We start from the raw sequence: 115,343 nt of genomic DNA on the forward strand, positions 1-115,343 counted from the left end.
GCGGCTAGAATGGTCGGTGGCTTCGCTTCTTCCGTCGAGGTAAAAAGCACCTCTTTGTCAGAAGCTCCATCCCCCTCTCATTCTGAACGAGCCGCCTCCGCTTTTAAGTATATCCAGCTCCAGCGGCTAGAATGGTCGGTGGCTTCGCTTCTTCCGTCGAGGTAAAAAGCACCTCTTTGTCAGAAGCTCCATCCCCCTCTCATTCTGAACGAGCCGCTTCCGCTTTTAAGTATATCCAGCTCCAGTGGCTAGAATCTTCGGTCGTTTCGCTTTTACATTCGAGGCAAAAAGCGCCTCGGATGTAAAAGCTCCAACGTCCTGCGATTCTGAACGAGCCACTTCCGCTTTTAAGTATTAACGATTTGTAAAGATCTTATCGATTAAGCCGTATTCTAGAGCTCTTTCTGCTGTCATGAAGTTGTCGCGGTCTGTGTCGCGTTGTAGAACTTCAAGTGGTTGACCTGTGCGGTCAGCAAGAATTTGGTTTAATTTTTCACGTAAGAATAGGATACGTTTTGCAGCGATTTCGATTTCAGTCGCTTGACCTTGTGCTCCGCCAAGTGGTTGGTGAATCATAACTTCACTGTTTGGAAGTGCATAACGTTTTCCTTTTTCACCTGCTGCAAGTAAGAATGCACCCATAGATGCAGCCATACCGATACAGATTGTTGATACTTGTGGTTTAATAAACTGCATTGTATCGTAAATTGCCATACCAGCTGTGATAGAACCACCAGGGCTGTTGATATAGATGTGAATATCTTTTTCTGGATCTTGAGATTCCAAGAATAAAAGCTGGGAAACGATTGAGTTTGCTACGTTGTCATCAATTGCGCTACCAAGCATAATGATGCGATCCTTTAATAGTCGAGAGTAAATATCGTAAGCGCGTTCTCCACGATTTGTTTGTTCAATTACTGTAGGAATTAAATTCATCTGTTATTTCCTCCTTTAAAAGCTTTCTTAGTCTTATAATACAATTATGGTCAATGAAGGTCAAACGAAACCACTTTAAATCAAAAAATATGTAGTTGTATCATGATTTATTCGCTATGTTTTTAAAATTCCCTGCTTATGTATCTTCAACATCATAACCGAATTACATAAATTTAAACGTGATTAATGGTGTGGAAAAGGCAAAAGAACGCCTTTTGTATAGAAGCGTTCTTTCATTTTTTATTCTTTTAACAGATAGGTTACTTTATTTAAGATTTTCTCGATTTGTTTTGCGTTTTTACTATACATATCACTCGCTGATTTTGATTTCGTTTCTAAAGAGAATAATTCAAGATCAGCATTGCATTTCTTTAAGGATGCTAATAATAAAGGCTTGTTTTGAGGAGAAGGCATTTGGAGTTTATCATTATAGATGTCGATAGTAAGTTGTCCGTATGAATCAACTTGACCAAGAAAGACATTTTCAATGACAACACCGAGTTTTTCTAGCTCAGAATGTAACCAAGCGCGATTATGTCCGCTAGCAGAAAGAGGTTCATCTAGTACATTTCCATCCATAATAACAGTTTGCGGTTCTTTTTCGTTTGGCACTTTTAAGCTGATATCTTTTGCTGTAAGTGGTTGGTGATCTTTCTTTAATAATACATTTAATTCACCGCTCGGTTCTAGTACAGCAAATTCAACATCAGCTACGCTGAACGCATTTTTTCCTCTGAGAAGCTCAAGTAATTCATCACTTGTATACTTTTCTTTCTTTAAATTATCTTCAAGTATTTTGCCATCTTTTATTAATACGGTAGATTTTCCTTCAAAAAAATCTCGAGCTGTTTTGTTCTTTAAAGAGAGGATTCCAGTGAAAAAAGGTACCACAGCGAAAATGAGTATCGCAAAGACGCCGTGGAAAAATTTTGAATCAAGCCCTGTAGATACTTGGGCAGCGATGTCACCGATTGTCATTCCGGCTATGTATTCAAAAAAGGAGAGCTGAGAGATTTGTCTTTTTCCTAACCATTTCGTAATAGCGAATAAAATAATTAATATGAATACAGAGCGAAGAATGACAAGTGTCCATTCCGGCAGGTGAGACATAGTCATTTCCTCCAGTCTACTTAAAACCCTTTATATTGAGGTTCTTCACGTTCTAATACTGAAACTCTATTCTGTAAATCGGTGATGATGCTGTCCATTTCTAACATACATTCATGAAATACACGTTTTGATTCCGCGTCCTGTGAATTTAGTGAAAGGGAGCTTAAACTTGCTTGAGCGCCCCTTACACTGGCAAGGCAGGTTTTAACGCTAGCGATAACTGTCATACGAACACCTTATCCTTTCGGTTTGAATAGCAATGCTCCAATGAAGCCGAAAATAATGGCAGCTGATACACCAGCACTCGTTACTTTAAACATGCCGGTAATAACGCCGACGATGCCATGTTTGGCTGCTTCCTCCATCGCGCCATGAACGAGGGCATTACCGAAACTTGTAATAGGTACAGTTGCGCCAGCGCCTGCAAAGTCTATTAATGGTTCATACAGATTGAATCCATCTAATATAGCTCCAGCAACAACGAGTGTTGCCATCGTATGAGCGGGGGTTAGTTTGCCGACATCAAACATAAGCTGTCCGATTACGCATATGAGTCCACCAATGACGAAAGCCCAGAAAAAAATCATTGCGTTGCACCTCCAAATTCAATCGAAACAGCGTGAGCGATACACGGAATCGTTTCTTCTTGTTGGAATGTAAGTGGAGATAGTAAAGCGCCTGTCGCAACGACAAGTATTTTTTTGAATTCTCCTCTTTTCATTCGGTTTAATAAATGTCCGTATACGACTGTTGCTGAACAGCCTGGACCACTTCCACCAGCTATGACAGGTTGACCTTCTCTATAAATGATGATTCCGCAATCTTGAAATTGCTCGCTCTTTACCTTTGTTCCATGTTTATGTAGTAGGTCGTAAGCGATTTCGCGACCGACATGTCCAAGGTCACCTGTTACGATTAAGTCGTAATAAGAGGCGTCAATTTGTCGTTCGCGTAAATGAGCTTCAATCGTATCGACAGCAGCTGGGGCCATCGCACCACCCATATTAAAAGGATCTGTTAGTCCCATATCAATAACTCGTCCAATGGTGGCCGATGTTACTTGTGGACCATATCCAGTGTCGCTTAAAATAGCCGCGCCTGCACCGGTCACTGTCCACTGAGCCGTAGGAGGTTTTTGACCACCATATTCAGTTGGATAGCGGAATTGTTTTTCTACCGCAGCGTTATGACTTGATGCCCCAGTTAATAAATACTTTGCACCTTTTGCATTTACGATACTTGCACCGAGTGCTAAGCCTTCCATAGAGGTAGAACAGGCGCCGAATAAACCGAGATAAGGTGTTCCGAGTGTGCGGCATGCAAAGCTCGTTGGAGTTATTTGGTTAATTAAATCCCCTGCGAGTACGAATTGAATATCGTCTTTACGGAGCTTTGCCTTTTCGGTAGCGCGGCTACAAGCTTCTTCAAATAAAATTTTATGCGCCTTTTCGTAAGAATCTTGTCCGAGCCATAAATCTTCATGCAGGGTATCGAAGTCTTCAGAAATTTTTCCATTTGCCTCAAATGGGCCACCGACTACACCTGTTGAGATGATAACTGGTTTGTTTTCGAATACCCATGTTCGGTGTCCTTGTAACATTTACAGCCCTCCCCATTGAAAGAGAATCGTTTTAATAAGAGCGATGACGAAAGCGGAAAATACGCCAAATAAGATGACCGATCCTGCTAGTTTAAACATGTTACCACCAACGCCGAGAACGAATCCTTCTGTACGGTGTTCAATACATGCGGCAATAACAGAGTTACCAAATCCAGTAACGGGAACGGCGGTACCAGCACCAGCAAATTGCCCAAGGCGATCGTAGACGCCAAATCCCGTCAGTAGCATGGAGATAAAAATAAGAGTTGCAACGGTAGGGTTCCCGGCAGATCTTTCAGTGAAATCAAAGTACGTAATATAAAAGGTGGAAATCAGTTGGCCTATTAGACAAATTAATCCCCCGACGAAAAAAGCTTTCATACAATTTTTTAAAACGGGGCGCTTCGGTTCGCGCTGTTGTTCGAATTTTTTATATTCTTGTTGCACAGGTGTTAAATTTTTATCTTTACTAGACATTTGAATCCTTCCTTCTCTTTTAGAAAACTTAAATATTAGATCCCATTTCTGATTGAATGAGTTTCAATTGATCTTTAATGCCATCCTTGCTTATTTTCTTGTTCTTAATTTTGTTTTCAAGTTCTTCTATGAGCATAAAAATCTTTTTGTCTGTACTTACACGAATATCGAAAGTAGGGTTTTCATCACTTAGCTTCTTTTTTAATTTACTTCGTAAAGGTTTTAAACCAAATCTTTCGTGATGTTCAGGTTTAACGGCTATGTAAAGATCTAAATTTGTATTAACTGCGGTAGCTTCTATAATTCCCTCCATAGCAAGAGCTTTTTTCTTAGCGTCTTGCGATATAGATTGATTAAAGGATTCTGTACTCATTTTTGTTAATTTAGGGCCCTTTTTCTCATCTGCCCGCTTAGCTTCTTCTTTCTTTACTTTTTTATCTAACGGGCTATTATCACATCCGGTAAGTGAACCGAATAGGAGCATAAATAACGCGGTTATGATTCCAAGTTTTCGCATTATAATCATTCCATTTCTATTGCAGTATGTAATGTGAGAGAAAAAGGATGATTGCATATCATCCTTTTTCTCAAATTGTGTACCATTAGATGAAATGGCACTTTTGGTTATTGCTGTGTGTATTGTGGTTCTTCTTGCTGGACTTCTTCAACACGCGGGTTTAAAGAATCGATAATTGTTTGTGTTTGTTGCGCAGCTGTTTGGAAAAGTTGCTTAGCTTGTTGGTTATCCGTATCAAGAGCGAATCCCTCTAAGCTAGCTTGTGCACTTTTTAATCCAGAAACAGTTTGCTTTAGTTTTGTAATTACAGTCATTGAATGAAGCCCCCTTTGGAATATCAATTCAAAGATTATAATTTGTGGGTTTGGGTGAATTTATGATTGGAAAATTTAGGTTTTTGAAGTTGAAGCTTTGATTCAAGCGTCAATGAATTCTTTGTTATAGTGGCGCTTTATAAGATGGAAGAGGATGATATGTAATTCATGATGTAGGTATGTTACCTGTTGAAGATTAAAAAGTAACTGAAAATTACATGAGGTTAAATTTCTGGTTATTCACAAAAAACATATCGATAAAATATATATATTTCTATTATTGTAGTTATTTTCAATTTAAAATAAAATTTTCTTGTATAGTAAAAAAAAGGATGTGTTCAGTTTTAAAAAAATAATATCTTCATTATCTTATTCGTTCAATCGAAGTCATTCACGAAAGAAGAACGTTATTAAATCAACGTTTCTTTTAATGCATAAAACATTTACGAATTGTTTTGTTCATCGAAAGTCTTGCGAATTCTTTTAAATCAACGTTTAGAAGAGAAAGTCGAAAGTAACAAAAGTCATTTATGTTGTATTCGTCATTCATCAAAATGAATACGCTATTCACCACAAGCCAACCCAAACGAAAATTTTCCGAACCCTCCAAGCCACCCCGCTGAGCCGTCGCAGGAGTCCTTTAGAGATAGTATTTTTGATTTTTGAATCAGGGGGTTGATCTCTCGCGAAGTCCTGACGCAGCCCAGCGAATTGTCTTTTACCCAATTCTCGCCGAGTTTCTACTATCAAAGAAAATAACGTTTCTAATGCGATTGGGCAGCCGTTATCGGAACTTACCCCCGACAGTGTGTTAAAATTAATCGAAGCGGAAAACGAGGATCTCCAATTGACTGGACGTGTAATCGGTTGGACAGTTTAAGAGAGTTGTATAAAAAGGGAGATGGCGCAAAGATGGTGAGATCAAAAGAGAATGATTTAACGGAGAAATTGGCAGAAGGTCACCGAGAATATGGTGACGGCAACTTTACAGTACAGAACATCGGTGATGAAACTAACCCGAATTGGACTGTCGTAAAAAATGTGAGGAAGGGATCGGCAGGCATTCGTGAAGGGGAAGATATATTTAGCCTGCGATCAAAATATATAAAATAGTGCGGAGATGGGCGGGCATCACTTCGCCTGTCTTTTTTTTATAGACTATATGCGTTCTATTTCGATTTAAGTAGATTAAGGGGGAACGAAAGAAGGAAAACTGCGCGCTAAAGCTAGTGTAGAAGAGGTTTTTATGCTTGCGTATTAGGTTAGCGTCAGGATATAATATCCATATGTAAAGAAGCGAACGTCTACGTGTTGGTGTTCGTATCCTACGTTTAACTTTCGGTAAGAACAAGTCGGAAGAAGACGGAGGCAAACCGTTGATATTATCGTAATAATCATGCGCCCATAGCTCAGTCGGATAGAGCGGTGGTTTCCGGTACCACGTCTGCCGGGGGTTCGAATCCCTCTGGGCGCGTTATGTATTGTTGTTGTGATGTGTTCTATTTAAAAGTATTGAGTAAATAGCACATAATAGCGTGAAGAACGTGTTGAAAATTAATAGTAAATCTAAAGAAACCCCTTGTATGTGATTAGAAATAATCGTGTATAGGGGGTTTTTCGTTATGAAAAGAATTAAAGAGTGAAATGCAATTCAAATCAGAACAGATTTTAGCACTAAAAGAAATTGTAACGAGATATATTGCACAAGCGTATTGTTAAGTTGCTGAACGAAAATATGACACGTAAGATAGTAGTGATTCACAAAGCAATAGGGACAGGCTAGCCGTCTTTGCCAGTAAGCTGAAGTTTAATAAAAGTGATCATCTTTCGTTGGCATTATCGGACTTTCTTGACCGTTATGAAGGAGAAGAAGAATGAAAAAAGGTTCTCGCAAGCTATTTGAAATAAAATCGTTTCTTACATGTATTGAAGAAGAGGAGTGCGGAGAAAAGGTCTATTATGTAACGATGGAACATCACAACAGTAGTGTGACTCGTCACAAGATAACGAAAGATGATGCATTCGAAATGTTAGTTGCGTATGCAAAAGGAATACCTGAAATCATGGAGGTCTTCATGGAAGGTGAAAATTTCAATGAAGTTTATAAGATAACGGCATCGCTAGGTATTTATTGCAGTTAAGTAAAAAGTACATGTCATAAATGTTGTTCACTTGTAAGAATAGACCCTGGAAAAATAACTCAGAGGTAATCCAAGTCACAATTCGAAAATTACACAAAGCAGATAAACAAGAAAGTATCTTTATAGCAAATCGCAACGCTGTGAATTTGGTGCGTGTGGTACTCGTAGAGGATACGAACGGAATTAATCTATCAAATGAAAATGCGACAATGGTGAAGAAACGTGTAATATTCGATATGTACTCGCCATTGTAAAAAAGGTCTGAACTTACAAGTATAAGTTCAGACCTTTTTTTATTATCGCTTGTTATATCTGATGATAAGATTTACTATTAGTATGTGGTAATAAATTTTATGCGTTATTATTTTCTTTCAATATTATTCAAATTTCGGTTGTAAGATCTAAATCTCATTAATACATATAAATTAATAATATTTTGGAATGGGTGTCTGCGTGAGGATTCTCCTTTTACCAAACTTATTGTACAATAGAAACAAGGGGGAGATTAGTTTGAAGGCAAGTCTTTTACAAGAACAAAGCTTACGTTTGGCAATGACACAAGAGTTAAGGCAAGCGATTACAATGCTCCAGTATAATGTACAAGAATTATCGGAGTTTTTGTATGAGCAATCGTTAGAGAATCCCCTTATTGAGTTAGGTGGTTTTGAGAGGGAGAAGAAAAAGAGCTCTAACACAAGTAAAAGTACCCGCAAACAAGTCGAGAATCAAATGGAAATCTACAGTGTGGATTCTACAACGATTCAGCAACATTTATTAAATCAACTACAGTATTATAAAATAGATGAAGAAGAGCGAAAAGCAGCTTCTTTCATTATTATGAACATGGATGGAAATGGCTATTTACAAGAAACAAATGAAGAGTTATCAGAGCTTCTTTCTGCGCCAATTGATGTAGTGGACTGTTCCGTGGAGCTTGTTCAATCGTTAGAGCCAGCAGGGGTAGGTGCGCGTAATATTCAGGAATGTCTATCAATTCAATTGAAGCGCTTACAAAGGAGAAATGGTTTAGCGGAAGAAATTATAGATGATCATTTTAATTATTTCGTTAAGAAAGATTGGCGAAAGCTCGTTCAGGTGTTGAAGTGTACCAACGAGGAATTACAGGATGCGGTGAACTGTATTACATCATTACAGCCGAAACCAGGTCTTGCATTTTCTTCTGATAAGCCACTTTATATCGTGCCTGATATGGCGGTGAAAAAAGATGGTGATCATCTCGTTTTACAGATGAATGAGAGAAATATGCCAAGAATTGAAATTCACTCTGAGTATAGTGCGTTACTAAATAATAGTGAAAGTGAAGTGGCTTCTTACGTATCGGAGAAGTATCAGCATGTGCAATGGATTATGCGCAGTTTGAAACAGAGAAAACAAACACTCTTACAAGTGATGAATATTATTATGGAAAAACAGCATGATTTCTTCTGGAGAGGTCCAGAGTATTTAAAACCACTTGCTTTAAAAGAGGTGGCGGAAGAGTTAGGTGTGCATGAGTCTACAATTAGTCGTGCAACGCGTAATAAATATGTGCAAACGCCGCACGGTTTATTTGAGATGAAATCGTTCTTTAGTAATTCTATTTCTACGACGGAAGATGAGGCGGTTTCTACAAAGCGTGTGAAACAATTCATTCAAACACTTGTTGGAGCAGAAAATAAGAAAAAGCCACTTTCGGATCAAAAGATTTCAAAATTATTAGAAGAAGAGCATGAAATCGTTATTTCTCGCAGAACGGTTGCGAAATATAGAGAACAAATGCATATTCCTGCTTCGTCTCTAAGAAAAACAATTGGATAGGTGAAGAAGATGAAAGTTGTACTATATACAAAAAAAGATTGTGGTCTTTGCGAAAAGGCGAAACAAGTTTTAAAGGAAGTACAATATGAATATTCTTTTCAAATTGAGGAAATAGATATATATGAAGATAATGACCTTTTAGAGAAATACCATCTAATGATTCCTGTTGTAGAAATAGGCGGAAGACAAGTAGAATATGGTAACATTCACAAAGGTGTCATAATAAACTATATAAACAATGCAGTTAAGAGTTGAATAAGTTTCTGTCTCCTGTTACAATAATACACGTAGCAGGGATTATTTTTTTAACCTAAGTGGGACGCAAAATGTCACTACGGGACATAAAGTGACCACGAAGGAAAATGAACCGATGCAGTGAGGAGAAAAGATATGCGCTCATGGATTCAGAACACAAAAAAATTATTACCTGATCTGCTACCTGTTATGCAAACGAGAATGCAAGTGCTTCAGTACATTAGGCTTATGCAGCCGATTGGAAGAAGAAACTTATCTGCAAGTCTCGGTATGACAGAACGAGTATTGCGAAGTGAAGTTCAAGTTTTGAAAGAACAAAACTTAGTTCACGTCGCTTCTTCTGGAATGACTTTGACAGAAGAAGGAACAGCTTTAGTTCTTGCTTTGGAAGACTTTATGAAAGAAATTTCCGGGTTAAAGGTTTTAGAAAAACAACTTAAGGAAACATTAGACTTGGATGAAGTTTTCGTTGTCCCTGGTGATAGTGATGAATCACCTTGGGTCAAACTGGAGATGGGCCGTGCTTGTGTGACTTGTATAAAAGACCGTCTGACAGTGAATAATATCGTTGCTGTGGCTGGAGGAACTACGCTAGCTGCTGCTGCGGACATGATGCAACTTGATTGCAAAGATTTACATATGCTATTTGTCCCAGCACGTGGTGGAATTGGAGAAGGTGTCGAGTTAGAAGCCAATACCATTTGCGCCAAAATGGCACAAAATACGATGAGTAATTATCGCTTATTGTATGTTCCAGATCACGTTAGTAGCGAAGCATATGCATCTATTGTAACAGAGCCCTCCGTGAAAGAAGTTCTTGAGTTGATTCGATCTTCCAATATCGTCATTCATGGAATCGGTGATGCGTTAACAATGGCACGTCGCAGAAATACTTCAGAAGCAGATTGGTTAAAGATTCAGGCAAGCGAAGCAGTTGGCGAAGCTTTCGGTTACTACTTTAATGAACAAGGAAATGTTGTTCATAAAGTAAGAACAGTTGGTATGCAACTTGAAGATTTACAACATGTATCTCACGTTGTCGCAGTCGCTGGAGGTTCTTCAAAAGCAAAAGCAATACAGGCTGTAATAAAGCAAGGGCACACTTCAATTCTAATTACAGATGAAGGTGCAGCAAAACAATTAACAAAGGGTATTACCCTTTAATATAATCCCCCAAGGAGGAAATTTAAATGACTAAAATTGGTATTAATGGATTTGGACGTATCGGACGTAACGTATTCCGCGCAGCTCTTAACAACTCTGAGGTAGAAGTAGTAGCAATCAACGACTTAACAGATGCTAAAACATTAGCTCACCTTTTAAAATATGATACAGTTCACGGAACTTTAAATGCAGAAGTATCTGCTAACGAAAACAGCATCGTTGTTAACGGTAAAGAAATTAAAGTTATCGCTGAGCGTGACCCAGCTCAATTACCATGGAGCGACTACGGAGTAGAAGTAGTAGTAGAATCTACTGGCCGTTTCACTAAAAAATCAGACGCTGAGAAACACTTAGGTGGATCAGTTAAGAAAGTTATCATCTCAGCTCCAGCTTCTGACGAAGATATCACTGTAGTTATGGGTGTTAACCACGAACAATACGATGCAGCTAACCACAACGTAGTATCTAATGCTTCTTGTACTACAAACTGTCTAGCTCCATTCGCTAAAGTATTAAACGAAAAATTCGGCGTAAAACGCGGAATGATGACAACAATTCACTCTTACACTAACGACCAACAAATCTTAGACTTACCACACAAAGATTTACGTCGTGCTCGTGCAGCAGCTGAAAACATGATCCCAACATCTACTGGTGCTGCTAAAGCTGTAGCATTAGTATTACCAGAACTTAAAGGTAAATTAAACGGCGGCGCTGTACGTGTTCCAACTGCTAACGTTTCTCTTGTTGACTTAGTTGTTGAACTTGACAAAGAAGTAACAGTTGAAGATGTAAACGCAGCATTCAAAGCAGCTTCTGAAGGCGAATTAAAAGGTATCCTTGGATACAGCGAAGAGCCATTAGTATCTATCGACTATAACGGATGTACAGCTTCTTCTACAATCGATGCATTATCTACAATGGTAATGGAAGGTAACATGGTTAAAGTACTTTCTTGGTACGATAACGAAACTGGTTACTCTAACCGCGTAGTAGACCTAGCTGCATACATGACTTCTAAAGGTCTTTAATTCTTAAGTATATAAGTAATCAATGACAAAACGAGGGAGAGGGTTTGTTCCCTCTCTCTCTTCTTTCGTTTTAGAAGCAAATGTGTTAAGCTTTTGAATGGGTTTTGTCAATCCTAACTAGTAGTCGGAGGGAAATCCAATGAACAAAAAATCAATTCGTGACGTAGATTTAAAAGGTAAGCGTGTATTTTGCCGCGTTGATTTCAACGTACCTATGAAAGAAGGCAAAATTACAGATGAAACTCGTATCCGTGCAGCTCTTCCTACAATTCAATATTTAATAGAGCAAGGTGCGAAAGTAATTTTAGCAAGTCATTTAGGCCGTCCAAAAGGTCAAGCAGTAGAAGAATTACGTCTTACTCCAGTAGCAGCACGTTTAGGCGAGCTTCTTGGTAAAGATGTTAAAAAAGCGGACGAAGCATTCGGACCAGTTGCACAAGAAATGGTTGCAGCAATGAACGAAGGCGACGTATTAGTTCTTGAAAACGTACGTTTCTATGCGGGCGAAGAAAAGAACGATGCAGAACTTGCGAAAGAATTTGCAGCTCTTGCTGATATCTTCGTAAACGATGCATTCGGTGCAGCTCACCGTGCTCATGCTTCTACAGCAGGAATCGCAGACTACCTACCAGCAGTATCTGGTTTATTAATGGAAAAAGAGTTAGATGTATTAGGTAAAGCACTTTCTAACCCAGAACGTCCATTCACAGCTATCATCGGTGGTGCGAAAGTAAAAGATAAAATCGGTGTAATTCGTCATCTATTAGACAAAGTAGATAACTTAATCATCGGTGGCGGACTTGCTTACACATTCGTTAAAGCATTAGGTCATGAAATTGGTCTATCTCTATGTGAAAACGACAAAATTGAACTAGCTAAAGAATTTATGCAACTTGCAAAAGAAAAAGGCGTAAACTTCTATATGCCAGTTGATGTTGTCATCACAGAGGAATTCTCTGAAACTGCAACAACTCAAATCGTTGGTATCGACTCTATCCCTTCTACATGGGAAGGCGTGGACATCGGTCCTAAAACACGTGAAATTTATGCAGATGTAATTAAAAACTCTAAGCTTGTTGTATGGAATGGACCAATGGGTGTATTCGAAATGACTCCATTCGCAGAAGGTACAAAAGCAGTAGGGCAAGCATTAGCAGATGCAGAAGATACATACTCTGTTATCGGCGGTGGTGACTCTGCAGCAGCTGTTGAAAAATTCGGTATGGCTGATAAAATGAGCCACATTTCTACTGGCGGCGGTGCGTCATTAGAATTCATGGAAGGCAAAGAGCTTCCAGGTGTAGTTTGTCTTAACGACAAATAAGTAGCAGCCAAAGAAAAAGGACGGTGCAAAGCATGCGTAAACCAATTATCGCAGGTAACTGGAAAATGAATAAAACTCTAGCTGAAGCAGTTAGCTTCGTAGAGGAAGTTAAAGGTCAAATCCCAGCAGCTTCAGCTGTTGATGCAGTAGTTTGCTCTCCAGCTCTATTCTTAGAGCGCTTAGTAGCGAATACTGAAGGAACTGACTTACAAGTAGGTGCACAAAACATGCACTTCGAAAAAAATGGTGCGTTCACTGGCGAAATTAGCCCAGTAGCACTTAGCGACTTAAAAGTAGGCTACGTAGTACTTGGCCACTCTGAGCGTCGTGAAATGTTTGCTGAAACAGACGAGTCAGTAAACAAAAAGACTCTTGCAGCATTTGAACATGGTTTAACACCAATCGTTTGTTGTGGTGAGACTTTAGAAGAGCGCGAAAGCGGAAAAACATTTGATCTAGTAGCAGGTCAAGTGACAAAAGCACTTGCAGGTTTAACAGAAGAGCAAGTTAAAGTAACTGTTATCGCTTATGAGCCAATCTGGGCTATCGGTACAGGTAAATCTTCTTCTTCTGCAGATGCAAATGAAGTATGTGCGCACATTCGTAAAGTTGTTGCAGAAGCTGTTTCTCCAGAAGCTGCAGAAGCTGTTCGTATTCAATACGGCGGTAGTGTAAAACCAGAAAACATTAAAGAGTATATGGCACAATCTGACATCGACGGCGCTTTAGTTGGCGGTGCTAGCTTAGAGCCTGCTTCGTTCTTAGGTCTTCTGGGGGCGGTAAAATGAGAAAGCCAACAGCTTTAATCATTCTTGATGGTTTCGGACTACGTGAAGAAACTTACGGGAATGCTGTAGCACAAGCTAAGAAACCTAATTTTGATGGTTACTGGAACAAATTCCCTCACACAACGCTTACAGCTTCTGGTGAGGAAGTAGGTCTTCCAGCAGGTCAAATGGGTAACTCAGAGGTTGGTCACTTAAATATCGGTGCTGGCCGCATCGTATATCAAAGCTTAACACGCGTAAACGTTGCAATTCGTGAAGGTGAGTTCGATCAGAACGAAACTTTCCAAAATGCAATTAAAAGCGTGAAAGAAAAAGGTACTGCTCTTCATTTATTCGGTTTACTTTCTGATGGTGGTGTGCACAGTCACATGAACCATATGTTTGCTCTTCTTCGCTTAGCAGCAAAAGAAGGTGTGGAGAAAGTATATATCCATGCATTCTTAGATGGCCGCGATGTTGGACCACAAACAGCAAAAGGTTATATCGATGCAACAAATGAAGTAATTAAAGAAACAGGAGTAGGACAATTCGCGACTATCTCTGGTCGTTATTACTCCATGGACCGTGACAAGCGTTGGGATCGCGTAGAAAAATGTTACCGTGCTATGGTGAATGGTGAAGGCCCTACTTATAAATCAGCAGAAGAGTGTGTAGAAGACTCTTATGCAAATGGTATCTATGATGAATTCGTATTGCCGTCTGTAATTGTTAACGAAGATGACACGCCAGTTGCAACAATCAATAATGATGATGCAGTTATCTTCTATAACTTCCGTCCAGACCGTGCAATTCAAATTGCTCGTGTATTTACAAACGAAGACTTCCGTGAGTTCGATCGTGGTGAAAAAGTACCTCACATTCCTGAATTCGTTTGTATGACACATTTCAGTGAAACTGTAGATGGTTACGTGGCATTCAAGCCAATGAACCTTGATAACACATTAGGTGAAGTTGTTGCGCAAGCGGGATTAAAGCAACTTCGCATCGCGGAAACTGAAAAGTATCCGCACGTTACATTCTTCTTTAGCGGTGGTCGTGAGGCTCAATTCCCAGGAGAAGAGCGTATTTTAATTAACTCACCGAAGGTTGCAACGTATGACTTGAAACCTGAAATGAGCATTTATGAAGTAACGGACGCTTTAGTAAATGACATCGAAAATGATAAACATGATGTTATCATTCTTAACTTTGCAAACTGTGATATGGTTGGCCATTCTGGGATGATGGAACCAACAATTAAAGCAGTAGAAGCAACTGACGAATGTTTAGGAAAAGTTGTAGAAGCGATTCTTGCAAAAGATGGTGTAGCACTTATTACTGCTGACCATGGTAATGCCGATCAGGAGTTAACTGCTGAAGGCGGTCCTATGACAGCTCATACAACTAACCCGGTTCCTTTCATCGTTACAAAAAATGATGTAGAGCTTCGTGAAGGTGGTATTTTAGGAGATATTGCCCCAACAATGCTTACTCTTTTAAATGTGGAACAACCGAAAGAAATGACAGGTAAAACAATTATTAAATAATTTGCTTATATAAAAAGGAGAGAATTTATTATGTCAACAATTATTGATGTTTATGCTCGCGAAGTCCTTGACTCTCGTGGTAACCCAACTGTAGAAGTAGAAGTTTACACAGAAAGCGGCGCATTCGGACGCGCTATCGTACCAAGTGGTGCATCTACTGGTGAGCACGAAGCAGTAGAATTACGTGACGGTGACAAATCTCGTTACCTTGGTAAAGGTGTTCTTAACGCAGTAAACAACGTTAACGAAGCAATCGCTCCAGAAATCGTTGGTTTCGACGTAACTGACCAAGCTGGTATCGACCGTGCTATGATCGAATTAGATGGCACTCCAAACAAAGGTAAACTAGGCGCTAACGCTATCCTTGGTGTATCTATGGCAGTAGCTCACGCAGCAGCTGACTTCGTAGGTCTTCCATTATACCGTTACCTTGGTGGATTCAATGCAAAACAATTACCAACTCCAATGATGAACATCATCAACGGTGGTTCTCACGCTGATAACAACGTTGACTTCCAAGAGTTCATGATCTTACCAGTTGGTGCTCCAACATTCAAAGAATCAATCCGTATGGGTGCTGAAGTATTCCATGCACTTAAAGCTGTATTACATGACAAAGGTCTTAACACTGCAGTAGGTGACGAAGGTGGATTCGCTCCAAACCTTGGTTCTAACCGTGAAGCATTAGAAGTAATCATCGAAGCTATCGAAAAAGCTGGTTACAAAGCTGGCGAGAACGTATTCTTAGGAATGGACGTTGCTTCTTCTGAGTTCTACAACAAAGAAACTGGTAAATATGACCTTGCAGGCGAAGGCCGTACTGGCTTAACTTCTGCAGAAATGGTTGATTTCTACGAAGAGCTTTGCAAAGACTTCCCAATCATCTCTATTGAAGATGGTTTAGACGAAAACGACTGGGATGGTCACAAATTATTAACTGAGCGTATCGGTGATAAAGTACAATTAGTTGGTGACGATTTATTCGTAACTAACACTCAAAAACTTGCTGAAGGTATCGAAAAAGGTATCTCTAACTCAATCTTAATTAAAGTTAACCAAATCGGTACTTTAACTGAGACTTTCGAAGCAATCGAAATGGCTAAACGTGCTGGTTACACAGCAGTTGTATCTCACCGTTCTGGTGAAACTGAAGATGCTACAATCGCTGACATCGCAGTTGCAACTAACGCTGGACAAATCAAAACTGGTTCTATGAGCCGTACTGACCGTATTGCTAAGTACAACCAATTATTACGCATCGAAGACGAACTAGGCGAAATCGCTGTTTACGATGGTATCAAATCTTTCTACAACATCAAACGATAATTGTAGAAAATAACGACAGACCGTGAGAAATCACGGTCTGTTTTTTTATGTTAAAATTGTTCATCTGTCATGAATGACATGAAATATTTAAAAAAGAGATTGTAATCAAAATCTATAGCAATTTGCTGTGAGGGCCGATTGACGAATGGGCTTGATCCTACTAAAGAGCGGAAATCACCGAATCTTACTCCTTGAGCGTAAGATTCGGTCATGACGGTAATTGGTGATTTGTAGTAGGTAAACATAGAATTATCAAGTAAAGCTAATATCGGTAGCGTGTCATGAAAAGGGCAGCCTTTTAATTGTGGTAAAATTTTTTCGTAATATCCATAGTAGTAATGATCGAATAGAGGTTTGACGAGAGAAGCCTTTCCTTTCGCCTCAATATATTCAGCCATGTCAGGTGTAACGATGGAATACTGCGTTACATTTAACGGGTATATGTACATGTTGGATGCGGATTGTAATACAATGTTAGCCGCGATTGGATCACCATAAAAATTCGCTTCTGATACGGGAGTTACATTACCTGGGTGCAAAAAGGAACCACCCATTACATAATAAGATTTAATTTGCTGCATTAAGTTTTTATATAAAATAAATAAAATAGCTAGGGAAGTGAGTCGCCCTAAACTTACAATGATTAGTTCGTCTTTATACTGCTCGATAAGAGGGATAACTTCAAAGAAATTCTCCATTTCTCCGTTTTGTAACTTTTCATTTGGGATGATTGGTCCTAATCCTTTTTTACCGTGAACATCGGTAAAAAAAGCAGGTGGACATCCATTGAGAGGACGTTCTGAACCACCAAATATTTTTATATCTCTATTTATTGATTTTTGTTTAAGAAAATGAGCATTTTGTACGGCCATTTCTTTTGGAACATTGCCGTAATCAGCGACAATCCCAACGATGTCAATTTCATCGATAAAGAATGCGAGGAGGAGGGCTATCGTATCGTCGATTCCAGGGTCACAAAAAATGAGAACTTTTTTAGACATATGTTCACCACCTATCTTTATATATATGTGTGCTAGAGAGAAGGCAGAATGAAAATGGAGTTAAGGGTTTTATTTTATTGAAATAATAACCATAAAAATTCAGAAAATATAAACTTTATATATTAGGTCAAGGTTTTTGACGTAAATTACATTCGGAAACGCAGTCATATCAAGGGTGTAAGCGTATAATATAGTGGATTTTCGTTGTTGATTTGATAAATTGCAGGTTTTTACAATTTATACTATGATAAGGATATTAACAGAAGATCGTATAAACATGAGGGATGATGAACATGAAACTTACAAAGATTCTTGTCCAAATTGCTGCTCTTTATGTATTTTATATGGTTGGAAATTGGGTACAAGAAATGTTGAATATTCCGATTCCGGGAAGTTTGATTGGTATGTTCCTCCTACTTGTTTTACTTAGCCTAAAAGTACTTCCAGTGAAATGGTTTGATTTAGGAGCAGAAACACTCGTTGCTATTATGCCGTTTTTATTAATTCCGCCAACGCTTGGCTTAATGAATTACGGTGCTTTTTTTATGAGTAAAGGAATTTCTCTTTTCATTACAGTTGTAGCGAGTACGTTTTTAATTATTATTGTCGCAGGACATACAGGACAATATCTTGCGAATAGAAAGGAAAAAGAGACACAATGAGCCAAATATTAATCGGAATCGGTTGGGTTCTTTTTACGGTGCTATTATATCAATTATCTAAAAAAATCTACGGATTATTTCCAACGCCATTTACCATTCCAATGCTTGTTGCAACAGGATTAATGGCTTTCTTATTTATAGTGCTTGATATACCATATCAAAATTATATGGAAAGTGGTGGTGGCTGGATTGCGAAGCTACTCGGACCAGGTGTTGTAGCATTTGCAATCCCGCTTTATAAACAACGTCATGTTCTGCAAAAATATGTTGTACCAATTGCTGGTGGTGTATTAGTAGGTACAACAGTTGCTATTGCAAGTGATTTTGCTATCGCCACACTTATGGGAACAGATAAAAGCTTAATTTTATCTTCTTTACCAAAATCAGTGACAATGCCAGTTGCGATGAGTGTATCTGAACAAGTTGGTGGTGTCCCGTCCTTAACAGCAGCATTCGTCGTTATCGCAGGGATTACTGGAACGATTTCAGGACCAATTTTATTAAAATGGAGCCGTGTTACAAACTCAGTTGGTAAAGGGATTGGCTTTGGATGTGCGTCTCATATTATGGGTGTTATGAGAGCGATGAAAAATAATGAGCATGAAGGTGTTATTGGATCGGTAACAATGACATTAACAGCAATTTTGACATGTTTGCTCGGACCGTTATTCGCAATGGTGTTTATGTAATAGAAGAAAAGCGAGAGCGACACTATAGGCTCTCGCTTTTCTATAGGATTTATGCTAACATTTAAACTAACTGAATCTTTGTAGGAGGTACGCCAAGTGCATACGTTATTATCAGTTTTACTTATTATTGTATCGATTTTAATGATTGTTATGGTACTTATGCAGTCTAGTAATAGCTCAGGCCTTTCAGGCGCTATTTCAGGTGGTGCAGAGCAATTGTTTGGTAAGCAAAAAGCACGTGGAATTGAAGCGGTATTAAACCGTGTTACAGTTGTCTTAGCTGTACTATTCTTCGTACTAACAATTGGTGTTACGTACTTAAATTTATAAAATTAAAAGAAGAAGCGTTAGCGGATTATGCTAATGGTTCTTCTTTTTTTGATTTGTTATTCAAAAAAAGTTTCTAATTAGATTATAGAATTATAAATATGGTACACTAAGAATAGAAAGAATACGACTAGATTACAGAAGAGAAAGAGGAGAAGTACATGATGAAATTAGCATCTCCGAAACCATTTACATTTGAAGGTGGAGACCGCGCTGTTTTATTATTACATGGATTCACAGGGAACTCAGCTGACGTACGCATGCTAGGGCGTTTCTTAGAGAAGAAAGGCTATACTTGTCATGCGCCAATTTACAAAGGACACGGTGTACCACCAGAAGAGCTTGTTCATACAGGCCCTGAAGACTGGTGGAAAGATGTAATGAATGCCTACCAGCATTTAAAAGATCAAGGTTACGAGAAAATAGCTGCGGTTGGATTATCATTAGGCGGAGTATTCTCATTAAAACTTGCTTATACATTACCGATTTTAGGTGTTGTACCAATGTGTGCACCGATGTACATTAAAAGTGAAGAAATTATGTACCAAGGTATATTGGCATATGCCCGCGAATATAAAAAGCGTGAGCAAAAATCACCAGAACGAATTGAGCAGGAAATGTTTGAATTTAAACAGACACCAATGAATACATTAAAAGCATTACAGGAGTTGATTCGTGACGTACGCAATAATGTTGATATGATTTATGCTCCAACATTCGTTGTACAAGCACGTCATGATGAGATGATTAATACAGATAGTGCTAACATTATTTATAACGGTGTAGAATCTACGTTAAAAGACATTAAATGGTATGAAGACTCTACGCATGTCATTACACTTGATAAAGAACGTGATGTGCTACATGAGGATGTATATAACTTCTTGGAGCAACTAGATTGGTAAGGTCTAGTTGCCTCTTTTTTTCATAAGGGAATTTTTATCCCGCTATTTGTGGGCTAATAATCAGTGGGGACGGACAAAAAACCACTGGTTAAAGTTACACTTTATGAAAGCTGTAAAAAATCATTGGGAGATGATTAAAGTTTCACTTTATACATCCCCCATCTTTCGGATACACTAAATAATATAAGGGTTTAAAGGAGGTATTTCTGCTTGGAAGAAATCATGCAAGAACATATTGATAAGTTGTTATTATTTATGAGGGAAGAAGCGTATAAACCGTTAACGATACAAGAATTAGAATCGGCATTTGGAATCGAAGGCTCTGAGGGCTTTAAAGATTTCGTAAAGGCACTTGTAATGATGGAAGAGAAGGGGCTTGTTATCCGCACACGTAGTAACCGCTACGGTCTTCCAGAAAAAATGAATTTAGTACGCGGTAAATTAATTGGGCACGCACGTGGTTTTGCGTTCGTTGTTCCAGAAGAGAAGAAAACTGGAGATGATGATCTTTTCATTCCACCCACAGAATTAAACGGCGCACTTCATGGTGATACAGTATTAGCACGTGTTAGCTCACAATCAAGTGGATCACGCCCAGAAGGTACAATCGTTCGTATTTTAGAGCGTGGAACGAAAGAATTAGTTGGTACATATACAGAATCGAAGAACTTTGGGTTTGTTATACCTGATAATAAGCGTTGGACAAGTGATATTTTCATCTTGAAAAGCGCATCAATGGGCGCTGTAGAAGGCCATAAAGTAGTTGTGAAAATTACGAGTTATCCAGAGAATCGTTTAAGTGCGGAAGGTGAAGTTATTCAAATTCTAGGTCATAAAAATGACCCAGGGGTAGATATTTTATCTGTTATTCATAAACATCATTTACCTTTAGCGTTCCCTGAAGAGGTGATGGAGCATGCAAACAGTGTACCAGAAACGATTTCAGAAGAAGATATAAAAGATCGCCGTGATTTACGTGATCAAATGATTGTTACAATTGACGGTGCAGATGCAAAAGACTTAGATGATGCTGTTACAGTAACGAAGCTTGAGAACGGTAACTATAAGCTTGGCGTTCATATTGCGGATGTAAGTCATTACGTTCAAGAAGGTTCTCCAATTGATGTTGAAGCGGCAGAGAGAGCAACGAGTGTATATCTTGTAGACCGTGTAATTCCGATGATTCCGCATCGTTTATCAAACGGTATTTGTTCATTAAATCCGAAAGTAGACCGTCTGACACTATCTTGTGAAATGGAAATCAACAATCTAGGCGATGTTGTAAAACACGAGATTTTCCAAAGTGTAATTAAAACGACAGAGCGTATGACGTATGCTGACGTAAGAAGCATTTTAGAAGATGAAGACGAAGCGCTAATTGAACGCTACGAGCCGCTAGTACCAATGTTTAAAGAAATGGGGCAGTTAGCACAAATTTTACGTGAAAAACGTATGCGCCGTGGTGCGATTGACTTTGACTTTAAAGAAGCGAAAGTACTAGTAGATGAAGAAGGAAAACCGACTGATGTTGTAATGCGTGATCGTTCTGTATCAGAGAAGTTAATTGAAGAGTTTATGCTTGTTGCGAACGAAACAGTAGCGGAGCATTTCCACTGGATGAACGTACCGTTTATGTACCGTGTCCATGAAGATCCGAAAGAAGATAAGCTTGAGCGTTTCTTCGAGTTTGTAACAAACTTCGGATATGCAGTAAAAGGACGTGCGAATGAAATACACCCTCGTGCATTGCAGCAAATTCTTGAAATGGTTCAAGGTCAGCCGGAAGAAATAGTCATTTCAACAGTTATGCTTCGTTCTATGAAGCAAGCACGTTACGATTCGAACAGCTTAGGACATTTTGGTTTATCAACTGAGTTCTACACGCATTTCACATCGCCAATTCGTCGTTACCCAGATACGATTGTTCATAGATTGATTCGTGAATACATCATTAATGGTAAAGTAGACAACGAAACGCAAGCGAAATGGCGTGAAAACTTACCTGAGATTGCAGAGCACTCTTCTAATATGGAACGCCGCGCTGTTGAAGCAGAGCGTGAAACAGATGAAATGAAAAAAGCAGAGTATATGGTTGATAAGATTGGCGAAGAGTATGACGGTATGATTAGCTCTGTAACAAACTTCGGTTTATTCGTAGAGCTTCCAAATACAATTGAAGGTCTTGTACACGTTAGCTATTTAACAGATGATTACTACCGTTATGACGAAAAACATTTTGCGATGATTGGGGAACGTACAGGTAACGTATTCCGCATCGGTGACGAAATTACAATTCGTGTTATTAACGTAAATAAAGACGAGCGCGCAATCGACTTTGAAATCGTTGGCATGAAAGGCACACCTCGTCGTAAGTTCAAAGATCGTCCAGTTGTGATTGAACAGCCAAGAACAGGCAGAAAGAAACGCGGTGGACGTAGCGAACGTAGTAATGAGCGCGGTGGTGAACGCGGCACAGGAAGAAAGTTTGATCGTGGTGGACAAGGAAAAGGAAAAGCATCAGCATCTGCATCCACATCCGCTAGTCAGCCAGGGAAAAAAGATGGTAATGGTAATGGTAATGGTAAGAAGAAAAAAGGATTCTTTGAAAATGTACCAGGATTCAAGAAGAAAAAGAAAAAGCGCAAGTAAGAAAAGAGTGGCTTCGCCTTACATTCTGAGCGAGCCACTTTCGCTTTTTGTTGTAAGCTAGCTACAGTGGCTAGAATGTTTGGCGGCTTCGCTTCTTCCCAGGAGGCAAAGAGCGCCTCAAGGTCAGAAGCTCCATCCACCTTACATTCTGAGCGAGCCACTTTCGCTTTTTATTGTAATCCAGCTACAGTGGCTAGAATCTGTTGGTCATTTCACTCCCTCGGACGAAGCAAAAAGCGCTTCTCTGTCAGGAGTTCCAATGTCCAAAGATTCTGAGCGAGCCACTTTCGCTTTTTAATAACATTTGTTACAATAGTAAAAATAGAGGAGGGACGTTATATGCCAAAGGGTACAGGTAAGGTTATTGCGCAAAATAAAAAAGCATTTCATGATTATTTCATCGAAGAAACATACGAAGCAGGGCTTGTCCTTCAAGGAACGGAAATTAAGTCGATTCGCGCTGGACGCGTGAACTTGAAAGATGCGTTTGCACGTATACATAATGGTGAAGTATGGGTTCATAATATGCATATTAACACATATGAACAAGGGAATCGTTTCAATCACGATCCGCTTCGTACAAGAAAGTTACTTCTTCATAAGAAAGAAATTGATAAGCTAGCAGGTTATGCAAAAGAAACAGGTTATGCATTAATTCCAGTTAGAATCTATTTGAAAAATGGATTTGCGAAAATGGCACTTGGTTTAGCAAAAGGTAAGAAGCAATATGATAAGCGTCACGATTTAAAAGAGAAAGAAGCTAAACGTGAAATTGCACGCGTGTTCCGTGATCGTCAAAAGATGTAATACAGATATTTACATTTGTAAAACGGCGCGCGTATGATATAATAACTTATGTAAGATTGTTGCACATTGAAAAACAGCTCTTAGTAGCTATCACGATATTTCTTCGTATGCTCCATTTTTATCATGGGGACGTTACGGATTCGACAGGGATAGTTCGAGCTTAGGTTGCGAGTCGAGGGGATCGGCCTCGTTAAAACGTCAAAGCCTATAATTGGCAAACAAAACAATCTTTCTTTAGCTGCTTAATTGCACTAAAGGTTCCTCCCTCCATCGTCCATGTGGTAGGGTAAGGGACTCAAACTAAGTGGACTACGCCGGAGTTCGCCGTCTGAGGGCGAAGGAAGAGAACAATCAGACTAGCAACTTGGAAGCCTGTCGATAGGCTGAAGAGTTCGCGAAATGCTAATATATCGACTACACTCGTAGAAGCTTAAGTGCCGATATTTTTGGACGTGGGTTCGACTCCCACCGTCTCCACCAATACATAACTGTTTGGTGGTTTTTTATTTTGTATGATATGAACCATAACTTTGCCAGAGTGGCGGGGATATGGTTCTTTTTGTTTTGTGGTTTGATAAAATGCTTAAGTTGAGGACGGTACCCTTGAAACAGAAACTGAGGGAATCGTTATTGATAATAAGCAGCTAGATAATATAGTTGCTCTTAATGATTAAATAATATGTATTTAAATCTTCATATGTTTTGTGTTTTCATCCATATCTATTGTAAGATTATATAGAGTTCTCCTAATAAGCTGTTATAGTGGATTTTTTAGGAATTTAAAATTTATAAATCTTAAATTATTTTTTCGGGATAATTTTTATCTAACTAAGTTATATTGAAGTAGAGGTGAACCATCGGTGAAGCAGGTGTTGGTAATTAAGAATGAACGGTCTTTAGCAAAGAAAATCGTAAGCGGTCTAACGCAAGAAGGCTATTTCATTTTAAAACTTCACAATGAAAACCAAGGTTTAAATATAATATATGAACAAGATTGGGATATTATCGTATTGGATTGGGATTCATTAAGTATATCTGGACCAGAAATTTGTAGACAAATACGATTAGTTAAAACGACACCGATAATTATTGTGACCGACAATATTTCTAGCAAGGATTGCGTAGCAGGGTTACAAGCAGGAGCAGATGATTATATAAGAAAACCATTTGCGAAAGAAGAATTAGTAGCAAGGGTTCAAGCTATTTTAAGGAGAAGTGACTGTATCCAGCAAAATGAGACAAACTTTTTTCAGTTTAAAGATCTCTTTGTTGATGCATCTAGCCATATTGTGAAAAAAGGTGGTAAAAATCTCTCGCTTACGAAGCGCGAGTACGATTTACTTGTATTTTTAATTAAGAATAAAAATACAATATTGAGCCGTGAAATGCTTTTGAATCAGGTTTGGGGATATAACGTAGTAGTCAATCCAAATGTAGTAGACTTATATATTGGGTATGTAAGAAAAAAGTTAAAGTGCGAGAAAAAAGAGAGATATATTGAAACGATACATGGCAGAGGCTATTCAATGGTTGAATGATAAAAATAAGATAATAGGTAAAGTACAGTTTGTCATAATAGAAAAAACGAGTAAAACTATTTCATACAGTTTTACTCGTTTTTTCTATTAAACCTGATAATCAAATAGTTTCTGTGAAATATTAGAAGACGGAAACTATAAAAAGAAGATTGCTACCAGGCAATGGATTATGAAAAATTAGCTATTAATGGGCATTTTTTTGCAGTAGAAATCATGGTTTATAAGGTGCCCAATCTATTGATTAGTACGTGTGGGGGATGACTCTGGTGCGCATTAGATGAGACTGTATCTAATTTATGTTTAGTTTTATTAACTCACACCATTCACAAGATTTTCACATAATTAATGACTATACTTATTAACAGGATATTCAAATGAAAATGATTATCAATAGCGATTTAGATGCATAAAGGTTACTATCTAATTTAATCTATGGACGTTATCATTTTCGAACTAAATTACATTATAAGGAGTATACGTATGAAAAAAACTATGCTTTTAAAATTAGTAAGTATTTTAGCAATTTTCACTTTAATGTTAGTAGCTTGCTCAGATTCAAGTAAGGAAACTTCGAAAGCTAATAAAGGTGATAGTAGTGATAAGCCAAAAACAGTTGAAATCACTGATGCACATGGAACTGTTAAAGTCCCTGTAAATCCAAAAAATGTAGTTGCTTTGGATAATAGAACTTTTGAAACTTTAGCTGATTGGGGAATTAAATTAGCGGCTGCTCCAAAGGATGTAATGCCTGCAGATTCAGCATATGTAAAGGATAGTAAAGTTCAAAATATTGGAAATCACCGTGAACCAAATCTTGAAATTATTGCAGCGGCAAACCCTGAACTTGTAATCGTTGGTCAAAGATTTGCTGGCCATTACGAAGAGATCAAAAAATTAGTGCCAAATGCAGCTGTTATTGATCTTAATGTTGATGTTTCTGAGAAAGCTACTAAGCCTGGAGAAAACTTAGTAAAAGGGCTTAAAGATTCTACAATTTCTTTAGGAAAAATCTTTGATAAAGATAAAGAAGCTAAAAAATTAGTAGCTGATTTTGATAAATCTATTGAAAATGTAAAATCTGCTTATAATGGAAAAGATAAAGTTATGAGTGTTATCGTTACTGGTGGGAATATTGGTTTTGCAGCTCCTCACTCTGGTCGCGTTTGGGGACCAATGTATGAAATTTTCGGTTGGACTCCAGCACTAGAAGTATCTAATTCTACTGCAGGTCATAAAGGTGATGACGTTTCTGTTGAAGCTATTGCACAAACAAATCCTGATTGGCTTTTCGTATTAGATCGTGATGCTGCAACATCTGATGCTGCTACTTCAGCTCCTGCTAAAGATGTTATTTCTAAATCACCTGCTCTTCAAAACACAACTGCTGTTTCTAAAAAACAGGTTGTTTATGCACCAGAAGATACTTACACAAATGAATCAATTCAGACTTACATAGAGTTATTTGGTAATATTGCAAAAACTTTAGCTAAGTAGTGTAAAGGAGTACGAAACAGTGTCAAAAAATATGATTTCTAGGGTTGAGAATACTTCTCAACCCCAGTTTTATAATCACAATAAAATATGGACAAAACCTTTTATAATAGCGATTATGATTGTTATAATTTTAGGGATTATATCACTGTTTACTGGAGTTTATGATATACGCGGACAAGAGGACGGAATGGAGATGTTTTTTATAACTCGTGTTCCGAGAACAGTTGCATTAATGCTTACTGGTGCTGCAATGGCGATGGCAGGACTCGTAATGCAACTCATTACACAGAATCGTTTTGTTGAACCTACTACAACGGGGACTATTGAATGGTCAGGCTTAGGCCTGCTTTTTGTATATTTATTATTTCCTGCCCCGACTTTAGTTCAAAGAATGACTGGTGCAATCATTTTTTCTTTTATAGGAACTATGATTTTCTTTTTATTTTTAAGAAGAGTTAAACTTCGTTCGTCTTTAATTGTCCCGATTATCGGATTGATGCTTGGAGCAGTTATTTCTGCAGTGTCTACTTTTTTGGGACTCCTTTTTCAAATGACGCAAAGTATTGAAACCTGGTTTGTAGGTTCATTTGCTAACGTTCAGGTTGGAAGATATGAATATTTATGGCTGATTGTTATCATTACTTTGCTTATTTTTATGTATGCTAATAGATTGACTTTAGCTGGACTAGGAGAAGATGTCGCAACAAGCCTTGGAGTTAATTACAATAGAATTGTTCTTTTTGGGACTGGCCTTATCTCTGTTGCAGTTGGAATTGTTGCAGCTGTTATTGGACACTTACCTTTCTTGGGATTAATTGTTCCAAATATTGTTTCAATGTTTAGAGGTGATGATCTTAGGAGTAATTTACCTTGGGTATGTGTGATCGGAATGGGGACAATAACTGCCTGTGACATCATTTCTCGAACAATTATAAAGCCGTTTGAAGTACCTGTTTCTTTAATACTTGCAACAGTGGGAGCAGTCGTGTTTATTACTATTTTATTGAGACAAAGAAAACCAAGGAGGCTACGATGATCACATTAGAATATAGAAATAAAGAAAATGTCGAAATCGATTCTAGCCTTCATAATGAAAGTAGATCAGCTAGTGCTTTTCGTTCTAAGAAGGAAGCAAGACGTTATTGGATTTTACTGATAACATTGATTGCTTTAGGCCTCCTTTCTTCATATGGACTTTTAGTTTATAACAATCCAGTTCCGATAGATTCACCTTCTTTTATCCCAGTTGTTAAGAGAAGGATAGTAGCTATTGTTGCTATGATTATTGCTGCAGTTTGTCATAGTTTGTCGACAGTTGCTTTCCAATCTATTACGAATAATAAAATTATTACTCCTTCGCTTTTAGGTTTCGAATCACTTTATTCAGCAATTCAAACGAGTACAATATTCTTCTTTGGTGCTAGTGCATTGATAAATTTTAGTGGAATTGGATCATTTTTATTCCAAGTTGTTGTTATGGTCTTCATGAGTTTGATACTTTATGGATGGTTACTTTCCGGTAAATACGGGAATTTACAACTTATGCTTTTAGTTGGAATTATTATTGGTACCGGGCTAAATTCTGTGTCAACTTTCATGAGAAAACTACTTGCGCCTTCAGAGTTTGATATTTTACAAGCAAGGTTATTTGGTTCTGTTAATCATGCAGATCCTGCATATTTTCCTATTGTAATTCCTATGGTCATAATTGTAGCAGTATTAATTTTGGCTCATTCTAAGAATTTGAATGTTTTGTCACTAGGAAAGGATGTTGCTACTTCTTTTGGGGTTAAATATCAACCTAGTGTAATTTATACGCTTGTATTAGTAGCTATTTTAATGTCCATCTCAACAGCTCTAATTGGGCCACTTACTTTCTACGGCTTTTTAGTAGCAACTTTGAGTTATCAGGCGGCGTCAACTTATGATCATAGATATATTTTTCCAATGGCTTTTGCTATAGGATTTTTGATAATGACGAGTGCATACTTTTTAATGTATCATGTATTCCATGCTCAAGGTGTAGTTTCAGTTATTATCGAATTATTTGGTGGAATAATATTCTTAACTATAGTTTTAAGGAAGAGGGCTTTATGATAAAAATTGATAACGTTAAAAAGTTCTATACTGATAAGGTAAAAATAGGACCTTTAGATATTGAAATACCAAAAGCGGGCTTTACTTCTTTAATTGGACCAAATGGAGCTGGAAAGTCAACGACACTTTTGATGATTGGAAGACTCTTAGATATGGATGAAGGTCAAATTCAGGTAGCGAATATGGATGTTTCTGAATCCAAATCAAAAGACTTAGCAAAAGTTTTGACTATATTGCGACAAGAAAATCATTTTGTAACGAGGCTTACTGTTAGACAACTAGTTGGATTTGGGCGCTTTCCTTATTCAAAGGGAAGGTTAACTAAAGAGGATGAATCTATTATTTCTAAATATATCGATTTCTTGGATTTAACTAATTTAGAGAATAGATATTTAGATGAGCTTTCTGGTGGTCAAAGGCAAAGAGCATATGTAGCGATGGTATTGTGCCAAGAGACTGAATATGTACTTTTGGACGAGCCTCTGAACAACCTTGATGTTGCTCGTTCTGTTCAAATGATGGAGCATTTGAGACGTGCAGCTAATGAATTCGGAAGAACAATTTTGACTGTTATGCATGACATAAATTTTGCTGCTAAATACTCTGACAAAATTTGTGCTATGAAAGATGGACAAATTGCTGCTTTTGGAACAGTAGAAGAGGTTATGGACCCAAAAATTTTGACAGATATTTTTGAAACAAAAATAGAAATTATCAATGGTCCTTATGGTCCGATCGCTGTTTATTAGTTACAAAATGTAAAAAATGAGTATGCAAAAAAACTAATAGAAAATCAAATTATATATTGTAGCTTGCGTAAATCATGCCAGCTACTCTAGTTGAAGTTGCTGTCTGTATTTTATAGGCAGCAGCTTTTTTTAATGCGATTGCCCATGATAACTCTTAATGTTTCTGGCTGCTCGTAACAGTCCCACAGGTATTTCATTACTTCCAGTCCTGCGACGCTTCCAACAATAAACTTGTAAATTACTCATAAAATGCAAAGGAATGCTTCACCTTTTCAAGTATCTACCAAACGAAAAATTTATCTCTGTATAACTTTTTATAAGAATTCAGCTTGTTTTTTTGTATGCAATATTGCATATAAGAGTGTATTGATAAAAGTGTAAGGGGTCACTATAATGAGGGCATAAAGATACATCACATTTTCGTAGCAATAAAAAAGGAGGAAATAATATGGAAATCGCAATGGCAGTTTTGAAATTTGTAGGTGGCGTAATCCCGTTAATTCAAGAACTTTTAAAAGCATTTATGTAGGTTTATTAGTTAGCTATCATTTATCAATCATTATCATATCTTACTAAAAAAGAACGGGGTGATTTTTCTGAATATTAAGAAAAACACTAAAAGAAGAAAGTTCCTTGCGTGTTTATTAGTTAGTCTATGCACTATTAATTATTCATCTATTTCCTTCGCAGAAACACAAGCAGGTAATACAACTGATGTAACCAAAAATGCTAGTGGCATTGATACTGGTATAGCAAATCTTAAATATAATAATCAAGAGGTTTTAGCTGTAAATGGTGATAAGGTAGAGAGTTTTGTTCCGAAAGAAAGTATCAATTCAAATGGTAAATTTGTAGTAGTGGAACGCGAGAAAAAATCACTTACAACTTCACCAGTCGATATTTCGATTATTGATTCTGTGGTGAATCGTACGTATCCAGGAGCGGTACAACTTGCAAATAAAGCTTTTGCAGACAATCAACCGAGTTTATTAGTGGCTAAGAGAAAGCCTTTGAATATTAGCATAGACTTACCTGGCATGAGAAAAGAAAATACAATTACTGTCCAAAATCCGATATATGGTAATGTGGCTGGAGCAGTAGATGGTTTAGTATCTACTTGGAATGAAAAGTATTCTAAAACACATACGTTACCTGCAAGAATGCAGTATACAGAATCTATGGTTTATAGTAAATCACAAATCGCAAGTGCCCTTAACGTTAACGCCAAATATCTTGATAACAGTCTAAACATTGATTTTAATGCGGTTGCAAATGGAGAGAAAAAAGTGATGGTAGCGGCATATAAGCAAATATTTTATACCGTAAGTGCTGAACTACCTAACAATCCATCCGATCTTTTTGATAATAGTGTTACTTTTGGGGAGTTAACTCGTAAAGGTGTAAGTAATTCGGCTCCGCCTGTTATGGTCTCAAATGTAGCTTATGGTAGAACTGTTTATGTAAAATTAGAAACAACATCTAAGAGCAAAGATGTACAAGCTGCTTTTAAAGCCCTACTTAAGAATAATAGCGTCGAAACGAGTGGACAGTACAAAGATATTTTTGAAGAAAGTACTTTTACTGCTGTAGTATTAGGCGGAGATGCGAAAGAGCATAACAAGGTTGTTACTAAAGATTTCAATGAAATCCGAAATATCATTAAAGATAATGCTGAATTAAGTCTTAAAAATCCAGCATACCCAATTTCATATACAAGTACTTTTTTAAAAGATAATGCAACTGCTGCTGTTCATAACAATACAGATTATATCGAGACGACAACTACAGAATATTCAAGTGCTAAAATGACACTGGATCATTACGGTGCTTACGTTGCGCAATTTGATGTATCTTGGGATGAATTCACATTTGATCAAAATGGTAAAGAAGTACTAACACATAAAACATGGGATGGTAGCGGCAAAGACAAAACGGCTCATTACTCTACAGTTATCCCTCTTCCACCAAATTCAAAAAATATAAAAATCGTAGCAAGAGAATGTACTGGTCTTGCATGGGAATGGTGGAGAACAATTATTAATGAACAAAATGTTCCATTAACAAATGAAATAAAAGTTTCAATTGGAGGAACAACATTATACCCAACTGCTAGTATTAGTCATTAGGTATAAAAAGGCGCCCTGTAAGCAGGGCGCTTTTTTACTTAGTCACAAATTTTACTCTTTCCAAAACTGTTCCAATAGAATGACAAGCATGGTACCCACAAGTAATCCATTACTTAAAACATATTGTAAGGAAGAAGGAATTCCGCTAAATGCACTTTCTGGAAGAAACATTATTCCCAAACTGATTAATAATGAAATTCCTAATATAGTTAATCGGCGTTGATTTAATTCTTCACGTAAAATGGATTGAAATGAAATGCCTATTACTTGGACAAATGTTGCTAAAAGTGCAGCATTAGCAATAGGACCTGGTAGCAAGGATATAAAGTTTACAATTGAAGGAATAAAAGAAATTCCTGCTAATATAAGACTTGCTATAAGGAACGACTTCACTTTTCTTTGTCCTGTTAGTTGAATAAATCCTGCTGATGCAGGTAATGGTACAATTCCAATTGTAGAAAACAACGACGAGATAATATGCGATATACCTCCGGCCCACACGCCGCGGTTCAGTATTTGCTTTTCATTTTCTTTAGATGACGGAGCCACTTGTTTTACAGCCGAAATAGCAGCGATTGTATTTGCAACTAAAAGAAATGTAAATAAAGTTGCAGTTAGAGCCATTCCAATATCTAATCTAGGTGTGCCCCAAGAAAATAGCTCTGGTAACTTAACTAACGGTGTGTGTGAAGGCATATGAGATGATTTTCCTAATACAGCATACAAAAGCGAACCACATGAAATTCCAAGTAACACAGCGTAACTTTTCATCCATCCGTTCCCTTTAATTGATAAGAAAGTAATAAGGGCAAAAACAAAGAGAGCAATAGCAGCCGTTGTATAATCAGGATGAGTTACAGCTCCTTGTAATCCCATCATTCCTTTTAGTAACACACCACTAAGCTGAAGGGATAATATTAAAAGAAAAGTTCCTGTAACCAAGGGTGTAAATAAACGTAGAATTCGATGAACAAGCCCTGTTATACCAAGGACGAAGAGTAATATACCTGCAATAATTAATCCGCCTTCTAGAAGTTGTAATACATCCTTTGCACTTTGTCCCTGATGCATAGCGACTTGTCCCAATATGACAAATATACTTACCCATGAACCGGCTGGCCCATCCGCTATGGGATAGCGATGCCCAAACCATGCTTGTATAAATGAACTTACTCCTACAACTAAAAAAGTTCGTTGCATTAATGTTGAGATATCTTCTATTGATAAATGGAATATGCCACCAATAATGATAGGCAATGCAATTGCATTTGCTAATAAAAACACAAACCACTGTAGAATACTAAAGCTCGTATCGACGTATTTTTTATTCATATTATTCTCCCTTGTATAAAAAGAATCTCATAGTAAAAATCCATCCTTTCTACACAGCTAGATTAAAAAGGATGGATTTTATAAATCTATAAAATCACTTTAATTATATAGATAGATTTTTAATTAATTACCATGTACGGAACGGTAAGAATTTCCCGTTAAGTGTAATCACGATACGAGGGTCGCCACCTTTTGGATCTTCTTGTGTGTCCACACCTAGATTGAAGTTAATTGCACTCATTACACCTTCGCCAGCTTTTTCTAGAATTAATTCTCTAAGAGTTGGTGCGTATTGTAACATCATTTCATATAATCGATATAAGATTGGGTCAGTAGGAGGCATTTGCATTACTTGACCTCTAAGTGGAACTACTGTTAATGCTTGAACTACTTCTTCATCTAATTCTAATAGTTTACCGATTTTTTCTGCTTCTGGACGTGTCATTGTAGCTTGTCCTAATAACGCTGTTACAACCCAAGTCTCAGAGTTTTCACTTACTTTTGAAATTTCTTCCCATGTTAAACCTTTTGCAATTTTTGCTTCCATAATTTTTTGCGTAGCTTCTTGTCTATTCATATCTAATAACTTCCCTTCATTTAAGTAATAATTAATTTTTCATACCAGTTGATGCTTTATATCCATCAACTATTAAGTCTAATTTACCTGTGTGAGGATCAATAACTAAACCATGTACAGGAACATCTTTTGGAATAAGTGGATGATTTCTTACTAAATCAACATTAGCTTGAGTTGAACCGTTGACATCATCGAATCCAAATAACCATTTTTCAAGGTCAACACCAGCATATTCAATCGCTGATAAAATTTCTGGTGAAGCTACTCCGCGATCTAATATTTTTTGAAGTGTTCCTTTTGGATTAGTTTGGCTCGCACCACATCTTTGGTGTCCGATAAGGAAGATTTCATCTGCATTTAAATCATATACTGACGCTACAACACTTTGCATAACGCTATCGAAAGGAGAAGCAATTTTACCACCTGCATTTCTGATAACTTTTGCATCACCATCGTGTATATCTAAAGCTTTTGGAAGTAGCTCAATTAAACGAGCATCCATGCAAGAAACAACAACCATACGTTTTTTAGGCATTTTTGTCGCTTCGCAAGGAGCGTATTCCTTATTTTCTACAAATTGTTCATTGAACGATAGGATTTCTTGTAATAACATATTTGTAACCTCCTTTAAATCTAGATGTATTTTTTTGTTGCGTCCTCTATGTTATAAGTGAATATAACTGATAAATAATGTGATGTAAGAGGATAAACTAAGTATAGTGAATTGTATCGATAAGCAGAATAAGCTGGCGAAACACTTTCTGGCTTTCTACTTTCACGGTGAAAGGATTGGTTTATATCATTGATCAAACAGATTTTGAGATACTAAAATTATTAGGAGAAAACTCAAGAATACAATGGAAAGAACTTGGTCAGAAAATACATATGACGGGGCAGGCTGTAGGAAATCGAATTCGAAGGTTAGAGGATTTAGGGATTATTGAGCAATACACAATCGCAATAAACCGAATCAAATTAGGACAAGTAGTGACTGCATTTGTTACTTTGTTCGTAACAACAGCTAATCATCAAGAGTTTATGAATTTCTTTCAAGGAGAAGAAGGAATTTCTGAAGTACACCGTATAAGTGGTGAGGGGTGTTATTTATTAAAAACACATTTCGCTTCTAATGAAGAATTGGATAACTTTCTGGGGCGACTATTAAAGTATGGGAATTATCGTGTTAACCTATCGATAGGGAAGTTAAAATAAACTTTCTGCAAGTTTATGGTTCTTTTTGCTGGTGGGAAAGAGATGGTTCCAAAAATAAAAGGATTATCTCTTATTAAATAAGAGATAATCCTTTTATTTGTTTTTAATAATTATTGATTATTTTACATCTGATTTTTCTTTTTTCATTATTTGCTTTTGACTAGTGAAGGGAACTTTTTTAACATCAAAACCCCTGCGCTGTATGCAACAGGGATTCTATTATTACTTATCTGACGGTATGATCCTATTTCATTTTATAGCTTATTTAGAAGAATCATGTACAGGTTTTGATTTAGTGTCCTCAGGCATTTCAAAGGTTTGATTATGGTTAGATTTCACATCTTCGTTAGGAATTGCTGGCACTGCGTCTTCAGGTGAATTATGGATTGGCGAAGAAGTTGTTGTTCCATCTACACTTGTTGTAACTGACATTGGTTGATTTTGATCAATTTTTCTACCTTTGTCCATCTTTTTTGCGGATTCTTTTTCACTTTTATTTGTTTGTTTCCATTCTATTTTTTTATTCGATTCTAGTTTGTTCGTTTTCATATCTTCTGTATCTACTGCACCACCCGCTAATAATCCTGTACTTAAAAGTGTTCCTGCTAATAATGTTTTAAACATTTTCCATTACCTCCTTGTTTAAGATTACATTTAGCATAAAACAAGTATCTGGAGTTTATTTGGAGTTCATCTAGATTTTATGTAAGTTTTGCATGTAGGGGCACCATACGAAAAAAGAAAATTGTGCGTTTGGACAAAAAGTAGCCGATTCCCTGTATGTTAAGGAACCGGCTACTTTCTATACTACCTTTTTATGTTTATGAAATTAAAAATGATAGAGTAGAAATCATGTATGAAATAAATGTAAGTAACACAAGGAAGAATATAAGCAGGGTATTGGATACACATCGTTCTATTCTTTTTTTCATTTAAATTTACTTTATTTTTTCAATTTGGTAGGATCAATTTGAAGTTGACTTTTCCAAGAACCAGATAATTTTCCAATCCTGCTTATATTTACATCTAATGTAAGTGGTTGTTTGAAAGAATCTTTCCCTTCAGGACCTTCGATAAATGTAATGACACCTTCTGGTCTATCCTTAAAACGAATACCTATATGCTTTAATTCTTCACCGGATGCTTTTAGTTCTAATGGTCCACCATTTGCTCCTTGAATAAATGCTAATTGTCCGAAGTACCCATTTTTCTTATACTCTGGGTTTTTTTCTTGTTGACCATTTACTTTGCCATCATCTTTAAGTTGTAACCCCGTTGTATCAAATTCAAACGGTACTACATTTCCATTTTCTTTTTCAATTTTGTAATGAACGGATATACGTGCATCCGCTACATATAATTCTTTCAGATGTACTGTAACACCTTGATCTGTAATCTTTTCATCAAGAGGAATAAATTGCCCTTTTGTAACGTCTCTTCCTTCATCAATAATCGTATCATTTGAAATTGCATTGGAAAAATAAGAGGCAACATCTGTAGCTGCCACTCGAACTTGTGGAATCATGGCTGTTGAAAAAAGCCCTGCTACCGCTACTGCTATATACATGAAACGTTTTGATTTTTTATTCATATTTGTAAATAATCCCTTCTTCTGTTCAGGTTTTTGATTGATATAAGAAACATCTTCTAATTTTGCGCGATTTTCAAATGCTTTCCACGCTTGGTCTACATCAATTTTGATTTCCTTTGATGAATGTACTATTTCTTCCTCTAACATGACATTTTCCCATTGATTTAATTTGCTAATTTCTAGTAATAAGTCTTGGCATGCGTTACACGTATCTAAATGTTTTGTGAATTCTTTTCTTGTCTCATAAGGTAATTCCCCATCCATATATGCTTGAATAAATCCCACATCATAACAATTCATTTATTACGCCTCCTCTAACTGTTTATAAATCTTACGAAACTTTTGTTTGGCTCGGACTAATAATGTTCCAATAGAAGATATGTCGATTTGAAGCACTTCGGCAATTTCCTTATACTGAAAACCAGAAAATTTCATCAATAAAATGGTTCGATCCCGTTCATCCATGTTACTGAGTACCATTTGTACCTTTGTAATTTCTTCTTGTCTAATCCAGTCATCATCTAATGATGAAATATGTTGTACTTCATGATATTGTATGGTTTTATCTACTCTCGCCTGATGTCGTTTTTCAGATCGTAGATATTTATACGCTACATAAGTAGAAGATTTTATTAGCCATCCAGGTAAGTGTTCAATTCTCTTCCAATCGTTGCGATATAGCTGTAAAAAGACTTCTTGGGCTAATTCTTCAGCGATAGTCTGATTTTTGACAATCCATACGATCTGTTTCACAACGTAAACATAGTTTTGTTTAAACAAATCTTCAAATGTCACATCCGAAAAAGGGCTGTCTTCCTTTTTTATTTTTAACATGTCAGTTAAAACCTCACTCTCATTTGATGCCTGTATTATAGAGAACCCGGAATAACGGGTTTTGTGACAAAATTTTTTATTTTTTTATTATGTACGAAAAAAATATTCATCTGTTAAGGTGAAAAAAGGATGGCAGTGTTCGAGTTGTAATAGTGTTTCTAACTATGCACATAAGTGTATTTTACAAGATTAAACACGTCTTATTGAAAAGGCGATTAATAATAGTGAGTTGGAAGAGCTTCTGAATGTGCAATTAAGCTCAATCGTGAAAAGGTTACTTCAAGTATTGGAAGTTCTATATACCGGTGAGAGTAAAGGGAGGAAGTATGATTTAACTTCTTTCCAATGATAATTTTGCTATAATAAATACGTACGTATACGAAGGGGAGTTTAAAGAGAAAATGAAATCATTTAATATCGATCATTATATAGCTAGCGTGTTACAGTGGATATTAAATATAGCTCTAATTATATTATCCATTGTTTTATCTATCTTTTTAATTAATGAGACAATCACGTTTATTCAATACATATTTTCGGCGAAGAAGTATACATCTTATAAATTAGTTGAAAGTATCATTGTCTACTTCTTATACTTTGAGTTCATCGCATTAATCATTAAGTATTTTAAATCGAATTATCATTTTCCGTTACGCTATTTTATTTATATCGGAATTACGGCTTTAATTCGATTGATTATTGTATCTCATGAGGAACCGATGGAGACGTTATTATATGCAGGATCCATTCTTGTTTTAGTCATTGCTTTATACATATCAAATATGAGAGATTTGAGAAAAGAGTAGTAGTGCAGACATCAGTTTGCACTACTTTTTCATCTTGACCTTCAAGTTACTTGAAAGTTTACAATGTAAATAGGGCGTTTGAAATCGAAAAAAATTGAGAAATTAAGTGAAGAGGTTATTTTACTTGGAGGTTATAGAAATGAATCAGGAATTAAAGTTACGTCCTTTAGAACGGGAAGATTTAAAGTTTGTACACGAACTTAATAATAACGCACATATTATGTCTTATTGGTTTGAAGAGCCGTATGAGGCATTTGTAGAACTACAGGATTTATATGATAAACATATACATGATCAAAGTGAACGCCGTTTTATCCTGGAGAAAGATAATGAGATGGTTGGATTAGTCGAGTTAGTGGAAATCGATTATATTCATCGAAGAACTGAATTCCAAATTATTATTGATCCGAATTATCAAGGACATGGTTATGCAGCGGAAGCGACGCGTTTAGCGATGGATTACGCTTTTTCTGTATTAAATATGCATAAACTTTATTTAGTTGTTGATAAAGAGAATGAAAAGGCTGTACATGTTTATAAAAAGGTTGGATTTATCGTGGAGGGTGAGTTACAAGACGAGTTTTTCGTTGATGGTAACTATCATAATGCGATAAGAATGTGTATGTTCCAGAAGCAATATTTTGAAAATAAGTAGTTGAATTATTTGGAAGTAATCTTGACGCTTCATAAAACCGTATGCTAAAATCCCTTTTAAGTATTAAGGAAGGTGCAGAACATGCTTTATATAAAATTTGTAAAACTCATTAGAAAACTTTGCTCCGCACAAATGTATACGGTGAAGCGTTGTACGGAGCTTAATCAAGGGGTATAAATCCCCGATATTCATCGGCTGAATAACTTTTCTAAAAAAGTATAGTTTATCTATGCTTATTTGGTTTTGGTTTTTAGCTGATGTATAAAATAGATTAAGGGGCCATAGACAATGCTTTGTCTATGGCCCTTTGTGTATATTATTCCGATGAGTTTTTAAAATAAATTGGAGTAGTATAGGAAAAAACCACGAAGCAGAGGGCTAGTGTCGAATGACGCTATCTCTCTGCTTTTTTTAATTTCAGGAAAAGAGGAATACGAATGAGTTTACTTAAAGTTGAAAGTTTATCACATAGTTTTATAGATAAAGCCTTATATGAAAATGCTTCTTTTGATTTGCATAAAGGAGAACATATGGGGATTGTTGGACAGAATGGTGCGGGGAAAAGTACGTTAATGAAAATATTGATTGAAGAAATAATTCCTGATAAGGGAGACATAAAGTGGCAGCCTAATATTCAAATTGGGCATCTTGATCAATATACAGAAATTGATGGAATTTATACCATTTCACAATATTTAAAGAGAGCTTTTCATGATTTGTTTGAAATGGAAGATAGAATGAACAAATTGTATGAAGAAAGTGCTATGACAGGTGATCCTGACAAATTGTTAAAAGCGGCCGCATATCAAGAACAACTTGAGGCTCGTGATTTTTATTCGGTAGATAGCACAATTAATAAAATTGCAGCTGGCTTAGGTGTTAATGCTATTGGCATGAATCGTATAATCGCTGAACTAAGCGGGGGACAACGTGCAAAAGTAATTTTAGCGAAGCTTTTATTAGAAGAGCCTAATATTTTATTACTAGATGAACCGACGAATTTTCTTGATAAAGAGCATGTGGAGTGGCTTGCTAATTATTTAATGAATTTTGAAGGGGCTTTTATTGTAGTGTCACATGATTTTGATTTTCTGGAAAAAGTGACTTCTTGCATATGTGATGTAGAGTTTGGAACGGTTAAGAAGTATTACGGAAAATACTCAGATTTTGTAAGACAAAAGAAGCATTTGCGAAAAGATTATATTCGCCAATATCATGCACAACAAAAGAAAATTGAAAAAACGGAAGAGTATATTCGTAGAAATATTGCTGGAGTGAATTCAAAAATAGCGCAAGGACGTAGAAAGCAGTTGCAACGTATGGAAAGAATTGCGCCACCAAGTTTTACTTATAAACCGTCTATTCATTTTCGGGAACTTCCTATTTCAGTTCAAACAGTTCTTGAGGTAAATAACCTTGAAGTTGGTTATGACTTTGCTCTCTTACCAAAATTGAATTTCTCAGTAATGGGTGGGCAAAAACTTGTTATTACAGGGTTCAATGGAGTAGGGAAATCTACTTTATTAAAAACAATCGTTGGCACTATTGCTAGTATTTCTGGAGAATTTCACTTCTCAGAGCAAATAAAGATTGGATATTATGAACAAGATTTAAATTGGAGCAATGATTCTTTAACGCCGCTTCAAATTATTTCAGAACAGTTTCCTAAACTGAATATGAAGGAAATACGTCATCATTTAGCTGCGTGTTGTGTGAAGGATACTCATGTTTCGCAAGAAATTCATACGTTAAGTGGTGGTGAACAATCGAAGGTGAAACTGTGCGGATTATTATTATCACCGTGTAATTTTTTAATCTTAGATGAGCCGACGAATCATTTAGATGCAGAAGCGAAGGAATCTTTGCAAAAGGCATTAATTCAGTTTAAGGGTAGCATCATACTCGTATCTCACGAAGCAAGTTTTTATCATGGTTGGGCAGATAGTATTTTCAACATAGAGAGCGGTTTAATTGAGGAGAGTAAAAAAGATGATAAATGATAATGATTGGAAAGTGAAAATAATAATGTTTTTGACCGCTCAAACGATTTCGTTGTTCGGTTCATCTCTCGTACAGTACGCGATCATATGGTATATCACCCTTACAACATCATCAGGAGTGATGTTGACCATTTCAACTGTTTGCGGTTTTCTACCACAAATTGCGATATCTTTATTTGCTGGTGTGTGGATTGATCGTTATGACCGTAAAAAGATGATTATGTTATCGGATGGGATTATAGCGATTGCTACGTTAGTTTTGGCAATTTTATTTTTAACAGGATATAAAAGTATTTGGATGTTTTTTATAGTATTACTCATTCGCTCAGCTGGTACAGGGGTACAAACACCGGCTGTGAATGCGTTAATCCCACAAATTGTTCCGAAAGATTATCTTATGAAAGTAAATGGGATAAATAGCAGTATTACATCTATAATTATGTTTCTTTCTCCAGCAGTAAGTGCTGCAATTCTTTCTATTGCCAGCATTGAAACGACATTTTTTATTGATGTTATTACGGCTATAATCGGAATTAGTATTATGTTTATCATTCAAGTTGAAGGACATGTGAATGTAGAGAGTAAGCAAAAATCTAATCTACAAGGTATAAAAGAAGGGTTTGTTTATTTAAAAGAAAATGTATTTATTAAAAGGCTACTCGTTTTATTAATCATTATCATGATTTTAATAAGTCCAGCTGCCTTTTTAACACCTTTAATGGTAACTCGTTCCTTCGGAGCAGAAATGTGGAGACTTACTGCTAGTGAGATGACCTTTAGTGCTGGTGCAGCAGCTGGTGGCGTACTGATTGCAGCGTGGGGTGGCTTTCATAATCGTATGCATACAACGGCGATAGCCTGTGCGTTATATGGTCTGCTTATGATAGGACTAGGAATTGCACCGATATTTATTATGTATTTAGTCTTTAATTTTTTAATTGGTATAACAATGCCATGTTTTAATACGCCAGTTACTGTGTTATTGCAGGAGAAAGTAGATCCAGTTATGCATGGCAGAATGTTTAGCCTCGTACAAATTGCAAATTCATGTGCTTTGCCTTTGGGGATGATTATATTTGGCCCTTTGGCTGATGCGTTTAGTGTAGAAATTTTGTTAATTTATGCGGGGATATTAGTACTATTGTGCGCAATTTATGTTGTATTAAGTAGGAGATTTGAAGTGTAAATATTTATGATTTAAAAGGTTTGCGAGGCAATTTAAGATGCTTCGTAGACCTTTTTCATTTCACTTGAGTCAACAATTATTTATTGTTAAACGATAAATAATTGTTGACTTGTAATGTAGTTGGATTTATTATGATGGTAGTAAGAATAGTGAAAAGGAATACAGAAAATTAATTATGAAATTGAAGGAGAATATATTATGAAAAACAAATATTTATTAGCGGCTAGTCCGATGTTTTTAGGAGTGTTATGTATAATTATGTTTAATATAATTGGTTCGGAAGTGAAGCCGGATGGAACTTTAGTGGAACCATTTTTCTTAATTCCATTAGCTTATTTATTTGTTTTTACTGGAATTATTGCGATTTTGTTCATGGCTATTTTCTCGATGCTTCAAAAAAAGAAAGCATGCTAAAGTGAAAAGACCGTATATTTACGGTCTTTTCGCTTTAGTATGGAGTAGGAAGCGGGGATCCTGGTGGTCTCCACCAAGATTCAACGGTTTTCCAAGCGGTGTTATAATCGTAACCTCTTCCAAGTAAGTAGCCGATAGCGACAGCTTCGGTTAATGCGTGTTGATAGCCGAGATGAGCAGCTTCACGTAATCCGTGAGAAACAGCAGGACCAATTATAGCGATTGTTTGGTGTTTTAGTGGATTTTGGGGATGCCAATGTTGATCTCGATAATAGTTATCTTGAGTAAAAGGCTGTTGTTCGTAGAAACTCATATTCTCACTCCTTTTCATATATTTGTGGGCATTTATATACTCTATGAAGGTGTTTGATGTATGGGTTGGGCTAAAAACATGTTTTATGTAAATTTAAAACACTTGCATTGTATGTGAACATAACATGTAAAAGGAATTCATTCTGTATAAAAAGTGAGCTGAATAATGATGAACCATCATTTTTACACTGGAAGACAAGTAGGTCCGGCTATTACAATGGCCGGGGCACAGATGACAATTCAGGCAGTGCATCAGGCTATTCAGATGCAACAACAAGCACAAGTAGAGCAAATGATGCAGAGTCAGTATATACCGTATACACAGCCTCCGATGCAAATCGTACATTATAATGTGTATCCAGCTGGTTTATTTTCAATTCCATATGGCGGGACATACTTTTTATGAAAGAAAGCGACTGATAAAAGAGTCGCTTTTTTATATTCCACCTAACTTCATCCCAAGGAATGCGAAGATGATACCAATCATATAAGTAGCACTTAAATATAAAAATAGTACGCCAAAGTTTTTGCGGTTGAAAAGCTGAACAGACTCTAATTTAAACGTTGAAAATGTAGTGAAGGCGCCCATAAATCCTGTGCCTAATAATAGTTGCCAGCTTGTAGTTATTCCTTTGCCAATTATATATCCGAGTAAAAAGGCTCCTGTTATATTAATGAGGAATGTAGCAATTGGAAATGAAGTTTTATTTCTCTCTTTAAACCAATTACTAATTGCAAATCGTGTAATGGCACCGAAGAATCCTCCGACTGCTACTAATAAAGTGTTAATCATGATTTTTCACCTTCCCCAAGGCGTTTTTGTAGTGAAAGATCACCAAGTTTATAGCCGAGTCCAGACATAATTAGACCACCTAGCATGCTGCATAATACATACAAAAAGGCGATACCTAGCTCAGAATGATTGATTAGTTTTACAGTTTCGACGCTAAATGTTGAAAACGTCGTAAATGAACCGATAAAGCCGGTTCCAATCCCTGTGATAACTTCGGAAGGTAAGATGTTTAACCGAGCGATATAGGTGGTCAACAAAGCAAGTAAGAAACAACCAATTAAGTTAATCATTAATGTAGCGAGTGGTAATGAATGATGCCAAAGCGTATCGATAGTAAAACCTAAATAATAACGGGAAAGAGCTCCTAATATACCGGCTATGCCAACAATAATATATTTCAATTTCTTCACCTCTCTAACAGTTTACTCAAAAAAAAATAGACTCCTACCAGTAGTCATACTGGTAGGAGTCATTAGCTAAATAGCAGTTATGGCGAACTCCATCGCCTATAAGTTCTATTTATAGTGTACTAAATATTATTTTGGATTGCCAATAAATATGTTAATGAAAAGTGCGGAAAGTAGGATCTGTATATTCTTTGAATTTGCAATTTCTCTGTTGCGGATTTTAATTACTTTACAATCTTGTCTTCTTAAATGTTAAGATTGAATTTCGAGATAATTGCAGTGAGAGATACAATGATTATTTATTAGCTAAATATAATGATGTAAAGTTTTCTTTATGGTAAAATATTTCTTGTGTCTTTAATCTATCTTAATTTAACTGAAAATACAGAAAAATGGTATTTTACAAAAAAGGGGTCATGTGTTTTGAAGAAATTTTTAAAAATAGTATTAATATTTATTTTAATAGTAGCTGGTATTCTAGGTGGCTTTTTAGCTTATATGACACTTACAAAAGAGCAACCAGCGAATGTTTTAGACGTAAAGGTTGAAAATAACAAAGAGCGTGTACTGCAGCCGGGAAATGAATTTAAAGTTACAACATTTAATATTGGATACGCTGGATTAGATAAGGATCAAGACTTCTTTATGGACGGAGGAAAAGGTTCCGGTTCAAGTAGTAAAGAACAGACTGAAGTGAACTTAAAAAATATGCTTTCATTTTTACAAAATGAGAATAGCGATTTTACATTGTTACAAGAAGTTGATATAAAATCCCACCGATCATTTGATGTAAATGAGCATGAGTTTTTGAAAAAAGGATTATCTGATTATGCTTCGTCATTTGGGAAGAACTACGATACTAAGTGGGTTCCTGTCCCAGTCACAAAACCGCTGGGATATGCTGAGAGCGGATTAAGTACATTTTCTAAATACACAGTTCAAACAGCAACGCGGTTCCAACTACCAGGAATGGAGCCTTGGCCGAAGCGTTTATTCGATTTAGATCGAGCGATTGTTGAACATAAAATTCCTGTTAATAATGGAAAGTATGTTAGGCTCGTAAATGTACATTTATCTGCTTATGATGAGGGCGGAAAAATTAGAAAACAACAAGCAGAGTATTTAAAAGAATATATGAACAAGTGTTATCGAAATGATGATTACGTAATATTAGGTGGAGATTGGAACCAGTTACTTTCTAATGTTCAATTAAGCGATCCTAAGTTTGTGAAAGAGCGTCCTGAATGGCTAGTAGAGTTACCAAAGGACTTTGCGGACGGAGGATTTCAATGGGCTGTAGATCCATCTGTGATGACTGTAAGGGATGATGTGAAGAAATATGTGGAAGGTGAAAACTTTGTCACTATTATTGATGGCTTTATCGTTTCACCGAATGTCGAGATTGTAAATGTACAAGGCAAAGACTTAAAGTTTGAAAATAGTGATCATAACCCAGTTAGTGCGGTATTTAAACTGAAATAATTGGTATGTATAAGTGTAGAAAGTAATATGTTAAAGGCTGTCACATGCGGTTAATTAGCAAGAGGAGTCGTTAAAGAATATTTTAGAAAAACAATTTCACTTTAAAAGAGCGCAAATGATGTGCTCTTTTGCATTTAAACGACTACTTGATAGGAATTTAATTGCTTTTCTCCGCATTTTCTGCCAAGCTTAAGGAGAAAAATACTTCGAAGAAAGAAATATATAGGTGACGCATATGATTGAAGTTAAGACTTCTGAACTTAGTGATGGAGAATTTAATAGAGGTGTATTTGCAACTCGTGATATTAAAAAGGGTGAGTTGATACACTCAGCACCAGTTATCTCTTATCCGAATGAACAGCATGAACACATTGAGAAAACGTTACTTGCTGACTACGCATTTGAGTATGGGGTAAATCATACGGCATTCCTTTTAGGATACGGCATGTTATTTAATCATTCATATAAGCCGAATGCAACGTATGATATTGTCTTTGAGAATCATACGTTTAACTTCTTTGCTTTCAAAGATATAAAAGCGGGAGAAGAGATTCTAATCAATTATAATGGTGAAGTTGATGACGATGAGCTATTATGGTTTGATAAGGAAAAAGAAGAGAACGAAAAATAATTTAATGAGTATAGAAAGGGTGCATTCTGTGGAATGTGCTCTTTTTTATTGATGAAAATAAAGTAAAGATTACAAAAAAATACCACTTTTCTTTCGTATGGTATAGTAAGATATTGAAGGGTATTACTTTGAAAAACCTATATATTTTACAAATTGTTGTCTATATGGTTACATGTCAAGTTTAGTAGCCCATTTGGGTTGCTTTATTATGCGATATATATTTTAATATGAGTGGAACCTCTTATAATTTAAGAGGTTTATAGGTGTGCTTTATGTACACTGTATTCACCACGTTAGCTGTTGTTTTGTAATGCATTTTTACGTGGGGATATTATGGACCCGTATATAGCGGGATAAAAAGATTATAGAAATAGAGGAATCGTAAAATGAATATGCAAGAGGTTTATAAATATTTAAGTACGGTATTGCCTGAAGGTCATGTAAAGAAAGATGAAATGCTAAAAGATCATACGCACATTAAAGTGGGTGGGAAAGCAGATGTATTTGTTGCGCCTACTAATTATGATGAGATTCAAGAAGTGATAAAGTATGCTAACCAATATAATATTCCAGTTACGTTTTTAGGAAACGGATCGAATGTTATTATTAAAGACGGTGGTCTTCGTGGGATCACAGTAAGTTTAATTCATATTACAGGTGTTACTGTAACAGGAACGACGATTGTAGCACAGTGTGGTGCAGCAATTATTGATGTATCACGTATTGCATTAGATCATAATTTAACGGGTCTTGAGTTTGCTTGTGGTATCCCAGGTTCAGTTGGCGGAGCGTTATATATGAATGCTGGTGCTTACGGCGGTGAAGTATCGTTTGTATTAACAGAAGCTGTCGTAATGACAGGTGATGGAGAGCTACGTACTTTAACGAAAGAAGCATTTGAATTTGGATATCGTAAGAGTGTATTTGCGAACAACCATTACATTATTCTTGAAGCGAGATTTGAGCTTCAAGAAGGTGTGCGTGAAGAAATTAAAGAAAAAATGGATGATTTAACGTTTAAACGTGAGTCAAAACAACCTTTAGAATATCCTTCATGTGGTAGCGTATTTAAGCGCCCACCAAATAACTTTGCTGGTAAATTGATTCAAGAATCAGGACTACAAGGTAAGCGAATTGGCGGAGTGGAAGTTTCTGTAAAACACGCTGGATTTATGGTGAATGTTGATAACGGAACAGCACAAGATTATATCGATTTAATTCATTTCGTACAAACAACTGTTGAAGAAAAATTCGGTGTGAAATTAGAGAGAGAAGTAAGGATTATTGGAGAAGATCTACAGTAATCTTTGAATAAAAAACGTATAAAAGTATGAATTATTTCGAAATAACATTTGGTTATTGTTGACAATTTTATTTTGATTCAATATAATGGCTAATAATTTAACAAATAAAATATACGTTGAAAGAGCCCAGTAGCAGTTTGTCACTGTTATCAAAGAGAGCTAGGGATTGCTGGAACCTAGCACAAACAAACTTGTGAATTACACTCTGGAGTATCTTAGGTAACGCTAAGCGGACTAGCAATCGATATTATTGCTAAGAGTGGTATGAATAGCTATGCTATTTATGCAAACTGGGTGGTAACACGGTGAATAATCGTCCCTATGTCTATCGTAGACATAGGGGCTTTTTTGTTTTCAAAAAAATAAAGGGGATGACAAAAGATGAATATTATTGATGAATTAGAATGGCGCGGTGCTGTGAATCAACAGACAGATGAAGAAGGTTTACGTAAGTTAGTAGAAGAGAAAAAGATTTCACTATACTGCGGAGTGGATCCGACTGGTGATAGTATGCATATTGGACATTTAATTCCGTTCATGATGATGAAAAGATTTCAATTAGCTGGCCATCATCCGGTTATTTTAATCGGAGGGGCAACAGGAACAATTGGTGATCCGAGTGGTCGTCAATCCGAGCGTCAACTACAAACGTTAGAAGTGGTGCAGCATAATGTAGATGCGTTAACAGCACAAATGAAAAATCTATTTGACTTTGGCGGGAATAGCGAAGTGAAGATGGTAAACAACTATGACTGGACACATAAAATAAACATTATCGAGTTTTTACGTGATTACGGAAAAAACTTTAGCATAAATAGCATGTTAGCGAAAGATATTGTCGCAAGTCGTTTAGATACAGGGATTTCTTTCACAGAATTCACGTACCAAATCTTGCAAGCGATGGATTTTCATCATTTATACACGAAAGAAGATGTTCAATTGCAAATTGGTGGTAGTGATCAATGGGGAAATATTACGAGTGGTTTAGATTTAATTCGTAAGTTAGAAGGTCATGAAGCGAAAGTATTCGGATTAACGATTCCATTATTATTAAAATCAGATGGTACGAAGTTTGGTAAATCAGCAGGTGGTGCGGTTTGGCTTGATCCTGAAAAGACAACGCCGTTTGAATTTTACCAGTTTTGGGTGAATACAAATGATCATGATGTAATTAAATACTTGAAATACTTTACGTTCTTAACGAAAGAGCGAATTGATGAATTAGCTGTGAAAGTAGAAACAGAGCCTCATAAACGTGAAGCGCAAAAAGTATTAGCAGAAGAAATGACGAAATTCGTTCATGGAGAAGAAGCATTTTTACAGGCAGTGAAAATTACAGCAGCGTTATTTAGCGGAGATATTAAGTCGTTAACAGCTGATGAAATTGAACAAGGCTTTAAAGAGATGCCGACATTCCAATCTTCAAAAGAGACGAAAAATATCGTAGAGTGGCTAGTTGATTTAGGAATTGAACCTTCTAGACGTCAAGCGCGTGAAGATATTAATAATGGGGCTATATCTATGAATGGTGAAAAAGTAACGGATGTCAGTAGGGATGTTACTGTAGAAAATTCATTTGATGGACGATTCATCATTATTCGTAAAGGGAAGAAGAACTACAGCTTAGTGGAATTAGGAGAATAGTTCTTGTGAAAGAGTGGAAGTAGGGAAGATATCTACTTCCGCTCTTTTCATATACACAATTTCGACACAAAAAAGTCAGTATATTTCGATAATTAAAGAGGTTATATTATTCTTTTGCCGAATAAATAAGTTAGAGAAAATTACGGATAAAGTGAAACTTTAATCAGTGGGGGGTTTGTTCATCCCCACTGATTATCAGCCCGCAAATAGCGGGATAAAAATAGCCCGAACCATGCAGGGCATGATTCGGGCTTATATTCAGATTAGTATGCTAAGCTGAATAGACCTTTAATGTGTGATAAGTAACGAACGTTACTTGCTTCTTTCATTAATGATGCTGGTAGGCCTTTAAGTGGAGTATTGCTTGCTCCGATTGTAGCAACAGCATCTTTACGTCCTAGACTAGCAAGTGTTCCAGAGTTGATAGGTGCGAACTCTTCGAATGCTTTGCCTTCTAGTGCTGCGTATAAGTTGTATCCAATTAACTCACCCATTTGCCAAGCGATTTGTGCAGTTGGTGGGTATGGACGACCGTCTGGAGAGAAGACAACAGCGCTGTCTCCAGCAACGAATACGTCTTTGTGAGAAGTAGATTGTAGATGTGCATCAACAGTTGCACGACCGCGGTTTACTTCAAGACCTGATTCACCAATTAATGGGTTACCTTGTACGCCGCCTGTCCAAACGAATGTGTTAGCAACGATTTTTTGACCGTCTTTTAAGTCGATTTCATTACCAGCAACGTTTGTTACAGGAAGACCTGTTAAGAATGTAACACCGCGTGCTTCTAAGCTAGCAGTTGCACGTTCGATTAAGTGGTCTGGTAATACTGGAAGGATTTTTGGACCTGCTTCAACAAGAAGAAGTTTAACTTCTTTTGGATTTACGCCGTGGCTTTTTGCAAGTTTAGGCATAATGTCAGCAAGCTCACCAACTAGCTCAACGCCAGTTAATCCGCCACCACCGATTACGATTGTAGCATCAGCTTCGTTTTTCGTTTTAGCGTATTCACGAATACGGTCTTCAACGTGTTTGTAGATTTTGTTTGCATCAGCAGCAGATTTTAATACCATGCTGTTTTCTTCTAGTCCTGGAATACCGAAGTAAGCAGTTTTACTTCCTAAAGCAACTACAAGTGCATCGTAAGATAGCGTAGTGCCACCAGCTAGTTTGATTTCTTTGCTATCAACTGAGAATGACTCAACTGTTGCAATTTTAAGATCGATGTCTTTACCTTTGAAAAGCTTTGTAAGTGGCATTGCAATTGCTTGCTCAGCAACGTTACCAGCTGCAAGGCGGTGTAGTTCAGTGATGATTTGGTGCGTTGGGTATTGGTTAATCACTGTAACTTGTGCTTCTGATTTGCTGTAGTATTTACGTACGTTTAAAGCGGCAAGAAGACCGCCATAACCAGCGCCTAAGATGACAATTTGTTTTGACATAGTATGTTATCCCCCGTCTTTACTAATTGTTGTTATAAGTTAAATTATTTATTATTACGTTCTGCACTAATTTGAAGGTATGCGTTCACAAAACGGAACATTTTTTGTGCTTGTGGGTCTTTTAGTAATTTTAATAGACCGAACAGGCCGATAACTTCGTTGCTTTCATCAGCACGATCTTTCGCTTCGATAGCAGTTGCAGCCATGCTTTTCACTGTATCTTTTACAGGTTCTACAAGCTCTGTGATTGCACTAACAGTGTCGCTTTTTAATACTTCATCAGTAGCAACAGTTTGAGCGAAGTCATAAGACTTAGTTAAAATGTTAACAAGCTCAGTTAATTTTGGAAGCTGTTCCACTAGTGTTGTTAATGATTCTTGTACCTCAGGTTTTAACAACTGATCAAGTACATCAAGTTGTCCTTGGCTAGCAGAAATTTGTACAGTTTCTTGTTCTGGCTTTGTTTGAGTCATAGTTTCTGGCATCTCCAATTCTCCTTTACGATAGCAATACTCTTATTTTTGATAGATAAGATAGTAAACACTTGCGAAACTTTATACAAAGTTTCACAAAGCACAATAAAATGCCTTTAAATTTATGACAGCAAGTAAGCTGAAATCATAAATCCAAAACCATAATGTCCTACCTATTATTTATGAACTGTCCGATACATGGCTTGTCCGCATAATGGAAAGTTCCCTTATCGGAAAGTGTATATAATATATATCCTATATTATATACTATATACACGTATGTTAACATAAAAATGATTCCTAATTATTTGATATTGATTCTGTAACCTAGTACTGACAAGGCATGAAAGCGCATAAATTATTTTATCTATCTTAAAAATGTACATATATATAAAGAAAAAAAGGAGGAAATGGACAAATTTATGTTCATTTTTTCCTTTTTTTATTGTTCACCTTCTGTAATTAGCATTGATGTGTTACCGCTTTTTTCAAGGTGGCATTCGCCCCAAGTACAAAGAGAATCAAGAATGGATTCTAAAGACCAACCGTAGTCTGTAAGAGAATATTCTACTTTCGGTGGTACTTGATTGTATACCTTTCTTTGAATAACTCCGTCTTCTTCTAATTCGCGTAATTGCTGTGTTAACATCTTTTGTGTAATACCAGGCATGAGACGTTTTAATTCACTTGTTCTCTTTGTACCTTTCGTTAAGTGGCAAAGAATAACGACTTTCCATTTTCCGCCGATAACCTCTAAAGTCGCTTCAACGGGAATATTATATTTCTTCATATAAAAATCTCCTTTGATGAATGTAGATTTCAGTTCTCCAACAAAAGAAGCTAAATAATTTAAATGTTACTAAAAAGTACCTATAGCACTTTAAAGTACGTACTTTTTATCATGTTGAATATGTTCCATAATAGCATACGTAAGAGGGAAATGAGTAGTACGGTACTAAAAAGTGCCTATGTTACTTTTTGGTACCTATCGTACTTTAAAGTGCGTTCTTCAAAAAAAGAGTGAAGCCATTCATAATAGCATATATCAGCAGTAACATTATTTTTGTAGAAGATAAAAAGGCCTTTTTATCACACTATTATGATTGGATTTCTCGCATTAAGGAGGAGTTCAATTGAATTCATATACAGTATCTTCTTCAGCGGTACAGACGAATCGAAGAAGTATGTTTGCTTTATTAGCACTAGCAATTAGTGCGTTTGGAATTGGTACAACCGAATTTATTAGTGTCGGTTTATTACCATCTATTTCAGAGGATTTACATGTTTCTGTTACAACAGCGGGTTTAACCGTTTCTTTATATGCATTAGGGGTAGCGTTTGGTGCCCCAGTATTAACGTCATTAACAGCTAGTATGTCGCGAAAGACGTTATTAATGTGGATTATGATTATTTTCATTATTGGTAATGGAATTGCGGCAGTAGCAACGAGTTTTACTGTGTTACTTATGGCGAGGGTTGTATCTGCGTTTGCACACGGCGTTTTTATGTCGATCGGATCCACAATTGCGGCTGCGCTTGTACCAGAGAATAAACGTGCTAGTGCAATAGCATTTATGTTTACTGGTTTAACCGTTGCGACGATTACAGGTGTACCAATTGGAACGTTTATTGGTCAACAATTTGGCTGGAGAGCATCTTTTATGGTGATTGTGGTCATTGGAATTGTTGCCTTAGTCGCAAACAGTATGTTAATTCCGTCTAACTTAAAAAAGGGTACACGAGTATCATTTCGTGATCAATTCAAACTTATCACGAACGGAAGACTCTTACTTGTTTTCGTCATTACTGCATTAGGATACGGAGGAACATTCGTAACATTTACGTATTTATCTCCGCTATTACAAGAAGTAGCAGGATTTAAATCGAGTACCGTTACAATCATTTTGTTAGTGTACGGGATTGCAATTGCGATTGGGAATATGGTCGGCGGAAAATTATCGAATCATAATCCAATTCGAGCACTATTTTACATGTTCTTTATTCAAGCAATTGTATTATTCGTACTAACATTTACAGCGCCGTTTCAAGTAGCAGGGCTTATCACAATTATTTTTATGGGGCTATTCGCGTTTATGAATGTTCCAGGGCTACAAGTGTATGTCGTTATATTGGCTGAGCGTTTCGTGCCGAGTGCCGTTGATATCGCATCAGCAATGAATATTGCAGCATTTAACGCAGGAATTGCTCTTGGGGCTTATTTGGGCGGTATTGTAACGAACTCGTTAGGATTAATTCATACAGCTTGGGTAGGCGGCATTATGGTAGTAGGCGCTGTTATTTTAACAGCTTGGAGTATGAACTTAGAAAAAAGAGATCAAGCAAAATAAAGGAGAGAAAAATATAATGAAAAATTTACAAAGTAAAACAACATTGCATAACGGTGTAGAAATGCCTTGGTTCGGTTTAGGTGTATTTAAAGTAGAAGAAGGACCAGAACTTGTAGAAGCTGTAAAATCGGCGATTAAAGCAGGATACCGCAGCATCGATACAGCTGCGATTTATGGAAATGAAAAAGCAGTAGGTGAAGGAATCCGTGCTGGAATCGAAGCGACTGGGATTTCAAGAGAAGAATTATTTATCACTTCAAAAGTGTGGAATGCGGATCAAGGATATGAAACAACAATTGCTGCATATGAGGAGAGCTTAAAAAAATTAGAACTAGATTATTTAGATTTATATCTTGTTCACTGGCCTGTAGAAGGGAAATATAAAGATTCGTGGAGAGCGTTAGAAACACTTTATAAGGAAGGGCGCGCGCGTGCAATTGGTGTAAGTAACTTCCAAATCCATCACCTGAAGGATGTAATGGAAGGTGCAGAAATTAAACCGATGATTAACCAAGTGGAATATCATCCGCGTTTAACACAAAAAGAACTACAAGCTTTCTGTAAAGAACAAGGTATTCAAATGGAAGCATGGTCACCGCTTATGCAAGGTCAACTATTAGATAACGAAACATTACAAGAAATTGCTGATAAACACGGCAAAACAACAGCGCAAGTTATCTTACGTTGGGACTTACAAAATGGAGTGATTACAATTCCAAAGTCAACGAAAGAGCACCGCATTATTGCAAACGCTGATGTATTTAACTTTGAATTAACAAAAGAAGATATGGAAAAAATCGATGCATTAAACCAAAATCACCGCGTTGGTCCAGATCCTGATAACTTCGATTTCTAAGCTTAAAGTAGAAAGAAAGAGTGCAAACAGTTTGCACTCTTTTTTTTGTTGCGCTTATGTATAAAAAAAAATTCTAACTAAATAATAAACAGTAGTAAATTTGTTATTTTATAAGGGGTTGTAGACATGAATATAAAACGATCGTTCAAGATAATGGCCGCTTTTTTGAGTGTTTTATTTGTATTTGCGAACTTATTATTCCCGCTTCAAAAAGCATTCGCAGAAGTTATGGATCATACGAAGTATGAAATGGATTGGAGTTATAGTAGGTCAAAGAAGAAACCAATTCGAACAGAGCTTATTAAAACGGCAGATGGAAAAATTGCATTTTGCTTAAATGTAGATTTGAAATCTCCGAGCGGTCAAGACTTACCTGAAATGGGTAAAGTAGATATTAACGTATACCGTGTACTATTAAACGGGTATCCGCAGAAGAGTCCACAAGAATTAGGCGTTTCCGATTGGAGAGAGGCACATTACGCAACGCAGCTCGCGGTGTGGAATGCGTTAAAACAAATTGATATTAACGATTTAGACTTCCGTAATAAAAATGTAGAAAAAGTAACGAAAGATATCGTTGCGAAAGCAAACGCTAGTGAAGAACTACAAGAAATTACGATGAGTGTAGTACCATCAGAAGAACAAGAGGCAGTATTGAAAGATGAGTTTTTTGAAACTGGTTTATATACAGTGCAAACAAACGCTAAAAGTGGAACTTATAAAGTACAAGCAACTGGCGCACCAGAAGGCGCGAAGTTCGTAAATGAAAAAGGTGAAGCGAAAACCGAATTTAATGTGGGAGAGAAATTCCGCATTTTAATTCCGAAACAAACGCCATCGGGTGGATTTAGCTTTAAAGTATCAGGGAATTTAACGAAACTACAAGGAATTGCACATAAAGGAACACCGACAATTCAAAATGCAGTTGTATTATTAGAGCGTAGTGAAGAGAAAACAAGTCCAGAGTTGGCGGTAAGTTGGAAAAAAGCAAATGGTCATGATAATAAACCAAATAAACCCTATACACCAAATGAACCACATAAACCGAATCAAATTAAAAGATAGTGGAAAAAGCATTGGCGTTTGCCAGTGCTTTTTTCTTATCTGAGTAGAAGTTAAATTATATGTTAAAAATAATAAACGGGTATAGATAACATGAAAACAATATTGGGACAGTTTAAACTATATTTTAGAATAATATAAAATATGTTGAAATCCGAACGTTACGATTAATGGATTGTATTCGCAAAATTGTAACATTATTCTGATTGAAAAGGCTATCAAACAAAATAGAAAGCGTGTAAAATTCAGTTGGAAAAACTACCTATAGATGGTCATATATAAAGAAAATGTAAGTTTCTATTGTTTTTCACATTTTTAGATGTATAGATGACAAGACTGAAGTACATCTTTTACTATTCTCTTTTTATGTAGGAAGAGAACTCATCACAAGTAGAAAGAAGTGAGGAGGATACAATACATAAAAATTTTATAATGTAGGAAATTGAATACATTGAGAGGAATGCGGTAGTAATGGATACAGGTGCGCGAGGTGTTAGTCTATTCATTAAATGGTTTTATAAAAATAATAGGATTTTAAATTAAATGAATGTATAGGGTAGTTTGTCTAAAAAAAGGAATAGGGGACACAGATTATGTCAAAGAAGAAAAAGAGTAGGGTATTAGTAGCTGGAGTTTTTTTAGCTACGTTATTAACTCCGTATGGTCTTGAAGTGCCTAAGGTATATGCAGAGATGACGATTGAAGATAAGGAGAAACAGCAAGAAGAACGAGTGTATCAATTGCTGCCAAAAGGTGATGTAGAAGAGATACGTGAGTTGCATCAGCGTCGAATGAGTTTTTCTCCCTATGAACCAACTGGTATTTATGTAAAGCCAGGTGAAGAAGTAGTTATTCAAGTAGATGGGAATCAAAAGATTAAAGCTTATATTGGCACATATTCTTATGAAAAAGAAGAACCTAAACAATTCAATTTAAATCCTGGTGAAAATAAAATTTCTTCTCCGAATGGAGGGCTATTATACTTTTATAATTATCACAACACAGGAGAAGTAGTTGCTAAAGTAAAAAAAGGTGGTATACCAAATCCTTTATTTATTTTAGGTAAACATACGACAGAAGATTGGAAACGTATGTTGAAGGAATCACCGAATTCATATGCAATCGAGATGAAAGGGGAAAATAGTTTACTAACTATGCATCCTGAGACTGTGGCGGAACATTTGAAGCAAGAAGATCCAGCTGCGTTATTAAAGAAACATGATGAAATAATTAATATAGAACATAAGATATCTGGTTTATCAAAAGATGGTGTGGGTGTTGCGAATCAAGGCAAACATTCCATTCATTATGTTGAAGACTGGTATACGGACAATTATATGTATGCGACTTATTATCGAACAGCTTATAGTAAAGGGAATTTAGAGTCAGTACTAAATCTAGAAGAGTTAACTGCGGATGGATGGGGACCTTGGCATGAAGTGGGGCATCAACATCAACAGGACACTTGGTTATGGGAGGGGCTTGGAGAAGTAACCGTTAACATTTATTCTTTAGCAGTTCAAACTGCATTTGGACATAAAACAAGGTTAGAGCAAGAAAATCGTTATGAAGCCGCATTTGCTTATCTAGGTAAACCGAATGCGCAAAAGAAGATGAATGAATTCGAAAAATTAGTTATGTTTTGGCAGTTGCATTTAGCTTATGGAGACCAGTTCTATCCGAAATTACATCAAATGTATCGTGTGTTACATGATACAGAAATGCCTAAATCTGATGAAGAGAAAAAGCAGATGTTTATTTACATGACGTCAAAAGTAGCTGGGCAAAATTTAATTCCTTTCTTTGATAAATGGGGAATAATTCCAAATGATGATACTAGAGAGAAGATTGAAAAATTAAATTTACCAAAATTAGAAAAGGAAGTTTGGTTATCTACAGATAGCAATCCAATTCGTGAAAAACAAACTGAGTTATATGAAATTCCATATGGCGAGCCAAATAATGAAAAAATACAAAATGTAGTAATTGGTACTACATATGATGAGAAAAAAGCAAAAGAACTTGTACAGAATTTAGGAGAAGGTGTAAAAACAACAGGTGTGATTATGCAAGATAAGCCTGAAGTTGGAGAAAAAACTGTAAAAGTAGAAATTATAGATGAAAAAGGGAATAAAAATTTAATTCCTGTTGTAGTAAATGTTGGTTATGGTGATAGCTTAGTATTCAAAGGGCTCAATTATAGTACTGATATTAAATCGATTGTAACACTGCAACACGATCAGAAAAAGTTTAGTGCGACAGCTGATTCTAATCAAGTGCATTATTATTTTAAAGAAGATGCGTATTTTGAATTCACATTACTAGATCCAAATGGAAATGAGAAAAAGAAAGCAACTGTAAAAGGTGTTGAAAATGCGGAAGAATTCGCAAAATCGATTAATGGGTTAGAGTTCGAGTATGGTGACGTTGTAAAAGTGTATCACGCAGAATCAGATCGCTTTAATTGGTATCAAAATAATAACTTTATCGGCCAAGGTAGGGCGAAGGTAGAGGAAGAATTATTATTTAAAGTAACAGAAAAGGGCTTTGAGAGAATGGAAGCTCAACAAGAAGTAACAGTAGTACCGCAAAAAGTAGTAATCGGAACAGATGCTGAAAGATTAGAAGCAAAAGATTTTGTTCAAGTGAAAGAAGGAGAAGTAATCGGATTTGTAGAAAAACCGAATACAACAAAAATCGGTGAACAAAAAGTAAAAGTAGAAACGAAAGATCGTTTTGGAAATAAGAAAGTGACAGAAGTGCCATTGGAAGTAATGTATGGCGATAGTTTAGTCTTCCAAGGTGATGGTAATAAAACGCGTTCTGTCGTAACTGCGGATCATAATACGAAAAAGCTACAGGCAACATTTACGGATTCTAAAGTTCATTATCGTTTTGAGAATGAAAAATATATGGGAATCACGCTATATGATCAAAATGGAAATGAAAAGAAAGTTATTTCGGTAGAAGGGCAAGAGACTTCTGAAAGTTTTGCAGAACAGTTGAATGGTGTAGACTTCGCATATGGTGATGTTATTAAGGTATATCATGCAGAATCAAATCGATTAAAGTGGTATCAAAAGAATGAGTTTGTAGGTAAAGGGAACGTGGAACAAGAATTATTCTTTAAAGTAACAGAAAAAGGTTTTGAAAGAATAGAAGCTCTACAAGAAGTAAAGGCAGTACAGCAAAAAGTAGTAATCGGAACAGATGCTGAAAAGTTAGAAGTGAAAAACTTTGTTGAAGTAAAAGACGGAGAAGTAATTGGATTTGTAGAGAAACCAGACACAATGAAACTCGGTGAGCAAAAAGTAAAAGTAGAGACGAAAGATCGTTTTGGGAATAAGACAATAACAGAAGTACCGATTGAAGTGACGTATGGAGATAGCCTGGTGTATCAAGGTGTGTCCAATGTTACACGTTCTATTGTTACGTTAAATCATGACGAAAAGAAATTACATGCAACATTTACGAATGATGTGATTCATTATCGTTTTGTGAACGAACAGTATTTAGGTTTTGCGATTTATGATCAAAATGGAAATGAGAAAAAGCATATATCAGCAGACGGTCAAGAAACCTCAAAGAATTTTGCAGAACAAGTAAATGGTACTCCATTTGAGTATGGGGATGTTGTAAAAGTGTATCATGCAGAACCAAGTCGTCTGAAATGGTATAAAAAGAATGAGTTAGCAGAACAAGTAGCTTCAGCAGAAGTTGTATTTAAAATCACTCAAAGTGGATTAGAACTAGTAAAGGGAACATTGTAATAAAAAATGCGCGTAGATATTGGATCTACGCGCATTTTTTTCTATTACTCAGCTTCAGAAACAACTGTGAAGCGTTCGTTTACATGTTTTGGATTTTCGATTTCATCAAGTGCTGCAACTGCGAAGTCTTCGTAACTTACGTAGCTATCACCTTTTGAGTTAACAAGAAGGTTGTCTTTTCCGGCTGTATAAGAGCCTGTGCGTTTTCCTAATGCAAATAGTGCAGAAGGGCTAATGAATGTCCAAGTAATATCATTTGTTTGATTTAGGATTTCTAAGTTTTTACCTTGGTTTTGAGCTGTTGCAAGATATTCATTTGGGAAACCTGGCGTATCAAATACACGCGTTGTTTTCTCTTCGTCTACAAATAAGCTTCCAGCGCCGCCAACTACAAGTAATTTTGTGTTAGGTGCACCTTTCATAGCTTCAATTAGTACGTTTCCTGCATCTACGTGAAGATGTTCTTCTCCTGCTGGAGCGCCGAATGCATTTACAACTACATCAAATGCTTGTAGGTCATTAGATGTAAGAGCGAATACATCTTTCTCTAAAACTTTTATATTTTCTTCTGTAATTTTTGCAGCGTTTCTTACGATTGCAGTTACTTCATGTCCGCGATCTAATGCTTCTTTTAAAATACGACTTCCTGCTTTACCAGTTGCTCCGATGATTCCGATTTTCATAATAAATCCCTCCAAAGTGTTTTGTTAAAGTGTATATCTGAAAGTAAATGAATTTGTTGTAATAAGGTTTGTTACAACCTGATGTAATCATTATAGTTACAGGTTGGTGTTTTTGTCAATGGGGTAGTTTGTAGATTTACTTTTTGTTTTAGTATGCACAGTTAGAGGGAGGAGAGTCATAAAGATATTGTTACTTCGTGTCTGGCTAATATTTGGAAATTGCAAATTGTCGAAAAATGTTGATTTTTAAATGTTTTTTAAATATAATTCGTTTTATGGAGAAAAGGAGGGGTTAATTGTATGAATATTTTAGAGCAATTTGTTTCATCAACGAATACAATTCTTTGGTCATATATTCTTATTGCAATGTTAATTGGTTTAGGTCTTTATTTTTCTATTAAATTGAAATTCGTACAAATTACTCATTTAGGGGAAATGGTTCGATTAATGAGTGATGGATTAACTGGAAAGACACGTAAAAAGGGAAGTGTATCGTCATTCCAAGCATTTTGTATGAGTTCAGCAGCTCGTATTGGTATCGGGAACTTAGCGGGTGTAGCGCTAGCTATTTCTATGGGAGGACCTGGAGCTGTATTTTGGATGTGGGTTATTGCGATTATTGGGGCGTCTTCAAGTTTCGTAGAAAGTACGCTTGCGCAAATTTATAAAATAAAAGATGGCAGTGGCTTCCGTGGTGGTCCTGCTTATTATATGGAAAAAGGTTTGAATAAACGTTGGATGGGAATTTGGTTCTCTATCCTTATTACAATTAGTTACGGTTTAATTTTCAACTCAGTACAAGCAAATACAGTGACATTAGCATTTAAAAATGCATTTGGTATTGAGCGTTATGTTGTAGGGATTGTACTTGCGGTATTGGTTGCGGTTATTATTTTTGGTGGTGTGAAAAGTATTGCGCGTATGTCAGAAATGATTGTTCCGCCGATGGCAATTATTTATATTGCAGTAGCTGTGTTCGTTGTTATTAAAAATTATTATTTAATACCGGATATGTTTACAGAAATCTTTAAAGGTGCATTCGGTTTAGATTCAGCTGTAGGTGGCGGTATTGGTGCTGCAATGAAGTTTGGTATTCAGCGCGGATTATTTGCGAATGAAGCCGGTATGGGTAGTGCGCCAAACGCGGCTGCAACAGCTGATGTAACGCATCCAGCTAAACAAGGATTTATTCAAACAATTGGAGTATTAGTGGATACATTCTTAGTATGTACATCAACAGCGTTTATCGTACTATGTTCTGGTGCATATAAGGCAACAAATTTAGAAGGTATTGAATTAACGCAAGTCGCGCTAAGTTCACAAATCGGTTCGTGGGCAAGTAGCTTCTTAGCGATTATCATTTTCTTATTTGCTTTCAGCTCATTACTAGGAAACTATTATTATGGTGAAACGAATATTGAATTTATTAAACGAAGTAAAACTTGGTTAACGATTTATCGTATTGCGGTTGTAGGAATGGTACTATTCGGCTCTGTTGCGACGCTTCAAGTTGTATGGAATATGGCAGACTTATTTATGGGTCTAATGGTAATCACAAACTTAATTGCGATTACACTTCTTGGCCGATTTGCGTATGCTGCGTTGGCAGACTATGTAAGGCAAAAGAAACAAGGAAAAGATCCGGTATTCAGTGCAGATTCTATTCCTGGTTTAACGAACACAGAGTGTTGGGATAAGCCGGCGGTAACAGATAAAGAAAAAGCAGTATAATAAAAAGGCGAGCATCGAGATGAATTCGATGCTCGCCTTTTTGTTGTAATGAATGATATTAAGGCTAAAAGATGATTGATATAATGTCTATAAAAAAAATATAAATGTTATAATTGTTAACACGGCTATGTCATGAAACCTTACATCGTTTGTCGAAAATTCTTGATTACTAAAAGTTTTTAGAATATAATTTTCTTATTGTTAGGAAGAGGGGGCAATACAAATATGGATTTTTTAACTAATGTAATTGGGGATATAAATAATGTCCTTTGGTCATATATCATTATTGCGATGTTAATTGGATTGGGACTTTACTTTTCGTTTCGTGTGAAATTTGTCCAAATTCGTTACTTCGGAGAAATGATTCGCCTACTTGGGGACGGGGCGAGTTCAAAGACAAGAAAAGCACAAAAAGAAAAAAGTGGTGTATCATCGTTCCAAGCATTTTGTATGAGTACAGCTTCTCGTGTAGGTACTGGTAACTTAGCTGGTGTAGCGATTGCAATTTCAGCAGGTGGTCCAGGAGCTGTGTTTTGGATGTGGTTAATCGCGGTAATTGGGGGTGCTTCTGCATTTGTAGAGAGCACATTAGCGCAAATTTATAAAGTAAAAGATGGGAATGCATTCCGTGGTGGCCCAGCGTATTATATGGAAAAAGGCTTGAAGAAACGCTGGCTAGGGGTTGTCTTCTCTGTTCTAATAACAGTTAGTTTCGGATTAATTTTCAACGCCGTGCAGTCAAACACAGTAGCAGCAGCTTTTGATGGAGCATTTAAAATGGATAGTAGACTTGTAGGTCTGTTTATGGCTGGTTTACTTGCAATCATTATTTTTGGCGGGGTTAAGCGAATTGCACGTGCGGTTGAAATGATTGTTCCGGTTATGGCGATTATATATGTAGCTGTTGCGTTGTTTGTTGTCGTGACAAACATTACAGAAATCCCGCATGTATTTAAAGAGATTTTCCTACATGCTTTCGGAATTAAAGAAGTAGTGGGCGGGGGATTAGGAGCTGCGATTTTACTAGGGGTAAAACGTGGATTATTTTCAAATGAAGCAGGTATGGGTAGTGCGCCGAACGCAGCTGCGACTGCAAACGTAACACATCCAGTTAAACAAGGTTTCATTCAAACTTTAGGGGTATTTACAGATACATTATTAATTTGTAGTTGTACAGCATTTATCATTTTATTATCAGATGTGCCTGGAGCGGCTGATTTAAACGGAATTCAATTAACGCAACAAGCATTAAGTCAGCATATCGGGCCATGGGCATCTATATTTGTAGCAGTTGCAATTTTCTTGTTTGCATTTAGTTCATTAGTAGGTAACTATTACTATGGTGAAACAAATATTGAGTTTTTAAATGGAAGTAAAGTTTTATTAAATGTTTATCGAATTGCGGTACTTGGTATGGTTATGTTAGGTTCTGTAGCAACAATTCAAATTGTTTGGGACTTAGCAGATTTATTCATGGGTATCATGGCTATTATTAACTTAGTGGCGATTGTATTCCTTTCTAAGTATGCTTTCGCGGCATTATCAGATTACGTAAAGCAAAAGAAACAAGGAAAAGATCCAGTCTTTTATGCGGAGTCTATTCCGGGTTTAAACAATACAGAGTGCTGGGACAAGCCAGCAGTAGCAGATAAAGAAAAAGCTGTATAATAAAAAAGGAACGAGCATCAGAGAAATTTGATGCTCGTTTTTTTATGGTGATAAACTAAAGGAAGAGGGAAAATACGAACATTAATGAGTGTTTTATAATAAAATGTATTTTTTTAAGAAAAGTGCGGATGTGAGTTATAATTTGTGTTAGAATGGAAAATGGCTTTGAGACAAGAGATTTTATGGCTTTTCATATCCGATTGAAGGTTTTGGAGGAGAAATGGAAAGTTCGGATTATTCCTTGTTTTGAGTAGTCAGACGTTCAACGTTAATGAAGAGTTAAATGGAGGATTTTATTAATGAAGTTTGTTATGTTTCTTGTAGGACTACTAGTTGTATTCGTACTCGGCTTTCTTATAAGTTCTGATCGTAAGAAGATTAAGTATAAACCAATCGCAATTATGCTTGTTATTCAGCTAGCGTTAACGTATTTCTTATTAAATACGCCAATTGGTTATATTTTAGTAAAAGGAATTTCTGATGGATTTGGAGCGCTTCTTGGATATGCGGAAGCTGGAATCGTTTTCGTATTTGGAGGCCTTGTTAATAAAGGAGAAGTTTCATTCTTCTTAACGGCATTATTGCCAATCGTATTCTTTGCAGTGTTAATCGGAATTCTGCAACACTTTAAAATTTTACCGATATTTATTCGTGCTATTGGTACTATGCTAAGTAAAGTAAATGGTTTAGGAAAATTAGAATCATATAATGCAGTAGCAGCCGCAATTGTTGGGCAGGCAGAAGTATTCATTACAGTAAAAGATCAATTAAGTAAAATCCCAAAACATCGTTTATATACACTATGTGCATCTTCAATGTCGACAGTATCGATGTCAATCGTTGGTTCTTATATGAAAATGATTGAGCCAAAATATGTAGTAACAGCACTTGTATTAAATTTATTTAGTGGTTTCATTATTATTCATCTTATTAACCCGTATGATATTACGGAAGAAGAAGATACACTGAAGTTAGAAAATAAGAAAAAACAGTCATTCTTTGAAATGTTAAGTGAATATATTATGCTTGGTTTCACGATTGCGATTACGGTAGCAGCAATGTTACTTGGTTTCGTAGCATTAATTACAGCAATCAATAGCTTGTTTGATTCAGTGTTCGGTATTACATTCCAAGCTATTTTAGGGTATATTTTCTCACCATTAGCATTCGTAATGGGTATCCCGCAAGCGGAAATGGTAACAGCGGGGCAAATTATGGCAACAAAATTAGTATCAAACGAGTTTGTTGCGATGCTTGATCTAGGAAAAGTAGCTGGTGAGTTATCAGCTCGTACAGTCGGTATTCTTTCTGTATTCCTTGTATCATTTGCGAACTTCTCATCTATCGGAATTATCGCAGGTGCAACGAAAGGAATCGATGAAAACCAATCAAACGTTGTTTCATCATTCGGATTACGACTTGTATACGGTGCGACATTAGTAAGTCTTTTATCGGCGATTATCGTTGGTGTTATGTTATAAAGTGAAACTTTAATCAGTGGGGGGCTTTATCCCCCGCTGATTATTAGCCTTCACCAATCGGGCTTTTACGGGCAGTTAATCACCCACCTAACTTCTTTGTTTTCGCTGAATTTTGAGGTGGGGGTCTTACTGCCCGTTAAAGCGGGGTAAAAAAGATGGTCCTAGCTCATAGCTAGGGCTATTTTTTTATGGTAAATTTACATGAAAAAACCAATTAATTAGGAATATATTAACATATAAAAATATTTTAAAATTTATATTGCATTTCAATTAGTTAACGCTTACAATTTGATTTGTAGGTGGTATCAATTTCAGACTTTCAAGTATGGTAGGAGAGAAGAGGCTACCTTTTATAAATTGCAATTTATGTAAACGCTTACTGATTTTAGATAACAGTTGAATAATATTTAGGGGTTTTAAATTTTTTTAACATCAATGGTCAGACGTCATTCGTTATACGTTATACGACCAATAACTCGTGAGAGAAGTGGAGGATTCACATATGAAAATAGTAATGTTTCTAGTCGGTTTACTTGTAGTGTTTGTACTAGGTTTCCTTATAAGTTCAGATCGTAAGAAAATTAAATATAAACCAATTGCACTTATGCTTGTCATTCAATTGGTACTTGCGTATTTCTTACTAAATACAAAGATCGGATTTGTGTTAGTAAAAGGGATTGCAGATGGATTTGGCGCTATTTTAAAATTTGCGGAAGCAGGGGTTAATTTCGTATTTGGTGGTCTAGCAAATGATGGACAAGCACCATTCTTCTTAACAGTATTATTACCAATTATTTTCTTAGCAGTATTAATCGGGATCTTACAACATATTAAAGTTTTACCGATTATCATTCGTGCAGTCGGTTTCGTATTAAGTAAAATTAACGGTTTAGGAAAACTAGAATCATATAATGCGGTAGCAGCTGCAATTGTTGGTCAAGGTGAAGTATTTATTACAGTAAAAGATCAACTAAGCAAATTACCGAAAAATCGTTTATACACACTTTGTGCATCATCAATGTCAACAGTATCAATGTCAATCGTTGGTTCTTATATGAAAATGATTGATCCGAAATATGTAGTAACAGCACTTGTACTAAACTTATTTAGTGGATTCATTATCGTTCATATCATTAATCCATATGACGTAAACGAAGAAGACGATATTTTAGAATTACAAGAAGATAAGAAACAAACATTCTTTGAAATGTTAGGCGAATATATTATGCTTGGTTTCTCTATCGCTGTAACAGTAGCGGCAATGTTAATCGGTTTCGTAGCATTAATTACAGCAATTAACGGTGTATTCGATTCAATTTTTGGAATCACATTCCAAAGCATTTTAGGATACGTTTTCTCACCGTTAGCATTTGTAATGGGTATTCCAACATCAGAGATGCTAACAGCAGGACAAATTATGGCAACGAAATTAGTAACGAACGAATTCGTTGCAATGCTTGACCTTGGAAAAGTAGCTGGTGATTTATCAGCTCGTACAGTAGGTATTTTATCTATCTTCCTTGTATCATTTGCGAACTTCTCATCAATCGGAATTATCGCAGGTGCAACGAAGAGTATCGATGGCAAACAAGCAAACGTTGTATCTTCATTCGGATTAAAACTTGTATACGGTGCAACGTTAGTAAGTATATTATCAGCAATTATCGTTGGGGTTATGCTTTAATAAATAACAAAGAAGTCGTTTATCTCTCGCCTAGAGGATGAACGGCTTTTTTGTTTTGGTATGATAAATAATATAGAGAGGGGGAATTAGGGTGAAAGAAGCGGGTAGTTTAAGGGAGTTTGATGAGATTATAGAGAACATTGATCAATTAACTGGAGAAGATGCTAGAGTGTTTTTGAAATTTATACATGGGTATTTAAGCATAGTAGAAGAAGGCGATGGGACTTTTACTCATAGTGATTTTATTGAAAAGGTTTTATAAGAAAGATGTGGGTAAGGTTATTAAGCTGAGAGAAGAAATAAAAAAATCACCTTAATCCATTCATTAAGGTGATTGAAATATTATTCAGCTGGAGGCGTAAATGTACGTTTCTCTAATTCAGCATCTAGCATAAATAGTGCGTTTGAATCGCTTGTAATACGTTTTAATTTTTGGATGATGCTATCAAATGAAGCTTCTTCTTCTACTTGCTCATCAACGAACCATTTTAAGAAGGTAATTGTTGCGTGTTCACGCTCATCCCAAGCGATATCAGATAAGTGATAAATGCGCTTCGTTACTTCACGCTCATGCTCAAGTGCTACTTCAAAAGCATTCAATACAGACTCATATTCGTTATTAGGATGATCAAATCCAGTAATAATAGCGCGCTCGCCGCGGTCATTAATGTAGTTGTAAAGCTTCATTGCGTGGAAACGCTCTTCTTCAGCTTGTACAAGGAAAAAGTTAGCGAATCCATCGTAGCTTTCCGCTGTACAGTAAGCAGCCATTGCCATATAAGCGTGAGCAGAGTAAAATTCAAAATTCATTTGTTCATTTAGTGCGTCGTGCAATTTTTTAGATAACATAAAATCCCCCTTATTATTGTGACAAGAATATTATACCATAATTGATAATGTTCTCATTTAGATGTTTCGAATCTTTTTGAAAGCTTTGTAACGTGTGTTTCCATAATGTCTTGTAAATCCAAATCATATTTTTGTGAAAGAACAATAAGATTAGATAGTACATCACCAAGTTCTTCTTTTAGTTCTTGTTTTAGCTCTTCTTGTGTTTTCGTTTGTTCATCAGGGCGATCACGACCGATTTCAATAGCGCGAACAACTCGTGAAACTTCCCCAACTTCCTCAGTTAAGAAATTTAAGCGAATAAAGGAGTTGTACTGTGACCAGCTTCGTTTTTCGTAAAATTCCTCCACCCATCTTTGAAATGCGACGATATCCATTTCTTCCTCATCCCTTCAATATGTTGTACAATGTCAATTGTATCATAACAATATATAGTTTCGGGGTGTAGGAATGAGAAAGATTTGTGTGTTTGCAGGTTCCAATTTAGGGGAGAGACCAGAATTTAAAGAGCAGGCAATCCAGTTAGGCAAAATGTTTGTTGAGAACGACTATGAGCTCGTATACGGTGGTTCATGCGTTGGATTAATGGGAGAAGTAGCAAACGAAGTTCTTCGTTTAGGTGGACGTGTAACAGGTGTTATGCCGCGCGGTCTATTTCGAGGAGAAATCGTACATACAGGATTAACAGAATTAATTGAAGTAGAAACAATGCATGAGCGCAAGGCGAAAATGGCAGAGCTTGCGGATGCTTTCATTGCATTACCAGGCGGATATGGAACGTTTGAAGAGCTATTTGAAGTTGTATGTTGGTCACAAATTGGTATACATGATAAGCCAGTTGGTTTATTAAACATTAAAGACTTTTACGGACCGATTCTGCAAATGGTTAATCGCGCAGCTGAAGAAGGCTTTATGAACCCGTCGAATAAAGAGTTGATTGTTTCAGCTGAGACGGCAGCTAAATTAATTCATGAAATACAAAATTACGAGCGTCCTGTTTTGGGGACGAAGTGGAAGCAATTATCATAGTACATTTTTATAGCGATTTATAGAAACACATGTCTTTTTATCGTAAAAAGGCATGTGTTTTTAATATAGTTAAATATATTAATGTTAAAATATTAAGTTTTCAAAAAGGAGAAATAGATGGAGGAGTTTGTGTATTTACGTCCTGTTTTTAAAAGTATTTTAGCAGCATCTATTCTTGTTATGCTAATTGTTTTAAGACAGAAGAAAGAGCTGATTAATGAGTTTTCGCTTTGGTTTATTTCGGTATTGTGTATCGCTGTTTCGGCGATAACACTTTTTATGTCAGGGTTTATCGTTGATGAGTATAGTCTAAGTGGAGATCCACAATCGTTTTGCATGTTTATTGCGATTGGCTGTATTAGCGGCTTGAATTTTATTATTTATTATAAACGGAAATAAAAAAAGGCATTCCATATTACTTCGGAATGCCTTTATCATTTTGATTACTTTGTTTTTTATACAGGTACCAGCCACCCCAACCGCCACCAATAGCTACAACAACGAGGAAAGCATAGTCTTTAACCTCGACACGTATATTGAAAATATTAGCTATAAGTAAGAGAATCCCAACTGTTATTAACGCAAAAAATGCTCTAATTAAGTAGTCTTTCAACTGAACCACTCCCGTCATTTAATTAGTAAATGATGAACTTGGACAAGCTTTTTGGATCTAATTACTAAAGGGTGTTTCCTATATTTTAACATAAAAGAGATTGTAATATATTGATAAAAGTAGAGGAGAGGGGGGCTAATATTGTCGTGATTTGTTGGTAAAGCGATATTCTTTGTCGAAACGTTGATATATCGTGAATTACGATCGATATAATTTTATGTATTATCAAGTGCGACCAATCAATAGAAAAAAGCGACTCTGAACGAGCCGCTTCCGCTTTTAGTGGTATCTAGCTCCAGCGGCTAGAACAGTCGGTTGTTTCACTCCTTCATTCGAGGCAAAAAGCGCCTCGGAATCAGGAGTTCCAACACCCTCCTGTTCTGAACGAGCTGCTTCTGCTTTTAATCATATCCAGCTCCAGCGGCTAGAATCTCCGGTCATTTCGCTCTCTCGCTCGAAGCAAAAAGCGCTTCAAGGTCGAGAGCTCCAATGTCCTGCGATTCTGAACGAGCCGCTTCCGCTTTAAGTGGTATCCAGCTCCTGTGGCTAGCTCTTCGTGTCTAAGAACCTTCCACATAAGAAGGCAAAAAGCGCCTTCTATGTGAAAGAACCTTAGCCAGTCAGAGCTGAACGAGCCACCTCCGCTTTAAAATCTATTATTGATTCAAGAACGCGCGTAGCATCCAAGCGTGTTTTTCTAGTTCTGTGTAGATGCCTAGTAGTAGGTCAGATGTCATTTCGTCATCAGAGTTTTGAGCGATTTCCATGCCTTTTTTCAGTTCGACTAGCATCATTTCGTAGTCTTTCATGATTGCTTCGACCATTCCTTCTGCAGTTTCTCCGTAAGCTGCTTCTTGAATAGAAGATAGTTCTAAGTATTCTTTCATTGTTGCTACTGGTTTGCCGCCAATTGCTAAAATACGTTCTGCAATTTCATCGATGTGAGTAGCTGATTCTGTGTAAAGCTCTTCAAATTTTTCATGTAGTGTGAAGAATTGAGGTCCTTTTACGTACCAATGGAAGTTGTGTAGTTTTGTAAATAAAACGCTCCAGTTTGCTACTTGTTTGTTTAATGCTTCGATTACTTGTTTGTTCATTATGATCAATCTCCTTTTGAGTTATTATGTTATATGAATTACTAATTTATAATTATTATAATATAGTAATTTGTATAAATCAACCCTTTCGCTGGAATTAATTTGAACAAATTATGAACTGTTGTAAATAAAACTCCCTATTACTGTGAAGTAATAGGGAGTTTTATTTGATATATAGCTTCTGCTTTTAATTATTATACTGCTTGCTTATTTTCTTCTACATCCTGTCCATCCCAACACTCTGTATTCTTTAAGCCAGGGATAGAACTTGCAATGAAAACAGGATCTTTTCCTTGTTTCTTTTGCTTTATATAGTCTACTAATGCCGCATAGGCGAACTTGCTAAGGAATGAGATGGCAATTAAGTTTGTAAATACCATTAGTCCCATAAAGAAATCAGCTAAACTCCAAACCGTTTGAAGGGCAGCGATAGATCCGAAGAACACCATTCCGACAACTGCAACACGATAAATCAGTAACCATGTTTTGCTTTCTTTAATGAATGCGATATTTGTTTCACCATAATAGTAGTTTCCTAGTAAAGAACTGAAAGCGAATAGGAAAATAATAATCGCTAAGAAAGTGCTTGCCCACGGTCCAATTTGTGAACTTAATGCTTGTTGTGTTAATTCAATACCTTCTAAATTCGATCCTTTGTAAAGTCCAGAGCATAATACGATAAACGCTGTTGATGTACATACTAAGAATGTATCTACGAAAACACCTAATGCTTGAACAAGTCCTTGTTTTACAGGGTGAGATACATCTGATGTTGCTGCTGCATTAGGAGAGCTACCCATACCTGCTTCTGTCGCGAATAAACCGCGCTGAATTCCGAATTTGATTGCTGCTCCAATACCACCAGCGATAGCTTGGTCTAAACCAAATGCGCTGTTAAATATTTCTGTAAAAATGCTTGGTAACATAGTGAAGTTGTTAATTACGACAAAAACAGCTACGCCGATATAAATGATTGCCATTGGAGGAACAATCATTTCTGTAATACGTGAAATGCTCTTGATACCACCAAAAATAATAACTGCAACTAATAAAGCTAATAGAGCTCCTACGATCGTTCGCTCTAGTCCAAAAGCATTTTCAAATGCTATTGTTACCGTGTTTGCTTGTACAGAATTGAAAATTAATCCGTACGCAACTGTAATAAGAAGTGAAAACCAAACACCCATCCAGCGTTTGTTTAACCCTTTTTCCATGTAATACGCTGGTCCACCACGGAATCTGCTTCCATCTTTTACTTTATAAATTTGCGCGAGCGTACATTCTACAAAACTAGTAGCTGCTCCAAGGATAGCGATAAACCACATCCAAAATATTGCCCCAGGTCCACCCATTGAAATGGCTAATGCTACACCAGCTAAGTTCCCGATACCAATACGTGCTGCTGCACTTAAGCAAAATGCTTGGAATGGAGAGATGCTATCTTTCTTTTTTTCTTTTCGATTAAATCCTTTACTAATTAAACTGACCATCTCACGGAAATGAGTAATTTGGACAAATTTTAATTTGAAAGAGAAATAAAGACCGAAGCCGATTAACATTGCAATAAGAATATATGACCATAAAATATTATTCGTTACCTCAAGGAATCTGCTAAAGATATCAACCATATAATACACTTCCTTTTTTTCGTAATAAGAAAATTATATGCAAAAAATATACCAGAATCAATTTTTCTAAAAAATCATGTTACTTAAATGTGTTTTGTGTTATGATTATGTTACATCGTAATATTTTTAGAATTATTTACATTTTAAAAAACTAAATTTAAAGCGAAAAAGAGGGGATAATTTGAAAGAAGAATCTTTATTGAAAGTAAGTCTTAAGAGTTTGAAAATAAGAAGTAATTTATTTTTTATCATTACATCTTTAAGTATCTTTTTAGGAGCCACTTATTATTACAATAAAAGATTTCCAAGTCATAGGTATCCTGAATGGTTAGAATTTCTAAAATTGATTGGATGAACAAAAGACAGAAAAACAGAAAATTAAAATAAAGAAGTTATGGAGGAGCTAAATATGAATATTAGAGAAAGTGAACTTCCGGGTATTGGTTATAAATTTCAAATCGTTACGAAAGGTAACGAAAAGATGGTGATCGTCATTCATGATGATGGGCGTAGAGAAATGTATCATTTTGATTCAGATCATGAAGAAAGCATCTCAAGTATTTCATTACGTGACTCAGAGGCGAGACAAATTGCAGCAATATTAGGTGGAATGGTATACAAACCTAGAGCATTAGAAAATGTTGAGATGGTCTTTGAAGGTTTAGCAATTGAGTGGTTTAAAGTGGAGAATGCAGCTCCGGCAATCGGAAAAACAATTGGCGACCTTGAAATAAGAAAAACATATAGCGTAACGATAATTGCAGTTATGAAAAAGAATATGAAAAAGCTATTTAATCCAGGTCCAGACACGGTGATTGAAGAAGGAGATATGCTTGTAGTTTCTGGTGAGAGAGAAGAAATTAAAAAGATTATTAATGAATTACTTTCGAATAGGGGGACTGACTAGATGGATACTTTAATTTTTGAAGTTGGTACAGCTTTAGTTTTAGTAGCAATTGCGGCGGTAATCGCTGGAAAGTTTAAATTCTCAGTAATTCCTTTTCTAATTGTTCTTGGCATGTTAGTAGGTCCGCACGCGCCGACAATAGGTGTTATCGATCTCAAATTTATTGAAAGTGCAAGTGTGATATCCTTCCTTGGAAGGATTGGTGTTCTGTTCCTTCTTTTCTATCTGGGATTAGAGTTTTCGATGAAAAAACTAATTAAATCTGGACGTTCTATCGCGATTGGCGGAACAATCTATATTTTGATTAACTTTTCACTAGGATTATTATACGGATTTATAATGGGATTCCCGTTACTCGAAATCTTAATTATTGCGGGTATTATTACGATTTCTTCTAGTGCTATTGTCGCAAAGGTATTAGTTGATTTAAGAAGAACTGGTAATAATGAAACCGAATTAATTTTAGGAATTATTATGTTTGAGGATATATTCCTTGCTGTATATTTATCAGTAGTTTCTGGCTTAGTTCTTGGGGATCACGCTTCCTTCTTAGGTGCCCTTACTTCAATTGGAATTGCTTTAGGATATATGCTTCTATTCTTTATTGTGGCTAGAAAAGCAACGCCGTTATTAAATAGATTGCTCAATATTAGTTCAGATGAAATTTTTATTATTGTAGTATTTGCTTCGTTGTTCTTTATTGCAGGTTTTTCAGAAACAATTCACGTTGCAGAAGCAATCGGGGCACTTCTTTTAGGGTTAGTTTTCTCTGAGACAGAGCATAGTGATCGAATTGAACATCTTGTTGTTCCATTTAGAGACTTCTTCGGAGCTATTTTCTTCTTCAGTTTCGGATTAAGTATCGATCCGTTTTCATTGGGCGGAGCAATATGGTTAACGTTAGGTGCTGTACTTCTGACGATAATCGGAAACTTTGTAGCAGGGATGATTGCAGGAAGACAAGCTGGATTATCTCATAAAGCATCAACAAATATTGGATTAACAATCGTTTCAAGGGGAGAATTCTCAATCATTATGGCTAATATCGGTATCGCGGGTGGGTTAATGTCGGTATTGAAACCATTCTCAGCACTATACGTGCTTATACTATCGATCTTAGGTCCACTTCTGACGAAAGAGTCAAAGAATGTATATAAATTTTTAAATAAAATCTTTAAGTGGGATACGAAGACTAGATAAATTTTGAAAAAATAAAAGTACAAGATATTTACTGCTTGTACTTTTATTTTTGGTAATGAAAACAGTAAAGAGAGGTAAATGATGTTAGGAGAGTTGATTCATTCAGTTTTAGTTTTTCTAGAAGGACTTGGTTATTGGGGAATTATGCTGGGATTAATGATAGAGGTTATCCCAAGTGAAATCGTATTATCTTATGCAGGTTATTTAGTATCAACAGGAAGCATTACATTTTGGGGGGCTGTCGCGTTCGGTACAATTGGTGGTGTAATCGCACAACTATTCATTTATTGGATCGGTCGATACGGAGGAAGACCTGTTCTTGAGCGATATGGAAAATATATTTTGATTCAGAAGAAACATATTGATTATGCTGAAGCGTGGTTTAATCGTTACGGAACTGGTGTTATTTTTACAGCGCGTTTTATTCCTGTTGTGCGTCATGCTATTTCGATACCAGCGGGTATTGCGAAAATGTCACATGCTAAGTTTATTACGCTAACTACACTAGCTGTTATTCCATGGTCAATTGTATTTGTATATTTAGGTTTTAAATTAGGAACAGAGTGGGAAAGTATTAATAAAGTAGCTGGGCCATATGTGAAATACTTTGCACTTGCTGCTATTGTTTGTGCAATTGGTTATTTTATATTAAAAAAAATGATGAAAAAAAAGTGATTACGGAAAAAGAATCTATGCTGACATAGATTCTTTTTTATTGTCATTTTTTAAAGGATGAAAGTGTATGTTTAATATTTACCATATTGTGGCATATATATAGGGAAAGGGAGTTTAGGAAGGGGATTATTGAGAAATGGAACTCCAGTTTCAAAATGTATATCAACAAGTCGAGAATTGGTATGTGTTGGATTCGGAGCTTCCTTGGGATGTCAAAAAGTTAAGAAATGATTTGTTTTCTCTTATTGAAGTAAGTGCAACGCCAGTTATTTTTTGTGATACGTGTGATGCGAATCATGTACTTTTATCATTAGGAGAAGAAGAAGAGGAGTTTTTATTCCCAGTAGGTGGTTTTTATCATAAAGAAAAACAATTAATTTTCGTTTGTATGTGGGAAGAATATGAGCAAGTGCTCAAAACGCTATTGCATGAATTCAGGCATGCGATGCAGCATAAGGACGATGTACTATATGTTGGAAATGAACTATACGAAGAAAGATGGATTGAGAAAGATGCGAGGCGTTTCGCGGAGAGGAAGCTAGATGAATATAAAAATAGAAATTTAATCTGAAGCATAGTGGAGAAAAATCACTGTGCTTTTATTTATTGCTAATTAAAAATAAGTAGTTGACCTTTAATAAGTTTAGTTCTAAACTAATAGTATCAAATGAGCGAGGTGATGGAATGAAAGCAGGGGAAAGACTTGGAGTACTATTATGGTTTCGTTTATCACGCTTTTATAATAGAAGTATTCGTGAGACGAATCAGCATTTGAAAAAGTGGAATGTATCTGCCGCTCAGTTTGATGTATTAGTTCAAATTGGAGGAAACGATCGTTTAACGCAGCAAGAACTTGGAAATAAGTTGTTTGTTACGAAAGGAAATGTTACTCAACTTTTAAATAAGATGGAGCAACTAGATTGGATTCAGCGTGAACAAGAAGGTACTACGAAATATATTTCATTAACAGAAAAGGGAAAGGTTCTATATGAAGAAATAGTCCCGCCGCAAGAAACATTTCAAACAGAGCAATTTGATAAGTTAAATAGAGAAGAACAAAAACAATTATTAGAATTACTGAAGAAGTTGCAGTGATAAAATTAAAAATAATTATCTTGATTTCGAGATAATATGAGGTGAAGGATATGTTTAGAAAAGTTGATCATAAAAATATGGGAAGAGCAAATCACGGTTGGTTAAATACACATTTTCATTTTTCCTTTGCAAATTATTATAATCCAAACAACATGAATTTTGGAGCAGTACGTGTTATGAATGATGATTTAATAGCGCCACAAACTGGTTTTGATATGCATCCGCACCGTGATATGGAGATTATCTCTTACGTTATAGATGGTGAATTAACACATGAAGATAGTATGGGGAACCGCGGGACAATTGAGCGTGGGCATGTTCAATATATGAGTGCAGGTACTGGTGTATTTCACAGTGAGCATAACTTAGGAAGTGAAACATTACGTTTATTGCAAATTTGGATTTTACCAGACCGCGACGGTCATAAACCAAACTATGGTGAGTTTAAATTTGATTGGAGTAAACGTGAAAATGAGTGGTTCCATATGGTATCTCCTTCTGATAGAGATGCACCAATTCATATTCACCAAGATGCAAATTTATATTCTTTATCATTAGAAGCTGGTAAAGAAATTCATTTTCCTGTTAAAGAAGGACGTCAATTGTACCTTGTACGAATTGAAGGTAGCGGCGTTGTAAACGGTGAAACACTCGTAATGCGTGATGCAGCGGAGGCTGTAGAAGAAGATATTCACATTCAAGCGAAAGAAAACTCTCACTACTTAGCGATTGAAATGAAAATGGAATAAAGTGAAACTTTAACCCATGGCGGTTTTAAGTATGTGAATAGCGAGATGAAAAGTTATAGGGAAGAGGATATCGAAAACGATATCCTTTTTTGTGTGAGTTAAATTAACAGAAAAAACTTTCTCAATTTTTGAGAGCAGGTATTGGAAAGATTATTCAGAATATTTATAAAGGTGTTAAAAACTTTTAGGGAAATGGGGAGTGTTAGATTGAAAAAGCAAGTAATTTCATCAGCATTAGCATTAACTGTTATCGCAAGTGGGTTTGGGGCATTTGGAGCAACTACGACGAAAGCAGAAGAGCAAAAAATCCAGTATCATCAAGAGTTTAAAACACCAGCTTACATAGGTGAAGAATGGAAAGCGCCGGAAGGACTAGATAAAAAAGAGACGGTCTTTCAATATTTAGAGAGTAAAAAAGATATGTTTAAACTAGCAGGAAATATTGACAAACATTTCAATATCGTTGGTGAAGAAAAAGATGCTGAGTCTGGTACAACACATGTGAAGTTAGTTGAGAAGCATAATAACATTCCTGTGTATGGTTCAGATCAAACAGTTACGCTTGATAAAGAGAACAATGTAAAAGCATTTTTCGGACAAGTTATTCCGAGTTTAGATGATAAAAATATTCCTACATCTGCAAGTATTAGTGCGGAACAAGCAGAAACGATTGCAAAAGCTAATATTGAGAAGGAAATTGGTAAAGTAAAGAATTATGATGGTGTGAAAAAAGATTTATATGTGTATGAAAAAGATGGTCAATACTATCTTGCATATCTTGTAAAAGCGTCGGTTTCGAAACCAGCTCCAGGATATTGGCATTACTTTGTTGATGCAACAAATGGAAATGTTATTGAGAAATATAATGCTGTAGATAACATTACTGGATTTGGTTACGGAGTATTAGGTGCTAGACAATCATTTGAAATTGCTCAAGATACGAAAACAGGAGCGTTCAACTTATTTGATGGTACACGAGGACAAGGTGTCCATACATTTGATGCAGAGAATATGAACGAAGACTGGTTTAATTTATTCTCACAAATTCTTGGATATACAGGAGAAGAAATTGGAAGTAAATCTAAGTTCTTCGAAGATAAAGCGGCAGTTGATGCGCATGTGAATGCAGGAAAAGTATATGATTATTATAAAAAGACATTTAACCGTAACTCTTTCGATGATAAAGGTGCAAAACTTATTTCTGCTGTTCACGTAGGTGAATCTTGGAATAACGCAGCGTGGAACGGTGTGCAAATGATGTATGGTGATGGAGATGGTAAGACATTTATTCCATTATCAGCTGGCCTAGACGTTATTGGCCACGAATTAACGCATGCTGTAACTGAACATACAGCAAACCTTGTTTATAAAGATGAGTCAGGAGCGTTAAATGAATCGTTATCTGATATTATGGGCGTCATGGTTGAGAAGAAAAGCTGGGATTTAGGAGCTGATATTTATACACCTGGTAAACCTGGTGATGCACTTCGTTCTCTGAAGGATCCAGCATCTATTCCAAACCCATTAAAACCAGGTGAAGGTTACCCAGATCACTATAATAAACGTTATACTGGAACAGCTGATAATGGCGGCGTTCATATTAACAGTAGTATTAACAATAAGGCGGCGTATTTAGTGTCTGAGGGCGGCACGCATTACAATGTGAAAGTAACTGGAGTGGGCCGTGAAGCAACAGAAAAAATTTACTATCGTGCTCTTACAAAATATTTAACTGCAAACTCTGATTTCAAAATGATGCGCCAAGCTGCACTTCAATCAGCAGAAGATTTATTCGGTAAAAACTCTAAAGAGGTACAAGCTGTAACGAAAGCTTATGACGCTGTAGGAGTAAAATAATAAGAGAAAAAAGACCTGACTGGATTGTCAGGTCTTTTCCTTATTTAATCACGAATACCTAATGCAATTTTTGCCATACGTGACATACGTTCTTTTGTCCATGGCGGATTCCATACAACGTTTACTTCTATTTCATTTACTTCAGGTACGTTCGTTGATAATACTTTTTTAACGTCTGATACGATTTGGCCAGCCATTGGACAACCGATAGAAGTCATCGTCATTGTAATGACAGCATTATTATTTTCATCCGCTGTAACGTCATAAACTAATCCAAGATTGATAATATCAACACCTAGCTCAGGGTCAATAACAGCTTCTAAGTTTGCATATAACTTTTCTTCAAATGCTTGTTGTGACATGTGTAGCACCCCCTAAATATTAATGATATCGGTTCTCATTATAACGGATATGCGGGATAAGTGCAGGAAATGAGCTCAAAAAAATATTCCTCTCTGAGAGAGGAATATTTTTTTGAAAAGCTATTCAGTTTTAAAATGAGATACAAGCTGATCTAATTCTTCAACTGTTTGTTTCATTTGTTTTGCAGTGAGAGTCATTTCATTCATCACGATGACTTTCTGTTCAGCAGATTGTGCCGTTGCGGCTGTTTCACTAGATACTTCATTTGAAATAGAAGCGATGTTATTAAGTGAAGCGTTCATTTCTTCAGCGCTTGCAGCCATTTCCTCAGCAGTTGCTGATATGTCTTGCATTTGAGTTGATACTTTATTTACTTGTTCAACAATTGTTGTGAAAGAAGTACCAGCCTCACGAACGACAGTAATGCCTTCAAATGCTTCAGAACGACCTTTAGACATCATAGAGCTAGCAGTTTCCGTATCATTTTGAATTTGATGAAGCAATTGGTTAATATCTTTTGCCGCTGTTTTTGATTGTTCCGCAAGTTTACGAACTTCATCAGCTACGACAGCAAATCCTTTTCCTTGTTCACCAGCACGAGCCGCTTCAATAGAAGCATTTAAAGCAAGTAGATTTGTTTGTTCAGCGATATTAGAAATAGATTGTACAGCTGTATCAATATATTTTGTATGAGTGATTAGACGTTCGACTACTTCTGATGTAGCATTTACAGCTTCATGTATCGTTGTCATTTGTGAAACAGATTTTTGGATAACAGTACTTCCGTCGTTAGCGTGTTCAGATGTAGCTACAGCAAGTTCGGCTACAGATGAAGCAGATTCAGCGATACGCTGAACACTTATTGCCATATCATCCATCGCAGTCGAGCTTTCTTCCATACTAGAAGTTTGCGATTGAATACTTGAATTTAAGTTGGACATCGAGCTTTGAACTCTTATTGTTGCCTCGCGTGATGTATTAGTCTTTTCTAGCATATTTTCAGAAGCTGTTTGTACTTCTACAGATGTTTTTTGAACACGATTAATGATATGTTGCAGGTTTTCTAACATTTTATTAAACGATGATGCAATTGCACCGATTTCATCATTGCTATTTACTTGTAGACGGGCTGTTAAGTCGCCTTCTTGAGAGGCTAATTCTTTTAGTTTAGTATCAATTTGTTGAATTGGTTTTACAAGCTTACCAGAGAACCACCATGCAAGAATAATTGCAGTTACAATACAAATAACAAGTGATAAGAAGACAACATATTCAATTCGTAGTGAAGATTGATCGATTTTTTCAATAGATTGTTCACGTAATTTAGCTTGTTCATTACTGTAATTTGTGAAATCACCGATTACTTTATAAACAGTGCCATTCTCTGTAGAAGCTACTTGTAAAGCTTCTTCCCATTTTTGTTCTTTTGCAAGACTGAATACTTTCTCTTCAATGAACTTTCTCCAAGTGGATCCTAATTCCATTGTGCTTTTCACGGACTGAGAAGTGTTAGGGTTAGAAAGAAGTTGCCCTTTTGTATCTTCAAGACGTTTACTCATCTCATTAAACTTGTCTAATTCGACTTGATCATGTTGTAGTAAATAACCTCTTAAAGCAGAAAGTTGTACTTGATAAGCGTCTCCGCGCTCTTTCAATTCTGTTGCAAGAGGAGAAATTTCTTTTTGTAATGTTTCAGCTTTATGAGACTGATCCATGGTAAAGAATAAAATAAAAGCTAAGGCGATGCCGAATAAAGCGCAAATCATTCCCATCATGAACATTAGTTTTTTTCGAATGCTAATAAAATTCATATGATAAAAATCCTCCTTGTAAAATCTTAGTATTAGAATTAATTAATTAATTAATGTAAAAAATTGAAAGAAAGCTTTACTCCATATGGAATAAAGCTTTCTTCTTTCCTTTAGGAATTATAGCAGACAGAATGGGAGATAGAAAGAGATATTTTAGCGTGAAAAAAGAGAGACTCTAAATCGCTCTTTCTAACAATTTAGAGTTCGTAGAAGTATAAATGAAATTTTCATTTTAACTATTTGTTTTGAAATGAGAAACGAGCACTTCAAGTTCTTGCACAATTGTTTTCATTTCTGATGATTTTTTAGCAACGACACTCATTTTGTTTACTTGGTCACCAGCTGAAGTTGCTGTTTTCGATGTTTCGGCAGCAACTTCATTTGAAATAGAAGCGATATTATTTAAAGCTGCATTCATTTCTTCAGAACTTGCGGCCATTTCTTCAGCAGTTGCAGACATTTCTTGTATTTGTGTAGAGAAATTGTTAATGTGATTAACAATTTCTGAGAATGAAGATCCAGCGGTACGAATGACTGTAATTCCTTCAGAAGCTTCTGACTGACCTTGTGTCATCATGTCATTTGCTATTTTTGTGTCCGCTTGAATTTGATGAAGTAAATGGTTAATGTCATTTGCTGCTAGCTGAGATTGTTCAGCAAGTTTTCGTACTTCATCGGCAACAACAGCGAATCCTTTTCCGTGTTCACCAGCACGGGCCGCTTCAATAGAAGCATTTAAAGCGAGCAAATTCGTCTGCTCGGCAATATTAGAAATAGATTGAAGTGCAGTATCAATATGATTCGTATGTGTAATGAGTCGCTCTACCACTTGTGATGTAGCGTTAACAGCTTCGTTAATTGTATGCATTTGTGTAATAGATTTTTCAATGACTTTATTTCCATCATCTGCTTTTTCAGAAGTTGTAACAGCTAGGCTAGCGGCAGAAGAGGCAGCTTGTGCAATGCGCTGAACACTCGTTGCCATATCATCCATTGCGGTTGAACTTTCTTCAATGCTAGAAACTTGTGAACGAATATTGTGCTCAAGAGCATTCATAGTCTCTTTAGTTTTTGCGGTATTTTCCATAGAAGCAGTTGTTTCGATAAACACATTTTCAGAAGCTTCTTTTACACTTGTTGATGTTTGTTGAACTTGCTTTATTATACGCTGTAAGTTAGCAAGCATTTGATTAAAGGAATTTGCGATGTCACCAATTTCATCTTTACTCGTTACGTGTAATCTAGCGGTTAAATCGCCATCTTGAGAAGCTAATTCTTTTAACTTCGCATCAATTTGTCGAATCGGTTTAACGAGTTTACCAGAGAACCACCATGCCAATAGAATAGACGTTAATGTACATGTAATGAGTGAGAAGAAAATAATATATTGAATAAGGGATGAAGAAGACTCTACGTCAGCAATTAATACGTCCCGTTTGTCATTTTCTTCATTTGCATATTTAGTAAAACGACTTAAAAGATCATTTACATAATCTGTTTGAGCAAGAGCAATTTTGGATGCTTCATCCCATTTTCCTTCCCGTGCAAGAGGGAGGACTTCATTATCTACGACGCTGCGCCATTTTGCTCCCATTAAAATGGCCTCTTTCATTCCTTCTGGGAATTTTTTATCACTTGTTACTTTCTCCCTAGTATCAGCTAGTTTTTTTCCTTCCCGGTTGAATTTATCCAATCCTTTTTGGTCATGTGATAATAAATATTCTTGTAAACCAGCGACTTGCGCTTGGAACCAATCGCCACGTTCTTTTAAAATCGTTGCTCTTTTCGATACATCATTCTTTAATGTTTCGATTTCACTTGCTTGATTCATCGCGAATGAAAGAATAACAATAAGAGCAATGCTAAATAAGGAAGAAATGCTTAAGAGTGTGAACAGTAGTTTTTTTCGAATGCTAACATATTTCATTGTTACCCCTACCTTTTTTAAAAACTATTTATTGTAATTTATAAATATTGAGAACGAAACTAATAAAAACATAATTAAGAAGTTATTAATCTGTTCAATGAAAATTATAGCAGATAATGGAATATGGCAGATTAATGTGATTAAATGTTCTTAAAATGTATACATTTGTATATCAAAAAATTCATAAATAAAAATCAGAAATGGTATTGTAATTTGAAATAACATCCTGTATACTTCTAATTAGTTGATAACGATTATCACTATCAACTGAACATTACTCTTCGTTATGTTGGTCATACCCCTTTTTGACGACGTAAGTCAGAGACGAATGTTGAAATATCTTGTGTCCTATTCTACAGAATTATGGTAATCTCCAACCTCAACTTATATGCGTAAGCATGCAAAAAAAGGATCCTATCCGTGAAGGGATCCTTTTTTGCATGTTGTCGCAATTAATGTGTATAGACCTGGTATACGTTCTTCAATTCCTTCGGGTGAAGTAGAAGGGAAAACCCACCTTTGATGAGACCCGTGTTCTTCAACTAGCTTTTCAATTTTAAAACGTTCTTCCGCAAGTGTTGTAACAATTTCGCCTAACGTCCAGCGGCGTATGTTTGTCTTCGGTAATGATTCTTTCTGCGATTCTGTAAGAAGAATGCTATAAGCAACATCATCTTCAATCAATTCTTCATCGAAATAATTTCCATTGGCCCGAAATGATGGATGATCTACACCTAATAATTTAGTGTAAATAGGATGATAGTCACGAAGGATAAGCATTCCATCTTGTTTAAGTAAGTTAGCAATCTTTTGAAAGAGTGGTTTTAAATCTAAAAAGTAATGAAGTACACCAAGTTCCAGCAATACGACATCAAATGATTCGGAAAGATTTACATCCAGTACATCAGAGACGATGTATTGGATAGAGACACCAGCAGCTTCGGCTAGTTCGGTTGCGTATTTTTCATTACTTGCTGAAATGTCTACAACTGTTACATCGGCTCCTAAAAGAGCAAGAGCAACTGCTTTATTTCCTTTTGATCCGAGTAAATTAATAATACGCTTTCCTTTTGGAGATTGTATGTAAGGTAAATAATGATTTACCTCGCGCACGGGATCTTCCATGAGCTTTTTCGCATAATCCTCTGGCGCCCCGTGGCGATTTGTCCAAGCTTCATAAGCAGCTGCGTTCCAGCTTTTTTCATTAATAGTACTTAGTTGTTTTTGATTCAATTTTATCACTCCTTTTGTGAACGTATAGTTATTCGGTGAATGAGTAGGATTTCCTGTTTTTTTGAATAAAAGTTTGATTTTTCTGTTGTTAAGTCGTAAAATACGTTTTATACATAAAAGCGTTGAAAAGGAAAAGTAGAATGGAACCATTCTTTCCAGAGAGCTTCGGTAGCTGAGAAGAAGCAAGAATATTCATTTGAACAATGGCCTTTGAGCTTCGTCCTGAACTTATCAAATGATAATAGTAGGCGGCGACGAGAGTTGGTACTCGTTATCAAAACCACAGTATAAGAGCATATAGCTCCGTACTTGTTAAGGTTAGTTATGCGAATGACTGACGAAATAAGGTGGTACCGCGACTGTTTATACAGCCCCGCCCTTATCTTTTTTAAGATAAGGGCGGGGCTTTTTATATTTTAAAGGAGGAATATAAGATGAGTATTTTTATTGGAGGCGCTTGGCCGTATGCAAATGGTTCGTTACACCTTGGACACATTGCTAGTTTGTTACCAGGAGATATTTTAGCACGTTATTACAGGGCAAAAGGTGAGCATGTGTTGTATGTTTCAGGAAGTGATTGTAATGGAACACCGATTACAATTAGAGCAAAGCAAGACGGTGTGATGGTGAAAGAAATTGCTGATAAGTATCACGAAGAGTTTGAGCGATGTTTTCGTAGCCTTGGTTTTACTTATGATTGCTATACACGTACAGATAGCGAGCATCATCATGAAACTGTTCAAAAAGTCTTTTTGCGACTATTAGAAGAAGGTTATATTTATAAAAAAGTAGTTGAACAAGCTTATTGCGAAACGTGTACGCAATTTTTACCGGATCGATATGTAGAAGGTATTTGTCCGCATTGTCATGAAGCAGCAAGGGGCGATCAATGCGATGCTTGTTCCGCTATTTTAGATCCACTCGATTTGTTAGAAAAGAAATGTAAGTTATGTGGTAGTACGCCATCAGTACAGGAAACAGAGCATTTCTATTTTGCATTGCATAAATTTCAGCAACAAATTAAAGAGGCCGTAGAAATTGCAAAGCAGAAAGGAACATGGCGCGACAATGCAATTCAATTAACAGAGAGATATTTAAAGGAAGGATTACAAGATAGGGCAGTGTCACGTGATTTACCAATTGGGGTACCAATTCCAGTGGCAGGATATGAAGATAAGAAAATTTACGTATGGATTGAAGCAGTGACAGGATATTATTCGGCGAGTAAAAATTGGGCTGAAGAAACAGGGAAAGATGATCAAGAGTTTTGGGATAAAGAAGCGAAAACATATTATGTACATGGTAAGGATAATATTCCGTTTCATTCAATCATTTGGCCAGCGGTATTACTTGGAATAGGAGAAGAAGCGATCCCGCGTCATATCGTTTCGAATGAGTATTTAACAGTAGAAAAAAGAAAATTATCGACAAGTAAAAACTGGGCAGTATGGGTGCCTGACATATTAGAACGCTACAATCCCGATTCTATTCGTTACTTTTTAACAGTTAACGCACCAGAAAATCGTGATACTGATTTTTCATGGCGTGAATTCATTTACAGTCATAATAGTGAATTGTTAGGTGCATACGGGAACTTTGTGAACCGGACATTAAAGTTTATTGAAAAATATTATGGTGGTACTGTACCGAAGGGAAGTATTGATGTAGAGCTGAAAGATAAAGTAGAAGGATTATATAAAAGTGTAGGAGAGGCGATTGAACAAACTAAATTTAAGGTGGCACTAGAAACAATATTTGATGCAGTACGCTTTGCAAATAAATACTTTGATGAAAAGCAGCCTTGGAAACAAAGAGAAGACGACCCAGTTTCATGTGAGGAAACAATTTATAATTGTGTTTACCTAATAGCAAACTTTGCACAACTGCTTGAACCATTTTTACCGTTTTCAAGTGAAAGAGTTAGAAATACATTATCGAGTGTTAAAGTAAATTGGGAACCTCAAAATACGTTGCCAAACCGAATTGATAATGTGCAGCCATTATTTGAGCGAATCGATGTAAAACAAATTGAACATGAGGTAGAGAAGTTATATGGAGCGGTAAAGTGAAATATAAGGAAAAGACCTTTCAAATAAATGAAAGGTCTTTTCCTATGCTGTATAACCCTCTTTCTTATCTTTCAAAAGAAAAGCACAGCAAGGATTACGAGAATAATAGCCGCAATATCATATGTTATTTTAAAGGTAGTAATAAAGTTTAACATATCGTAACTTTATTCACATTTATATACAAGTTGATGTTGTCACGCACTATGAACACGATTATGTTTTTTTTCTTTCCTAGCAGTAAGTAGTTGTGGTGTGAAAATACCGAGTAATATAACCACAATCCCAATCCACTGCATTGGCGATACAACTTCATGAACAAGTGTAATAGAAGCGATAATTGCTGTTGGTAATTCAGCTGCACCTAATATTGTACCAAGTCCCGTTCCGACTTTTGGTACCCCAATTGAAAAACAAATGACAGGTATAATAACCCCGAACAGTCCAAGGAAGAAAGCATATTTCCATAGGCCTGCTTGTAAAGCGCCGTCCGTTAAAAAGGTAGGCGGGAAAAATAAGCATACAATAAGAGTAGCACTCGTTGTCATAAGAAAGCTTTTCGTATAAGGCGGAACATCTGTAGCAACGCGCCCGCTTACAAATACATAGAATGAGAAAGAGACGGCAGCTAATAGTCCGAAAATAATACCTTTCGTAGAAAAGTTTTGTCCAAGACCTTCAAATACTCCACCAGCAAACAATGTACCAGTAAATAAAATAATAATAGATATAACTTTCTCACGGCTTGGGAATGTCCGGTTGGCAATCGCTTCGATGACTACACCAATCCAAGTGAACTGAAAGAGTAAAACGACAGCGATAGAGGCTGGCAATTCTTCTACGGAAATAGCATAGAAAATACCTGTCATACTCATTGTTGTGCCGACTGTTAGTAACGAAAAGAATTGTTTTTTTGATACTTTATGACGTGAAAAGAACAGAACGAGTAAAAGTAGTCCAATCCATCCGAAGACATATTGCCCTCCTAGTAGTTGGTGTGCGGAAAATCCGTCGATGAATCCGAGTTTAAAAATAGTTGAAAGTACGCCGTAGCTACAAGCGCCGAATAAAACTAGTAATGAATACTTAAACTTCTCCATAAAAATCCTCCTTTTAAATAATAAAAAACGCCCGCTATCCAAATAAGGATAACGGGCGAACGAAACAGAGTTAGATACTCTACAAAATTCCGCCATTCATACGAAGTATGAATTTGGGGTATGAAATTAGAGTAGGTTTTACATTGCTTTTGGGAATACAATGGAGCATTTTACACCTTGAGGTGTGTTTTGTATTCCATAAGGAAACTGATGTTTATCTAATATTTGTTTTACAATATATAACCCAAGACCACTACCTTGTACTAAGCCATGTTTGTCAGGATTTGCGCGATAGAATGGTTCAAATAAATGGGCAAGTTTATCTTCATCAATTTGAGAACCTGTATTTAATACTTCTAATGCGTAACCGTTTGGCTTTTCATAAAGTTTTATATATACATGCTGATGGTCAATTGTATAATGAATTGCATTTGAAATAATGTTAAAAATAGCAGTTTGCATAAATTTAGGATCAGCTAAAATTTGTACATCTTGTTTAATGTTAGATTGAACATTTAATTGTTTTACAGATACAAAATAATCTACTTTCTTTATAACGTCCTCAATAATATTAGTTAATGAGATAACTTTTAAATTTGGTTTAAATTGAGGGTTTTGTATTTTGGATAATTCTGACACTTTTTCCGTTAATATGTTAATATCTTGCATCATCTCATATGAACGTTTTAAATATTTATCTCTATCTTTATAAGCGCCGATTCCGTGAATCATGCCATCGAGTTGTCCCATAACGGCTGCGATTGGTGTTTTTAATTCATGGGATATCATAGACATAAATTCTTTACGAGATTGTTCTAACTGTTGTTCCTTCTTGAGTTCATTTCTTAAATCTTGATTGCTTTCATGTAAATTTTTCACAATAGTAGGTACTTGTGAGGCAGCTACTTGCAAATTAAAATCTGTTTGATCTGTATTTTTGTTAAGTAGCTTTTTATCTGAGAAATCAAGATTCATAATATCTTTTAAAGCATCGCTCATATATCGGAAAGGTTTGGCGATTATTTTTGCATAGATTAAAGATCCAAGCAGAGATAATGCAAGCATTGTCGCCCCAATATGTGGAGCTAACTGCTGCAACACATCTGTTAACTTTGGATTATCATGTGTATCATTTGCTTTACTTGCTGCATTTTGTGTATGTAAGGCATCATTGTTAGTAACTTGCTTTCCCGCTTCTGTAAGTGAAGACGTTGTGTTACTTTTCCCCGGAATATTTTGTGCATGTTCTTTTGCTTTTGCTTTTGCAGTTTGGCTAGGCTGCAAAAGATGATTGATGGCTGTAGAGAGTGTTTTCATGTCTATTTGAGAAGATTGAAAATTAGAGATGCTACTCTCTGACACAGCTTTATTTTGCTTTGTTTTAATTTGGTCGTTTTGTTTGTCTGATTCCGCTTGTTCCGCAGTTTGCGTTCCAGAAGCTTTCAAACGATCTTTATCGTAATTTGAGGCTAGAAAATAAATGATTTGATAAAGACAAATTGATAAAAGAACACAAAACAATAGGGTTTTGATGAATATATTTTTGGTGATGTTGTCTTTGCTACGATTCGATTTTGTAGCCAATGCCTTTCACCGTTTTAATATAAGGAATTTCTAATTTTTTTCGTAAGTTTTTAATATGTGTATCTATAACCCTCACATCACCATAATGTTCATAGCCCCATACCTTATTCAACAAATCACTTCTTGATAGTACTTTTCCCCGATTTTGCAGTAAAGTATATATAATTTCAAATTCTTTTGTAGTCAATTCAATTTGATTACCATGAACATAAGCGGCATATGCTGTAGAATTTAACATCAATTCATGGAATTGTAGTATAGTTGCAGCTTCTGCTTCCTTTGTTGCTGCCCTTCTTAATACAGCTTCTACACGTTTTATAAATACGGTGTAATGGAACGGTTTTGTAATATAGTCATCAATACCTAACTCAAATCCTTTAATTTCACTTTCTTCATTATGTAAGCCTGTTAACATAATGATTGGTACATCAGATTGTCCTCGCATAATTTTACAAATACTATAGCCATCTATATCTGGTAACATTACATCGAGGAGGACAAGATCGTATGAATTTTTTTGGAAAAGAAGAATGCCTTCTGTTCCAGCACCAACTACATCAACAGTAAAGTTTTGTGCCATTAGAAATTCACGAATAAGTTCTTGTATATCTGGGTTGTCTTCAATCACCAGTATATGCGTCATAGTAACACCTCCTAAATAACGCTTTTTACTGCAATATTCGAATTCATCATTTTTGGGATGACTCAGATTGTTTATACATATAATAAGCCCCCGCTATAAAATAGTAATGAAAGTAGCAAGGGGGATTGTTTAGTGTCACTGAATAGTTCAGAATTACAGTAGTTCTATTATAGTATGTATTGTAAAATTTATAAAATATTATAACTGTATAATTTTAATATCCATGTTTATCAATGTTACGATGATGTTGAATGCAATCTATTTTTATTATATATGTAAATACAGTTATTTTGCTACTGTAAATGAATAAATAAAATAAGCCAAGACATAAAATTCTTGGCTACACATAAATCTTGTTCTTAGGCTAATTTACAGTGACAGTAGCTTGCTGCTGAACGCGCTCAAATAACCAGTGAATATCATTGTTAAACATACGAATACAACCAAGTGTTGTTGCTTTCCCGATTGCTTGATTATTGTTAGTTCCATGAATCGCATACGTTGTTCCGTAAGTTCCTGCCATATTTAATCCGAGCCAGCGGTCCCCAAGTGGATTACGTGGATCGCCGCCTTTAATTTTTCCTGTATAGTAAGGACGGTTTTTAATTTTATTTACGATTTGAAAAGTACCCTTAGGTGTTGGTGTTGCTGCTTTTCCAGTAGCGACAGTGAAACTTTTTATGAATTTTCCATCTTGATAATAATCCATTTTATTTATTTTTGTGTTTACGATAAGCTGATCCTTCGTCGTAGCTGCTTCTGCAGTAGTGAATGGAAGAGTTAAAAATCCTAATGATAATAGCGCACTTAATAATAGTTTTTTCATTATATTCTCCTTTTACTTATTGTAGTAGTCTTACATACAATGAATTTGTAATCCTCGTAATGCTTGATTGACATTTTCATCTAATGTTTCAAAGAAGGTAGTAATCTTTGTATTACATTTGTTGTTTTTATCAATAAGTAATCTTTCATTTAATAACAGCTCACCATGTAGTCCAAAACCTTGAACTCGAATATTTAGTTCATCTTCAGTTTCAGAAATAATCGGTAAGAAATAGTGAAAAGCTTTCGTTGGAATGATGTAGCTTTTGCCAATCATGCTTTCTTGATTTGAATTAACCCATTTTCTCATGACGATCTTAATGTTCTTTTTTGAAACGATAAAAGACAGCGTTGTAGATTTTGTTAAACTTACGTCAAATTCATTTGTTTCACATATTTGTAAATTAAAAACGGTTTCATTTTGATGAGATTCAACATTCGTATTAATAAAATCGTGCATTTTATAAGCTTCCATTTCTTATTCACCCTTTTTTCAATTTCGAAAAGCGACTTATATTTATTCAGTTTAATGTTTAGTCATATATTAGCTAAATTTTTCAACAAATTCCGATATAATCTTACAATACGTATATGAAGCTAATATGAAGTTCATATGAGTTTGTGGTGGTTTTTTATAGAGAACAAAATAAGGTGGTTTTCGAGAGTTAAAAACTGGATGAAAAATGTATATTAATGGATTTCCTTCGCGTGATATATAGTTGTTAGCTTGTTTTTAAATGCTAATAGATATAAGTAAATAGAGAACAAAAAACTTTAGAATGAGCCTTACAAAAATGTAATAAAAATGTAAGCTATTGTGATAGTTATTTCGACAATTTTTTTATACAATAATAGTAACAAGTTGTACGTGAATGAAAGGGGAGATGACATGGAATGGGTTCATGAATTATTTCAGCAATATGGGTATTATGTAGTACTTGTAGGCTTGCTGTTAGAATATATTGCACTTCCGTTTCCGGGAGAGCCAACATTAGCATATGCGGGGTTTTTAGCACAGAAGGGTGATCTAAGTTTACCTATTTTAATTATCCTATCCTTTATTGGGACAAGTGTAGGAATGACAATCCAATACTTTTTAGGAAATAAGCTTGGTATGCCTTTTGTTCAAAAATACGGGAAGTACGTATTTTTAACACAAAGAAAAATTGATTTAACGAGAATGTGGTTCGATAAATACGGATATTTCCTTATCTTTATTGGCTTCTTCATTCCTGGTGTACGTCATTTTACAGGATACTTTGCAGGTATCATTAACTTACCGTTTCGCCGCTTTGCGATTACAATTTATTCAGGTGCTTTATTCTGGGTATCGTTCTTCTTAATCGGTGGCTACTGGTTAGGTGGTAACTTACATGATATTTTCGGATTACTGGGAGATCATATCGGCAAAATCATTTTCGGAGCGATGGTCATTGTAGCAATTACGTTAAGCATTCGTTTCCGCAAACAACTAAAACGAGTATTTTTACAAAACGCAAGTTAATATGGAATCCATTCTATGTCAGATTTTAGGGAGGCAGTGCAAAAGCACTGCCTTTTTTATTGTATTTTCCAGTTTGCTTTTATTTTTCCATCGATACCGTCACCGGTGGCTGGTATATAATACGTTCCTATTTTTTTTCCGTATGTGATTATTAAAATCTATTATCTAAGTTATATATTTAGGAGAATATAGATTTATTTTTGACATGTATATAAGTCAAAATGACAATTATAATTGACAAAGATAAGGATATTATTTACAATTTTAATTAAATAAATGAAAAAGAGGTAAAACATGAAGCTTCAAAATCGAGTGAGGGAACTTAGAGCAAAGCATCGTGTATCACAAGGGGATTTAGGTAAAGCAATCGGCTCATCACGGCAAACCATTAGTTTAATTGAGCGCGGGGATTATGCACCATCTATTGTGTTATCGCTAAAAATCGCACAAATTTTCAATGTACCAGTGGAGGAGATATTTATGTTAGTGGAGGGGGAAGATGGAGATGAAGGGTAAGGGGAAAATGACGGCTATATTGAAGTTGTTAGTAGGAGCAATCTTTGGTGGGTTTATAGGGTATGTAGTAGGGGATATTGCAACAGAGGGTACTAGCAAAATACCTCCTGTTATTAGCATTGCTATGATGAGTGTATTTGGCGTAGCGATTATATATTATATTTGGAAGCGTACAAGAGCGCTCGCACAAACGAAAGATGAAGAAGAAAATGTTAAGGGACGAAGATTAGGGATAGCGCTTATTTATTTTCGAGTAATGGAAATTATTATTCCATCATGGTTTGTTTGTTCAGTTATCACTTTTTATAGAACGTATACAAGTGAGGGGAACTTGCTCTTTGTTAGTGTAAGTATTGTCGTATCTACAGTGTGCTTTATTGCTATAACTTGGTTAGGATCTGTAATGAGGAAAAGATATAACGCTCTATATCCAGAACAGAGTGTTACGTATTCTCAGTCAATGGAAATGTGGGCAAAGAATGCAGATGAAGGGCAAAAGCAAATTGTTCATGAAGCGGGATATAAGGCATATCAATATACAAACATGACACTTGCTTGTGCGTGGTTGGCGGCGATTGCGTATGCAATTTTAGATGGAAAAGACTTCTTTATGGTCATTATGATTTCGTTCGTTTGGGTATTACATGTTGGAACATATATGTACGAAATGCATAAAAAAATGATTTATTAAGGGGAGAAAAACGGTGGACATTTTAAGAAGACCTGCTTTTTCAATGTTCGTTGCTTTCGTTTGCTCCGCCTTATACGGATTCATTCGAATAGAAAAAGTACAGCAAATTATAGAAATATGGGCCTTTTTCGGGATTGCATTGCTTGTGTTAGCTATTCATGAATTAGGGCATGTAATATTCGGTTTGATGTGCGGTTTGAAATTTAAGTTTATGACAGTAGGACCTATTACTGTTCAAAAAGAAAAAGGGAAAATACGAATTCGAGAAAATAAAATATGGATGTATGTAGGTGGCGTTGCAATGTTAGTGCCGCCTTCCACACACACACCGAACCTCTCAAAAAAATGGGCGTGGATGACTTTAGGTGGACCGATTACAAGTGTACTATTCGGTATTACTTCAGGTTACATATACATGGTTAGTTATTATCAATATCTTTTATATTTTTCCGTTTTACACTTTACGATTTTTGCCGTTACAATAGTGCCGATAAAAGGAACATTCCTGAGCGATGGCATGCAATTTCTCATTTTAATTAAAGATGATGAAAGGGCTAGAGGGCATTTATATAATATTCAAGTATCGGGTGAATTATTAAGCTACAAACGGCCGAAAGATTGGGATGAGAGATTAGTAGAAATTAGTGAAGAAAAAATAAAAGAGGATAAAAGTATAAGAGAAATAATGAGCGGACTTATGCTCGTATTTTATGCCCGAGCTGATCAAGAGGGAATGGAAAAAGCGATAGTGCATTTAGAGAAAATTGTGCAGTTACCTGTGACAAAAGAAAATAAATATTTTGTTGGTAGTTTTCATAGTTGGTATCTTTTATATAGAGTACTTTATCAGCAGGAAAATCTTTACTTGCAAGAAGCGAAGAATCATGCGAAGGCAATTACAATGCTGGACTTACATGGGTATTACCGTGCACAAGGAGTTATCAAATATTTAGAGCAAGATATGGAAGCATGCCATATTTATATGAAGAAAGCGGATAAAGAATTGAAGAGCGCTGAGAAGAGTGAAATAGGATATTTACAATTGGATAGAGAGTGGTTCGAGCAGTTGAAGGAGAGGGTATCTTACGATGGGTGAGGTATCCTCTTTTCTATATGTAATCTTATGCCGTTCCATAAAAAGTTCGGGGCGAGTAAAATGAGTTAAGAAGAGCAAAGTTTGGAGGAGTTATATATGGAAATTTTAGCGATTATTTTGCTAGTCTTACTCATTTATGTAATTTTTAAAGTGGCATATGTAGCAGTAAAAATACTCGCAGTCCTATTAATTATCTTTTTAATTGTAGAGTTCGGCAGTAAGCTGCTTGGGGGATAGGGTATGTTGTGCGTTTTGGTTATCGAAGGATGTCGTTGAATCGATATAATGAAAAAATCGTTGATATATTCCGGTAAGTACCGGATGGGGTATATGGAAAAGAAGTTGCCGTGGGGGTAACTTCTTTTTATTTGTTTATAAAATGTTTATTTTTACCGTCTATTCTAGTAGCAAGGAGGCGATAAGAATGAAAAAAGAGGTTTTAGAAGTAAGAGATGTGACGAAAAGAGTGAAGGGAAGAACGTTGTTAAGTCACATGTCTTTTTCTGTTTATAAAAATGAAATTTGTGGTTTTGTTGGGCCGAATGGTTCAGGGAAGACGACTCTGATTCGAACGATTATGGGGTTAATTCGACCGAATGAAGGGGAAATCTTAATTAATGGCATTAGCGTACAAAAAAATCGGAAAGAAGCTCTTCAGCATGTAGGTGCAATTGTAGAAGCACCAATTTTCTTTCCTTATATGTCAGGGCGAAAAAATCTACGCAACCTAGGTAGGATTACGTTACATACTGGTGGAGAAGTTCTTGAAAAAAAAGTGCAGCAAGTATTAGAAATCGTCGGTTTAGAAAATCGCGCTGACGATAAAGTTGGTACGTATTCGTTAGGAATGAAGCAGCGTTTAGGAATTGCGCAGGCACTTCTTGGGGACCCAGAGTTTATCATCTTGGATGAACCGTCTAATGGATTAGATCCAGTTGGAATTAAGCAACTTCGTAAAATTGTACTCGACTTACAGCGTGAGAAGGGAATTACTTTTTTCATTTCTAGTCATTTAATTCGTGAGTTGGAGCTTATGTGTAATTCCTGGGTCATGATTCGAGAAGGGTCACTAATATGGCGTGGAACGACGGAAGAGTTACAAGGAAGTGATAAAGAATTAGAAGATATTTTCGTGGAGATGATGAGCTCATGACGATGTTAGTACGTTCTGAATGGGGACGGCTTTGGGCAAAGAAAGTAACATGGCTTTGTTTTTTGATGATACCGGTGATGTTACTTGGGGCTGCGAAGTACTATTTGAAACATAATCAAGAGGTAGAAAGGACAGCAGTTGATTATACATATGCGAATTCATTCCCCGTACTTGCATTATCTGAAATGCTTATGAGTATATGTAATCTTGTTTTACTCGTTTTGATTGTCCTTGTGTTTGCTCAAGAGTATCATAGCGGTCAAATTCGGATGGTAATACAAAGGTCATACACGTATTCTGAGGTTCTTATTGCGAAAATAATTACGATATTAGCAGTAAGTTTGCTATTTATAGGTGTCTATTTTATTTGTAGTTATTGTATTGGCTATATTTTCTTTGAGCATGAACCAAGTATTCTTTTGTTTTATTTCACGGAAAAAATGAATGCACTTGGCGTTTTCTTATACTGTATTTCTTATTATGGAATTGCTTATCTTACTTTAATAGCGATGGCTAGCATATTAATTATGCTAGCGGTTGTAAGTAAATCGACAACAAGTGCAACACTACTTGGTATGGGATTTATTGTATTTTCTTTTGGATACCCAGCCATGGCGTTAGTGATAGGGAAATCACCGGCTTTTCTTTATATTAATTATTCTTCTTTAATTAAATTACAACATGAAGGAATTGCTATATCTTTATCTGGTAGTTCAAGAATGATTCTTTTTGGATCTGTAATTTTACTTATATACATTGTTATTTGTAATGCTGTAACAGTTTATTGGATAGGAAAAAAAGATAATTTTGTGTGAGGTGTGAAGAATGAGACAAATACTTATAAGTGAATTTGAACGGATTTTTGATAGAAAGAAGACGAAAGTATTAATTGTTATTTTTGTACTGCTACTTATTTTACACAGTGTATGGGTTCATACTTTTGGAGTTGCTATTTACGATACAAAAGGGACGGAAGCAATCTTAAGTAATTTAAATTTTCCTGTTGCAGTTACAAGAGAATGGTATTTTACTCTATTCTTATTAATTTTTCCAATCTTATTTATTGATAGCTTTAATAGTGAAATTTCATCTGGCGCATATCGTCTTGTCATGATCCGTCCGGTAAGTAGGTGGGAATTATTATTGGCAAAATGGATGACTCAAATGAGTATCGTAAGTTTATTTTTGTTACTGGCATTGATTGAGAGTTATATATATGGAACATTTTTTATAAGGCATGCAGAGGAGACGATCTTTTTGGATAAACAAGTCATTTATGGGACGGGTGCCTCTATTTTATATACCGTGAAATATTATTTAATATTATGGTTTATCGCAAGTGCTTTAATCATGTTGAGTAGCTTTGTAAGCCTTTGGTTTCAAAATGCTATCATTATATATTTTGTGATAGTTGGTTTACTAGTAGCTGGTTTGTATGTGAATGAAGAAATAAGTTATTTTGTAATGGGAAGTGAATCAATTTTAAGAATATTAAGTGAGGAGAAAGTCATATTTTACCTAATAAATGGTACAATTTTAGGAGGATGTGCGATAGCGGCTATGTTTAGTTGGTGTAAAAAAGATGTATTTAATTAGGAGGGACTTACTGTGGCGGACAAAATACTACTTGTAGACGATGAGCCAGATATTCTTACATTTATTGAAGACAGTCTTGCCATGGAAGGCTATGAAGTAAGAAGTGCATTAAGTGGTGAAGAGGCTTTGAAAAAATTAGATAGTAGCGTGGATCTCATTATTTTAGATGTTATGTTGCCTGATATGAATGGATTTAAAGTGTGCGAGAAGATGAGAGAGTCTTATGCATGCCCTATATTATTTTTAAGTGCGGATAGTAGTGAACGGTCTCGTATAGAAGGTTTATTGATTGGTGGAGACGATTATATTAATAAGCCGTTTAGTTTAAAAGAGTTGAAAGCTAGAATTGTTGCTAATTTGCGCCGTACGACAGAATTGCAAATGATGGGGCAAAAGAATTTACTGCGTTATGGCGATTTAGTAATAGATTTGCAGAGTTATGAAATACTATTAGGTAAAGAAAAAATTCACTTTACAAAAAAGGAGTATGAAGTTGTGAAAATGTTAGCACTTCATGCTGGCCAAGTTTTGACGAAAGGGCAGATGTTTGAAAAGATTTGGGGATATGATAGTGAAAGTGATGTCTCTACTGTAGTTGAGCATATAAAGAAAATTAGAACAAAGCTTAGTGTATATGATAGACAATATACATATATTCAAACTGTGTGGGGAATTGGATATAAGTGGAGTGTACAGAATTGATGCAAAGGTTAAGGATTAAACAACAGCTAGTAATTGGCTTTTTAATAGTTTTAATTGGTAGTTTAATACTGACAGTTTTAACGGCAGCTAGTGGTTGGTATTGGCTAACGAAGAGTGGAAAAGTATTTCCTGCAAATTATTATGAACAAAAAATTCCTATGATAAAAGAATATGTAAAAGATAAAGGAGCCCTATTGTTAAATGAAAAAGAGCGAAATGAATTAGAGAAAATTATCCCTAAAGAGGGAATTAAATATCAAATTGTTAATAGGCAAGGAGATATTTCTTATGGTACATATAAAAAGAAGTTAATAACAAATGAGAGACCAATTTTGAGTGTTATTAATACGAATATTCATGAGGAAGAAGATGATACTGAAGTTACGACATATCTGCCTTTAGTTGATAAGACTGGGGAGCTACGGGGAGCGATAGGACTTAATTATCATTTGACAATGTCTACTGCTTCGGCAGTTGACTCCTTGTTTGTAATCTTATTTTTAGCTTCGCCCTTTATATACATTACAATTTTATCTTATATTGTTTCAAACCGAATGGGAAAAAGAATAAAGAAACCACTCGCTGAATTATCAGAGGCTTCAAAAAGAATTCAAGAGCAGGATTTAGATTTTCATTTAGAATACAACGCGAAAAATGAAATTGGTGAGTTAGTCGGTTCGTTTGAAAATATGCGCGCAGCATTAGCAACAAGTTTATCACGGCAATGGGAGTTAGAAGAAGAAAGAAGAGAATATATTAGAGCTATTTCTCATGATTTGAAAACGCCGCTAACGATTGTACAAGGTCATACAGAAGGTTTGCAAAGTGGCTTATGGAAAAATGAAGACTTGTTACATCGGTATTTACAAACGATTGAACGAAATACAAACAGAATGACAAAACTTCTTGAGGAGTTCCAAACAGTAAATGAGTTAGAAAGTTTCTCGTTTCAATTACGTTTAAATAAAGTGCATATAACCCCATTCTTTCTTAAAAAACTAGAAGAATATGAATGTATAGCTAGGAAAAAAGAGATTGAGTGGGACGTTACCTTTGAAAATAATGAGGGTGTACAAAACTTAGTATTTGATCAAGAGCGGATCAGTCAAGTAATGGATAATATCGTGATGAATGCAGTTCGGTTTACGCCGGTGTCAGGGAAGATGCTTGTTAAAGTATGTGCTTGGCATGGCGCAATAGAGTTTCATGTATATGATTCAGGACTTGGTTTTCAAGAAGGGGATTTGAAGAAAGTATTGCAGCGTTTTTATCAGGGAGATCAGTCGCGTTCAGGAAGCAAGGAGCATTTTGGGCTCGGGTTATATATTGCCAAGACAATTGTTGAGAAGCATGGCGGCATAATACAGGTAGAAAATAGCAAGGTGCGAGGTGGGGCACATGTTTCATTTCGAATTCCGGGTGGGGTATCCAAAAGTAGTCAGTAAAAATAAAAAAGCTGGAAGAGTATCTTCCAGCTTAAGAGTTACTTTCAATTTGTTGACCATTTTCTTCTTCGTGGTCTTGTAATAGGTTGAATACGTCTGCTAGGCAGAATGCGATAAACCAAGTCCATAGACCATGGAAGAAAGCTGAGCTTAATTGAAGTGGTAATGTATAGTTTGTCATTGAGTAGGAAATACATCCACCAACGATTCCGATCATTGTTAATAACATTGTTTTTTGAGCATTTTCTTCTGGATTGAAGAGGAAGAAAATGTATCCGCCTAAAATTGAAGCGCTTACAAGGGTTTCGATTCCATTAAAAATGATATTCTCTCCAAGCTCTGTGTTTGTCCAGAAACAGATCACGCCGCCGACGATGGCAAATAGGACAGCTAGTGTGTATCGTATATATTGATTCATATGTTCATCTCCTTATGTAATAAGATGATTTGGAAGTCAAAAAGGTAGGTATAGTATATTGAAGTGAATTTTAGTTGTACGTATCTTTTATAAAAAGATCAGTGAAGAATAACTAAGATGATCGGTTTTTTTTAAACCGTTACGTGTATGGTGTCTGAAATATACCCGACTGCTCGTTTCTTTTTGCTTATAAAAATAAGAGAAACTTCCAAGTCTATATACTCTTTTTTGTTAGTCTAGTTTTATTATAACACATTTAGTGATACAATAATAGAATTATCTGATTTTGTAATAAGTGTAAAAAATAAAAAGCGCAAGGAATTGTAGTTCCTTGCGCTTTTTTATATACGTTTGAAACGGCCGACAATTTCAACTGTTTCAGTAATGTTCATAAATGCTTTATTATCCACTTGGCGGATAATACGTTTCATTTCGCCCAACTCGTAGCGAGTTACGACAGTGTAAATCATTTTTTTCTTATGGTTTGTATAGCCGCCGACAGCATCTACCATTGTTACGCCACGTATGCCGTGATGTAATAGTGAGCTTTTTATTTCCTCACCTTTTTCTGTAATTGTCATTATCGTTAATTTAATATGTTTTGTATGCACGGCATCAATTACTTTGCTGACTACAAACCGACTAATTAACGTATAAAGCGTAATATCCCATCCGAAAATAAATCCTGCTGCAACAAGTAAGATTAAGTTGAATCCAAAGATGATTGCTCCAATTGAAACATCGCGATGTTTCGCTACAATCAATCCAACAACATCAAAACCACCTGTTGAAGAAGCAAATCGGAATATGATTCCTGAGGCAGCACCGCAGATGACACCACCGAATACAGAAGACAGCAAAATATCATCTGAAACTTGGTGTACTGGGATAATGTTCATCGCTAAAGATGATACAGCCACAAAGTATGCCGTTAAAAAGGTTGTCTTCTTTCCTAAGTAAAAGTGACTTAAAATAAGAAGCGGAATGTTTAGTAAAAAGATAAGTGCTCCGATATTGTAGTGCATTAAATAACCGATAATCATCCCTACACCAGCGAACCCACCGCTAATCATATTATGCGGGATAAAAAACATATTCATAGAAATTGCATACAAAATAGAAGCTATAAAAATAACAACTAACTGTATGATAAATTCTAAATGAAATGTTTTAGCTGCTGGGAAGGATAAAAAGGCGGTGTCGGGAACGTAATCGGCGTCTCCTAGTTGACCCATAGTATGTTTCATCTCCATATTCATTTTTGATTACAAGAAGAGAATAAAGCTTTTTTCAAAAACTGGCAATAGTTTTATTATAATGCAAAAATTTTATAAATTTCTAACAAATTAAACCTATTCAAAGATACGTGTGAATATACTAAAGAAAGCGAATACATTGGTTTTCTAGCATAATTTTTTGAGAAAATATGCAAAAAAAACTTTTGAGAACAAAAGGAAATAGAGAATGTTTGCTGAATATGCTAAAATGACTTTATTAAGGATGTGAAGCGATGGAATTTTTATTGCAGGATGCAATTCTATATATATCGTTTGTAACGACAGCGCTTTGTGTATTAGAAGTCTTTTTTCTTGCTAACGTTTCTCGCTTTGTGCGTCAGCAAGCATCGAGCGGTAGACAGAGAGCTTTTAAACTAGTAGATACGTGTGAAGAGGGTACAAGAAATGTACCGCTATTTTCTATTTTTTATAAATATGGAATGATTCGTTCTGTCCGCAGACAAGAATCGAGTGGAGAGAGTGACGAGGTAGGTCCGTATACACCAATGTTTCGCTAATTAATTACGAAACATTGGAGGAATGAACATGTTAAAATCATACCGAGCTAGGCTCATTAGTTTATCATTATTACTTGTTTTTATTTTATCTGGCTGCAGTAATGCAGGTACAATTGATTCACATAGTACGGGAATTTGGAACCATTATTTCGTATATCCAATCTCATTTATGATTCAATTTGTTGCTCATCATATACCTGGTGCTAGCTTCGGGATTGCCATCATTATCATGACGCTCGTTATTCGTTCAGCAATGATTCCATTAGCTGTTTCACAATATCGTAGCCAAGCGAAAATGAAAAAAATGCAACCTGAATTACAGAAGCTGAAACAGAAATACGGTGATGTGGGTAAAGATCTTGAAAAACAAAAGCAGTATCAAAAAGAAATGTCAGAACTAATGAAATCAGGCGGTTGGAATCCGTTAGCTGGGTGCTGGCCAATCTTTATACAAATGCCGATTTTCTCTGCTTTGTATTATGCGATTAGCCGAACTGAAGAGATTCGTACATCTTCATTTTTATGGGTGAACCTAGGACATGCAGATCCATATCATATATTACCGATTATCGCAGCGTTAACAACATTTATTCAAATGAAGGTGTTCCAATCAAATGTAACGCCTGGAGAACAAGCTCAAATGCTGAAAATACAGCAAATTATGATGCCTGCAATGATTCTATTTATGGGATTTGCGGCGCCATCAGGACTTGTGCTATATTGGATTACAGGTAACTTATTTACAATGACACAAACAATTGTATTAAGAAAAGTAATGGAACGTGAAGAATTACAATTACAAAAAGCTTAGATAAACGCCGCTCGTGATGAGCGGTGTTTTTTATTTAAATCGTTAAGGAAATTTTAAGAAACCAACATTACTATTGGCATTGTATACGAAAGTGTACATGCTTTAGAAATATGAAGGAGGAAATTTCCTATGAAGAAGAAAACAGTTGGATATTTAGCAATTGCAGGTGCTTTATCATTTGGAATTATAGGAGGAGCTGGTATACCAGCGTTTGCGGCAACTAATACTCCAGCAGCTGAGCAAGTTACAAAAGGAACTGCGAAGAAGAATTTAGATGAAGCAACAAAACAAAAAGTAAAAACGATTATGGATGATACAAAGAAACAGTTAGAGGGATTAGGTGTGAAATTCCCAGAGAAGGGTAAGCACAAGGAAATGTTTGCAGGACTAGATGATCAGGCGAAAGAAAAAGCAAAGTCGATTCTAGAGCAAGAAAAATCCGGGAAATTAACTCGCGAACAAGCAAATGAGGAATTAACAAAGCTAGGCGTGAAATTCCCAGAGAAAGGTAAGCACAAAGATATATTCGCGAATTTAGATGAGGCGACAAAAGAAAAAGCGAAGTCCATTTTTGAGCAAGGGAAGTCCGGAGCATTAACGCATGAGCAAGTGAAAGAGAAATTGAAAGAATTAGGCGTAACGCTTCCAGAGAAAGGGAAGCATGGTGACATATTCGCGGATTTAGATGAGGCGACAAAAGAAAAGGCGGAAGCAATTTTGAAGCAAGAAAAGTCTGGAACACTAACTCGTGAGCAAGCGAAAGCGAAGTTGAAAGAACTAGGTGTGAAATTCCCAGAGAAAGGGAAGCACGGTGATATGTTCGCGAATCTAGATGAGGCGACAAAAGAAAAAGCGAAGTCCATTTTTGAGCAAGAAAAGTCCGGGAAATTAACTCGCGAGCAAGCGAAAGAAGAATTGACAAAACTAGGTGTGAATCTTCCAGAGAAAGGGAAGCATGAAGACATCTTTGCAAACTTAGATGAGGCGACAAAAGAAAAAGCGAAAGCGATTCTAGAAAAGGAAAAGAAACAATTAGCAGATTTAAATGTGGATCTTCCAAATCATAAATTTTTTATGAAAAATGAAGATAAATAATTGAACTATGTCGTATCTTTCGTGTGGGCAACCGAGGGATATGATGCATGCGAGGACCGATTTCTGTAAGCAGAAATCGGTCCCTTTTAATGATTCAATAAAATTCTTTTCATTGTTAGTATGTATCCAAAGGTGCAGTAGAAGATTGCAAAACCGATAAACACTTCAGTATATTGGTATTTACCTAATACGTAGAAGGAAGCAGCTGGTATAATAGCTACCGCTAAAATGCTATAACCAGGATACTTATATCGATACATGATAGCGAATATAAAAGAAAGAACAGTAGCGATGATACAAAAAATAGCAATCATTATTAGTACACCTCCTACATGGATTATACCATTTTTAGGGAATTAGAGAAAAATGGTAACTTCTGTTATAATATAAGAAGAGAAATATTTCTTATGTTATATAAAAAATATATTGATTTTTTCTAACAATTCAATATAATGGGAAACAACTACAAAATTCGACATCAAGAAGTGATGATGAGGATATGATCAGTTTTTTACGATTATCAGAGAGGGAGGCCTTTGGCTGTGAGCTTCCTAATACGGGAAAATCGATTACCACCTCTGAACTGCAGCAGTGAACGGATATCTAGTAATTGCATGCCGGCAAAAACCGTTATTTAGACTTGAGAAATTGGTGAAGTGTGTCACTTTACTAATTGAAACAAGGGTGGAACCACGAATACAACACTCGTCCCTTTTTTAGGGAGGAGTGTTTTTTTATTTCATTTTTGCATCACACTAGAATTGGAAGGAGGATACGCAGCATGCATCATGATGAGAAAAACAAAATTGGTTTAACAGTAGCACTCTCTATCGTAGTAGGAACTATTATTGGGTCTGGTGTGTTTATGAAACCAGGGAGCGTATTAGATTACTCAGGGAGTTCTAATATGGCTATTCTTGCTTGGGTAATTGGTGGTCTGTTGACGTTAGCAAGTGGTTTAACAGTAGCCGAAATTGGAGCGCAAATTCCGAAAAATGGTGGGTTGTATACGTATTTAGAGGAGATTTACGGAAGTTTTTGGGGGTATTTATCTGGCTGGATGCAAACAATTGTTTATGGACCAGCTATTATTGGAACGTTAGGTTTGTATTTTAGTTCTTTAATGATCAATTTTTTCTATTTAGATAAAGTCTGGAATTTACCAATCGCAATTGGAACAGTTGTGTTCCTAGGCGTTATAAATAGTTTGGGAACAAAATATGGGGGCATCGTCCAAACGGTTACGACAGTTGGGAAGATGATTCCAATTATATTAATTGTTGTGCTAGGGTTTTGGAAAGGGAATAGTGATATCTTCAACGTAGTTGTACCGATATCAGAAAATCAAAGTATCGGGATGGCAATTTTAGCAACTTTATTTGCCTATGATGGCTGGATTTTGCTTGCTTCTATTGGCGGAGAAATGAAGAATCCAACAAAGTTATTACCGAAGGCAATGACAGTTGGGATTTTAATTGTAACAGCTGCTTACGTATTAATTAACTTAGCGTTACTAAATGTATTACCAGCAGCGAAAATTGTAGCCCTTGGAGAAAACGCAACGGCGACAGCTGCGGGAATGTTACTTGGAGAATATGGCGGGAAAATTATTAGTATCGGTATTATCATTTCTATTTTCGGTTGTTTAAATGGAAAGATTTTAACATTCCCACGTATTCCGATGTCGATGGCAGAGCGTGGACACCTTCCGTTTTCTAAGTTTATTGCAAAAGAAAATTCGAGATTTAAAACACCAGCGAATGCGATTACTGTTGAAATCATATTAGGAATTATTTTAATGATTATTAGTGATCCGAATAAGCTATCCGAGATTTCCGTATTCATTATTTATATTTTCTATGTAATGACATTTATAGGTGTCTTCATCTTAAGAAAACGTAACAAGAATAAAGAGCGTGCATACAGTGTACCGTTATTCCCGATTGTACCAATCGTTGCGATTTTAGGATCGTTGTTTGTACTTGGAAGTGCAATTATTAACGATCCGGTAAGCTGCTTCTTATCAATTGGAATTGTATTTACTGGACTTCCGGTGTATTGGTACTTAAATAAGAAGAAAGAAACTGGAGTTTAATGATTGAAGGGCAGGCGTATTATACGCCTGCTTTTTTTGTTGTAAAAAAATTTGTACTTGCGTCCACTTTCTCTTTTGGTTACTATAATGGTAGTAACCAAAAGAGAAAGTGTGGGGAAAGGCTTGAATTTTCGTGTATATATTTTAGCTATTGCGGCTTTCGTAGTCGGAACGGTTGAGCTAATTATAGGAGGAACGCTTGATTTAGTTGCTAATGATTTAGGTGTGTCGATTAGTGCAGCTGGTCAGCTTATTACAATATTTTCAGTAGTATTCGCTCTATCAGGGCCAGTTTTATTAGCATTAACAGGCAAGTTTGAAAGAAAGAAATTGTATGTTGTGGCATTATCAATTTTCTTAATTGGAAATATCATTTCGGCATTTAGTGTGAATTACGAGATGTTAATGTTCTCGAGGGTAATTTGTGCAGCGAGTGGATCGCTTATTATTGCACTATCGGTAACACTTGCTTCTAGTGTAGTAGAGCCGCATTTTCGTGCGCGTGCAATTGGAATCATTTTCATGGGTATTAGTGGATCACTCGTACTTGGAGTACCGCTAGGTCTTGTGCTCGGAAATGCATATGGATGGCGTGCACCATTTGTATTAATTTCAATATTAACGGTTATGGCGATTGCTTGTATTTCATTATTCTTAACGAAAGTACCAGCGACATCGGTATTATCAATAAGAGAACAAATTGCTACGTTAAAGGATAAAAAAATTGTAAGTGCACAGTTAACATCATTTTTATTTTTAACAGGACATTTAACGCTATACGCATATTTAACACCGTTTTTAAAAGATGTGATGCATGTTGAAGCAAATTGGATTAGTGTGTTTTACTTCATTTTCGGAATTGCAGCGGTACTTGGAGGTGGCCTTGGCGGCTGGCTTGCTGATAAATGGGGATCGAAGAAAAGTATTATTTCCATCATTATCGTATTTGCATGTGCAATCTTTATGTTGCCGATGATGACATTCTCATTCCCGCTTTTCATTATTATGATGGGGATTTGGAGTATGCTGAGCTGGGCAATTTCGCCAGCACAGCAAAACTATTTAATTGAAATTGCGCCAGAATCAGCTGGTATTCAGCAAGGTTTAAATAACTCTGCACTTCATTTAGGAATTGCACTTGGCTCAACAGTGGGCGGAGTTGTTATTGAGAAATCATCTGTTATATATAACGCTTGGGTAGGCGGCGTTTTCATTATATTGGCACTGCTTTGTGCGATTTTCTCTATTACGAGAGGACGCTCGAATCAGCTTACGAAAGAAGAATCTATCATTTGATAGGTTCTTTTTTGTGTAAAAAATTGCAGGGGTTAGTAGAGAAATGGAGAAGGGAGTATATAGCGAGGTGATAGTATATGGATTATTCAATTATTGGTTTTATATTCACGGTACTTCCTTTATTTGTGATTGTTTTTGTATTTAGATGGATTCGTTTCATCTATCAAAATTCTGAGAAACAAGTAGAGCAAAATGAGAAGATTATTGAGCTTTTGATGGAGATAAAGGAGCAAAAAAAATCGTAAAATGAACGTTCTGTATTTACAAATCAAAACCATCCGAAAAACCAACTACATAAAATTGAATTAGCGAAAGCGTAGAAAAGAGCTGTACCAAATGAGTATGTAAAACTCCGTTTGGTACAGCTCTTTTTGTATGGGAAATTATATTATCTATTCAAATGGTAGAATCGATTTTGGGATTTGTTAATACCTCAACTTCATCAACAATTCCTTAATTTCCTCATCCTGCATAAAGAGATCATGGTGCTTCTCTGTAATCTTCGCAAGTGCAACATCATGATAGAAGAACTCCGTAAAGAACTTCACGAAAGGTTGTGACATTGTTTTCATCGCTTGCCATGATTCTTGCTCTACACCAGCAAATAAAATTTCACGATCGTCAACGATGAGTAGTAAATAACGCTCTAATGCGTTGGGTTCTTGAGCTGGGATTAAAAAATGCATGTTTTCTAAGTCAGTTTCCACTTTTCCAACTATGAGGGACTCGACTTGGACGCCTTGTTTTTCTTTTTGTTCTAGTAAAGGAAGATATTCTAAAAGGGTATCGTTCCATGCGGAGATGCGTATGGATTCTTTCGCATCCTCTATAAGTTGCCTACTTTGTACTTTAATAGAAGACTGCATTTTTAAACTCCAAACGCGGTCATCTGTAAATGATTTTTTAGAAATATTATTTTCAAGTTCTTTAATATTAGATTGGAATTCTGTCGTTAACTTTTCAATTGCTAGCTTGAGTGGCAATGCTGTATACAATTTTTTCTTTTCAGAAACAGAATCCATTACCATCCCTTTATCAATTAGTCGTGCTAACACTTCGTATATTTTTGCTTTTGGAACACCTGAATGTTTAACGATAGTTGTTGCATCTAATGGGTCATTGCTTGATACGACAACTTCATAAGCTTGGCTTTCATATTGTGAGAAACCGAATTTTTGTAGCATAGTTCCCTCCGAACGAATGAGATTATATAGTTTAAGGATAATGAACTATTTGTTTTTACACAAGTGTTGAGATAACAAGTAAGTTGATTGAAATGAGAATAAATTTCAATTTTTTAAACTATATGGATTGAGCTTTCTGATTTATCTATTATACTTAATATAGTGATTAATGCGATTAAATTTTACCGAGAAGGGGATGCTTGAGGGAATATGTTGAGAAGTTTACGTTTAAAAATTGCAGTAGTATTTTCGGTACTTATTTCTATGATGTTTGTAATATTAGGTACAGCTGTGTATCAATTGCAAAAAGAGAAAGAAACGCACTCCTTAGACCAGTATTCTGAAAATACGATGGATCTTGTGACAGAGCAGTTAACTGCATTTATGCAGCGAATTGAAGAAGATATGGGTCATTATGGATCTCATGATGATATTCAAAACATGCTACAAGATGGGGTTACTCCAGAAGAGGAGAATTTTATTTTAAAGGAATTTTCAAGGTTTAAAAAGAATCATCCTGATATTTTAGATGTCTACATTGGGACGAAAGATAAAAAAACGTTGAGTGCAAATCTTGCAGATGGTGGTACAGTTCCAGAAGGATATGATCCGACGAGTCGCCCTTGGTATAAAGCGTCAGAAGCAGCTACAGAATCGACTATTTGGGGAGAACCACAATATGAAATCGCGACGGGTAAGTTAAGTATTGGAGTTTCAAAAGCCATTGTCGGACAAGATGGTTCTGTGTTAGGTGTTGTAGCAATGGATGTATCACTAGGAACGATTCAAAAGCTACTCCATAATATTCAATATAATAATGGCGGAGAAATGTTTGTTATAAATGATAAAAATATTGCCATTGTGTACCCGGAGAAAGTAGGAAAAGATGTTTCGAAAGAACCACTTGTTAAAAGTTTAAATAAAGATGAAACGAAATTTGCAGCGGCGACATTAGGTGGAAAAGATGTAGTAGCCTATAGTCAATTGTTTGATAAGATGAAATGGAAAATCGGGATTGTATATCCGAAAGAGTCCATTGATAACTTACTAATAGAAACAAGAAATACAGTTATTATAATGGCATGTATAAGTTTATTGATTGGAATATTAGCTTCGTATGTATTCTCAAGAAGATTAGCAAGACCATTACAACTATTAACAAATCACGTTCAAAAAGTAGCGGAAGGTGATTTAACACTACAAATGAAGGTGACAAGTAAAGATGAGGTTGGTATGCTTACGACTCACTTTAATCATATGGTTGAGCAAATGAATGAAATGGTAAGTAAAATTAAAAATAGTGTATCGACAGTACAGAAATCGACTCACAATCTGCATTATTTAACGAATGAAACTGTAGCAGCTAGTAGAGAAGTTTCAGGTGCAATGGATGATGTGAGCGGAGGCGCGTCTACTCTTGCTAATAGTGTAGAGGAGGTTTCAGCGCAACTTGAAAATATGGCGCAGTCGATGGAAGAAATGAATAGTTCCGTTGGTGAAATAAAGGGAGTGACTGGTAAGGCGGAAGAAGCATCTAAGCAGGGACTCAATACGATGCGAAATTTAGTTCGTACAAGAGAACAATCATCTTCTATCGTTGTTCATACGGAAGAAGCGTCCGGTAAGTTAGAGCAAAGGGTTGGATCGATTCAAAATGTGGTAGAACTTATAAAAGGTCTTTCGGATCAAACGAATTTACTGGCTTTAAACGCTTCAATTGAAGCAGCACGTGCAGGTGAGCAAGGTAAGGGCTTTGCTGTTGTTGCGGAAGAGGTTCGGAAATTAGCTGAACAATCAAAAGAGGCAACGGGTGAGATTACAATAATGATTAGCGATGTGCAGTTAGAAGTAAAACGAGTTGTAGAAGTTGTAAGTAAATTGAAAGACATTGCGGATATACAAAATAAAGTTACGACAGAGGCGGAGACAGAATTCCGCACAATTATGTCAGTTGTAAATACTATTAGTACCTCAGTTGAAAAAATTGTAGAAGAGGTAAATAACATAGGTCACGAGCAAGAAGAAATTACAGAAGTTATGCAAACAATTGCTAGCACGAGTCAAGAGAGTGCGGCTGTTTCTGAAGAGGTAAATGCAGCAACTGAGTCACAAGTGAATCATTTAGAAAAAGTAGCTCATACGATGGAAAGTTTGGCAGAGAATATGCAGGACTTAGAAAGATTGGTTGAGCAGTTTAAAGTAGAAGAGTAACGTATTAGTAAAATGATGAGAATTTCGGTAAAATAGACAATGGATATATAAGAAGCAGTAATAGGAGGAAGATTATTATGGCAATTGTTGATGTATCGATTATTCCAGTAGGAACAGGTAATCCAAGTGTTAGTGAATATGTAGCAGAAGTACAAAAGGTACTAGAGAAAAATGCTGATCGCGTGAAGTATCAATTAACACCGATGAATACAGTAATTGAAGGAGATCTTCCTGTCATTTTAGAAGTCATTCAACAAATGCATGAAGTTCCATACACGAAAGGTGCACAGCGCGTTGCGACAACAATTCGTATCGATGATCGCCGTGATAAAGTAAGTACGATGGAGAAGAAATTAAACTCTGTTCAATCAAAATTATAAGAAAAAGCAGCGATCTTCGCTGCTTTTTTCATATAGGAGGAAAATAAGATGAGTGAAAAGTTTAATGAGCAGTTTGATGGCTTGCTAGAGAAATACACGGAACTATTACTTGGAGAGAGCAACGAAGAGCGAAAAGAGCAGGTACAGAAATGGGCACTTTATTCTTATATGGCTAAGACGATGCCAGCTTTAGTGAAACATTGGAATGAGACGTATCCAGATGCAAAAGAAGAGATGGTACAGTTAATTACGAATATTAAAAAGCTGAATGATGAGAAGCGAAATGAGAAGTAAGAAGGCTTGAGATAATGTTACCTCAAGTTTTTGTTATTAATATCCTTATATAATTTACATGAAATATAAATGGTTTTGTGAGCATGTCGAATATTTTCGGCATGCTCATTTTTTCCCTAGTAAACCCGTTTTTTCTGAATGTCGAAAAATATTTTCTTCATATTTATAAACGAGGATATAGGGTTTTAAATGTTTTGATAGTATTTTATAAATTATCTAAATAATTATTTGTATCAAATAATTTTAAACAATGATATAATTTCGAAGAGGGGTAAAAAACAGATAAATTATAGTCATAGGGGTGAATTACATGGAACAATTAATGCGAAATTCGTTTCTTTTCTTATCTAAAAATAAAGCGCTAACAAAACTGGCTAAAAAGTACGGTTTACGCTTTGGTGCAGGTCGCTTCGTCGCAGGGGAAACGATTGAATTAGCGACAGCTGCAATTAAAGCATTAAATAAGCAAGGTCTTTGTGTAACAATCGATTATTTAGGTGAATTCGTTGATAACGAAGCGGAAGCAAATGAAATGGCTAGCGAATCGATTGAAGCAATTCGTGCAATTGGAAGAGAAGGTCTTAATTCGCAGCTTTCTTTAAAGATGACTTCTATGGGATTAGATATCTCTGACGAAATCGTAATGAACAATATGCGCCGTATTTTAGAAGCTGGAAAAGAAAATGGTGTGTTTATTACAATTGATATGGAAGACTATACGCGCTGCGGAAAAACAATTGATATCTTTAAACAATTAAAATCTGAATACGATAATATTGGTACAGTTATTCAAGCTTACTTATATCGTACAGAAAAAGATATGGAAGATTTAAACGCTTATAATCCTAATTTACGTCTTGTAAAAGGGGCCTATAAAGAACCTGAAGAAGTAGCGTTCCCGGAAAAGAAAGATGTAGATGACAATTATAAAAAAATTATTAAAATGCACTTATTAAATGGAAATTACACTGCAATTGCTTCACATGACGAAGCGATTATTGAATATACGAAAAAACTTGCGGAAGAACATAACATTCCAAGGGATCAATTTGAATTCCAAATGTTATTTGGTATTCGTACAGAGCGTCAACTTGAGCTAGTAAAAGAAGGTTACAAAATGCGCGTTTACGTGCCTTATGGAAACGACTGGTATGGCTATTTCATGCGCCGTCTAGCAGAACGTCCAGCAAACGTTGCATTCGTATTAAAAGGTATGATCAAAAAATAACCAAGGAGAAAATACTCCTTGGTTATTTTAATTGCTGAAATGCGTAGTGCGCCATTTTCTTCGTATCAGGATATAGCTGCGTACGAGTAGAAGATAACACGACGTTAATGACGCGTTTACCGTCTTTTTCATCAACTGTTACGACTGTGTATTTTCCGAGAGCTGATAAACCGCTTTTACTTCCAATCGCATATGGATCGTCATATAGTTCTTCTCGTCCATAGTTTGCGATTTTTGGAGATCGCTCTGAAGTATGTAGTGTTGTATGTATTGAATTCATATATTCTAAAACGATCGGATACTTTAATGCTTCTTTCGTAATAATAGCAATATCATAAGGTGATACTTTATTTCCAAGTGCATCAGCACCACTTGCGTTTTTGAAAGTCGCATGCTTTGTACCAAGTTCCTTCGCTCTAGCATTCATCATTTTCACAAACTTTTCTTTTGATCCCGCAATATGTTCAGCGATTGACTCAGCGATTGGGTCTGCACTAATAATAAGCATAAGTTTTAATGCCTCATCACGTTTTAACTTTTCACCCGCGCGAAGCTTAATCTTTGCACTTTGACTTTCTGTTTTAATAGCATTCTCTGTAACCGTAATTTCTTCATCTTCTTTTACATTCTCTAGTAAGAGTAAGGTAGTCATCATTTTCCCTATACTAGCGGGATAAGAGCGTTCATCTTCCCGTTTTCCATACAAGATTTCACCTGTGTCTGCATCGATTGTAATCCCGTATTGCCCAGTAATGTTAGGCTGATCTACTTTTACAGCTTGTTGTCTGTGAGCGTAAGAAAAGAAAATCATCCCTGTAAATAATGTGGCAATCATTACAATCATAATTATTGTTCGTTTCATCGTCGTTCCCTCTTTTGTTTTCCATATGTACAAATAAATTGGGCAGAAAAAGCAGCCATTAATCATTATGCCACGTTCTCTGCCCAAAAATATAGCGTTATTTTTCGCCCATATTATGCTTCTTAAATTGTTGGTTATTACTTTGACGCCCTTTTTCAACACCGTGATTATGCGGACCTGCATTTCCAGTTACACTTGCTGCGCTAATTCCAGCTTTTGAAGGGTTCTTCTTAAGTTTTGCCATATATATTCCTCCAGTTTCGTCAGATTATAAAAAAGGAAAAGTGCATTTTAATGAAGAAAATACACATGTATAGCATAGCCAAATGAAAGAAATATATTTATTTCAGAAAATTTTATCAATAAATATATTGCGAAAATTCAAACTGTATCATATATTTATTAGTAGAGGCTCACTCATTGATTGCGACTTATGTCGAAAAATTGAATGAGCATTCATTCAAGAATAGGGGGAGAAATGGATGTTCCAAATTAAAAAGGCTGCTGTTCTAGGTTCAGGCGTAATGGGTTCAGGGATTGCGGCACACTTAGCTAATATTGGTATTCCGACATTATTGCTTGATATTGTACCACCGGCGCTTACGAAGGAAGAAGAAGCGAAGGGACTTACATTAGAACATAAAAGTGTGAGAAATCGTTTTAGTAATACGGCTGTGCAAAAACTATTAAAGCAAAAACCAGCTCCTCTGACAGTGAAAGGAAATTTAGCACTGATTGAAGCAGGTAACTTAGAAGATGATCTTGAGCGTCTAGCTGATGTAGATTGGATTATTGAAGTAGTAGTTGAAAACTTAGATATAAAGAAGAAACTATTTGAAAAAGTAGATGCTGTTCGTAAACCAGGCTCAATTGTGAGCTCAAATACATCAGGCATTTCCGTTGAAAAAATGGCAGAGGGTCGTTCAGACGACTTCCAGAAACACTTCTTAGGAACACACTTTTTTAACCCACCACGATATTTAAAACTTCTAGAGGTAATACCGACGAAAGAAACTGATCCACAAGTATTAAGCTTCATGAAACTATTTGGCGAAGACGTTCTTGGAAAAGGCGTTGTTATCGCAAAAGACACACCAAACTTTATTGGAAACCGCATCGGTACGTATGGATTGCTTGTAACGCTTCAAGAAATGATTAAGCGTGGCTATAGCATTGGAGAAGTTGACTCTGTAACAGGTCCATTAATTGGTCGTCCGAAGAGCGCAACGTTCCGTACATTAGATGTTGTTGGTTTAGATACATTTGTACACGTTGCAAATAACGTATATGAAAATGTACAAGAAGAAGAGCGCGATGTATTTAAAGTACCTGCTTTTATGCATGACATGCTTGATAAAAAATGGCTTGGAAGCAAAACAGGTCAAGGCTTCTTCTTAAAACAAGGAAAAGAAATTTTAGAATTAAACCCTGAAACGATGGAATATGGAGCGCGTAAAAAATTAAAAGCTGCGTCCGTAGAGTTAAGTAAGCAAGAAAAAGGATTAGCGAATAAATTGAAAGCGCTTGTATACGCGAAAGATCGCGCAGGAGAGTTGTTATGGAATATTATCACACCAACTCTTTTATACTCTGCAAAGCTTCATAAAGAAATTGCTGACGATATTGTTGCAATTGACCAAGCGATGAAATGGGGCTTCGGATGGGAGCAAGGACCATTCGAGATTTGGGATGCAATCGGCGTTGAAAAGTCTGTTCAAAAGATGGAAGAAAACGGCGCAGTTGTTCCTACTTGGGTGAAAGAAATGGTAGAGAAAGGTTTCACTACTTTCTATAAACATGATAACGGCGATAGCTACTATTACGACAATGGTGAATATAAGCTAATCGAACGTAACAAAAAAGCAATTTCTCTTAAGCAGTTAAAAGAGAAAAACGGTGTGTTAAAGAAAAATAGCGGAGCGAGCTTAATTGATTTAGGCGATGGTATCCTTTGCTTAGAATTCCATTCGAAGAGCAATGCAATCGGTATGGATATTACGCAAATGATTAACTACGCTGTTGATGAAGTAGAGAAAAATTATAAAGGTCTTGTTATCGGAAACCAATCGAAGAACTTCTGCGTTGGTGCGAACCTTGCAATGATCTTAATGGAAGCACAAGACGACAACTACTTCGAAATTGAGTGGGTTGTGAAAAACTTCCAAGATGCAATGACGAAAATTAAGTACTCTTCTAAGCCAGTTGTAGCGGCGCCATATGGTATGACGCTTGGCGGCGGTACAGAAGTTTGCTTACCAGCTGCGAGCATTCAAGCTTCTAGCGAAACGTATATGGGCTTAGTAGAAGTAGGTGTTGGCTTAATCCCTGGCGGAGGCGGTAATAAAGAGCTATACATTAAACACTTAAACAAAATGGCAAACGGTGTAGAATTCGACTTACAAAAAGTTGCGAATAAAGTATTCGAATCTGTAGCGATGGCGAAAGTTTCTACATCAGCACAAGAAGCTGTATCGAACAACTTCTTAGGCGATAAAGACGGTATTAGTGTGAATGGTGATCACTTACTATATGATGCGAAACAAAAAGCACTTTCTTTATATGAAGCAGGTTATAAAGCACCTATCCGCAAAAAGATACCAGTTGTTGGTGAGACAGGATATGCAGCGCTTGTACTTGGTGCAGAGGCAATGCATTTATCAGGTTACATTTCTGAACATGATCTGCACATTGCGAAGAAACTGGCATATGTCATTGCGGGCGGAAAAGTGCCGTACGGAACAGAAGTTGATGAGCAGTATTTATTAGATGTAGAGCGTGAAGCATTTATTAGCTTAGTAAGTGAGATGAAATCACAAGCAAGAATGCAGCACATGCTTGTAAAAGGAAAACCATTACGTAACTAATAACGAGGGGAGATATCGTTCATGAGAGAAGCTGTCATTGTTGCGGGAGCAAGAACACCAATTGGAAAAGCAAAGAGGGGTTCATTAAAAACAGTTCGTCCTGACGATCTAGGGGCGTTAGTAGTAAAAGAAACGTTAAAGCGTGCGAATTATGAAGGACCAATCGATGATTTAATTTTCGGTTGTGCGATGCCAGAAGCAGAGCAAGGTTTAAATATGGCTCGTAATATCGGTGGGCTAGCAGGACTTTCTTACGATGTTCCAGCTATTACAATTAACCGTTACTGTTCTTCAGGCTTACAAAGTATCGCTTACGGAGCAGAGCGCATTATGCTTGGTCACTCTGAAGCTGTATTATCAGGCGGAGCGGAATCAATGAGTCTAGTTCCAATGATGGGACACGTTGTTCGTCCGAATAGTCGCCTTGTAGAAGCAGCACCAGAATATTATATGGGTATGGGGCATACAGCAGAGCAAGTTGCTGTGAAATATGGAATTTCTCGTGAAGAGCAAGATGCATTCGCGGTAAGAAGTCATCAACGTGCTGCGAAAGCATTAGCTGCAGGGAACTTTGCTGATGAAACAGTATCTGTAGATGTAACATTACGTACTGTTGGATCAAATAACAAACTGCAAGAAGAAACAATCATTTTCGCACAAGACGAAGGTGTAAGAGCAGAGACGACGCTAGACATTTTAGGTAAATTACGTCCAGCATTTAACGTTCGCGGTTCTGTAACGGCTGGTAACTCTTCACAAATGAGTGACGGTGCAGCATCTGTACTATTAATGGATCGTGAAAAAGCAGTGAGCGATGGCATGAAACCACTTGCAAAATTCCGTTCATTCGCAGTAGCTGGAGTACCACCAGAAGTAATGGGAATCGGCCCAATTGCTGCAATTCCGAAAGCGTTAAAATTAGCTGGTTTAGAGCTATCTGATATCGGTCTATTTGAACTAAATGAAGCATTCGCTTCTCAATCTATCCAAGTTATTCGTGAACTTGGTCTAGATGAAGAAAAAGTAAACGTAAACGGCGGTGCAATCGCACTTGGACATCCACTTGGCTGTACAGGAGCAAAACTAACACTATCTCTTATTCACGAA

The 115,343-nt window shown here is 36.1% G+C and carries 115 protein-coding genes, 1 tRNA gene, 1 other RNA gene, 1 pseudogene, 1 riboswitch and 3 other annotated features (1 of these 122 running past the window's edge); of the genes and pseudogenes, 76 read left to right on the forward strand and 42 right to left on the reverse strand.

Annotated features, from left to right (window positions below; all coding sequences use genetic code 11):
* Nucleotides 1-354: 354 nt before the first annotated feature.
* The 8 genes from clpP to ABH955_RS21700 form a co-directional block, all read right to left on the reverse strand.
* Nucleotides 355-936: an ATP-dependent Clp endopeptidase proteolytic subunit ClpP gene (gene clpP / locus ABH955_RS21665; RefSeq protein ID WP_001049163.1), complete on the reverse strand. Its 582-nt coding sequence runs from the start codon at nt 934-936 to the stop codon at nt 355-357.
* Between the two features lie 240 nt (nt 937-1,176).
* Nucleotides 1,177-2,046 (reverse strand): DUF421 domain-containing protein, encoded by an 870-nt coding sequence (locus ABH955_RS21670; RefSeq protein WP_404491650.1) that lies wholly within the window; start codon nt 2,044-2,046, stop codon nt 1,177-1,179.
* A 20-nt stretch (nt 2,047-2,066) separates the two neighbouring features.
* The gene (locus ABH955_RS21675) at nt 2,067-2,273 is read right to left on the reverse strand and encodes a DUF1657 domain-containing protein (protein WP_002034728.1); all 207 of its coding nucleotides are present in this window, start codon (nt 2,271-2,273) and stop codon (nt 2,067-2,069) included.
* Between the two features lie 9 nt (nt 2,274-2,282).
* Nucleotides 2,283-2,633, reverse strand: coding sequence for a stage V sporulation protein AE (gene spoVAE, locus ABH955_RS21680; RefSeq protein ID WP_000575919.1), 351 nt, complete (start codon nt 2,631-2,633; stop codon nt 2,283-2,285).
* Entirely contained in the window at nt 2,630-3,646 is a 1,017-nt protein-coding gene (spoVAD, locus tag ABH955_RS21685; protein ID WP_404491651.1) for a stage V sporulation protein AD, read from the reverse strand. Before spoVAD ends, spoVAE begins: the two co-directional genes overlap by 4 nt.
* On the reverse strand, nt 3,647-4,123 hold the full coding sequence (spoVAC, locus tag ABH955_RS21690; protein WP_002129887.1) for a stage V sporulation protein AC: 477 nt from the start codon (nt 4,121-4,123) through the stop codon (nt 3,647-3,649). It abuts the gene before it with no gap.
* 28 nt (nt 4,124-4,151) lie between these two features.
* Nucleotides 4,152-4,640, reverse strand: coding sequence for a YhcN/YlaJ family sporulation lipoprotein (locus ABH955_RS21695; protein ID WP_003192317.1), 489 nt, complete (start codon nt 4,638-4,640; stop codon nt 4,152-4,154).
* Nucleotides 4,641-4,747: 107 nt separating this feature from the next.
* Nucleotides 4,748-4,954 carry a DUF1657 domain-containing protein gene (locus tag ABH955_RS21700; protein ID WP_000216167.1) on the reverse strand — a complete coding sequence of 69 codons (207 nt, stop codon included), beginning with the start codon at nt 4,952-4,954 and terminating at the stop codon, nt 4,748-4,750.
* Between the two features lie 912 nt (nt 4,955-5,866).
* Between ABH955_RS21700 and ABH955_RS21705 the strand changes: the two genes are divergently transcribed.
* From ABH955_RS21705 to eno, 11 genes are all read left to right on the forward strand, one after another.
* Nucleotides 5,867-6,067: a hypothetical protein gene (locus tag ABH955_RS21705; RefSeq protein ID WP_002129884.1), complete on the forward strand. Its 201-nt coding sequence runs from the start codon at nt 5,867-5,869 to the stop codon at nt 6,065-6,067.
* A gap of 285 nt (nt 6,068-6,352) precedes the next feature.
* Nucleotides 6,353-6,428 (forward strand) — tRNA-Arg (locus tag ABH955_RS21710).
* Between the two features lie 400 nt (nt 6,429-6,828).
* On the forward strand, nt 6,829-7,095 hold the full coding sequence (locus tag ABH955_RS21715; protein WP_367964063.1) for a hypothetical protein: 267 nt from the start codon (nt 6,829-6,831) through the stop codon (nt 7,093-7,095).
* 510 nt (nt 7,096-7,605) lie between these two features.
* On the forward strand, nt 7,606-8,913 hold the full coding sequence (rpoN, locus tag ABH955_RS21720) for an RNA polymerase factor sigma-54 (RefSeq protein ID WP_404491652.1): 1,308 nt from the start codon (nt 7,606-7,608) through the stop codon (nt 8,911-8,913).
* Between the two features lie 9 nt (nt 8,914-8,922).
* On the forward strand, nt 8,923-9,168 hold the full coding sequence (locus ABH955_RS21725) for a glutaredoxin family protein (protein WP_002159911.1): 246 nt from the start codon (nt 8,923-8,925) through the stop codon (nt 9,166-9,168).
* Between the two features lie 135 nt (nt 9,169-9,303).
* A complete protein-coding gene (gene cggR, locus ABH955_RS21730) occupies nt 9,304-10,332 on the forward strand; it encodes a gapA transcriptional regulator CggR (RefSeq protein ID WP_002089545.1) in 1,029 nt (342 codons plus the stop codon).
* Nucleotides 10,333-10,358: 26 nt separating this feature from the next.
* Entirely contained in the window at nt 10,359-11,363 is a 1,005-nt protein-coding gene (gene gap, locus ABH955_RS21735) for a type I glyceraldehyde-3-phosphate dehydrogenase (RefSeq protein WP_002016071.1), read from the forward strand.
* A 139-nt stretch (nt 11,364-11,502) separates the two neighbouring features.
* Nucleotides 11,503-12,687: a phosphoglycerate kinase gene (locus ABH955_RS21740; protein WP_002016070.1), complete on the forward strand. Its 1,185-nt coding sequence runs from the start codon at nt 11,503-11,505 to the stop codon at nt 12,685-12,687.
* Between the two features lie 32 nt (nt 12,688-12,719).
* Nucleotides 12,720-13,475 carry a triose-phosphate isomerase gene (tpiA, locus tag ABH955_RS21745; protein WP_002144919.1) on the forward strand — a complete coding sequence of 252 codons (756 nt, stop codon included), beginning with the start codon at nt 12,720-12,722 and terminating at the stop codon, nt 13,473-13,475.
* Nucleotides 13,472-15,001, forward strand: a complete 1,530-nt coding sequence (gene gpmI, locus ABH955_RS21750) for a 2,3-bisphosphoglycerate-independent phosphoglycerate mutase (RefSeq protein ID WP_404491653.1) — start codon at nt 13,472-13,474, stop codon at nt 14,999-15,001. The genes tpiA and gpmI overlap by 4 nt, the downstream gene beginning before the upstream one ends.
* Before the next feature lie 30 nt (nt 15,002-15,031).
* The gene (eno, locus tag ABH955_RS21755) at nt 15,032-16,327 is read left to right on the forward strand and encodes a phosphopyruvate hydratase (protein WP_000103948.1); all 1,296 of its coding nucleotides are present in this window, start codon (nt 15,032-15,034) and stop codon (nt 16,325-16,327) included.
* 50 nt (nt 16,328-16,377) lie between these two features.
* Here the strand turns inward: eno and ABH955_RS21760 are convergent, their stop codons facing one another.
* On the reverse strand, nt 16,378-17,328 hold the full coding sequence (locus ABH955_RS21760; RefSeq protein ID WP_404491654.1) for a nucleoside hydrolase: 951 nt from the start codon (nt 17,326-17,328) through the stop codon (nt 16,378-16,380).
* A 284-nt stretch (nt 17,329-17,612) separates the two neighbouring features.
* Between ABH955_RS21760 and ABH955_RS21765 the strand changes: the two genes are divergently transcribed.
* From ABH955_RS21765 to alo, 13 genes are all read left to right on the forward strand, one after another.
* Nucleotides 17,613-17,990: a CidA/LrgA family holin-like protein gene (locus ABH955_RS21765; protein ID WP_199674426.1), complete on the forward strand. Its 378-nt coding sequence runs from the start codon at nt 17,613-17,615 to the stop codon at nt 17,988-17,990.
* On the forward strand, nt 17,987-18,679 hold the full coding sequence (locus ABH955_RS21770; RefSeq protein ID WP_404442048.1) for an LrgB family protein: 693 nt from the start codon (nt 17,987-17,989) through the stop codon (nt 18,677-18,679). Before ABH955_RS21765 ends, ABH955_RS21770 begins: the two co-directional genes overlap by 4 nt.
* Nucleotides 18,680-18,775: 96 nt before the next feature.
* Nucleotides 18,776-19,009, forward strand: coding sequence for a preprotein translocase subunit SecG (gene secG / locus ABH955_RS21775; RefSeq protein ID WP_002016062.1), 234 nt, complete (start codon nt 18,776-18,778; stop codon nt 19,007-19,009).
* Nucleotides 19,010-19,170: 161 nt separating this feature from the next.
* Nucleotides 19,171-19,911, forward strand: coding sequence for an alpha/beta hydrolase (locus ABH955_RS21780; protein WP_162836430.1), 741 nt, complete (start codon nt 19,171-19,173; stop codon nt 19,909-19,911).
* A gap of 222 nt (nt 19,912-20,133) precedes the next feature.
* Entirely contained in the window at nt 20,134-22,560 is a 2,427-nt protein-coding gene (gene rnr / locus ABH955_RS21785; RefSeq protein ID WP_404442614.1) for a ribonuclease R, read from the forward strand.
* A gap of 339 nt (nt 22,561-22,899) precedes the next feature.
* Nucleotides 22,900-23,367 carry an SsrA-binding protein gene (gene smpB / locus ABH955_RS21790; RefSeq protein WP_002089531.1) on the forward strand — a complete coding sequence of 156 codons (468 nt, stop codon included), beginning with the start codon at nt 22,900-22,902 and terminating at the stop codon, nt 23,365-23,367.
* A 125-nt stretch (nt 23,368-23,492) separates the two neighbouring features.
* Nucleotides 23,493-23,847, forward strand: a transfer-messenger RNA (tmRNA) gene (ssrA, locus tag ABH955_RS21795).
* Between the two features lie 380 nt (nt 23,848-24,227).
* Nucleotides 24,228-24,905 carry a response regulator transcription factor gene (locus tag ABH955_RS21800; protein ID WP_404454572.1) on the forward strand — a complete coding sequence of 226 codons (678 nt, stop codon included), beginning with the start codon at nt 24,228-24,230 and terminating at the stop codon, nt 24,903-24,905.
* Between the two features lie 480 nt (nt 24,906-25,385).
* Entirely contained in the window at nt 25,386-26,399 is a 1,014-nt protein-coding gene (locus ABH955_RS21805) for a siderophore ABC transporter substrate-binding protein (protein WP_002144931.1), read from the forward strand.
* Between the two features lie 19 nt (nt 26,400-26,418).
* The gene (locus ABH955_RS21810; protein WP_404491655.1) at nt 26,419-27,435 is read left to right on the forward strand and encodes an ABC transporter permease; all 1,017 of its coding nucleotides are present in this window, start codon (nt 26,419-26,421) and stop codon (nt 27,433-27,435) included.
* Complete coding sequence (locus ABH955_RS21815; RefSeq protein WP_002144933.1) at nt 27,432-28,496, forward strand: iron chelate uptake ABC transporter family permease subunit; 1,065 nt, start codon at nt 27,432-27,434, stop codon at nt 28,494-28,496. Before ABH955_RS21810 ends, ABH955_RS21815 begins: the two co-directional genes overlap by 4 nt.
* Nucleotides 28,493-29,245, forward strand: coding sequence for an iron ABC transporter ATP-binding protein (locus ABH955_RS21820; RefSeq protein ID WP_002144935.1), 753 nt, complete (start codon nt 28,493-28,495; stop codon nt 29,243-29,245). The genes ABH955_RS21815 and ABH955_RS21820 overlap by 4 nt, the downstream gene beginning before the upstream one ends.
* Nucleotides 29,246-29,832: 587 nt before the next feature.
* A complete protein-coding gene (gene alo / locus ABH955_RS21825; protein ID WP_404491656.1) occupies nt 29,833-31,371 on the forward strand; it encodes an anthrolysin O/cereolysin O family cholesterol-dependent cytolysin Alo in 1,539 nt (512 codons plus the stop codon).
* A 51-nt stretch (nt 31,372-31,422) separates the two neighbouring features.
* Here alo and ABH955_RS21830 read toward each other — a convergent pair whose 3' ends face one another.
* From ABH955_RS21830 to ABH955_RS21840, 3 genes are all read right to left on the reverse strand, one after another.
* Entirely contained in the window at nt 31,423-32,703 is a 1,281-nt protein-coding gene (locus ABH955_RS21830; RefSeq protein ID WP_404454563.1) for a purine/pyrimidine permease, read from the reverse strand.
* A 127-nt stretch (nt 32,704-32,830) separates the two neighbouring features.
* Complete coding sequence (gene cynS / locus ABH955_RS21835; protein ID WP_001081567.1) at nt 32,831-33,280, reverse strand: cyanase; 450 nt, start codon at nt 33,278-33,280, stop codon at nt 32,831-32,833.
* Between the two features lie 31 nt (nt 33,281-33,311).
* Nucleotides 33,312-33,893: a beta-class carbonic anhydrase gene (locus ABH955_RS21840; RefSeq protein ID WP_404491658.1), complete on the reverse strand. Its 582-nt coding sequence runs from the start codon at nt 33,891-33,893 to the stop codon at nt 33,312-33,314.
* A gap of 167 nt (nt 33,894-34,060) precedes the next feature.
* Between ABH955_RS21840 and ABH955_RS21845 the strand changes: the two genes are divergently transcribed.
* Nucleotides 34,061-34,492, forward strand: coding sequence for an Lrp/AsnC family transcriptional regulator (locus tag ABH955_RS21845; protein WP_002096214.1), 432 nt, complete (start codon nt 34,061-34,063; stop codon nt 34,490-34,492).
* Between the two features lie 261 nt (nt 34,493-34,753).
* Here ABH955_RS21845 and ABH955_RS21850 read toward each other — a convergent pair whose 3' ends face one another.
* The 3 genes from ABH955_RS21850 to ABH955_RS21860 all read right to left on the reverse strand — a co-directional run bounded on the left by ABH955_RS21850 (nt 34,754) and on the right by ABH955_RS21860 (nt 36,917).
* Nucleotides 34,754-35,116: a hypothetical protein gene (locus ABH955_RS21850; protein ID WP_404442026.1), complete on the reverse strand. Its 363-nt coding sequence runs from the start codon at nt 35,114-35,116 to the stop codon at nt 34,754-34,756.
* Nucleotides 35,117-35,435: 319 nt separating this feature from the next.
* Nucleotides 35,436-36,383, reverse strand: coding sequence for a DUF4179 domain-containing protein (locus ABH955_RS21855; protein ID WP_404491659.1), 948 nt, complete (start codon nt 36,381-36,383; stop codon nt 35,436-35,438).
* Between the two features lie 3 nt (nt 36,384-36,386).
* Nucleotides 36,387-36,917 carry an RNA polymerase sigma factor SigX gene (locus ABH955_RS21860; protein ID WP_404442023.1) on the reverse strand — a complete coding sequence of 177 codons (531 nt, stop codon included), beginning with the start codon at nt 36,915-36,917 and terminating at the stop codon, nt 36,387-36,389.
* Nucleotides 36,918-37,318: 401 nt separating this feature from the next.
* Here ABH955_RS21860 and psiE point away from each other — a divergent pair, with 401 nt between their 5' ends.
* From psiE to ABH955_RS21885, 5 genes are all read left to right on the forward strand, one after another.
* Nucleotides 37,319-37,723, forward strand: coding sequence for a phosphate-starvation-inducible protein PsiE (psiE, locus tag ABH955_RS21865; RefSeq protein WP_002129862.1), 405 nt, complete (start codon nt 37,319-37,321; stop codon nt 37,721-37,723).
* Nucleotides 37,724-37,862: 139 nt separating this feature from the next.
* Nucleotides 37,863-38,378 (forward strand): spermidine N1-acetyltransferase, encoded by a 516-nt coding sequence (speG, locus tag ABH955_RS21870; protein WP_404442019.1) that lies wholly within the window; start codon nt 37,863-37,865, stop codon nt 38,376-38,378.
* 437 nt (nt 38,379-38,815) lie between these two features.
* The gene (locus ABH955_RS21875) at nt 38,816-40,378 is read left to right on the forward strand and encodes an ABC-F family ATP-binding cassette domain-containing protein (protein WP_404491660.1); all 1,563 of its coding nucleotides are present in this window, start codon (nt 38,816-38,818) and stop codon (nt 40,376-40,378) included.
* Complete coding sequence (locus ABH955_RS21880; RefSeq protein ID WP_404491696.1) at nt 40,371-41,564, forward strand: MFS transporter; 1,194 nt, start codon at nt 40,371-40,373, stop codon at nt 41,562-41,564. Before ABH955_RS21875 ends, ABH955_RS21880 begins: the two co-directional genes overlap by 8 nt.
* A 198-nt stretch (nt 41,565-41,762) precedes the next feature.
* A complete protein-coding gene (locus tag ABH955_RS21885; RefSeq protein WP_078175877.1) occupies nt 41,763-41,978 on the forward strand; it encodes a DUF3955 domain-containing protein in 216 nt (71 codons plus the stop codon).
* Between the two features lie 34 nt (nt 41,979-42,012).
* Here ABH955_RS21885 and ABH955_RS21890 read toward each other — a convergent pair whose 3' ends face one another.
* Nucleotides 42,013-42,291 carry a hypothetical protein gene (locus ABH955_RS21890; RefSeq protein WP_002144954.1) on the reverse strand — a complete coding sequence of 93 codons (279 nt, stop codon included), beginning with the start codon at nt 42,289-42,291 and terminating at the stop codon, nt 42,013-42,015.
* 165 nt (nt 42,292-42,456) lie between these two features.
* On the opposite strand from ABH955_RS21890, the gene ABH955_RS21895 reads away from it, so the two are divergent.
* The gene (locus ABH955_RS21895) at nt 42,457-42,696 is read left to right on the forward strand and encodes a DUF3947 family protein (protein WP_404454549.1); all 240 of its coding nucleotides are present in this window, start codon (nt 42,457-42,459) and stop codon (nt 42,694-42,696) included.
* 30 nt (nt 42,697-42,726) lie between these two features.
* Here the strand turns inward: ABH955_RS21895 and crcB (ABH955_RS21900) are convergent, their stop codons facing one another.
* Together crcB (ABH955_RS21900) and crcB (ABH955_RS21905) are read right to left on the reverse strand one after the other, a co-directional pair.
* On the reverse strand, nt 42,727-43,083 hold the full coding sequence (gene crcB / locus ABH955_RS21900; protein WP_404442009.1) for a fluoride efflux transporter CrcB: 357 nt from the start codon (nt 43,081-43,083) through the stop codon (nt 42,727-42,729).
* Entirely contained in the window at nt 43,080-43,484 is a 405-nt protein-coding gene (crcB, locus tag ABH955_RS21905) for a fluoride efflux transporter CrcB (RefSeq protein ID WP_404454546.1), read from the reverse strand. Before crcB (ABH955_RS21905) ends, crcB (ABH955_RS21900) begins: the two co-directional genes overlap by 4 nt.
* A gap of 55 nt (nt 43,485-43,539) precedes the next feature.
* A riboswitch (Fluoride riboswitch) is annotated at nt 43,540-43,599 on the reverse strand.
* 314 nt (nt 43,600-43,913) lie between these two features.
* Here crcB (ABH955_RS21905) and ABH955_RS21910 point away from each other — a divergent pair.
* From ABH955_RS21910 to tyrS, 4 genes are all read left to right on the forward strand, one after another.
* Nucleotides 43,914-44,972 (forward strand): endonuclease/exonuclease/phosphatase family protein, encoded by a 1,059-nt coding sequence (locus ABH955_RS21910; protein ID WP_404454543.1) that lies wholly within the window; start codon nt 43,914-43,916, stop codon nt 44,970-44,972.
* A 235-nt stretch (nt 44,973-45,207) separates the two neighbouring features.
* Complete coding sequence (locus ABH955_RS21915; protein ID WP_215554669.1) at nt 45,208-45,603, forward strand: SET domain-containing protein; 396 nt, start codon at nt 45,208-45,210, stop codon at nt 45,601-45,603.
* Between the two features lie 386 nt (nt 45,604-45,989).
* The gene (gene murB / locus ABH955_RS21920; protein ID WP_404442002.1) at nt 45,990-46,907 is read left to right on the forward strand and encodes a UDP-N-acetylmuramate dehydrogenase; all 918 of its coding nucleotides are present in this window, start codon (nt 45,990-45,992) and stop codon (nt 46,905-46,907) included.
* Between the two features lie 107 nt (nt 46,908-47,014).
* Nucleotides 47,015-47,231: a binding site (T-box leader), on the forward strand.
* Nucleotides 47,232-47,288: 57 nt separating this feature from the next.
* Entirely contained in the window at nt 47,289-48,551 is a 1,263-nt protein-coding gene (tyrS, locus tag ABH955_RS21925) for a tyrosine--tRNA ligase (RefSeq protein ID WP_404454540.1), read from the forward strand.
* Nucleotides 48,552-48,814: 263 nt separating this feature from the next.
* On the opposite strand, the gene ABH955_RS21930 is transcribed toward tyrS, so the two are convergent.
* The 3 genes from ABH955_RS21930 to ABH955_RS21940 form a co-directional block, all read right to left on the reverse strand.
* Nucleotides 48,815-49,993: an NAD(P)/FAD-dependent oxidoreductase gene (locus ABH955_RS21930; RefSeq protein WP_002016002.1), complete on the reverse strand. Its 1,179-nt coding sequence runs from the start codon at nt 49,991-49,993 to the stop codon at nt 48,815-48,817.
* Nucleotides 49,994-50,037: 44 nt separating this feature from the next.
* Nucleotides 50,038-50,478, reverse strand: a complete 441-nt coding sequence (locus ABH955_RS21935; RefSeq protein WP_002016003.1) for a DUF1641 domain-containing protein — start codon at nt 50,476-50,478, stop codon at nt 50,038-50,040.
* A gap of 430 nt (nt 50,479-50,908) precedes the next feature.
* The gene (locus ABH955_RS21940) at nt 50,909-51,256 is read right to left on the reverse strand and encodes a winged helix-turn-helix transcriptional regulator (RefSeq protein WP_000760478.1); all 348 of its coding nucleotides are present in this window, start codon (nt 51,254-51,256) and stop codon (nt 50,909-50,911) included.
* Nucleotides 51,257-51,650: 394 nt separating this feature from the next.
* Here ABH955_RS21940 and ABH955_RS21945 point away from each other — a divergent pair, with 394 nt between their 5' ends.
* The 4 genes from ABH955_RS21945 (at nt 51,651) to ABH955_RS21960 (ending at nt 58,502) form a co-directional block, all read left to right on the forward strand.
* A complete protein-coding gene (locus ABH955_RS21945) occupies nt 51,651-52,814 on the forward strand; it encodes an MFS transporter (RefSeq protein WP_404442605.1) in 1,164 nt (387 codons plus the stop codon).
* Nucleotides 52,815-52,830: 16 nt separating this feature from the next.
* On the forward strand, nt 52,831-53,670 hold the full coding sequence (locus ABH955_RS21950; protein ID WP_377898705.1) for an aldo/keto reductase: 840 nt from the start codon (nt 52,831-52,833) through the stop codon (nt 53,668-53,670).
* A 126-nt stretch (nt 53,671-53,796) separates the two neighbouring features.
* Nucleotides 53,797-54,735, forward strand: a complete 939-nt coding sequence (locus tag ABH955_RS21955) for a thioester domain-containing protein (RefSeq protein WP_404491662.1) — start codon at nt 53,797-53,799, stop codon at nt 54,733-54,735.
* Between the two features lie 590 nt (nt 54,736-55,325).
* A complete protein-coding gene (locus tag ABH955_RS21960) occupies nt 55,326-58,502 on the forward strand; it encodes a putative mucin/carbohydrate-binding domain-containing protein (RefSeq protein ID WP_404491664.1) in 3,177 nt (1,058 codons plus the stop codon).
* 44 nt (nt 58,503-58,546) lie between these two features.
* Here the strand turns inward: ABH955_RS21960 and ABH955_RS21965 are convergent, their stop codons facing one another.
* Complete coding sequence (locus ABH955_RS21965) at nt 58,547-59,185, reverse strand: NAD(P)-dependent oxidoreductase (RefSeq protein ID WP_240380753.1); 639 nt, start codon at nt 59,183-59,185, stop codon at nt 58,547-58,549.
* A gap of 300 nt (nt 59,186-59,485) precedes the next feature.
* Between ABH955_RS21965 and ABH955_RS21970 the strand changes: the two genes are divergently transcribed.
* The 5 genes and pseudogenes from ABH955_RS21970 (at nt 59,486) to ABH955_RS21990 (ending at nt 66,066) form a co-directional block, all read left to right on the forward strand.
* On the forward strand, nt 59,486-60,916 hold the full coding sequence (locus ABH955_RS21970) for an alanine/glycine:cation symporter family protein (RefSeq protein ID WP_404491666.1): 1,431 nt from the start codon (nt 59,486-59,488) through the stop codon (nt 60,914-60,916).
* A 225-nt stretch (nt 60,917-61,141) separates the two neighbouring features.
* Complete coding sequence (locus ABH955_RS21975) at nt 61,142-62,584, forward strand: alanine/glycine:cation symporter family protein (RefSeq protein ID WP_404491667.1); 1,443 nt, start codon at nt 61,142-61,144, stop codon at nt 62,582-62,584.
* 299 nt (nt 62,585-62,883) lie between these two features.
* Complete coding sequence (locus ABH955_RS21980; RefSeq protein WP_404491668.1) at nt 62,884-64,065, forward strand: NupC/NupG family nucleoside CNT transporter; 1,182 nt, start codon at nt 62,884-62,886, stop codon at nt 64,063-64,065.
* A 502-nt stretch (nt 64,066-64,567) separates the two neighbouring features.
* The gene (locus ABH955_RS21985) at nt 64,568-65,749 is read left to right on the forward strand and encodes a NupC/NupG family nucleoside CNT transporter (protein ID WP_404454525.1); all 1,182 of its coding nucleotides are present in this window, start codon (nt 64,568-64,570) and stop codon (nt 65,747-65,749) included.
* A 91-nt stretch (nt 65,750-65,840) separates the two neighbouring features.
* Nucleotides 65,841-66,066 (forward strand): annotated as a pseudogene (locus ABH955_RS21990) (hypothetical protein).
* A 25-nt stretch (nt 66,067-66,091) separates the two neighbouring features.
* Here ABH955_RS21990 and ABH955_RS21995 read toward each other — a convergent pair.
* Both ABH955_RS21995 and ABH955_RS22000 read right to left on the reverse strand, forming a co-directional pair.
* Nucleotides 66,092-66,598, reverse strand: coding sequence for a ferritin (locus tag ABH955_RS21995; protein ID WP_002015996.1), 507 nt, complete (start codon nt 66,596-66,598; stop codon nt 66,092-66,094).
* Between the two features lie 53 nt (nt 66,599-66,651).
* Nucleotides 66,652-66,975 carry a MazG nucleotide pyrophosphohydrolase domain-containing protein gene (locus ABH955_RS22000; protein WP_002089472.1) on the reverse strand — a complete coding sequence of 108 codons (324 nt, stop codon included), beginning with the start codon at nt 66,973-66,975 and terminating at the stop codon, nt 66,652-66,654.
* 73 nt (nt 66,976-67,048) lie between these two features.
* On the opposite strand from ABH955_RS22000, the gene ABH955_RS22005 reads away from it, so the two are divergent.
* Both ABH955_RS22005 and ABH955_RS22010 read left to right on the forward strand, forming a co-directional pair.
* A complete protein-coding gene (locus ABH955_RS22005) occupies nt 67,049-67,627 on the forward strand; it encodes an LOG family protein (protein WP_483862311.1) in 579 nt (192 codons plus the stop codon).
* 117 nt (nt 67,628-67,744) lie between these two features.
* Nucleotides 67,745-68,026, forward strand: coding sequence for a hypothetical protein (locus ABH955_RS22010; RefSeq protein WP_404491669.1), 282 nt, complete (start codon nt 67,745-67,747; stop codon nt 68,024-68,026).
* A gap of 16 nt (nt 68,027-68,042) precedes the next feature.
* On the opposite strand, the gene ABH955_RS22015 is transcribed toward ABH955_RS22010, so the two are convergent.
* The 3 genes from ABH955_RS22015 to ABH955_RS22025 all read right to left on the reverse strand — a co-directional run bounded on the left by ABH955_RS22015 (nt 68,043) and on the right by ABH955_RS22025 (nt 70,965).
* Nucleotides 68,043-68,240: a hypothetical protein gene (locus tag ABH955_RS22015; RefSeq protein ID WP_000656312.1), complete on the reverse strand. Its 198-nt coding sequence runs from the start codon at nt 68,238-68,240 to the stop codon at nt 68,043-68,045.
* Between the two features lie 656 nt (nt 68,241-68,896).
* On the reverse strand, nt 68,897-69,337 hold the full coding sequence (locus ABH955_RS22020) for a Dps family protein (RefSeq protein ID WP_404441985.1): 441 nt from the start codon (nt 69,335-69,337) through the stop codon (nt 68,897-68,899).
* 194 nt (nt 69,338-69,531) lie between these two features.
* Complete coding sequence (locus ABH955_RS22025; RefSeq protein ID WP_404491670.1) at nt 69,532-70,965, reverse strand: alanine/glycine:cation symporter family protein; 1,434 nt, start codon at nt 70,963-70,965, stop codon at nt 69,532-69,534.
* A gap of 409 nt (nt 70,966-71,374) precedes the next feature.
* Here ABH955_RS22025 and ABH955_RS22030 point away from each other — a divergent pair, with 409 nt between their 5' ends.
* The 7 genes from ABH955_RS22030 to ABH955_RS22060 all read left to right on the forward strand — a co-directional run bounded on the left by ABH955_RS22030 (nt 71,375) and on the right by ABH955_RS22060 (nt 77,448).
* Complete coding sequence (locus ABH955_RS22030) at nt 71,375-71,872, forward strand: cation:proton antiporter regulatory subunit (protein ID WP_001026068.1); 498 nt, start codon at nt 71,375-71,377, stop codon at nt 71,870-71,872.
* Entirely contained in the window at nt 71,873-73,072 is a 1,200-nt protein-coding gene (locus tag ABH955_RS22035; RefSeq protein WP_002129832.1) for a cation:proton antiporter, read from the forward strand.
* An 81-nt stretch (nt 73,073-73,153) separates the two neighbouring features.
* Nucleotides 73,154-73,747 carry an undecaprenyl phosphate transporter UptA gene (uptA, locus tag ABH955_RS22040; RefSeq protein ID WP_000900199.1) on the forward strand — a complete coding sequence of 198 codons (594 nt, stop codon included), beginning with the start codon at nt 73,154-73,156 and terminating at the stop codon, nt 73,745-73,747.
* A 136-nt stretch (nt 73,748-73,883) separates the two neighbouring features.
* The gene (locus ABH955_RS22045) at nt 73,884-74,318 is read left to right on the forward strand and encodes a DUF3920 family protein (RefSeq protein ID WP_002129830.1); all 435 of its coding nucleotides are present in this window, start codon (nt 73,884-73,886) and stop codon (nt 74,316-74,318) included.
* Between the two features lie 113 nt (nt 74,319-74,431).
* The gene (locus tag ABH955_RS22050) at nt 74,432-74,842 is read left to right on the forward strand and encodes a MarR family winged helix-turn-helix transcriptional regulator (protein ID WP_404454519.1); all 411 of its coding nucleotides are present in this window, start codon (nt 74,432-74,434) and stop codon (nt 74,840-74,842) included.
* Between the two features lie 50 nt (nt 74,843-74,892).
* Nucleotides 74,893-75,591 (forward strand): pirin family protein, encoded by a 699-nt coding sequence (locus ABH955_RS22055; RefSeq protein ID WP_404491671.1) that lies wholly within the window; start codon nt 74,893-74,895, stop codon nt 75,589-75,591.
* A 207-nt stretch (nt 75,592-75,798) separates the two neighbouring features.
* On the forward strand, nt 75,799-77,448 hold the full coding sequence (locus ABH955_RS22060; protein WP_012261952.1) for a M4 family metallopeptidase: 1,650 nt from the start codon (nt 75,799-75,801) through the stop codon (nt 77,446-77,448).
* Between the two features lie 44 nt (nt 77,449-77,492).
* On the opposite strand, the gene ABH955_RS22065 is transcribed toward ABH955_RS22060, so the two are convergent.
* The 4 genes from ABH955_RS22065 to ABH955_RS22080 form a co-directional block, all read right to left on the reverse strand.
* Nucleotides 77,493-77,810 carry a metal-sulfur cluster assembly factor gene (locus tag ABH955_RS22065; RefSeq protein ID WP_000082522.1) on the reverse strand — a complete coding sequence of 106 codons (318 nt, stop codon included), beginning with the start codon at nt 77,808-77,810 and terminating at the stop codon, nt 77,493-77,495.
* 120 nt (nt 77,811-77,930) lie between these two features.
* Nucleotides 77,931-79,622 carry a methyl-accepting chemotaxis protein gene (locus tag ABH955_RS22070; RefSeq protein WP_404454513.1) on the reverse strand — a complete coding sequence of 564 codons (1,692 nt, stop codon included), beginning with the start codon at nt 79,620-79,622 and terminating at the stop codon, nt 77,931-77,933.
* A 232-nt stretch (nt 79,623-79,854) separates the two neighbouring features.
* On the reverse strand, nt 79,855-81,549 hold the full coding sequence (locus ABH955_RS22075; RefSeq protein WP_404491673.1) for a methyl-accepting chemotaxis protein: 1,695 nt from the start codon (nt 81,547-81,549) through the stop codon (nt 79,855-79,857).
* 414 nt (nt 81,550-81,963) lie between these two features.
* Entirely contained in the window at nt 81,964-82,932 is a 969-nt protein-coding gene (locus tag ABH955_RS22080) for a class I SAM-dependent methyltransferase (RefSeq protein ID WP_256491234.1), read from the reverse strand.
* Nucleotides 82,896-83,166, forward strand: a binding site (T-box leader). It overlaps the preceding gene by 37 nt.
* Nucleotides 83,167-83,216: 50 nt before the next feature.
* Here ABH955_RS22080 and metG point away from each other — a divergent pair.
* Nucleotides 83,217-84,851: a methionine--tRNA ligase gene (gene metG, locus ABH955_RS22085; RefSeq protein ID WP_404454506.1), complete on the forward strand. Its 1,635-nt coding sequence runs from the start codon at nt 83,217-83,219 to the stop codon at nt 84,849-84,851.
* A gap of 194 nt (nt 84,852-85,045) precedes the next feature.
* On the opposite strand, the gene ABH955_RS22090 is transcribed toward metG, so the two are convergent.
* The 5 genes from ABH955_RS22090 to ABH955_RS22110 form a co-directional block, all read right to left on the reverse strand.
* Nucleotides 85,046-85,948 carry an EamA family transporter gene (locus ABH955_RS22090; RefSeq protein ID WP_002015976.1) on the reverse strand — a complete coding sequence of 301 codons (903 nt, stop codon included), beginning with the start codon at nt 85,946-85,948 and terminating at the stop codon, nt 85,046-85,048.
* Between the two features lie 138 nt (nt 85,949-86,086).
* Nucleotides 86,087-87,532: a sensor histidine kinase gene (locus tag ABH955_RS22095; protein WP_404454503.1), complete on the reverse strand. Its 1,446-nt coding sequence runs from the start codon at nt 87,530-87,532 to the stop codon at nt 86,087-86,089.
* Nucleotides 87,510-88,175 carry a response regulator transcription factor gene (locus tag ABH955_RS22100; protein ID WP_000148832.1) on the reverse strand — a complete coding sequence of 222 codons (666 nt, stop codon included), beginning with the start codon at nt 88,173-88,175 and terminating at the stop codon, nt 87,510-87,512. Before ABH955_RS22100 ends, ABH955_RS22095 begins: the two co-directional genes overlap by 23 nt.
* 364 nt (nt 88,176-88,539) lie before the next feature.
* Nucleotides 88,540-89,001 (reverse strand): L,D-transpeptidase, encoded by a 462-nt coding sequence (locus ABH955_RS22105; protein WP_002015973.1) that lies wholly within the window; start codon nt 88,999-89,001, stop codon nt 88,540-88,542.
* Nucleotides 89,002-89,031: 30 nt separating this feature from the next.
* Nucleotides 89,032-89,475, reverse strand: a complete 444-nt coding sequence (locus tag ABH955_RS22110; RefSeq protein WP_404454501.1) for a DUF3978 family protein — start codon at nt 89,473-89,475, stop codon at nt 89,032-89,034.
* A gap of 414 nt (nt 89,476-89,889) precedes the next feature.
* Between ABH955_RS22110 and ABH955_RS22115 the strand changes: the two genes are divergently transcribed.
* The 10 genes from ABH955_RS22115 (at nt 89,890) to ABH955_RS22160 (ending at nt 97,703) form a co-directional block, all read left to right on the forward strand.
* Entirely contained in the window at nt 89,890-90,504 is a 615-nt protein-coding gene (locus ABH955_RS22115; protein WP_404454498.1) for a DedA family protein, read from the forward strand.
* Between the two features lie 294 nt (nt 90,505-90,798).
* Nucleotides 90,799-91,020: a helix-turn-helix transcriptional regulator gene (locus ABH955_RS22120; protein WP_404491674.1), complete on the forward strand. Its 222-nt coding sequence runs from the start codon at nt 90,799-90,801 to the stop codon at nt 91,018-91,020.
* The gene (locus ABH955_RS22125; protein ID WP_002192335.1) at nt 91,004-91,711 is read left to right on the forward strand and encodes a DUF3169 family protein; all 708 of its coding nucleotides are present in this window, start codon (nt 91,004-91,006) and stop codon (nt 91,709-91,711) included. Before ABH955_RS22120 ends, ABH955_RS22125 begins: the two co-directional genes overlap by 17 nt.
* A 13-nt stretch (nt 91,712-91,724) precedes the next feature.
* Nucleotides 91,725-92,807, forward strand: a complete 1,083-nt coding sequence (locus ABH955_RS22130; protein WP_404441960.1) for a M50 family metallopeptidase — start codon at nt 91,725-91,727, stop codon at nt 92,805-92,807.
* Between the two features lie 96 nt (nt 92,808-92,903).
* Complete coding sequence (locus ABH955_RS22135) at nt 92,904-93,044, forward strand: DUF3985 family protein (protein ID WP_002034639.1); 141 nt, start codon at nt 92,904-92,906, stop codon at nt 93,042-93,044.
* 187 nt (nt 93,045-93,231) lie between these two features.
* Nucleotides 93,232-93,960 (forward strand): ABC transporter ATP-binding protein, encoded by a 729-nt coding sequence (locus ABH955_RS22140; protein WP_404454489.1) that lies wholly within the window; start codon nt 93,232-93,234, stop codon nt 93,958-93,960.
* Nucleotides 93,957-94,775: an ABC-2 transporter permease gene (locus tag ABH955_RS22145; RefSeq protein ID WP_404491675.1), complete on the forward strand. Its 819-nt coding sequence runs from the start codon at nt 93,957-93,959 to the stop codon at nt 94,773-94,775. Before ABH955_RS22140 ends, ABH955_RS22145 begins: the two co-directional genes overlap by 4 nt.
* Nucleotides 94,776-94,785: 10 nt before the next feature.
* Nucleotides 94,786-95,556 (forward strand): ABC transporter permease, encoded by a 771-nt coding sequence (locus ABH955_RS22150; RefSeq protein ID WP_404454483.1) that lies wholly within the window; start codon nt 94,786-94,788, stop codon nt 95,554-95,556.
* A 12-nt stretch (nt 95,557-95,568) separates the two neighbouring features.
* The gene (locus tag ABH955_RS22155; protein WP_404454480.1) at nt 95,569-96,258 is read left to right on the forward strand and encodes a response regulator transcription factor; all 690 of its coding nucleotides are present in this window, start codon (nt 95,569-95,571) and stop codon (nt 96,256-96,258) included.
* A complete protein-coding gene (locus ABH955_RS22160) occupies nt 96,258-97,703 on the forward strand; it encodes a sensor histidine kinase (protein ID WP_404454903.1) in 1,446 nt (481 codons plus the stop codon). The genes ABH955_RS22155 and ABH955_RS22160 overlap by 1 nt, the downstream gene beginning before the upstream one ends.
* Before the next feature lie 31 nt (nt 97,704-97,734).
* On the opposite strand, the gene ABH955_RS22165 is transcribed toward ABH955_RS22160, so the two are convergent.
* Together ABH955_RS22165 and ABH955_RS22170 are read right to left on the reverse strand one after the other, a co-directional pair.
* Nucleotides 97,735-98,121, reverse strand: coding sequence for a DUF3938 domain-containing protein (locus tag ABH955_RS22165; RefSeq protein ID WP_002015968.1), 387 nt, complete (start codon nt 98,119-98,121; stop codon nt 97,735-97,737).
* Nucleotides 98,122-98,462: 341 nt separating this feature from the next.
* Entirely contained in the window at nt 98,463-99,356 is an 894-nt protein-coding gene (locus tag ABH955_RS22170; RefSeq protein ID WP_000530031.1) for a YitT family protein, read from the reverse strand.
* A gap of 275 nt (nt 99,357-99,631) precedes the next feature.
* On the opposite strand from ABH955_RS22170, the gene ABH955_RS22175 reads away from it, so the two are divergent.
* From ABH955_RS22175 to ABH955_RS22185, 3 genes are all read left to right on the forward strand, one after another.
* The gene (locus ABH955_RS22175; protein ID WP_002015967.1) at nt 99,632-99,916 is read left to right on the forward strand and encodes a hypothetical protein; all 285 of its coding nucleotides are present in this window, start codon (nt 99,632-99,634) and stop codon (nt 99,914-99,916) included.
* A gap of 28 nt (nt 99,917-99,944) precedes the next feature.
* The gene (locus ABH955_RS22180) at nt 99,945-100,727 is read left to right on the forward strand and encodes a membrane protein insertase YidC (RefSeq protein ID WP_404491676.1); all 783 of its coding nucleotides are present in this window, start codon (nt 99,945-99,947) and stop codon (nt 100,725-100,727) included.
* A gap of 129 nt (nt 100,728-100,856) precedes the next feature.
* Nucleotides 100,857-101,822 (forward strand): hypothetical protein, encoded by a 966-nt coding sequence (locus ABH955_RS22185; RefSeq protein ID WP_404491677.1) that lies wholly within the window; start codon nt 100,857-100,859, stop codon nt 101,820-101,822.
* 86 nt (nt 101,823-101,908) lie between these two features.
* Here ABH955_RS22185 and ABH955_RS22190 read toward each other — a convergent pair whose 3' ends face one another.
* On the reverse strand, nt 101,909-102,136 hold the full coding sequence (locus tag ABH955_RS22190; RefSeq protein WP_404454474.1) for a hypothetical protein: 228 nt from the start codon (nt 102,134-102,136) through the stop codon (nt 101,909-101,911).
* Nucleotides 102,137-102,301: 165 nt separating this feature from the next.
* Nucleotides 102,302-102,538: a binding site (T-box leader), on the forward strand.
* A 65-nt stretch (nt 102,539-102,603) separates the two neighbouring features.
* Here ABH955_RS22190 and ABH955_RS22195 point away from each other — a divergent pair.
* The 3 genes from ABH955_RS22195 (at nt 102,604) to ABH955_RS22205 (ending at nt 105,458) form a co-directional block, all read left to right on the forward strand.
* Nucleotides 102,604-103,917: an APC family permease gene (locus tag ABH955_RS22195; protein ID WP_002015963.1), complete on the forward strand. Its 1,314-nt coding sequence runs from the start codon at nt 102,604-102,606 to the stop codon at nt 103,915-103,917.
* A 111-nt stretch (nt 103,918-104,028) separates the two neighbouring features.
* Nucleotides 104,029-105,213 carry an MFS transporter gene (locus tag ABH955_RS22200; protein WP_404491678.1) on the forward strand — a complete coding sequence of 395 codons (1,185 nt, stop codon included), beginning with the start codon at nt 104,029-104,031 and terminating at the stop codon, nt 105,211-105,213.
* 77 nt (nt 105,214-105,290) lie between these two features.
* Nucleotides 105,291-105,458, forward strand: coding sequence for a hypothetical protein (locus ABH955_RS22205; protein ID WP_215554642.1), 168 nt, complete (start codon nt 105,291-105,293; stop codon nt 105,456-105,458).
* Nucleotides 105,459-105,638: 180 nt separating this feature from the next.
* Here ABH955_RS22205 and ABH955_RS22210 read toward each other — a convergent pair whose 3' ends face one another.
* Nucleotides 105,639-106,397, reverse strand: coding sequence for a TrmB family transcriptional regulator (locus ABH955_RS22210; protein WP_016121009.1), 759 nt, complete (start codon nt 106,395-106,397; stop codon nt 105,639-105,641).
* A gap of 210 nt (nt 106,398-106,607) precedes the next feature.
* Between ABH955_RS22210 and ABH955_RS29200 the strand changes: the two genes are divergently transcribed.
* From ABH955_RS29200 to ABH955_RS22235, 4 genes are all read left to right on the forward strand, one after another.
* Nucleotides 106,608-108,608: a methyl-accepting chemotaxis protein gene (locus ABH955_RS29200; protein ID WP_483862312.1), complete on the forward strand. Its 2,001-nt coding sequence runs from the start codon at nt 106,608-106,610 to the stop codon at nt 108,606-108,608.
* Between the two features lie 77 nt (nt 108,609-108,685).
* Nucleotides 108,686-108,988 (forward strand): MTH1187 family thiamine-binding protein, encoded by a 303-nt coding sequence (locus ABH955_RS22225; protein ID WP_002089423.1) that lies wholly within the window; start codon nt 108,686-108,688, stop codon nt 108,986-108,988.
* A gap of 48 nt (nt 108,989-109,036) precedes the next feature.
* A complete protein-coding gene (locus ABH955_RS22230; protein WP_001290599.1) occupies nt 109,037-109,282 on the forward strand; it encodes a YusU family protein in 246 nt (81 codons plus the stop codon).
* Between the two features lie 310 nt (nt 109,283-109,592).
* Nucleotides 109,593-110,510, forward strand: coding sequence for a proline dehydrogenase family protein (locus tag ABH955_RS22235; RefSeq protein ID WP_002112697.1), 918 nt, complete (start codon nt 109,593-109,595; stop codon nt 110,508-110,510).
* A 22-nt stretch (nt 110,511-110,532) separates the two neighbouring features.
* On the opposite strand, the gene ABH955_RS22240 is transcribed toward ABH955_RS22235, so the two are convergent.
* Complete coding sequence (locus ABH955_RS22240; protein WP_404491679.1) at nt 110,533-111,372, reverse strand: D-alanyl-D-alanine carboxypeptidase family protein; 840 nt, start codon at nt 111,370-111,372, stop codon at nt 110,533-110,535.
* A gap of 97 nt (nt 111,373-111,469) precedes the next feature.
* Nucleotides 111,470-111,616, reverse strand: a complete 147-nt coding sequence (locus tag ABH955_RS22245; protein WP_085312722.1) for a YuzL family protein — start codon at nt 111,614-111,616, stop codon at nt 111,470-111,472.
* 238 nt (nt 111,617-111,854) lie between these two features.
* Between ABH955_RS22245 and ABH955_RS22250 the strand changes: the two genes are divergently transcribed.
* Both ABH955_RS22250 and ABH955_RS22255 read left to right on the forward strand, forming a co-directional pair.
* Nucleotides 111,855-114,236 (forward strand): 3-hydroxyacyl-CoA dehydrogenase/enoyl-CoA hydratase family protein, encoded by a 2,382-nt coding sequence (locus ABH955_RS22250; RefSeq protein ID WP_002015954.1) that lies wholly within the window; start codon nt 111,855-111,857, stop codon nt 114,234-114,236.
* Between the two features lie 21 nt (nt 114,237-114,257).
* Nucleotides 114,258-115,343 carry the 5' portion of an acetyl-CoA C-acetyltransferase gene (locus ABH955_RS22255; protein WP_001206343.1) on the forward strand. The gene runs 87 nt beyond the window's last position, so 1,086 of the gene's 1,173 nt are visible here — the first part of the coding sequence; the start codon lies at nt 114,258-114,260; its stop codon lies off the right edge, out of view.

The organism is Bacillus sp. RC240 (assembly GCF_044907945.1).
In the GTDB taxonomy this organism is placed as follows: domain Bacteria; phylum Bacillota; class Bacilli; order Bacillales; family Bacillaceae_G; genus Bacillus_A; species Bacillus_A mycoides.

Bases quoted from the DNA above. Each gene is read 5' to 3' on its own strand.
- ABH955_RS22190 (WP_404454474.1), bottom strand. From the start codon at position 102,136: ATGATTGCTATTTTTTGTATCATCGCTACTGTTCTTTCTTTTATATTC.
- ABH955_RS22075 (WP_404491673.1), bottom strand. From the start codon at position 81,549: ATGAAATATGTTAGCATTCGAAAAAAACTACTGTTCACACTCTTAAGC.
- ABH955_RS21815 (WP_002144933.1), top strand. From the start codon at position 27,432: ATGATCACATTAGAATATAGAAATAAAGAAAATGTCGAAATCGATTCT.
- ABH955_RS21670 (WP_404491650.1), bottom strand. From the start codon at position 2,046: ATGTCTCACCTGCCGGAATGGACACTTGTCATTCTTCGCTCTGTATTC.
- ABH955_RS22175 (WP_002015967.1), top strand. From the start codon at position 99,632: ATGGAATTTTTATTGCAGGATGCAATTCTATATATATCGTTTGTAACG.
- ABH955_RS22150 (WP_404454483.1), top strand. From the start codon at position 94,786: ATGAGACAAATACTTATAAGTGAATTTGAACGGATTTTTGATAGAAAG.
- tyrS (WP_404454540.1), top strand. From the start codon at position 47,289: ATGAATATTATTGATGAATTAGAATGGCGCGGTGCTGTGAATCAACAG.
- ABH955_RS21700 (WP_000216167.1), bottom strand. From the start codon at position 4,954: ATGACTGTAATTACAAAACTAAAGCAAACTGTTTCTGGATTAAAAAGT.
- ABH955_RS22080 (WP_256491234.1), bottom strand. From the start codon at position 82,932: ATGGTTCCATTCTACTTTTCCTTTTCAACGCTTTTATGTATAAAACGT.
- ABH955_RS21935 (WP_002016003.1), bottom strand. From the start codon at position 50,478: ATGCCAGAAACTATGACTCAAACAAAGCCAGAACAAGAAACTGTACAA.
- ABH955_RS21890 (WP_002144954.1), bottom strand. From the start codon at position 42,291: ATGAGTTTCTACGAACAACAGCCTTTTACTCAAGATAACTATTATCGA.
- ABH955_RS21765 (WP_199674426.1), top strand. From the start codon at position 17,613: ATGATGAACATGAAACTTACAAAGATTCTTGTCCAAATTGCTGCTCTT.
- ABH955_RS22165 (WP_002015968.1), bottom strand. From the start codon at position 98,121: ATGAATCAATATATACGATACACACTAGCTGTCCTATTTGCCATCGTC.
- uptA (WP_000900199.1), top strand. From the start codon at position 73,154: ATGTTAGGAGAGTTGATTCATTCAGTTTTAGTTTTTCTAGAAGGACTT.
- ABH955_RS21740 (WP_002016070.1), top strand. From the start codon at position 11,503: ATGAACAAAAAATCAATTCGTGACGTAGATTTAAAAGGTAAGCGTGTA.
- ABH955_RS21895 (WP_404454549.1), top strand. From the start codon at position 42,457: ATGATGAACCATCATTTTTACACTGGAAGACAAGTAGGTCCGGCTATT.
- ABH955_RS21945 (WP_404442605.1), top strand. From the start codon at position 51,651: ATGTTTGCTTTATTAGCACTAGCAATTAGTGCGTTTGGAATTGGTACA.
- ABH955_RS21850 (WP_404442026.1), bottom strand. From the start codon at position 35,116: ATGTTTAAAACATTATTAGCAGGAACACTTTTAAGTACAGGATTATTA.
- tpiA (WP_002144919.1), top strand. From the start codon at position 12,720: ATGCGTAAACCAATTATCGCAGGTAACTGGAAAATGAATAAAACTCTA.
- ABH955_RS22025 (WP_404491670.1), bottom strand. From the start codon at position 70,965: ATGGTTGATATCTTTAGCAGATTCCTTGAGGTAACGAATAATATTTTA.
- spoVAE (WP_000575919.1), bottom strand. From the start codon at position 2,633: ATGATTTTTTTCTGGGCTTTCGTCATTGGTGGACTCATATGCGTAATC.
- ABH955_RS22045 (WP_002129830.1), top strand. From the start codon at position 73,884: ATGGAACTCCAGTTTCAAAATGTATATCAACAAGTCGAGAATTGGTAT.
- spoVAC (WP_002129887.1), bottom strand. From the start codon at position 4,123: ATGTCTAGTAAAGATAAAAATTTAACACCTGTGCAACAAGAATATAAA.
- ABH955_RS22195 (WP_002015963.1), top strand. From the start codon at position 102,604: ATGCATCATGATGAGAAAAACAAAATTGGTTTAACAGTAGCACTCTCT.
- ABH955_RS21820 (WP_002144935.1), top strand. From the start codon at position 28,493: ATGATAAAAATTGATAACGTTAAAAAGTTCTATACTGATAAGGTAAAA.
- cggR (WP_002089545.1), top strand. From the start codon at position 9,304: ATGCGCTCATGGATTCAGAACACAAAAAAATTATTACCTGATCTGCTA.
- ABH955_RS22160 (WP_404454903.1), top strand. From the start codon at position 96,258: ATGCAAAGGTTAAGGATTAAACAACAGCTAGTAATTGGCTTTTTAATA.
- ABH955_RS22185 (WP_404491677.1), top strand. From the start codon at position 100,857: ATGAAGAAGAAAACAGTTGGATATTTAGCAATTGCAGGTGCTTTATCA.
- ABH955_RS21770 (WP_404442048.1), top strand. From the start codon at position 17,987: ATGAGCCAAATATTAATCGGAATCGGTTGGGTTCTTTTTACGGTGCTA.
- crcB (WP_404442009.1), bottom strand. From the start codon at position 43,083: ATGATTAACACTTTATTAGTAGCAGTCGGAGGATTCTTCGGTGCCATT.
- ABH955_RS21830 (WP_404454563.1), bottom strand. From the start codon at position 32,703: ATGAATAAAAAATACGTCGATACGAGCTTTAGTATTCTACAGTGGTTT.
- ABH955_RS21705 (WP_002129884.1), top strand. From the start codon at position 5,867: ATGGTGAGATCAAAAGAGAATGATTTAACGGAGAAATTGGCAGAAGGT.
- ABH955_RS21980 (WP_404491668.1), top strand. From the start codon at position 62,884: ATGAAGTTTGTTATGTTTCTTGTAGGACTACTAGTTGTATTCGTACTC.
- ABH955_RS22055 (WP_404491671.1), top strand. From the start codon at position 74,893: ATGTTTAGAAAAGTTGATCATAAAAATATGGGAAGAGCAAATCACGGT.
- ABH955_RS22065 (WP_000082522.1), bottom strand. From the start codon at position 77,810: ATGTCACAACAAGCATTTGAAGAAAAGTTATATGCAAACTTAGAAGCT.
- ABH955_RS22125 (WP_002192335.1), top strand. From the start codon at position 91,004: ATGGAGATGAAGGGTAAGGGGAAAATGACGGCTATATTGAAGTTGTTA.
- smpB (WP_002089531.1), top strand. From the start codon at position 22,900: ATGCCAAAGGGTACAGGTAAGGTTATTGCGCAAAATAAAAAAGCATTT.
- ABH955_RS22230 (WP_001290599.1), top strand. From the start codon at position 109,037: ATGAGTGAAAAGTTTAATGAGCAGTTTGATGGCTTGCTAGAGAAATAC.
- ABH955_RS22235 (WP_002112697.1), top strand. From the start codon at position 109,593: ATGGAACAATTAATGCGAAATTCGTTTCTTTTCTTATCTAAAAATAAA.
- ABH955_RS21985 (WP_404454525.1), top strand. From the start codon at position 64,568: ATGAAAATAGTAATGTTTCTAGTCGGTTTACTTGTAGTGTTTGTACTA.
- ABH955_RS22035 (WP_002129832.1), top strand. From the start codon at position 71,873: ATGGATACTTTAATTTTTGAAGTTGGTACAGCTTTAGTTTTAGTAGCA.
- ABH955_RS21885 (WP_078175877.1), top strand. From the start codon at position 41,763: ATGAAAAACAAATATTTATTAGCGGCTAGTCCGATGTTTTTAGGAGTG.
- ABH955_RS21915 (WP_215554669.1), top strand. From the start codon at position 45,208: ATGATTGAAGTTAAGACTTCTGAACTTAGTGATGGAGAATTTAATAGA.
- ABH955_RS22070 (WP_404454513.1), bottom strand. From the start codon at position 79,622: ATGAATTTTATTAGCATTCGAAAAAAACTAATGTTCATGATGGGAATG.
- ABH955_RS22050 (WP_404454519.1), top strand. From the start codon at position 74,432: ATGAAAGCAGGGGAAAGACTTGGAGTACTATTATGGTTTCGTTTATCA.
- ABH955_RS21715 (WP_367964063.1), top strand. From the start codon at position 6,829: ATGAAAAAAGGTTCTCGCAAGCTATTTGAAATAAAATCGTTTCTTACA.
- gap (WP_002016071.1), top strand. From the start codon at position 10,359: ATGACTAAAATTGGTATTAATGGATTTGGACGTATCGGACGTAACGTA.
- ABH955_RS21995 (WP_002015996.1), bottom strand. From the start codon at position 66,598: ATGTTATCTAAAAAATTGCACGACGCACTAAATGAACAAATGAATTTT.
- ABH955_RS22145 (WP_404491675.1), top strand. From the start codon at position 93,957: ATGACGATGTTAGTACGTTCTGAATGGGGACGGCTTTGGGCAAAGAAA.
- ABH955_RS21675 (WP_002034728.1), bottom strand. From the start codon at position 2,273: ATGACAGTTATCGCTAGCGTTAAAACCTGCCTTGCCAGTGTAAGGGGC.
- ABH955_RS21975 (WP_404491667.1), top strand. From the start codon at position 61,142: ATGGATTTTTTAACTAATGTAATTGGGGATATAAATAATGTCCTTTGG.
- ABH955_RS21875 (WP_404491660.1), top strand. From the start codon at position 38,816: ATGAGTTTACTTAAAGTTGAAAGTTTATCACATAGTTTTATAGATAAA.
- rnr (WP_404442614.1), top strand. From the start codon at position 20,134: ATGCAAGAACATATTGATAAGTTGTTATTATTTATGAGGGAAGAAGCG.
- murB (WP_404442002.1), top strand. From the start codon at position 45,990: ATGAATATGCAAGAGGTTTATAAATATTTAAGTACGGTATTGCCTGAA.
- ABH955_RS21840 (WP_404491658.1), bottom strand. From the start codon at position 33,893: ATGTTATTACAAGAAATCCTATCGTTCAATGAACAATTTGTAGAAAAT.
- ABH955_RS22090 (WP_002015976.1), bottom strand. From the start codon at position 85,948: ATGGAGAAGTTTAAGTATTCATTACTAGTTTTATTCGGCGCTTGTAGC.
- ABH955_RS22135 (WP_002034639.1), top strand. From the start codon at position 92,904: ATGGAAATTTTAGCGATTATTTTGCTAGTCTTACTCATTTATGTAATT.
- ABH955_RS22170 (WP_000530031.1), bottom strand. From the start codon at position 99,356: ATGGGTCAACTAGGAGACGCCGATTACGTTCCCGACACCGCCTTTTTA.
- ABH955_RS22030 (WP_001026068.1), top strand. From the start codon at position 71,375: ATGAATATTAGAGAAAGTGAACTTCCGGGTATTGGTTATAAATTTCAA.
- gpmI (WP_404491653.1), top strand. From the start codon at position 13,472: ATGAGAAAGCCAACAGCTTTAATCATTCTTGATGGTTTCGGACTACGT.
- ABH955_RS22010 (WP_404491669.1), top strand. From the start codon at position 67,745: ATGGAGGAGTTTGTGTATTTACGTCCTGTTTTTAAAAGTATTTTAGCA.
- ABH955_RS22105 (WP_002015973.1), bottom strand. From the start codon at position 89,001: ATGAAAAAACTATTATTAAGTGCGCTATTATCATTAGGATTTTTAACT.
- ABH955_RS22205 (WP_215554642.1), top strand. From the start codon at position 105,291: ATGGATTATTCAATTATTGGTTTTATATTCACGGTACTTCCTTTATTT.
- ABH955_RS21930 (WP_002016002.1), bottom strand. From the start codon at position 49,993: ATGTCAAAACAAATTGTCATCTTAGGCGCTGGTTATGGCGGTCTTCTT.
- ABH955_RS22000 (WP_002089472.1), bottom strand. From the start codon at position 66,975: ATGGATATCGTCGCATTTCAAAGATGGGTGGAGGAATTTTACGAAAAA.
- speG (WP_404442019.1), top strand. From the start codon at position 37,863: ATGAATCAGGAATTAAAGTTACGTCCTTTAGAACGGGAAGATTTAAAG.
- ABH955_RS29200 (WP_483862312.1), top strand. From the start codon at position 106,608: ATGTTGAGAAGTTTACGTTTAAAAATTGCAGTAGTATTTTCGGTACTT.
- ABH955_RS22180 (WP_404491676.1), top strand. From the start codon at position 99,945: ATGTTAAAATCATACCGAGCTAGGCTCATTAGTTTATCATTATTACTT.
- ABH955_RS22210 (WP_016121009.1), bottom strand. From the start codon at position 106,397: ATGCTACAAAAATTCGGTTTCTCACAATATGAAAGCCAAGCTTATGAA.
- ABH955_RS22005 (WP_483862311.1), top strand. From the start codon at position 67,049: ATGAGAAAGATTTGTGTGTTTGCAGGTTCCAATTTAGGGGAGAGACCA.
- ABH955_RS22115 (WP_404454498.1), top strand. From the start codon at position 89,890: ATGGAATGGGTTCATGAATTATTTCAGCAATATGGGTATTATGTAGTA.
- spoVAD (WP_404491651.1), bottom strand. From the start codon at position 3,646: ATGTTACAAGGACACCGAACATGGGTATTCGAAAACAAACCAGTTATC.
- ABH955_RS22110 (WP_404454501.1), bottom strand. From the start codon at position 89,475: ATGGAAGCTTATAAAATGCACGATTTTATTAATACGAATGTTGAATCT.
- psiE (WP_002129862.1), top strand. From the start codon at position 37,319: ATGAAATCATTTAATATCGATCATTATATAGCTAGCGTGTTACAGTGG.
- ABH955_RS21695 (WP_003192317.1), bottom strand. From the start codon at position 4,640: ATGCGAAAACTTGGAATCATAACCGCGTTATTTATGCTCCTATTCGGT.
- ABH955_RS21760 (WP_404491654.1), bottom strand. From the start codon at position 17,328: ATGTCTAAAAAAGTTCTCATTTTTTGTGACCCTGGAATCGACGATACG.
- eno (WP_000103948.1), top strand. From the start codon at position 15,032: ATGTCAACAATTATTGATGTTTATGCTCGCGAAGTCCTTGACTCTCGT.
- ABH955_RS22100 (WP_000148832.1), bottom strand. From the start codon at position 88,175: ATGACGCATATACTGGTGATTGAAGACAACCCAGATATACAAGAACTT.
- ABH955_RS21960 (WP_404491664.1), top strand. From the start codon at position 55,326: ATGTCAAAGAAGAAAAAGAGTAGGGTATTAGTAGCTGGAGTTTTTTTA.
- ABH955_RS22250 (WP_002015954.1), top strand. From the start codon at position 111,855: ATGTTCCAAATTAAAAAGGCTGCTGTTCTAGGTTCAGGCGTAATGGGT.
- ABH955_RS21955 (WP_404491662.1), top strand. From the start codon at position 53,797: ATGAATATAAAACGATCGTTCAAGATAATGGCCGCTTTTTTGAGTGTT.
- cynS (WP_001081567.1), bottom strand. From the start codon at position 33,280: ATGAATAGACAAGAAGCTACGCAAAAAATTATGGAAGCAAAAATTGCA.
- ABH955_RS21725 (WP_002159911.1), top strand. From the start codon at position 8,923: ATGAAAGTTGTACTATATACAAAAAAAGATTGTGGTCTTTGCGAAAAG.
- ABH955_RS22140 (WP_404454489.1), top strand. From the start codon at position 93,232: ATGAAAAAAGAGGTTTTAGAAGTAAGAGATGTGACGAAAAGAGTGAAG.
- ABH955_RS21970 (WP_404491666.1), top strand. From the start codon at position 59,486: ATGAATATTTTAGAGCAATTTGTTTCATCAACGAATACAATTCTTTGG.
- ABH955_RS22020 (WP_404441985.1), bottom strand. From the start codon at position 69,337: ATGAACAAACAAGTAATCGAAGCATTAAACAAACAAGTAGCAAACTGG.
- clpP (WP_001049163.1), bottom strand. From the start codon at position 936: ATGAATTTAATTCCTACAGTAATTGAACAAACAAATCGTGGAGAACGC.
- ABH955_RS22225 (WP_002089423.1), top strand. From the start codon at position 108,686: ATGGCAATTGTTGATGTATCGATTATTCCAGTAGGAACAGGTAATCCA.
- ABH955_RS21965 (WP_240380753.1), bottom strand. From the start codon at position 59,185: ATGAAAATCGGAATCATCGGAGCAACTGGTAAAGCAGGAAGTCGTATT.
- ABH955_RS21940 (WP_000760478.1), bottom strand. From the start codon at position 51,256: ATGAAGAAATATAATATTCCCGTTGAAGCGACTTTAGAGGTTATCGGC.
- ABH955_RS21780 (WP_162836430.1), top strand. From the start codon at position 19,171: ATGAAATTAGCATCTCCGAAACCATTTACATTTGAAGGTGGAGACCGC.
- ABH955_RS22240 (WP_404491679.1), bottom strand. From the start codon at position 111,372: ATGAAACGAACAATAATTATGATTGTAATGATTGCCACATTATTTACA.
- ABH955_RS22245 (WP_085312722.1), bottom strand. From the start codon at position 111,616: ATGGCAAAACTTAAGAAGAACCCTTCAAAAGCTGGAATTAGCGCAGCA.
- metG (WP_404454506.1), top strand. From the start codon at position 83,217: ATGAGTATTTTTATTGGAGGCGCTTGGCCGTATGCAAATGGTTCGTTA.
- ABH955_RS22120 (WP_404491674.1), top strand. From the start codon at position 90,799: ATGAAGCTTCAAAATCGAGTGAGGGAACTTAGAGCAAAGCATCGTGTA.
- ABH955_RS21855 (WP_404491659.1), bottom strand. From the start codon at position 36,383: ATGAATTGTTATGATGTGGGATTTATTCAAGCATATATGGATGGGGAA.
- ABH955_RS21805 (WP_002144931.1), top strand. From the start codon at position 25,386: ATGAAAAAAACTATGCTTTTAAAATTAGTAAGTATTTTAGCAATTTTC.
- ABH955_RS21950 (WP_377898705.1), top strand. From the start codon at position 52,831: ATGAAAAATTTACAAAGTAAAACAACATTGCATAACGGTGTAGAAATG.
- ABH955_RS21860 (WP_404442023.1), bottom strand. From the start codon at position 36,917: ATGTTAAAAATAAAAAAGGAAGACAGCCCTTTTTCGGATGTGACATTT.